General features: G+C 63.8%; 101 protein-coding genes, 3 tRNA genes and 1 pseudogene. 44 read left to right on the top strand and 61 right to left on the bottom strand.

The window, feature by feature from the left end; translation table 11 throughout:
* The first annotated feature begins 628 nt into the window (after positions 1-628).
* Positions 629-1,801: an acetylornithine deacetylase gene (gene argE, locus IVA91_RS12625; protein WP_247276188.1), complete on the top strand. Its 1,173-nt coding sequence runs from the start codon at positions 629-631 to the stop codon at positions 1,799-1,801.
* An 89-nt stretch (positions 1,802-1,890) separates the two neighbouring features.
* Here the strand turns inward: argE and IVA91_RS12620 are convergent, their stop codons facing one another.
* The 3 genes from IVA91_RS12620 to IVA91_RS12610 form a co-directional block, all read right to left on the bottom strand.
* Positions 1,891-2,517, bottom strand: coding sequence for a LysE family translocator (locus tag IVA91_RS12620; protein WP_247280955.1), 627 nt, complete (start codon positions 2,515-2,517; stop codon positions 1,891-1,893).
* Positions 2,518-2,767: 250 nt separating this feature from the next.
* Positions 2,768-3,826, bottom strand: coding sequence for a phosphotransferase family protein (locus IVA91_RS12615; RefSeq protein WP_247280954.1), 1,059 nt, complete (start codon positions 3,824-3,826; stop codon positions 2,768-2,770).
* 152 nt (positions 3,827-3,978) lie between these two features.
* Complete coding sequence (locus tag IVA91_RS12610; RefSeq protein WP_247280953.1) at positions 3,979-5,214, bottom strand: acyl-CoA dehydrogenase family protein; 1,236 nt, start codon at positions 5,212-5,214, stop codon at positions 3,979-3,981.
* A 217-nt stretch (positions 5,215-5,431) separates the two neighbouring features.
* Here IVA91_RS12610 and IVA91_RS12605 point away from each other — a divergent pair, with 217 nt between their 5' ends.
* Positions 5,432-6,103 carry a TetR/AcrR family transcriptional regulator gene (locus tag IVA91_RS12605; RefSeq protein WP_247280952.1) on the top strand — a complete coding sequence of 224 codons (672 nt, stop codon included), beginning with the start codon at positions 5,432-5,434 and terminating at the stop codon, positions 6,101-6,103.
* A 75-nt stretch (positions 6,104-6,178) separates the two neighbouring features.
* Here IVA91_RS12605 and IVA91_RS12600 read toward each other — a convergent pair whose 3' ends face one another.
* The 10 genes from IVA91_RS12600 to IVA91_RS12555 all read right to left on the bottom strand — a co-directional run bounded on the left by IVA91_RS12600 (position 6,179) and on the right by IVA91_RS12555 (position 14,462).
* Positions 6,179-6,394 (bottom strand): hypothetical protein, encoded by a 216-nt coding sequence (locus IVA91_RS12600; RefSeq protein WP_247280951.1) that lies wholly within the window; start codon positions 6,392-6,394, stop codon positions 6,179-6,181.
* A 173-nt stretch (positions 6,395-6,567) separates the two neighbouring features.
* Positions 6,568-7,797 (bottom strand): CaiB/BaiF CoA-transferase family protein, encoded by a 1,230-nt coding sequence (locus IVA91_RS12595; protein WP_247280950.1) that lies wholly within the window; start codon positions 7,795-7,797, stop codon positions 6,568-6,570.
* A 171-nt stretch (positions 7,798-7,968) separates the two neighbouring features.
* The gene (locus tag IVA91_RS12590) at positions 7,969-9,174 is read right to left on the bottom strand and encodes an MFS transporter (protein ID WP_247280949.1); all 1,206 of its coding nucleotides are present in this window, start codon (positions 9,172-9,174) and stop codon (positions 7,969-7,971) included.
* Positions 9,175-9,297: 123 nt separating this feature from the next.
* Positions 9,298-9,468: a hypothetical protein gene (locus IVA91_RS12585; protein WP_247280948.1), complete on the bottom strand. Its 171-nt coding sequence runs from the start codon at positions 9,466-9,468 to the stop codon at positions 9,298-9,300.
* A 32-nt stretch (positions 9,469-9,500) separates the two neighbouring features.
* Entirely contained in the window at positions 9,501-9,704 is a 204-nt protein-coding gene (locus IVA91_RS12580) for a hypothetical protein (RefSeq protein ID WP_247280947.1), read from the bottom strand.
* A gap of 58 nt (positions 9,705-9,762) precedes the next feature.
* A complete protein-coding gene (locus IVA91_RS12575) occupies positions 9,763-11,100 on the bottom strand; it encodes a sorbosone dehydrogenase family protein (protein ID WP_247280946.1) in 1,338 nt (445 codons plus the stop codon).
* Positions 11,097-11,549, bottom strand: a complete 453-nt coding sequence (locus tag IVA91_RS12570; RefSeq protein WP_247280945.1) for a DUF2231 domain-containing protein — start codon at positions 11,547-11,549, stop codon at positions 11,097-11,099. The genes IVA91_RS12575 and IVA91_RS12570 overlap by 4 nt, the downstream gene beginning before the upstream one ends.
* 188 nt (positions 11,550-11,737) lie before the next feature.
* Positions 11,738-12,577: a bifunctional allantoicase/(S)-ureidoglycine aminohydrolase gene (locus tag IVA91_RS12565; protein ID WP_247280960.1), complete on the bottom strand. Its 840-nt coding sequence runs from the start codon at positions 12,575-12,577 to the stop codon at positions 11,738-11,740.
* A 28-nt stretch (positions 12,578-12,605) separates the two neighbouring features.
* The gene (locus tag IVA91_RS12560; protein ID WP_247280944.1) at positions 12,606-13,106 is read right to left on the bottom strand and encodes an ureidoglycolate lyase; all 501 of its coding nucleotides are present in this window, start codon (positions 13,104-13,106) and stop codon (positions 12,606-12,608) included.
* Positions 13,107-13,127: 21 nt separating this feature from the next.
* A complete protein-coding gene (locus IVA91_RS12555; RefSeq protein ID WP_247280943.1) occupies positions 13,128-14,462 on the bottom strand; it encodes a C4-dicarboxylate transporter DctA in 1,335 nt (444 codons plus the stop codon).
* A 205-nt stretch (positions 14,463-14,667) separates the two neighbouring features.
* Between IVA91_RS12555 and IVA91_RS12550 the strand changes: the two genes are divergently transcribed.
* Entirely contained in the window at positions 14,668-15,558 is an 891-nt protein-coding gene (locus IVA91_RS12550) for a LysR substrate-binding domain-containing protein (RefSeq protein ID WP_247280942.1), read from the top strand.
* 159 nt (positions 15,559-15,717) lie between these two features.
* On the opposite strand, the gene IVA91_RS12545 is transcribed toward IVA91_RS12550, so the two are convergent.
* The 3 genes from IVA91_RS12545 to IVA91_RS12535 form a co-directional block, all read right to left on the bottom strand.
* Positions 15,718-15,791: transfer RNA gene (locus tag IVA91_RS12545), tRNA-Gly, on the bottom strand.
* Positions 15,792-16,154: 363 nt separating this feature from the next.
* A complete protein-coding gene (locus IVA91_RS12540; protein ID WP_247280941.1) occupies positions 16,155-16,358 on the bottom strand; it encodes a hypothetical protein in 204 nt (67 codons plus the stop codon).
* A 27-nt stretch (positions 16,359-16,385) separates the two neighbouring features.
* A complete protein-coding gene (locus tag IVA91_RS12535; RefSeq protein WP_247280940.1) occupies positions 16,386-16,571 on the bottom strand; it encodes a hypothetical protein in 186 nt (61 codons plus the stop codon).
* A gap of 205 nt (positions 16,572-16,776) precedes the next feature.
* Between IVA91_RS12535 and IVA91_RS12530 the strand changes: the two genes are divergently transcribed.
* Positions 16,777-17,157: a YciI family protein gene (locus tag IVA91_RS12530; RefSeq protein ID WP_247280939.1), complete on the top strand. Its 381-nt coding sequence runs from the start codon at positions 16,777-16,779 to the stop codon at positions 17,155-17,157.
* A 9-nt stretch (positions 17,158-17,166) separates the two neighbouring features.
* Here IVA91_RS12530 and IVA91_RS12525 read toward each other — a convergent pair whose 3' ends face one another.
* Positions 17,167-17,757 carry a TMEM175 family protein gene (locus IVA91_RS12525; RefSeq protein ID WP_247280938.1) on the bottom strand — a complete coding sequence of 197 codons (591 nt, stop codon included), beginning with the start codon at positions 17,755-17,757 and terminating at the stop codon, positions 17,167-17,169.
* Positions 17,758-17,883: 126 nt separating this feature from the next.
* Here IVA91_RS12525 and IVA91_RS12520 point away from each other — a divergent pair, with 126 nt between their 5' ends.
* The gene (locus tag IVA91_RS12520) at positions 17,884-19,941 is read left to right on the top strand and encodes an ATP-dependent helicase (protein WP_247418187.1); all 2,058 of its coding nucleotides are present in this window, start codon (positions 17,884-17,886) and stop codon (positions 19,939-19,941) included.
* 106 nt (positions 19,942-20,047) lie between these two features.
* Complete coding sequence (locus tag IVA91_RS12515) at positions 20,048-21,079, top strand: LLM class flavin-dependent oxidoreductase (RefSeq protein WP_247280936.1); 1,032 nt, start codon at positions 20,048-20,050, stop codon at positions 21,077-21,079.
* 14 nt (positions 21,080-21,093) lie between these two features.
* Here IVA91_RS12515 and rlmB read toward each other — a convergent pair whose 3' ends face one another.
* Positions 21,094-21,936 carry a 23S rRNA (guanosine(2251)-2'-O)-methyltransferase RlmB gene (gene rlmB / locus IVA91_RS12510; protein WP_247280935.1) on the bottom strand — a complete coding sequence of 281 codons (843 nt, stop codon included), beginning with the start codon at positions 21,934-21,936 and terminating at the stop codon, positions 21,094-21,096.
* 207 nt (positions 21,937-22,143) lie between these two features.
* Between rlmB and IVA91_RS12505 the strand changes: the two genes are divergently transcribed.
* A tRNA-Tyr gene (locus tag IVA91_RS12505) sits at positions 22,144-22,229 on the top strand.
* Positions 22,230-22,418: 189 nt separating this feature from the next.
* Here IVA91_RS12505 and IVA91_RS12500 read toward each other — a convergent pair.
* Complete coding sequence (locus IVA91_RS12500; protein WP_247280934.1) at positions 22,419-22,922, bottom strand: hypothetical protein; 504 nt, start codon at positions 22,920-22,922, stop codon at positions 22,419-22,421.
* A gap of 43 nt (positions 22,923-22,965) precedes the next feature.
* Positions 22,966-23,451 (bottom strand): hypothetical protein, encoded by a 486-nt coding sequence (locus IVA91_RS12495; RefSeq protein WP_247280933.1) that lies wholly within the window; start codon positions 23,449-23,451, stop codon positions 22,966-22,968.
* Between the two features lie 282 nt (positions 23,452-23,733).
* Between IVA91_RS12495 and IVA91_RS12490 the strand changes: the two genes are divergently transcribed.
* The 3 genes from IVA91_RS12490 (at position 23,734) to IVA91_RS12480 (ending at position 25,287) form a co-directional block, all read left to right on the top strand.
* On the top strand, positions 23,734-24,198 hold the full coding sequence (locus tag IVA91_RS12490; protein WP_247280932.1) for a hypothetical protein: 465 nt from the start codon (positions 23,734-23,736) through the stop codon (positions 24,196-24,198).
* 165 nt (positions 24,199-24,363) lie between these two features.
* A tRNA-Thr gene (locus IVA91_RS12485) sits at positions 24,364-24,438 on the top strand.
* A gap of 201 nt (positions 24,439-24,639) precedes the next feature.
* The gene (locus IVA91_RS12480; protein ID WP_247458795.1) at positions 24,640-25,287 is read left to right on the top strand and encodes an integrase arm-type DNA-binding domain-containing protein; all 648 of its coding nucleotides are present in this window, start codon (positions 24,640-24,642) and stop codon (positions 25,285-25,287) included.
* A gap of 722 nt (positions 25,288-26,009) precedes the next feature.
* Here IVA91_RS12480 and IVA91_RS12475 read toward each other — a convergent pair.
* Both IVA91_RS12475 and IVA91_RS12470 read right to left on the bottom strand, forming a co-directional pair.
* A complete protein-coding gene (locus IVA91_RS12475; RefSeq protein ID WP_247280896.1) occupies positions 26,010-26,423 on the bottom strand; it encodes a GFA family protein in 414 nt (137 codons plus the stop codon).
* Positions 26,420-27,139, bottom strand: coding sequence for a class I SAM-dependent methyltransferase (locus tag IVA91_RS12470; protein WP_247280895.1), 720 nt, complete (start codon positions 27,137-27,139; stop codon positions 26,420-26,422). The genes IVA91_RS12475 and IVA91_RS12470 overlap by 4 nt, the downstream gene beginning before the upstream one ends.
* 160 nt (positions 27,140-27,299) lie before the next feature.
* Here IVA91_RS12470 and IVA91_RS12465 point away from each other — a divergent pair, with 160 nt between their 5' ends.
* Positions 27,300-27,518 carry a hypothetical protein gene (locus IVA91_RS12465; RefSeq protein WP_247280894.1) on the top strand — a complete coding sequence of 73 codons (219 nt, stop codon included), beginning with the start codon at positions 27,300-27,302 and terminating at the stop codon, positions 27,516-27,518.
* A gap of 3 nt (positions 27,519-27,521) precedes the next feature.
* On the opposite strand, the gene IVA91_RS12460 is transcribed toward IVA91_RS12465, so the two are convergent.
* Positions 27,522-27,686, bottom strand: a complete 165-nt coding sequence (locus IVA91_RS12460) for a hypothetical protein (RefSeq protein WP_247280893.1) — start codon at positions 27,684-27,686, stop codon at positions 27,522-27,524.
* Between the two features lie 101 nt (positions 27,687-27,787).
* On the opposite strand from IVA91_RS12460, the gene IVA91_RS12455 reads away from it, so the two are divergent.
* Positions 27,788-28,150 (top strand): hypothetical protein, encoded by a 363-nt coding sequence (locus tag IVA91_RS12455; RefSeq protein WP_247280892.1) that lies wholly within the window; start codon positions 27,788-27,790, stop codon positions 28,148-28,150.
* Between the two features lie 303 nt (positions 28,151-28,453).
* On the top strand, positions 28,454-28,708 hold the full coding sequence (locus IVA91_RS12450; RefSeq protein WP_247280891.1) for a hypothetical protein: 255 nt from the start codon (positions 28,454-28,456) through the stop codon (positions 28,706-28,708).
* A gap of 37 nt (positions 28,709-28,745) precedes the next feature.
* Here the strand turns inward: IVA91_RS12450 and IVA91_RS37105 are convergent, their stop codons facing one another.
* From IVA91_RS37105 to IVA91_RS12430, 4 genes are all read right to left on the bottom strand, one after another.
* The gene (locus IVA91_RS37105; RefSeq protein ID WP_346015482.1) at positions 28,746-28,988 is read right to left on the bottom strand and encodes a hypothetical protein; all 243 of its coding nucleotides are present in this window, start codon (positions 28,986-28,988) and stop codon (positions 28,746-28,748) included.
* 251 nt (positions 28,989-29,239) lie between these two features.
* Complete coding sequence (locus tag IVA91_RS12440; RefSeq protein ID WP_247280890.1) at positions 29,240-29,947, bottom strand: outer membrane protein; 708 nt, start codon at positions 29,945-29,947, stop codon at positions 29,240-29,242.
* Positions 29,948-30,232: 285 nt separating this feature from the next.
* Entirely contained in the window at positions 30,233-30,628 is a 396-nt protein-coding gene (locus IVA91_RS12435; protein WP_247280958.1) for a hypothetical protein, read from the bottom strand.
* 263 nt (positions 30,629-30,891) lie between these two features.
* Positions 30,892-31,260: a hypothetical protein gene (locus tag IVA91_RS12430; RefSeq protein ID WP_247280889.1), complete on the bottom strand. Its 369-nt coding sequence runs from the start codon at positions 31,258-31,260 to the stop codon at positions 30,892-30,894.
* 251 nt (positions 31,261-31,511) lie between these two features.
* Here IVA91_RS12430 and IVA91_RS12425 point away from each other — a divergent pair, with 251 nt between their 5' ends.
* Positions 31,512-32,054, top strand: a complete 543-nt coding sequence (locus tag IVA91_RS12425; protein ID WP_247280888.1) for a tetratricopeptide repeat protein — start codon at positions 31,512-31,514, stop codon at positions 32,052-32,054.
* A gap of 101 nt (positions 32,055-32,155) precedes the next feature.
* Complete coding sequence (locus IVA91_RS12420) at positions 32,156-33,544, top strand: serine hydrolase domain-containing protein (protein WP_247280887.1); 1,389 nt, start codon at positions 32,156-32,158, stop codon at positions 33,542-33,544.
* Here the strand turns inward: IVA91_RS12420 and IVA91_RS12415 are convergent.
* On the bottom strand, positions 33,531-35,099 hold the full coding sequence (locus IVA91_RS12415) for a peptidase S10 (protein WP_247280886.1): 1,569 nt from the start codon (positions 35,097-35,099) through the stop codon (positions 33,531-33,533). The two genes, IVA91_RS12420 and IVA91_RS12415, sit on opposite strands and share 14 nt — an antisense overlap.
* 257 nt (positions 35,100-35,356) lie before the next feature.
* Between IVA91_RS12415 and IVA91_RS12410 the strand changes: the two genes are divergently transcribed.
* The 3 genes from IVA91_RS12410 (at position 35,357) to IVA91_RS12400 (ending at position 37,385) form a co-directional block, all read left to right on the top strand.
* Positions 35,357-36,136 carry an NAD kinase gene (locus tag IVA91_RS12410; protein WP_247280885.1) on the top strand — a complete coding sequence of 260 codons (780 nt, stop codon included), beginning with the start codon at positions 35,357-35,359 and terminating at the stop codon, positions 36,134-36,136.
* Between the two features lie 97 nt (positions 36,137-36,233).
* Complete coding sequence (locus IVA91_RS12405; RefSeq protein WP_008549760.1) at positions 36,234-36,779, top strand: response regulator; 546 nt, start codon at positions 36,234-36,236, stop codon at positions 36,777-36,779.
* A 27-nt stretch (positions 36,780-36,806) separates the two neighbouring features.
* Positions 36,807-37,385 (top strand): Hpt domain-containing protein, encoded by a 579-nt coding sequence (locus tag IVA91_RS12400; protein WP_247280884.1) that lies wholly within the window; start codon positions 36,807-36,809, stop codon positions 37,383-37,385.
* A gap of 115 nt (positions 37,386-37,500) precedes the next feature.
* On the opposite strand, the gene IVA91_RS12395 is transcribed toward IVA91_RS12400, so the two are convergent.
* From IVA91_RS12395 to folE, 4 genes are all read right to left on the bottom strand, one after another.
* Positions 37,501-38,676, bottom strand: a complete 1,176-nt coding sequence (locus tag IVA91_RS12395; RefSeq protein WP_247280883.1) for a DUF2336 domain-containing protein — start codon at positions 38,674-38,676, stop codon at positions 37,501-37,503.
* Between the two features lie 288 nt (positions 38,677-38,964).
* Complete coding sequence (locus IVA91_RS12390) at positions 38,965-40,026, bottom strand: lytic transglycosylase domain-containing protein (RefSeq protein ID WP_247280957.1); 1,062 nt, start codon at positions 40,024-40,026, stop codon at positions 38,965-38,967.
* 187 nt (positions 40,027-40,213) lie between these two features.
* Positions 40,214-40,636 carry a phosphoribosyl-AMP cyclohydrolase gene (hisI, locus tag IVA91_RS12385; RefSeq protein ID WP_247280882.1) on the bottom strand — a complete coding sequence of 141 codons (423 nt, stop codon included), beginning with the start codon at positions 40,634-40,636 and terminating at the stop codon, positions 40,214-40,216.
* A 29-nt stretch (positions 40,637-40,665) separates the two neighbouring features.
* Positions 40,666-41,358, bottom strand: coding sequence for a GTP cyclohydrolase I FolE (folE, locus tag IVA91_RS12380; protein WP_247280881.1), 693 nt, complete (start codon positions 41,356-41,358; stop codon positions 40,666-40,668).
* 241 nt (positions 41,359-41,599) lie between these two features.
* Between folE and IVA91_RS12375 the strand changes: the two genes are divergently transcribed.
* The gene (locus tag IVA91_RS12375) at positions 41,600-42,055 is read left to right on the top strand and encodes an iron-sulfur cluster assembly scaffold protein (protein ID WP_247280880.1); all 456 of its coding nucleotides are present in this window, start codon (positions 41,600-41,602) and stop codon (positions 42,053-42,055) included.
* Positions 42,056-42,205: 150 nt separating this feature from the next.
* Here the strand turns inward: IVA91_RS12375 and IVA91_RS12370 are convergent, their stop codons facing one another.
* Entirely contained in the window at positions 42,206-43,117 is a 912-nt protein-coding gene (locus IVA91_RS12370) for a hypothetical protein (RefSeq protein ID WP_247280956.1), read from the bottom strand.
* A 249-nt stretch (positions 43,118-43,366) separates the two neighbouring features.
* Here IVA91_RS12370 and yidD point away from each other — a divergent pair, with 249 nt between their 5' ends.
* Both yidD and IVA91_RS12360 read left to right on the top strand, forming a co-directional pair.
* Positions 43,367-43,705, top strand: coding sequence for a membrane protein insertion efficiency factor YidD (gene yidD / locus IVA91_RS12365; protein WP_247280879.1), 339 nt, complete (start codon positions 43,367-43,369; stop codon positions 43,703-43,705).
* A gap of 83 nt (positions 43,706-43,788) precedes the next feature.
* Positions 43,789-43,998 carry a hypothetical protein gene (locus IVA91_RS12360; protein WP_247280878.1) on the top strand — a complete coding sequence of 70 codons (210 nt, stop codon included), beginning with the start codon at positions 43,789-43,791 and terminating at the stop codon, positions 43,996-43,998.
* Here IVA91_RS12360 and IVA91_RS12355 read toward each other — a convergent pair whose 3' ends face one another.
* Together IVA91_RS12355 and IVA91_RS12350 are read right to left on the bottom strand one after the other, a co-directional pair.
* Positions 43,999-45,210 carry a hypothetical protein gene (locus IVA91_RS12355; protein WP_247418122.1) on the bottom strand — a complete coding sequence of 404 codons (1,212 nt, stop codon included), beginning with the start codon at positions 45,208-45,210 and terminating at the stop codon, positions 43,999-44,001.
* Positions 45,207-46,580 (bottom strand): amino acid permease, encoded by a 1,374-nt coding sequence (locus tag IVA91_RS12350; protein WP_247280876.1) that lies wholly within the window; start codon positions 46,578-46,580, stop codon positions 45,207-45,209. The genes IVA91_RS12355 and IVA91_RS12350 overlap by 4 nt, the downstream gene beginning before the upstream one ends.
* Positions 46,581-46,901: 321 nt before the next feature.
* Here IVA91_RS12350 and IVA91_RS12345 point away from each other — a divergent pair, with 321 nt between their 5' ends.
* Positions 46,902-48,227 carry an alpha/beta hydrolase gene (locus IVA91_RS12345; RefSeq protein ID WP_247418197.1) on the top strand — a complete coding sequence of 442 codons (1,326 nt, stop codon included), beginning with the start codon at positions 46,902-46,904 and terminating at the stop codon, positions 48,225-48,227.
* 41 nt (positions 48,228-48,268) lie between these two features.
* Here IVA91_RS12345 and IVA91_RS12340 read toward each other — a convergent pair whose 3' ends face one another.
* A complete protein-coding gene (locus tag IVA91_RS12340; RefSeq protein ID WP_091889385.1) occupies positions 48,269-48,646 on the bottom strand; it encodes a hypothetical protein in 378 nt (125 codons plus the stop codon).
* 91 nt (positions 48,647-48,737) lie between these two features.
* On the bottom strand, positions 48,738-49,913 hold the full coding sequence (locus IVA91_RS12335) for an MFS transporter (RefSeq protein ID WP_247280874.1): 1,176 nt from the start codon (positions 49,911-49,913) through the stop codon (positions 48,738-48,740).
* Positions 49,914-50,099: 186 nt separating this feature from the next.
* On the opposite strand from IVA91_RS12335, the gene thrS reads away from it, so the two are divergent.
* From thrS to IVA91_RS12320, 3 genes are all read left to right on the top strand, one after another.
* The gene (gene thrS, locus IVA91_RS12330; RefSeq protein WP_247280873.1) at positions 50,100-52,142 is read left to right on the top strand and encodes a threonine--tRNA ligase; all 2,043 of its coding nucleotides are present in this window, start codon (positions 50,100-50,102) and stop codon (positions 52,140-52,142) included.
* A gap of 93 nt (positions 52,143-52,235) precedes the next feature.
* A complete protein-coding gene (locus IVA91_RS12325; protein WP_247280872.1) occupies positions 52,236-52,799 on the top strand; it encodes a nitroreductase in 564 nt (187 codons plus the stop codon).
* Between the two features lie 63 nt (positions 52,800-52,862).
* Complete coding sequence (locus IVA91_RS12320) at positions 52,863-54,131, top strand: serine hydrolase domain-containing protein (RefSeq protein WP_247280871.1); 1,269 nt, start codon at positions 52,863-52,865, stop codon at positions 54,129-54,131.
* Here IVA91_RS12320 and IVA91_RS12315 read toward each other — a convergent pair.
* From IVA91_RS12315 to IVA91_RS12305, 3 genes are all read right to left on the bottom strand, one after another.
* Positions 54,117-56,579: an EAL domain-containing protein gene (locus IVA91_RS12315; RefSeq protein WP_247280870.1), complete on the bottom strand. Its 2,463-nt coding sequence runs from the start codon at positions 56,577-56,579 to the stop codon at positions 54,117-54,119. The genes IVA91_RS12320 and IVA91_RS12315 overlap by 15 nt on opposite strands.
* Positions 56,580-57,380: 801 nt before the next feature.
* Positions 57,381-57,815: a hypothetical protein gene (locus IVA91_RS12310; RefSeq protein ID WP_247280041.1), complete on the bottom strand. Its 435-nt coding sequence runs from the start codon at positions 57,813-57,815 to the stop codon at positions 57,381-57,383.
* 136 nt (positions 57,816-57,951) lie between these two features.
* Entirely contained in the window at positions 57,952-59,040 is a 1,089-nt protein-coding gene (locus tag IVA91_RS12305; protein ID WP_247458794.1) for a hypothetical protein, read from the bottom strand.
* 235 nt (positions 59,041-59,275) lie between these two features.
* On the opposite strand from IVA91_RS12305, the gene IVA91_RS12300 reads away from it, so the two are divergent.
* Positions 59,276-60,307 carry a patatin-like phospholipase family protein gene (locus IVA91_RS12300; protein WP_247280043.1) on the top strand — a complete coding sequence of 344 codons (1,032 nt, stop codon included), beginning with the start codon at positions 59,276-59,278 and terminating at the stop codon, positions 60,305-60,307.
* Between the two features lie 6 nt (positions 60,308-60,313).
* On the opposite strand, the gene IVA91_RS12295 is transcribed toward IVA91_RS12300, so the two are convergent.
* Complete coding sequence (locus tag IVA91_RS12295) at positions 60,314-60,742, bottom strand: CBS domain-containing protein (RefSeq protein ID WP_247420719.1); 429 nt, start codon at positions 60,740-60,742, stop codon at positions 60,314-60,316.
* Between the two features lie 247 nt (positions 60,743-60,989).
* Positions 60,990-61,811, bottom strand: coding sequence for a rhomboid family intramembrane serine protease (locus IVA91_RS12290; RefSeq protein WP_247458793.1), 822 nt, complete (start codon positions 61,809-61,811; stop codon positions 60,990-60,992).
* Positions 61,812-62,266: 455 nt separating this feature from the next.
* On the opposite strand from IVA91_RS12290, the gene IVA91_RS12285 reads away from it, so the two are divergent.
* From IVA91_RS12285 to IVA91_RS12275, 3 genes are all read left to right on the top strand, one after another.
* Positions 62,267-62,821, top strand: a complete 555-nt coding sequence (locus IVA91_RS12285; protein WP_247280046.1) for a PAS domain-containing protein — start codon at positions 62,267-62,269, stop codon at positions 62,819-62,821.
* Between the two features lie 146 nt (positions 62,822-62,967).
* Entirely contained in the window at positions 62,968-64,107 is a 1,140-nt protein-coding gene (locus IVA91_RS12280; protein WP_247458792.1) for a DJ-1/PfpI family protein, read from the top strand.
* A gap of 151 nt (positions 64,108-64,258) precedes the next feature.
* Positions 64,259-64,564 (top strand): hypothetical protein, encoded by a 306-nt coding sequence (locus IVA91_RS12275; protein WP_247458791.1) that lies wholly within the window; start codon positions 64,259-64,261, stop codon positions 64,562-64,564.
* Positions 64,565-64,658: 94 nt separating this feature from the next.
* Here the strand turns inward: IVA91_RS12275 and IVA91_RS12270 are convergent, their stop codons facing one another.
* From IVA91_RS12270 to IVA91_RS12255, 4 genes are all read right to left on the bottom strand, one after another.
* A complete protein-coding gene (locus tag IVA91_RS12270) occupies positions 64,659-66,611 on the bottom strand; it encodes a DEAD/DEAH box helicase (RefSeq protein WP_247280049.1) in 1,953 nt (650 codons plus the stop codon).
* 215 nt (positions 66,612-66,826) lie between these two features.
* Complete coding sequence (locus IVA91_RS12265) at positions 66,827-67,339, bottom strand: hypothetical protein (RefSeq protein WP_247280050.1); 513 nt, start codon at positions 67,337-67,339, stop codon at positions 66,827-66,829.
* Positions 67,340-67,434: 95 nt separating this feature from the next.
* The gene (locus IVA91_RS12260; protein ID WP_247280051.1) at positions 67,435-67,860 is read right to left on the bottom strand and encodes a VOC family protein; all 426 of its coding nucleotides are present in this window, start codon (positions 67,858-67,860) and stop codon (positions 67,435-67,437) included.
* Between the two features lie 88 nt (positions 67,861-67,948).
* Positions 67,949-69,100, bottom strand: coding sequence for a zinc-binding dehydrogenase (locus IVA91_RS12255; RefSeq protein WP_247280052.1), 1,152 nt, complete (start codon positions 69,098-69,100; stop codon positions 67,949-67,951).
* Between the two features lie 182 nt (positions 69,101-69,282).
* On the opposite strand from IVA91_RS12255, the gene IVA91_RS12250 reads away from it, so the two are divergent.
* Positions 69,283-69,762, top strand: a complete 480-nt coding sequence (locus IVA91_RS12250; protein WP_247280053.1) for a GNAT family N-acetyltransferase — start codon at positions 69,283-69,285, stop codon at positions 69,760-69,762.
* On the opposite strand, the gene IVA91_RS12245 is transcribed toward IVA91_RS12250, so the two are convergent.
* Complete coding sequence (locus tag IVA91_RS12245) at positions 69,746-70,507, bottom strand: class I SAM-dependent methyltransferase (protein ID WP_247280054.1); 762 nt, start codon at positions 70,505-70,507, stop codon at positions 69,746-69,748. The genes IVA91_RS12250 and IVA91_RS12245 overlap by 17 nt on opposite strands.
* 170 nt (positions 70,508-70,677) lie before the next feature.
* On the opposite strand from IVA91_RS12245, the gene IVA91_RS12240 reads away from it, so the two are divergent.
* From IVA91_RS12240 to IVA91_RS12230, 3 genes are all read left to right on the top strand, one after another.
* Positions 70,678-71,919, top strand: a complete 1,242-nt coding sequence (locus IVA91_RS12240; protein ID WP_256466403.1) for an MFS transporter — start codon at positions 70,678-70,680, stop codon at positions 71,917-71,919.
* 169 nt (positions 71,920-72,088) lie between these two features.
* Positions 72,089-72,700, top strand: coding sequence for a PilZ domain-containing protein (locus IVA91_RS12235; protein WP_026312634.1), 612 nt, complete (start codon positions 72,089-72,091; stop codon positions 72,698-72,700).
* Positions 72,701-73,032: 332 nt separating this feature from the next.
* Positions 73,033-73,656 (top strand): transglutaminase-like cysteine peptidase, encoded by a 624-nt coding sequence (locus tag IVA91_RS12230; protein ID WP_247280055.1) that lies wholly within the window; start codon positions 73,033-73,035, stop codon positions 73,654-73,656.
* A gap of 124 nt (positions 73,657-73,780) precedes the next feature.
* Here the strand turns inward: IVA91_RS12230 and IVA91_RS12225 are convergent, their stop codons facing one another.
* Positions 73,781-75,328 carry an FAD-dependent oxidoreductase gene (locus tag IVA91_RS12225; RefSeq protein WP_247458790.1) on the bottom strand — a complete coding sequence of 516 codons (1,548 nt, stop codon included), beginning with the start codon at positions 75,326-75,328 and terminating at the stop codon, positions 73,781-73,783.
* Positions 75,329-75,458: 130 nt separating this feature from the next.
* Between IVA91_RS12225 and IVA91_RS12220 the strand changes: the two genes are divergently transcribed.
* Complete coding sequence (locus tag IVA91_RS12220) at positions 75,459-75,686, top strand: hypothetical protein (protein WP_247280057.1); 228 nt, start codon at positions 75,459-75,461, stop codon at positions 75,684-75,686.
* Positions 75,687-75,793: 107 nt separating this feature from the next.
* Here IVA91_RS12220 and IVA91_RS12215 read toward each other — a convergent pair.
* From IVA91_RS12215 to glsA, 4 genes and pseudogenes are all read right to left on the bottom strand, one after another.
* Positions 75,794-77,042 (bottom strand): annotated as a pseudogene (locus IVA91_RS12215) (amidohydrolase family protein).
* A gap of 57 nt (positions 77,043-77,099) precedes the next feature.
* Positions 77,100-77,663 carry a DUF308 domain-containing protein gene (locus tag IVA91_RS12210; protein ID WP_247458789.1) on the bottom strand — a complete coding sequence of 188 codons (564 nt, stop codon included), beginning with the start codon at positions 77,661-77,663 and terminating at the stop codon, positions 77,100-77,102.
* Between the two features lie 359 nt (positions 77,664-78,022).
* Positions 78,023-79,690 (bottom strand): MFS transporter, encoded by a 1,668-nt coding sequence (locus IVA91_RS12205; protein WP_247458788.1) that lies wholly within the window; start codon positions 79,688-79,690, stop codon positions 78,023-78,025.
* A gap of 69 nt (positions 79,691-79,759) precedes the next feature.
* The gene (gene glsA / locus IVA91_RS12200; protein ID WP_247420731.1) at positions 79,760-80,755 is read right to left on the bottom strand and encodes a glutaminase A; all 996 of its coding nucleotides are present in this window, start codon (positions 80,753-80,755) and stop codon (positions 79,760-79,762) included.
* Positions 80,756-81,119: 364 nt separating this feature from the next.
* On the opposite strand from glsA, the gene IVA91_RS12195 reads away from it, so the two are divergent.
* Positions 81,120-81,314: a hypothetical protein gene (locus IVA91_RS12195; protein ID WP_247296348.1), complete on the top strand. Its 195-nt coding sequence runs from the start codon at positions 81,120-81,122 to the stop codon at positions 81,312-81,314.
* 33 nt (positions 81,315-81,347) lie between these two features.
* Here IVA91_RS12195 and IVA91_RS12190 read toward each other — a convergent pair whose 3' ends face one another.
* Positions 81,348-82,055, bottom strand: a complete 708-nt coding sequence (locus IVA91_RS12190) for a GntR family transcriptional regulator (protein WP_247280061.1) — start codon at positions 82,053-82,055, stop codon at positions 81,348-81,350.
* Positions 82,056-82,311: 256 nt separating this feature from the next.
* Between IVA91_RS12190 and IVA91_RS12185 the strand changes: the two genes are divergently transcribed.
* The 6 genes from IVA91_RS12185 to IVA91_RS12160 all read left to right on the top strand — a co-directional run bounded on the left by IVA91_RS12185 (position 82,312) and on the right by IVA91_RS12160 (position 87,880).
* A complete protein-coding gene (locus IVA91_RS12185; RefSeq protein ID WP_247280062.1) occupies positions 82,312-83,298 on the top strand; it encodes an ABC transporter ATP-binding protein in 987 nt (328 codons plus the stop codon).
* Between the two features lie 42 nt (positions 83,299-83,340).
* Positions 83,341-84,630 carry an extracellular solute-binding protein gene (locus IVA91_RS12180; protein WP_247280063.1) on the top strand — a complete coding sequence of 430 codons (1,290 nt, stop codon included), beginning with the start codon at positions 83,341-83,343 and terminating at the stop codon, positions 84,628-84,630.
* On the top strand, positions 84,630-85,589 hold the full coding sequence (locus tag IVA91_RS12175) for an ABC transporter permease (RefSeq protein WP_247458787.1): 960 nt from the start codon (positions 84,630-84,632) through the stop codon (positions 85,587-85,589). The genes IVA91_RS12180 and IVA91_RS12175 overlap by 1 nt, the downstream gene beginning before the upstream one ends.
* 3 nt (positions 85,590-85,592) lie before the next feature.
* Positions 85,593-86,471, top strand: a complete 879-nt coding sequence (locus tag IVA91_RS12170) for an ABC transporter permease (RefSeq protein ID WP_247458786.1) — start codon at positions 85,593-85,595, stop codon at positions 86,469-86,471.
* Between the two features lie 4 nt (positions 86,472-86,475).
* Entirely contained in the window at positions 86,476-87,207 is a 732-nt protein-coding gene (locus tag IVA91_RS12165) for an aspartate/glutamate racemase family protein (protein WP_247458796.1), read from the top strand.
* Positions 87,208-87,385: 178 nt separating this feature from the next.
* Positions 87,386-87,880, top strand: coding sequence for a hypothetical protein (locus IVA91_RS12160; RefSeq protein ID WP_247280065.1), 495 nt, complete (start codon positions 87,386-87,388; stop codon positions 87,878-87,880).
* Positions 87,881-88,067: 187 nt separating this feature from the next.
* Here the strand turns inward: IVA91_RS12160 and IVA91_RS12155 are convergent, their stop codons facing one another.
* Complete coding sequence (locus IVA91_RS12155) at positions 88,068-88,418, bottom strand: hypothetical protein (RefSeq protein WP_247280066.1); 351 nt, start codon at positions 88,416-88,418, stop codon at positions 88,068-88,070.
* Between the two features lie 103 nt (positions 88,419-88,521).
* On the bottom strand, positions 88,522-88,893 hold the full coding sequence (locus IVA91_RS12150) for a hypothetical protein (RefSeq protein ID WP_247458785.1): 372 nt from the start codon (positions 88,891-88,893) through the stop codon (positions 88,522-88,524).
* Between the two features lie 95 nt (positions 88,894-88,988).
* On the opposite strand from IVA91_RS12150, the gene IVA91_RS12145 reads away from it, so the two are divergent.
* Entirely contained in the window at positions 88,989-89,153 is a 165-nt protein-coding gene (locus IVA91_RS12145; protein ID WP_247458784.1) for a hypothetical protein, read from the top strand.
* Between the two features lie 51 nt (positions 89,154-89,204).
* Here the strand turns inward: IVA91_RS12145 and IVA91_RS12140 are convergent, their stop codons facing one another.
* Together IVA91_RS12140 and IVA91_RS12135 are read right to left on the bottom strand one after the other, a co-directional pair.
* The gene (locus IVA91_RS12140) at positions 89,205-89,735 is read right to left on the bottom strand and encodes a gamma carbonic anhydrase family protein (protein ID WP_247458783.1); all 531 of its coding nucleotides are present in this window, start codon (positions 89,733-89,735) and stop codon (positions 89,205-89,207) included.
* 95 nt (positions 89,736-89,830) lie between these two features.
* On the bottom strand, positions 89,831-90,160 hold the full coding sequence (locus IVA91_RS12135; protein WP_247280070.1) for a hypothetical protein: 330 nt from the start codon (positions 90,158-90,160) through the stop codon (positions 89,831-89,833).
* A gap of 222 nt (positions 90,161-90,382) precedes the next feature.
* Between IVA91_RS12135 and IVA91_RS12130 the strand changes: the two genes are divergently transcribed.
* Positions 90,383-91,090: a hypothetical protein gene (locus IVA91_RS12130; protein ID WP_247458782.1), complete on the top strand. Its 708-nt coding sequence runs from the start codon at positions 90,383-90,385 to the stop codon at positions 91,088-91,090.
* 577 nt (positions 91,091-91,667) lie between these two features.
* Here IVA91_RS12130 and IVA91_RS12125 read toward each other — a convergent pair.
* Both IVA91_RS12125 and cysE read right to left on the bottom strand, forming a co-directional pair.
* Complete coding sequence (locus tag IVA91_RS12125; protein ID WP_247458781.1) at positions 91,668-91,886, bottom strand: DUF3126 family protein; 219 nt, start codon at positions 91,884-91,886, stop codon at positions 91,668-91,670.
* Between the two features lie 125 nt (positions 91,887-92,011).
* Positions 92,012-92,836: a serine O-acetyltransferase gene (cysE, locus tag IVA91_RS12120; protein WP_247336032.1), complete on the bottom strand. Its 825-nt coding sequence runs from the start codon at positions 92,834-92,836 to the stop codon at positions 92,012-92,014.
* Positions 92,837-93,111: 275 nt separating this feature from the next.
* Between cysE and IVA91_RS12115 the strand changes: the two genes are divergently transcribed.
* Complete coding sequence (locus tag IVA91_RS12115) at positions 93,112-94,470, top strand: hypothetical protein (protein WP_247458780.1); 1,359 nt, start codon at positions 93,112-93,114, stop codon at positions 94,468-94,470.
* Positions 94,471-94,692: 222 nt separating this feature from the next.
* Here the strand turns inward: IVA91_RS12115 and IVA91_RS12110 are convergent, their stop codons facing one another.
* Together IVA91_RS12110 and IVA91_RS12105 are read right to left on the bottom strand one after the other, a co-directional pair.
* Positions 94,693-95,175 carry an SgcJ/EcaC family oxidoreductase gene (locus tag IVA91_RS12110; protein ID WP_247458779.1) on the bottom strand — a complete coding sequence of 161 codons (483 nt, stop codon included), beginning with the start codon at positions 95,173-95,175 and terminating at the stop codon, positions 94,693-94,695.
* Between the two features lie 220 nt (positions 95,176-95,395).
* On the bottom strand, positions 95,396-96,046 hold the full coding sequence (locus IVA91_RS12105; RefSeq protein ID WP_247458778.1) for a uridine kinase: 651 nt from the start codon (positions 96,044-96,046) through the stop codon (positions 95,396-95,398).
* Between the last annotated feature and the right edge of the window lie 416 nt (positions 96,047-96,462).

Here is a 96,462-nt window from a genome sequence, read left to right as displayed (position 1 = left end):
GAGCGGGCGGGGTCAAGGCCGTCAGCCGCCGGAGGCGGGGGCGCGCAGCGCCAGCCTTGAGCCCGCTCGATCACCGGTCTACTTCAACACAGTTGCTCCTCGGGGAGCGATGCACTATTGCCCCCGTCGCCTTGCCGATAACTGATGCGGCGGTCCGGTTGGGCCGCTCACATCACCGCAAGACTTGGCGCACAGACCCCGGGCGCCAGGACCACACGATTTTGCCGTACGCCGATCACACCGGTCGAGTGCGCGAGGCTCTTCGCTCACGGCTCTCCGCCCTGCGAAACCCTTGGCGCCGATGTAACCTGCGTCCACCGCCGCCCGGCCCGCGTGTCGTGACGATCGCGATACGCCCCTCTTGCCTGGGCCGGGTTGCCGCGACACATACGCGATTTCCGAATTTCGGTAAAGCGGAATGTTTTGGATGGCGCGCGTTGACCCACGGCTGGCGTGTTTTGCCCGTCAGGCAACACAAGACCTTGTAGCCTTCCCCTCGTCATTCCGGGGCGACGACGTCGCAAGCCCTGAATGACAGCTGTGGCTGCATTTGCCCATCCCGCCGCCGCGCTGGTATGGTTCCTGCAAGCTGCCTCGGCTTCCGCAATCTCCTGACAAGATCCTTAAAATGCCAAGCTCAAGACCCGACCGCATCCGCAAGCTGCTCGCCGACCTCGTTGCTTTCGACACCGTCAGCGACCGCACCAACCTGCCTCTGATCACCCATATCGAAAGCTATCTCGCCACGTTCGGCATCAAGTGCGAGCGCATCGTCGATGAGACCGGCGAGAAAGCCTCGCTGTGGGTCACCATTGGACCGGAGGACCGTCCCGGCCTGGTGCTGTCGGGCCACACCGATGTCGTGCCCGTGGTCGGCCAGGACTGGAGCCACGATCCGTTCAAGCTCGTCGAGCGTGACGGCAGGCTCTACGGCCGCGGCACCACCGACATGAAGGGCTTTGTCGCGGTGTGCCTCGCGATGGTGCCGGAGATCGTGGAGGCGAAGCTCAAGACGCCGATTCATCTGGCGATCTCCTATGACGAGGAGATCGGCTGCGTCGGCGTGCGGCCGATGCTGCGCGAGGTGGCGAAGAAACGCGTAAAACCGCTCGGCTGCTTTGTCGGCGAGCCGACCGAGATGAAGGTCATCATCGGCCACAAAGGCAAGCACGGTGTCCGCGCCACGTTTCGCGGCCTCGCCCGCCATTCCTCGATCGCGCCCGACGGCGTCAACGCGATCGAATATGCCGCAGAACTGATCACCGAAATCCGTCGTCGCGCGGTAAAACTCGCGGCCGCGCGATCAACGGACAGCCTTTACGACGTTCCGCACTCGACGCTGCTCACCAGCATCGTGCATGGCGGCGCCGCGCTGAACATCGTGCCGGATACCTGCACGGTGGATTTCGAATGCCGCGGCATCGGCATCACCGAGTCCAAAGAGGTGACCGATGCGATCGTCGCCTGGGCCAAGGCCGAGCTCGAGCCCGCGATGAAGAAACAGCATCCGGAGTGCGGCATCGGGTTCGAGGAAATCCTCGACTATCCCGCGCTCGACACGGCCGCCAACGCCGCCATCGTCACGCTGGCCAAGAGCCTTGCGGGGCGCAACGATCACGCCAAGGTCGCGTTCGGCACCGAGGCGAGCCTGTTCGCCAGCATGGCCGATATTCCCTCGGTAGTGATCGGCCCGGGATCCATCGCGCAGGCGCATACGCCGGACGAGTTCGTCGAGATGGCGGAGCTGGAGAAGTGCGCGGGGTTCGTGGAGAGGCTGATTGCGCATTGTGTGAGGGAGTAGAGCGCTAGCATGCGGAACCGCCCGCATGAGCGAAGCGAGATGCGAGACCGCCGTCCCGGCTATTGCTTCGCTCACCGGGCCCTACAACATCAGCGCTCCTGCAAGGCCAGCCGCACACCGACGGCGCAGTAAACTGCGCCGACCAACTTGCCTTGCCACCTGACAATTGCCGGATGGCGGCGAACGAGGTTGCCAAGACGTCCCGCACCGACGGCGAATACGACGGTGCTGACGAGGCCGAGCAACACGAATATGGCTCCCAGAATCGCAAGCTGAAGCACGACCGGCCCGTTGTCCGACCGGACGAACTGCGGCAGGAAGGCGAGAAAGAACAGCGCGGTCTTCGGATTCAGAACCTCCGCCACGATCGCCTGTCGGAACGCTTGACCCGCAGTGATCGCCAAGGTCCGGGCGCTGATTCCCAGTGGAGGCTTTTCCAGCATCGCGCGAATGCCGAGGTAAATGAGGAAGGCTGCCCCCGCATATTTGACGATGCTGAACAAGAGTGCCGACGTAGCGATGATCGCCGAGAGGCCGACGATCGCCATCATTGTGTGGACGATGTCTCCCGCAGCGATCCCCGCCCCTGTCGCGATGCCAACCTTCGTTCCGGAACTGGCCGCGCGCGCCATGGTGAGGAGCGTGGCTGGTCCAGGGATGAACACAAAGCCGAGCACGATAATGATGTAGGTGATCAGGGTGGTCAGATCGATCATGCACGGGCTCCACGGGGCGGGTTGATCTAGCAGGCTTTGCGACGGCGAATAGCCCACCGGCACAAGCAGCCGGTCGTCGATCTGGCCAACCATCAAGCCGTGCTCGGCATCCAGTACGCCGCGACATCTCGGTCCAGGCGATGCTGCCTCTGGAACACTGATTGCCCGCCTTCGCGGGCAATGACATCGCGTGTTTGGAGACGGCGACGCAAACAAAAAAGCGCGGCCAGTGGCCGCGCCTTCGCTCTTCCTATACCGCGCCCGCCTTCTGCGCGTAGTCCCATGAGGCCTTTGACAGCGGCACGGTGCGCTTGGCCGATTCCAGCGCCTTGGCATTGGCGGCGGTGCCGTCGCGGATACGGCCGGCGATACCCTGCGTGATACCAGCGAGGCGGAACAGATTGTAGGAGAAGTACCAGTTGAGGTCCGGCACGTTCATCTTGGTGACGTTGCAGTAGATTTGCGCGGCCTCTTCCAGGCTCGGGATGTTGAGCGCCTTGAGGTCGACGCCCTCGAGGCCCGGCATGATCCACTGCATCAACAGATAGGTAAAGTCGGCCATGGGATCGCCGAGCGTCGACAGCTCCCAGTCCAGCACCGCCTGCACCCGCGGTTCCGTCGCGTGGAAAATCATGTTGTCGAGGCGATAGTCGCCGTGGACGATGGAGACGCGCGCCTGCTCCGGCACGGTCTTGGGCAGCCATTCGGCGACCTTCTCGAACTCCGGAATGTGCTGGGTTTCGGAGGCGCGGTATTGCTTAGTCCAGCGGTCGATCTGGCGCGCGAAATAATTGCCGGGCTTACCGAAGTCGCCAAGGCCGATCGCAACCGGATCGAACATGTGGAGCTTCGCCAGCGTCTCGATCTTGCTGGTGAAGATCTTTCGGCGCACATCGGCATTCTGGCTCGGCAGCGTTGGATCCCAGAACACGCGGCCCTCTTCCATCGACATGATGTAAAAGGCAGCGCCAATGACGCTATCGTCCTGGCACAGCGCATAGGCGCGTGCGACCGGAAAGCCTTGCTTTCCAAGCGCTGCGATCACGCGGTATTCGCGATCGACGGCGTGCGCCGAAGGCAGCAATTTGCCGAATGGCTTTCGGCGCATCACATAGGAACGGTTCGGCGTGTCGAGCCGGTAGGTCGGGTTGGACTGGCCGCCCTTGAACTGGAGCACGACCAGCGGGCCCTCATAGCCTTCGACGTTGTCGCGCATCCAGGCCTCGAGCCGCAGCTCGTCGAAACGATGCCGCTCCTCGACCGGCTTGGTGCCCGAGAACTCCTCGTCTTTCCTGACGCCGTCAGCCACGATGACGCTCCCTCTTCAGTCCTGACCATTTCAGGTCGAGCATGATCCTAATCGGTAACCACTGACGCACTTGCGTCAAGCGGTCATCCGACGCGGATCATGCCCTGTCGTTTCTTCAAGTCGGGATCGCCGTCCGGCTCTCCCGCTTAGTTTTAGTGACTTGGAGAGTTTGCATACTTCCGAAGTTCAAGTCTGGCAATGGCGCGATTGTGCACCTCATCCGGACCGTCGGCGAGCCTCAGCGTGCGAATGTGGGCGTAGTCCTTGGCAAGGCCGGCCTCGTCCGACACGCCCGCGCCGCCAAAGGCCTGGATCGCCTCGTCGATGATCTTCAGCGCCATATTGGGGGCTGCGACCTTGATCATGGCGATCTCGGCCTGCGCAGTCTTGTTGCCGACCTTGTCCATCATGTCGGCCGCCTTGAGGCACAGAAGACGCGTCATCTCGATATTGGTGCGGGCCTCGCCAATGCGCTGCTCCCACACCGAGTGCTCGACGATCTTCTTGCCGAAGGCGGTGCGCGAGGCGAGCCGCTTCACCATCTTCTCCAGCGCCTCCTCGGCCTTGCCGATGGTGCGCATGCAGTGATGGATGCGGCCAGGGCCGAGCCGGCCCTGCGCGATCTCGAAACCGCGGCCTTCCCCTAACAGGATGTTCTCCTTCGGCACCCGCACGTTCTCGAGCAGCACCTGAGCATGGCCGTGCGGCGCATCGTCGAAGCCGAACACGGGCAGCATCTTCTCGACCTTGATGCCGGGCGTGTCGAGCGGAACCAGGATCTGCGACTGCTGCTGGTGCTTGGCCGCCTTGAAATCGGTCTTGCCCATCAGGATCGCGATCTTGCAGCGGGGATCGCCGACGCCGGACGACCACCATTTGCGGCCGTTGATGACGTAGTGATCACCGTCTTTCTCGATGCGGGTCTCGATATTGGTGGCGTCCGACGAGGCCACCGCCGGTTCCGTCATCAGGAAGGCGGAGCGGATCTCGCCGTCCATCAGTGGGCGCAGCCATTTGCGCTTCTGCTCCTTGGTGCCGTAGCGGATGAACACTTCCATGTTGCCGGTGTCGGGCGCCGAGCAGTTGAATACCTCCGAGGCCCAGGTGATGCGGCCCATCTCTTCCGACAGCAGCGCGTATTCGAGATTGGTCAGTCCCGCGCCGCGGAATTCGTCGTCCTCGTGCTCGGACGGCGGCATGAACATGTTCCACAGGCCTTCCGCCCTGGCCTTCTTCTTGAGGTCTTCCAGGATCGGAATCACCTTCCAGCGGTCGCCGCTCTTGTCCTGCTGGTCGTAGACCGGCACCGCCGGGCGCACGTGCTTGGTCATGAAAGACCGCACGCGGTCGAGCCATTCCTTCTGCTTGGGCGACAGATCGAAATCCATGGGACGCTCCTCGTCTTGCTCTTTGAACAATTTCTCTGACGCCGAACTGTCCTGCCGCTGCGCCCGGCCCGCAAGCGCGAATGCGCGCGCGTTGCGGCCGTTCGGAACGGAATCGCGAGTTGCGAACGAGTCCCGATTGCGGATTGACAATTTCCGGCCTTCAAACGATAGTTTCATACAACTGTTTGAATTGCAACTCCCCTCATCCAGGGCACCCATGGCCAGCGATCATACGAGGTCTGCCATTCTCGCCGCCGCCGAACGGCTCTATGCCGATCGCGGCTTCGGCGACGTGACGCTGCGCGACATCGTCGCGGCGGCCAATGTCAATCTGGCCGCGGTGAACTATCATTTCGGCTCGAAGGATGAATTGATCGCGGAATTGTTCGTCACGCGCTCGATCGCGACCAATCGCGAGCGCCTGCGGGAATTGAAGGCGGCGGAAGAACAGGGCGGCGGCTGCGCGCCGATTGAGGTCATCCTGCGCGCGCTGGTCGGACCGACGTTGCGCGGCTGCCTCGGCCCTGAGAACCAGCGCTCGACCGCGGCGCGCTTCATGATCCGCGCCTCGATCGAGTCCGTGCCGCCGATCCGCCGCATCAAGAACCGCGAGATCGACCATTTGCGCAAATTTGCCGGCGCGATGCGCAGGTCCCTGCCCGACCGCAGCGAGGTCGATATCTATTGGGGCCTGAACTTCGCGCTCGCCATGGCGCACCACACCATCCGTGAGAGCGAGCGGCTGACGAAGCTGTCGGAGGGCAAATGCGACCTCGATGACGTCGAGGACGTGGTCGCGCGCGTCGTCCGCGTCGCGACGATGGCGCTGACGGCGGGCCGGAGCGAGACGAAGGCGCCGGCGCGGGCGCTGGCACGCGACGCGCGTTGATCAAACAGGCTCGCTCAGGGCCGATACGGCCTCACTTCCCGCTTGCGGGAGACGTCGGAATTTCGCGTGCAGGGGTCACGCCCGCTGCGGCATCTCCTCGGCCTCTTCTTTGGCGAGCAGCAGCAGCATCTCGATGCCCATCTCGCCTTCCTGCGGCGAACGGATGAACTTGATCTCATCGGAACTTTGCCGCAGCGCGGCAATGATGGCGACGGCCTGATTGGCGGTGGCCGCCTCGGTCGCCAGAATATCCTTCTGGTTCTTGGCCTGGAACCCGATCGTGTAGGACATTCGCTTTCCTCCCGAACTTAAGTGGGAAGATCGGATCAGAATCGGGCGGGAAGCGAAAGCCTGTGCGACTACGGATCGGGATTATCTGGGGGATTGCGCACAAGCTTCACGCAAGCCGGGTCGCGCCGGCTTGCTCGATGCGAGTTGGGCTCGCGGACAGGGCGAAGCGACCGCTAAATGATCCCGTGCTGCTTCAGCTCCTCGACCTTGCCTGCATCATAGCCGAGCTTGCCGGCGAGCACCTCCTCGGTATGCTCGCCCAAGAGCGGCGGCGCGCGGTAGTCCTTGATCGGCGTCTCCGACAAAGTGAGCGCGTTGCGAACCAGCGACAGATCGGGCTCGAAGGGATGATTGACCTTCACCCGCATGCCGCGCGACTGGACGTGCGGATCGGAAAACACCTGCTCGAAATTGTTGATCGGCCCTGAGGGCACGCCGGCCTCCTCCAGCTTTTCCAGCCAATAGGCCACCGGCTTCTTCAGGAACAGGCCGGCGAAGATCGCCATGATCTCCTTTCCGTGCACGACGCGGTCGTTGTTCTTGATGAAGCGCGGATCGCTCGCGAGCTCGGGCGCGCCGAGCACGGCGCAGGTGCGCTGGAACTGGCCGTCATTGCCGACCACCAGCATCAGCTCGCCATCGGTGCAGCGGAACACGCCGGCCGGCATGCCGCCATTGCCCCAGGTGCCGCGGCGCGGCGGGGTCTTGCCGTTGACGAGGTAGATCTGGAGCCAGTGCGACAGGGATGCGATGACGGTATCGAACAGGCAGACGTCGATGTGCTGTCCCGCCCCGCCATTGGCGTCACGGTGGTAGAGCGCCGAGAGAATCCCGATCGATGAATTCATGCCGGTCATGTAGTCGACTATGGAAGGACCGACCTTCATCGGGCCCTCGCCCGGCTCGCCATCGATATGGCCGGTGACACTCATCAACCCGCCCATCGCCTGCAGAATCGCGTCATAGCCGGCGCGCGGCGCGTATGGGCCGGTCTGGCCGAAGCCGGTCACCGAGCAATAGATGATGCTGGGATTGATCGCCTTCATCGATTCATAGTCGAGGCCGTAGCGCTTGAGATCGCCGACCTTGTAATTCTCCATGAAGACGTCGACGTCCTTGGCGAGCTCGCGGATGATGGCCTGCCCCTCGGGCTTGGCGATGTTGACGGTGACCGATTTCTTGTTGCGGTTGGCGCAGAGGTAAAACGAGTTGTTGTTGTTCGCCTTGCCCTCGGGATCGGTCAGGTAAGGCGGGCCAAAGGCGCGCGCGTCGTCGCCGGTACCCGGCCGCTCGATCTTGATGACCTCCGCACCCAGGTCTCCCAGCATCTGCGCCGACAAGGGCCCGGCGAGCACGCGGGTGAGGTCAAGGATCTTGATGCCTGAAAGCGGCAAAGCCGACATGTCGATTTCCTCCGGGGAACTGGGATCTTGGCGCGGCGGCTCGAAAGCTCTGGCCGCGCACCCCGCGGATACACCATTTTCGGGCATCGAGCACTGCACTGGCGGCATACGGCCATCCCCACCCGGCAGCAGGATCGGCCGGTTGTCGAATTCCGCGCCGCGAAGATTGTCTTAGGTCAGAGCTGCAGCAGCGGTTCGCGGCCGCCGCCGCCCGAGCAGGACCAGGATCAGCACGGTTGCGCAGGAGCAGACGAAGGTGAGACCGAGCGCAGCGCGGCTGCTGAACTCCGTGAGCAATCCGACGAGGAGCGGCGGCGAGATTGCGGAGGCGAGATTGAGCGGCAGCGCGATCATCGACATCGCCTTGGCGAACTCGGCCTGGTCGTAGAACACCAGCGGGATGGTCGCGCGCGCCACCGCCATCGCGCCGCTGCCGGCGCCATAGAGCAGGATGAAGACCGCGACCGCCCAGGTCGTACCCTCGCTCATCATCAGGAGCAGCATCGCCACGGGCAATGCCGTGCCTGCGACGAGGCCGGTCGTGATGCCGTCCCATCGCCCGCCTCCAAGGAAGTCCAGTCCGCGCGCGCTGACCTGGATCACACCGAGCATCGAGCCGAAGGCAATGGCCTGTGCTGGCGCCAGCCCCTCGGCGCGGAGCAGCTCGATGAGAATGGCGGAGAGGCCGAAATTGACGAAGGCGTTGAGGGTGATCGCGGCAACGACGAGACGGAATGTGCTCCGCGCAAATGCAGGCGCCTCTGCAGGCTCGGCCGGCGCACCGCCATCGCTATCCGCGCCTCTCCGACGCGGAGCCGCGAACGCATAGAGCGGAAGCGACACGAGGATCGTCATGGCTGCATAGACGAGGCATGTTCCACGCCAGCCGAGGTGACCGCTCAGGAACGAGGTGGCCGGCCAGAAGATGCTGTTGGACAGTCCCGTCACCAGCATGAGCGCGCCGATCGCGCTCTTAGCCTGCCGCCCGGCGACCTCGTTCAGCATGATATAGGCGCCGGTCGACAAGGTCGCGCTGCCGGCGATGCCGAGCACGATCCAGGCGGTGAAATAGAGCATCGGCTCGCGCGCGAGCGACAGCAGCACGAAACCCGGCGCGGTCACGACCGTGCCGATCATCATGATCGGCCGCGCGCCATGCCGCGCAAAGGACTTGGCGAGCCAGGGGGCGCACAGTCCCATCGCGACGTAAAGAACGGATGTCCCCGCGAATACCGCCGGCAGGCTCATGCCCAGATCGGCTGCAAGATCGCGCCCGACAATGGCGGGAAGCCCGATCGTGCCCCACCCGACCAGCTGCGTGATCGCGAGCACCAGCAGGACGCCGATTAGCCTGCTGTCAGACTTCAAGAACCGCATTCCCGATATCGCCTGCCCGCCGGGCGCGGATCGCGCCAGCAAGCCCGTTTTACCGGTAGACTCAGCTTGCGGGAATATCGGTTCCGAATGGCACCGCGGCGCCAGCCGCAGAGCACGCCCGTGTCAGGACGTGTGGCCCGGCTCGATATGCTTCGGCGTCTTCTTTTCGCGCTGCGGGGTCATTTTGGCGGGATCTGGCGCATCCGGGACGCCGCGCGGGCCGAGCTGATCGCGCTGGATGTCGTCTTCGGACAGCGGCGGCTCGACGCCATTCTGCTCACGAGGCTTGGTCATCGTGGCCTCCTCTAGATGCTATTCCGCGGCCCCTAGACACCGAGCGCGGTCTCGCCTGCCTCACGGCCGGGCACGCTGACATGGACTTCATGTCCCTCACGAAGGGCCAAGGATGCCGCGGCAACCGCCGACTCGAATGCAGCTTCCTTGGTAGCGTATCGGCTCTTGACGTCCCCGTCGTGCAGCACGCCCCATTCGTCCTGCACCGGCACGACGGCGTATTGAGCAAGACCCATTGTCCAAACTCCCGGCTTTGCGTTCAGAGATCGTCTGCCCGATAACGCGCGGGCGCGCCTAACGTTGCGTCAGCTGCGGATGCGCCGCCGTCACCCGCCACACGGTGTTGCCGCTGTCGTCGGCCACCAGCAGCGCGCCGGTCTTGTCGATGGCGACGCCAACGGGGCGACCGCGCGCCTGATTGTCGCTGTTAAGGAAGCCGGTGACGACGTCCTGCGCCGGCCCGCTCGGCTTGCCGTCCGCAAACGGCACGAACACGACCTTGTAGCCGTTCAGCACCTGCCGGTTCCAGCTGCCGTGCTCCCCGACGAAGGCGCCGTTGCGATAGGCGGCCGGCAGGCTGGTGCCGGCGGAGAAAGCCATCCCCAGCGGGGCGACATGCGAGCTCAGGGCATAGTCCGGCACGATCGCGTTGGCCACGAGGTCCGGCCGCTCCGGCTTGACGCGGGGATCGACGTGCTGGCCCCAATAGCTGTAAGGCCAGCCGTAGAAGCCGCCGTCCCTGACGGACGTCATGTAGTCGGGCACGAGATCGGGACCGATCTCGTCGCGCTCGTTCACCACTGTCCACAATGCGCCGGTCTGCGGCTCGAAGCTGAGGCCGTTCGGATTGCGCAGGCCGCTTGCGAAGAGGCGCCAGCGGCCGCCGGCACGATCGACCTCGAGGATAGCGGCGCGATTGTGCTCGGCCTCCATGCCGTTCTCGGTGATGTTGCTGTTGGAGCCGACGCCGGCATAGAGTTTTGAGCCGTCGGGGCTAGCGACCAGGCTCTTGGTCCAATGATGATTGATCGGCCCGCCTGGCAGCGGCGTCAGCACCGTGCCGGGTGCGGTGATCTTCGTGTCGCCCTCGGTATAGGGATATTTCACGATCGCGTCGGTGTTGGCGACATAGAGATCGTTGCCGACCAGCGCGACGCCGAACGGCGAGTTGAGATGGTCGAGGAAGACGCTTTGCGTGTCAGGCACGCCGTCGCCATTGCTGTCGCGCAGGAGCGTGATGCGGTTACCCGGTCCGGTGTCGCCGCCGCCCGAGGTCGCCCAGGACTCGATATATCCCATCACGATTTCCTTGGGACGCTTGATCGAGGCGCCCTTCGGCGCCTTGGACTCCACCACCAGCACGTCGCCATTGGGCAGCACATAGAGGGATCGCGGATGCTGCAAGCCGGTTGCGAACGCCTTGGCCTGCAAGCCCTGCGCAACGGTCGGCGTCTCGTCCTTCTTCCAGCCGACGATGCGGGCGATGTGGACCGGCGGCAGCAGATATTGCTGGATATCCGGCAGCGTCGGATTGGGGCCGATTTGCGCCTTGGGATCGCCACTGCCGTCATTGCAGCCGGCCAGACACAGCAACGAAGAGCACAGCAGCGCGCGGGTGAGCTTTGCCATCATCGTGCAACTCCGACGCCGTGGCGATACACCATGGCCCAGCCGAGCCAGCCGGTGACGGGCAGGATCAGCACGGTAATCACCGAAAGAGCGAGCCCGGTCGGCCACACCGAGGTCCAGGCATCGCGCATGTGAATCATCGTATTGAAGATCGCAAGGATCAGCGCCACAGCGTTGCCGATCAGATGCGGCCAGGCCGGCGGCTGCGTCCGCACCAGTCGGTTGCCGAGGAAATCAATGAGGCCTGCAATGGCCGCGAGCACGCCGAAGATAACGCCGAAGAGCAGAAGCCAGGCGGAAAAATTCGCCCACATGATCTCGGCGCTCGCGACATAGGCGATGTCGGTAAGCAGCGCCCCGATGAAACACGCGATCGGGATCGGCACCAGCATCGGATGAATCGGATGGCCCGCGATCTGCGCCGTGGAGCGCACACGCATGTCGTCTTGCACGGTCGGCCTCGTGTGACTTTCGCCCCGCCCGACCGGGAAACTCATGCTTGCGGCGATGGTTCCTGAGCGGATTGATCGCCCAGGCGCGCCCACATATTCGGCATCGCGCCGAGTGGGAAGTCTGCGGCCCGGCCCGGATCGTCGGTTCTAGCCAAAGCCGGCTTGCCCGAAACCGACGTTACTCAAGGTCAAAACAGCGGAGCTCCCTGCCGCAGATTCATGTGCCGGTTGACGTCCTTGTAAAGCAGATAGCGAAACCGACCGGGGCCTCCTGCGTAGCACGCCTGCGGGCAGAAGGCGCGCAGCCACATGTAGTCTCCGGCCGCGACCTCGACCCAGTCCCGATTGAGACGGTACACGGCCTTGCCCTCGAGGACATATAATCCGTGCTCCATGACGTGCGTCTCTGCAAAGGGGATCGTCGCACCCGGCTCGAACGTGACGATATTGATGTGCATGTCATGCCGCATGTCGGCCGGATCGATGAAGCGCGTGGTTGCCCACCTTCCCTCAGTGCCCGGCATCGGTACCGGTTCAACCGAGTCTGCATGGGTCACAATCGCCTCGGGCTCGGCCAATCCGGGCACGCGCTGATACAGCTTGCGGATCCAGTGAAGCTGCGCCGGGCTCTGGCCCCGGTTGCGAATGCTCCAGGCGCAACCGGGTGGCAGATAGGCGAAGCCGCCCGGCCTGAGCTCATGCTCCTCGTCCGCCAATTTGAGGAGCAACCTGCCGCCCACGACGAACAACGCGCCCTCGGCGTCTTTGTCCGGTTCGGGAACTTCACTTCCTCCATCCCGCGCGATCTCCATAAGATAATGGGAGAACGTCTCCGCGAAGCCGGAGAGCGGTCGCGCCAGCACCCAGACGCGCGTATCCTTCCAGTGCGGCAGGTGGCTGACCACGATGTCGCGCTGCACGCCGTTGGGGATGACCGCGTAGGCGTTGGTAAAGACCGCCCGGCCACTGAGAAGATCCGTCTGGGGCGGAAGGCCCCCTTGCGGGATGTGATAGGTTTGCGATGACATCATCGAGCCTCGTGGACGTTACGGGGGGTCAGCTTGCGGCCGTCTTGGGATCGAGTTGCATCGTCTCGTCTAGCCAATATTCTTCGAGATTGTTACCACCACCCTTTCGATCGACGACAAGGAACGAGCTTGCGTCCTTGACCACCAGAAGCGGGTGGTGCCAGCAGTTTCGGGCATAGTTCACGCCTTGGTTGCCATTGGCAGCGAACGCCCGATAGGTCGAAGGTGTGTGCGGGTCGGTGCAAACGACGACCAGCCAGTTTCCTCCGTTCAAGGGCATGAACAGCTGGCTTCCAAGTGGATGGCGCTCCATCAGGCGAATGGCGATGGGCGCGGGCCGCGCAGAGGCGACAAACCAGCTGATGTTGATTTGTCCGCCGTCCGCACCGACATCGATATTGGCGAGTTCGTTGTAGCGCGCGGCATATCCCTGGTTGATCGAGAGGGGCGTCAACCCTTCCGTTTCGACGACCTCTCCGAACGGAGCGAACGCCTGCCTCATCAATGGCTCAATCGAGAGTTTTGCCATGTCAACCACATGCCTCTGCATTCAAAGCGTCTGCAGGCCCGCGACGGGAGCGTTCGCGCCGGCCGGATCGATCTGCACGTTCTCGCTTGAAGGAACGATCTCACCATCGAGAATGCGATGCGCCTTCGCGCGATCGAGGTCCCCCTCCCACGAGGCGACGACCACCGTGGCAACGCAGTTTCCGACATAATTGCCGAGCGCGCGGGCGATGCCGATGAACCAGTCCACCGACAAGATCAGCACCAGTCCGATCGCCGGGATGGCCGGAATGGCTGCCAGCGTCGCCGCGAGGACGACAATGGCCGAGCCCGGGACGCCATGAGCTCCCTTGGACGTGAGCAACGCGACGCCGAGGATCGCCAGGAGATCGCCCGTGGCGAGTGGTGTGTTCGTCGCCTGTGCAATGAAGACCGCCGCCAGGGTCAAGTAGATCGAGAAGGCATCCAGATTGAATGAGTACCCTGTCGGGATGACCAAACCGACCGTCGACCGCTTGATCCCGAGCTGTTCGAGCTTGCGCATGGTCTGCGGAAGCACGCTGTCGCCTGCGGCCGTGCCGAGAACGATCATCAGCTCTTCACGCAGATAGACCAGCAACTTGAACAGGCTGAAGCCCGAGAGCCGCATGATCGCTCCGAGCACGACGACCACGAAGAAGAACACCGCCAGATAGAACAGGGCAACAAGCCCCCCGAGCTGCTTCAGTGAACCGATGCCATACTTGCCGACAGTGAAGGCGATCGCACCGAAGACGCCGAGCGGGGCGAGCCGGACGACGAAGTTCATCATCTTGAAGATGATCTCGTTCACCCGCTCGACGAAATCGACGACTGGCCTCGCGCGCTCGCCGCACAACGACATGGCACAACCAAACATGATCGAGACGATCAGGACCTGCAGAACATCGCCGGAGCTGAAGGCTCCGACGATGGTCGACGGGATGAGCTTCATCAGGAATTCGGAGACGCCTCCGCCGGCGACCTGAGCGGCGGTCTGGCTGAACCCGCTAAGCGCCTTGGCGTCCAGCGTCCTTGGATCGATGTTCATTCCGGCGCCGGGCTGAAAATAGTAAGCAAGCGCGATGCCGAACACCAAGGCGATGGTGGTGACGATCTCGAAATAGAGAAGCGAGCGGATGCCCACCCTTCCAACCTTTGAAAGGTCGCCGGCCGCCGATATTCCCTGCACCACCACGCAAAACACGATGACGGGCACCAGCATCTTGATGAGTTTGATAAAGCCGTCGCCCAGCGGCTTCATCTGCAATGCAGTGTCCGGATAGGCCATGCCGAGAGCGATGCCGGCCGCGAGTGCAACGACCACTTGGAAGAAGAGTGACTTGAAAATCTTGGGCATGGCTTTCCTCGCTCCCTGGGCTTCCATTTGTCTGGCTTGGTCGGCCTTTAGCCTTCGCCACTCTTAGCGTTGGCGGCGACGTGAAGTCGCCGCGGATGGAGCCGTTCGGTCGCGGCAGCACGCGCGAGGTCTCCATCGGTCATTCGTTGACCAGCCTCGCTGCCGAGTCCAATATATAGAACGACACGATTGATAGGGTTTCACTATGGATCTGCGCCAGCTCCGGTACTTCATCGCGGTGGCCGAGGAGCGCAGCTTCACCCTTGCCGCCCGACGGCTGAACCTCTCGCAGCCGCCGCTCAGCCAACATATCCAGGCGCTCGAGGCCGAACTCGGCACCCAGCTCCTCTACAGGACCAGCCGCAGGGTCGAGTTGACGCAGGCCGGCGAAGCCATGCTGGTGCGGGGGCGCGCGATCCTGCAGCAGGTCAAAGCCACGGAAGATGAGGTTCGGTCGATCGGCGCCGGCTTGGTCGGAACGCTGGATGTCGGGGCGACCGGCTCCATCCTGCGCGGTCGTCTCGCCGAGCTGCTCGCGGCCTATCGGAAGGTTGCGCCATTGGTCAAGATGACGGTACATGAGCAGGCGCCGGCGCTGCAGATCGCCGCGCTCCTCAGCCGTGCCACCAACATCTGTCTCATTCGCGGCATTCCCGCCGAGCGCGACCTGACCAGCAAGCTGGCGTGGCGCGAAGAGGTCGTCCTGGCCGTGCCCCGCAGCCATCGGCTGGCGCAACGCAGGCGCATCGCCCTCGGCGATCTCGCCTCCGAGGATCACGTCGTCCTGGATCCGGACAGCTCGGATTTCGCCCGCTACGTGCGGAAGTGCTGTGTCGACGCCGGCTTTCTCCCAAAGGTTTCCCAGCAAGTCGTCGATGCCCAGTCGATCCCAAGTCTGATTGCCGCAGGTTTTGGTGTCGCACTCGTGCCGCAGTCGATTGAGCGGTTCACAACCACCGACATCGTATTCCGCCCGATCAGGCCCTCGCCGCCCACGGCCGATGTGTTTCTGGTGTTCAGGGAGGACGAGACGTCGATGGTGGTGCACAATTTCATCAGGCTCGCTCTTCGCTATCTCAACCAGCGAAGAGCCTGAGCCAGGCCCACGTCATCGGCCATGCCAGCAGGGACCGCCACCGCTCAGACCATTGCGATGGCCACGTGTGGCCGTCGTGCCGAAAGCACGGGACAAGCGCCGATCGTCGTCGATGAAGCGCGACGTGTCGGAATGAAACGTCCAAGCTGTTGAGAACATTGGAGCGGGTGAAGGGAATCGAACCCTCGTATTCAGCTTGGAAGGCTGCTGCTCTACCATTGAGCTACACCCGCGTCAGGGGCTCCCTAACACGGTCGGACGGCGGTCTCAACTGCCGCGACGGCGACTTTTCGCACAGCTTGCTTGCCTTACGAACCAGCTTGGGTTCCGGCCGATCCGCTCGCCCTTAACAGCGGCGGCCTTACAACCTATATTGAAATCTCCCGAAACCAACGAAAGGAGGTGATCCAGTGTCTTATCTCAAGCGCTGTCACCTCGCTGGGATCGCCCGCTAGGCTCTAGACAAAAGGCTTGGCATCAGGGCGCTCTCAGCCCTGGACCAGCGAGCAAGAAATCGGGCGCGACGGGGCACTCCCCGCCGCGCCTTTTCCTTTTCAGATTTGCCCTGATCGGGAGGGTCGGGACCGCTCGCCGGCTCAGCTCGTGCGAAGCCGTTCGCGCAGCGCAACGGCGGCGATCAGCATGCGGACGCACCATGCCATGACCGCGCGGTGAGGTTCCGCGCCGAGGAGCACCGTGCAGATGCTCGTGAGCAAGCATGGGGCAATCGCCTTGCCGATCCTGCTTGCCAGCGAGAGCAGGAACGGCATCGCCGCAATTGATATTTGCAGGACGTCCATGGTCGACCACCGCCCTGGGCAACGGCTTCAAAAACCGCAGATGTTGAGCGCACGCGGGCGTTTGCCGCGCCGGCTCTCCACGATCCGCTCGCCGCCATTTTCGGCCGAGCTGCCGTAATAGCGGTGATGGCCGGCCTGGTCGTGCAGATCGGCCGGTTCGGATTGTCCCGCCCGACGCGCGTCGCAGATGATCTTGATGGTGTGACCCGCCATTGCCGCCTCCAGCAAAAACCTTGTTGTTGTGGTCATCAGTCGCGACCGCTTTCGGCGGCGTTCACGCGGCACGGCCGTAATCGGGTTTCAGGACGGTTTCGTCGCTTGCCGGCCACGCAATATTCTGCTTCGGGATTGTCGGCACGGACTGCGGTGCTACGTCCTCGGGACTTTCGTAAGTAACTTGCGCAGAAGAGAGGTGACGATGCTGTACGCCATCCTGGCCTATCACGTGGAAGACGAGGTCTTGTCCTGGACGCCGGAGCAGGACGCCGCCGTCGTCGCCAAAGTCATCGAGGTTCAGGCGCCGCTACGAGCCAGCGGACAGTTTGGGCCGGCCGCCCGTCTGGATGAGACCCGAAAGGCCCGCACCTTGCGGGGCCCCGGCGCGGGCATGGTGCTGGACGGTCCGTTTGCCGAGACCAAGGAGCAGCTGCTGGGCTTCCACCTCATGGAATGCGCCAGCGAGGATGAGGCGATCGCGGCGGCGCGGAAGCTGCGTGCGGTCAATCCGACGGCGGTCTACGAAATCCGTCCGGTCAAGCTTTACGTGCCGGCCGACGGGTTCGGCGCGACATCCGGATGAGCCGCCGCCTTACGTATCCGGCTCCGTTCGCGCGATGCTGAAGCGCTGCATCACGACGGCGCCGAAGGCGATGAACCAGATAAAGGGCGCGACACGCGGCGCGAACGCCGCAACGATCGTGCCCGGGATGAACACCAGGAACGGAAACAGCGAGATCATGATCTCGTGACGCCATGCGCCCAGGATGGTCCACCACAGCCAGGCATTAAGGCCGGCGATCGCGGTCAGATGCAGGCCGTAGAGCACCGCCACCGCGTTGCTCATGCCGTAATTGGTGTAGAGGCCATTGGTCACAGGCAGCAGCACGATCGAGAGCAGGAAGAACAGATTGAGGATCACCGCGCCACGGCTGCCGACCGGCTGGCGCGCCAGGCGCCGGTGATGGCTGATCCAGAACACGCCAGCGATGATGAAGCTGAGCGCGAAGCCGGCGAGCTTGCCGGAATAGACATGGGCGAGATCGCTCCAGCCGGGGGCGCTGGTGAACACCGCGGCCTTGGGCAAGTCGTAGGCGAGCAGCGTCATGGCAACGCCAAAAATGGTGTTGCTGAGCGATTCCAGCCGCCGCATCTCGAACTGGTCGGGCTTGAGCTCGGTCATACCGGAGGGTTTCTCGGGCTGGAACTTGGGGCCGTCTTTCCCCCTAAATCCTAAACCCGGTTTCGTCCAGCTGCATTGCGATTCGCGCCGGGATCGCCGAGTCTCAGCCTTTCACCGGGGCGATTCGTGGCGACATATCTGGACACGCTCAATGCGGAGCAGCGCCGCGCCGTCGAGCATGGCGTGGCGGAAGGTGCGACCGTGGGCGCCCCCCTGCTCGTCATTGCCGGCGCCGGCTCCGGCAAGACCAACACGCTCGCCCACCGCGTCGCGCATCTGATCGTCGCCGGCGCCGATCCGCGCCGCATCCTGTTGATGACATTCTCCCGCCGCGCCGCGGCCGAGATGGCCGGCCGGGTCGAACGCATCGCCCGAAAAGTGCTGGGCGAGAACAACGCCGCGATCATGCGCGATGCACTCACCTGGGCCGGCACCTTCCACGGCATCGGCGCGCGCCTCTTGCGCGAATATGCCGAACGCATCGGCCTCGACCCCGCCTTCACCATCCACGACCGCGAGGACTCCGCGGACCTGATGAACCTGGTCCGGCACGAGCGCGGGCTGTCGAAAACGGAGAGCCGTTTTCCGGCCAAGGGCACGTGCCTTTCGATCTACTCGCGCTGCATCAATGCCGAGATGGAGATCGAGAAGGTTTTGGGGGTGCACTATCCCTGGTGCGCGGGCTGGGCGGCCGAGCTGAAAGGCCTGTTCGCGGCCTATGTCGAGGCCAAGCAAGCCCAGCATGTGCTCGATTACGACGATCTCCTGCTCTACTGGTCGCAGATCATGAGCGATGCGCTGATCGCGGAAGAGATCGGTGGCCGCTTCGATCACGTGCTGGTCGACGAATACCAGGACACCAACCGCCTGCAATCTTCGATCCTGCTGGCGTTGAAGCCCGACGGACGCGGGCTCACAGTGGTCGGCGACGATGCCCAGTCGATCTATTCGTTCCGCGCCGCCACAGTGCGCAACATCCTGGATTTTCCGCAGAGCTTTTCGCCGCGTGCGGAAATGATCACGCTCGACCGCAACTACCGCTCGACGCAAGCAGTGCTGGCGGCGGCCAACGGCGTCATCGGCCTCGCGCGCGAGCGCTTCACCAAGAATCTGTGGACCGACCGCGCCTCGTCGCACAAGCCGCAGCTCGTCACCGTGCATGACGAGGCCGACCAGGCCCGCTACATCGTCGAACAGGTGCTGGCCAATCGCGAGCAAGGCGCGCTGCTCAAGCACCAGGCGGTACTGTTCCGGACCTCCTCGCATTCGGGCCCGCTTGAGATCGAGCTGACCCGCCGCAACATCCCCTTCGTCAAGTTCGGCGGACTGAAATTCCTCGATGCAGCCCACGTCAAGGACGTGCTGGCGCTGCTGCGTTTCGCCGAGAATCCGCGCGACCGGGTCGCGGGTTTCCGCATCCTGCATCTGTTGCCGGGCATCGGACCCGCGACCGCGCAGCGCGTGCTGGACCAGATGGCCGAGAGCACCGATCCGCTCGCCGCGCTGGGCCAGCTCCCGGCGCCTGCTCGTGCCGGTGCTGATTGGACCGACTTCGTCCGCACGGCCCAGAATTTGCGCTATTCGGAATGGCCGACCGATCTCGAACGCGTGCGACTCTGGTACGAGCCGCATCTTGAGCGCATCCACGAGGATGCCGAGACGCGGCGCGCCGATTTGATGCAGCTCGAGCAGATTGCGAGCGGCTACGCCTCGCGCGAGAAATTTTTGACCGAGCTCACGCTCGATCCGCCCAATGCAACCAGCGACAAATCCGGTCCGCCGTTGCGCGACGAGGATTACCTGATCCTCTCCACCATCCATTCCGCCAAGGGCCAGGAGTGGAAGTCGGTGTTCGTGCTCAACGTCGTCGACGGCTGCATGCCCTCCGATCTCGGCGCCGGCACCACCGCCGAGCTCGAGGAGGAGCGCCGCCTGCTCTATGTCGCAATGACGCGCGCCAAGGACGATCTCCACCTCGTCGTGCCACAGCGCTTCTTCATCCACGGCCAGGCCGCCAAGGGCGACCGCCACGTCTACGCCTCGCGCACCCGCTTCATCCCGGAGCAGTTGGTCTATCTGTTCGAGCGCACCGCCTGGCCGAAGGCCGCGGCGGGTGCGGCGCGCACGGCGGCGCTGGGTCCGAAGATCGACATCGGGGCGAAGATGCGCGGGATGTGGCGGTAGGTTTGGGCCGGATTGAACAAACGGAAACTGAGCATTTCCGAAAGCCGCCTTGTGGCGGTGCGGCTGTTCATTAAGTGTCGTCCATCTTCCCGCAGAGACTTCATCCATGACCGCACCGCTCGAATTCGGACTGGATACCTTTGGCGACGTCACCAAGGACGCCTCCGGCGCGATGCTTTCGCATGCGCAGGTGATCCGCAACGTCGTCGACGAAGCCGTGCTGGCCGATGAGCTCGGTCTCGACTTCATCGGCCTCGGCGAACATCACCGCGCCGACTTCGCGATCTCCTCGCCCGAGACCGTGCTCGCAGCCATCGCGGCGCGCACCAGGCGCATCCATCTCGGCTCGGCCGTGACGGTGCTGAGCTCGGACGATCCGATCCGCGTGTTCCAGCGCTTCGCCACGTTGGATGCGCTCTCGAACGGGCGCGCCGAGGTGATCCTTGGCCGCGGCTCGTTCACCGAATCCTTTCCACTGTTCGGCTTCGACCTGCGCAAATACGAAGAGCTGTTCGAGGAAAAGCTCGACCTGTTCACGGCCCTGCTGTCGCAAACGCCGGTGACCTGGGAAGGCAAGCTGCGTCCGCCGCTGCGCGATCAATCGGTCTATCCGCCAATCGAGAACGGCACGCTGAAAACCTGGATCGGCGTCGGCGGCAGTCCGCAATCGGTGGTGCGTGCCGCGCATTACGGCCTGCCCTTGATGCTCGCGATAATCGGCGGCGATCCTGCGCGCTTTGCGCCCTACGTCGATCTCTATCACCGCGCGTTCAAGGAGTTCGGTCGCCCGGCGCAGCCGATCGGCGTGCATTCGCCCGGCTATGTCGCCGAGACTGACGCACAGGCGCGCGAGGAGCTATGGCCAGACTACAAGGCTATGCGTGACCGCATCGGCAAGGAACGCGGCTGGCCGCCGATGGGCCGCGACGAGTTCGTGAACGAGGCCGAGCACGGCTCGCTCTATGTCGGCGCGCCGGAAACGGTCGCACGCAAGATCGCCAAGACGGCAAAGGCGCTCGGCATCTCGCGCTTCCAGTTGAAATATTCGGCAGGTCCATTGGCGCACGAGAAGCTGATGCGCAGCATCGAGCTTTATGGGCGCAAGGTGGTGCCGATGGTGCGGGAGTTGATCGGGTAAAGTCTACCTTCGGTCTACGACGTCGCGCCCTGCTTCATCAGCCCGAGCCTGCTTGCGCCGACATAGAGCGAGAGCACGGCGGCGTTCGAGACGTTGAGACTCTTGATCTCGCCGGGCATGTCGAGGCGCGCCACAACGCTGCAGGTCTCGCGGGTCAACTGCCTGAGGCCCTTGCCTTCGGCGCCGAGCACCAGCGCCAGCGGCTCACGCAGTGCGACGTCGCCGAGATCCTCAGTGCCTTCGCTGTCGAGCCCGACGGTCTGAAAGCCGCGCTCGTTCAGCGCGGTGAGCGCGCGGGCGAGGTTTTGCACGGTGATGAGCGGCACGAGCTCGAGCGCACCGGAGGCTGCCTTCGCGAGCACGCCGGTTGCTTCCGGACTGTGACGCGCGGTGGTGACGATCGCCTTCACCGCAAAGGCCGCGGCGGAGCGCAAGATCGCGCCGACATTGTGTGGATCGGTGATCTGGTCGAGCACCAGCACCATGCCTTCCTGCTTCAATGTCTCGATGTCGGGCGAAGGCAGAGGATCGGCTTCCGCGAGCAGACCCTGATGCACGGCGTCTGGCGACAGCAGACGGTCGATCTCCTGGGGCCGGACGATCTCGGGCGCGACAGGAGTCGCGATGTTTTCGTCCGCAAGCCGCCTTGCGGCGTTCTCGGTCAGCGTCAGCTTGCGGATCCGCCGCCGAGGGTTGGCGAGCGCCATCGTGACGGTGTGCCAGCCATACAGGATGACGGGCCCGTCGGGGTGCGAATCGCGGTCGCGCCAAGCCGGCCGGCCGGCGGACTTCCCGGGCCTGTTGAAGGGCTTAGCCCCGCCGCGAGCCCCCTTGGGGCCGAATTTTCGATCCTTCATGGGCTCGCTTGTGTCACGGGCGCCGGAATATGGCAATTTGGCTGCCTTTGGGCGCGGTTTTAGCTGTTCGCCTCGGTTGACTTTGCCCCACCGCATCGCTCATAAACGCGCCCGGTCGCGCCCCGATCCGGGTTGTCGCGGCCTTCACGTTCCATGGCCGTCTTCGGTCCGCCGGCAAGGTCCGGCCCGATTGTGCTGCCGTCGAGCGGGGGAGTGTCCCGAGTGGCAAAGGGAGCTGACTGTAAATCAGCCGCCTCATGGCTTCGCAGGTTCGAGTCCTGCCTCCCCCACCAGCCTTCGCTCGCTTCGCGAGCTTCGGCTTGGCAAGCCAGGGCAGAACGTCACGGCGCAGCCGAGCCCGGACAAGACGACTTTCTCCTAGCTGCATTCCTGTTGACCGCCACTGCGGTACGCTCACATCAAAAAGCAAAACGCCCGTCCGCATCACGCGAACGGGCGTCTCGTTGGCAGCTAATCAGAGATCAGTTGTAACGGCGCAGCACGCGGTGGCCGCCGTAATAGTACGGCGCGGGCGCGCGGCGGGCGTAGCCATAGCGCGGACCGTAGCCGTAGTGCACGCGCGGCAGATAGCCCTGGCGCGGGCCGTAGCCGTAGCGATACGGCCGATAGTACGGCCGACGATAGGGATAGGCATCCGGAGCTGCGACCGCCGCGGCGCGATAGCCATAACCGTAGCCATAATTGGCGGGGGCAACGACCGCGTCTTCACGGTAGGTCGGATACGGCGCGAACGCGCCCGGGCCGGTGTAGGTCGGCCCCTGGTTGACGTAGTAATATTGCGTGGTCGGCTCGACGAGGCGCTCATAGGCGCCATAGCCGTATCCATAGCCGCCGCAACCTGTGTTGCAGCCGGAATAGACCGGCGCGACCGGCTGGCACGGATTGAAGCCGCAGGCCGCGGCTGGCGCGGTCCCCACGAACATCGCGGCAGCCGCCGCGACCAGTCCCGAAATCATCTGACGCATTACTCTCTCCTGTTAATCTTCGTTTGTTGGATTTTGACGTTTCCTAACCGGGCGGCTTGCCGGCCCCCTCGGCATGCGGCCGCGGCCGACGATGCTGCGGATTCACATTGATCTCCGGCGCGAGGATCACCGGCGGGGGATCGATGGGCACGTCCATCTGCGGCGGCAGCGGCGCCGATTGCGCGCCCCAGCTCTGATGGTAGCTCTCGGCCGGCTTCGGCAATCTGCGGTTCGCGGGCGGCTCGACCTCGAGCCGGCCGTAGCCGGGCCGCAGGCCCAACGTCGGATAATAATGGCCAACGTCGTCGGGCTGCCGCTCGGCGATATAGCGCCCGCCATAGATCGTGGGCTGCACCTGCTGGTTCTTGCCGAGGCCCCAGACGCCCTCGACAACGCTATAGGATGCGTCGATGTTGTTGATGATGATCGGCACGCCCGGACGGCCGGGAACGACAATATCGAAGCCGCCGCCGGCCAGCGCCGTCGCGGGCAGTCCGATCAGAAAAGCGGCGAGCGCCACAGCGCGCATGAGAGGACCCCATTTATCCGGCGACAACCTATCCGATCGCAACGCCGAGAGGGTTAAGGCCCGCTCACCAATTTCCGGTAAGCCTAATGTGCAAGGATTGCGCGCCGCTCAAATGCTGCAAAGCGGACTAGTGAAGCGTTAACGGCGCCGAGCTACCGACGGGAACCACGCCGAATGCTCACATCTGTTTGACCATCCAGCTACGAAATCGAACGGTTTCACCGGAACGTCCGGCGTGCTCGATATTTAGCCCCCGTTCAATCACAACGGGAGCCAACAATCATGAATATCAAACTCCTCGGCGCCGTCGCGATCGCAACCACCACTCTCGCGGGCTCCGCGATGGCACAGGCGGTGATCAATAATCCTGCCCGCTGCTCGGCCCAGTTCCCCAATGCAAACTGCCAGAATCTCGGACAGGGAAACCCGTACACCGACCGGGGCTATCGCCATCGTCGCATGTCCTATCGGCAGACCAACAGCGGCGACTGGAATAACGACTGGAGCAGGAGCCGCACCGGATTCTGGCCGACCGATGTCGCGGCGGGCGTAGCCGGTGCCGCGATCGGTACCGCGGGCGCGATCGCAACCGCTCCGTTCCGCGCCTGGGACAATTCCTACGCCTACGACAATTCGTGGGACAATCGCCGCTGGGACACCCGCACCTATGCCCAGCGTAACGGCTTCGTCTGCACGCCCGGCACCTGGTTCAAGGGCGAAGATGGCCGCCGGCACATGTGCCAGTAAACGGGACTCATATCGAACGACACAACAGGCGGCCCGCTGGGCCGCCTGATTCATGTCTTGCGACGATGATCGCGGTTCTGGCTCTTTCCGGCCAAGTCTGATATTGCGCCGCGCACGGGTGGACGGCCCCGGCATCTGCCGGCCCCTGCCACTTCCTCAAGTGTCGCCGGCTTAGCTCAGCGGTAGAGCAGCGGTTTTGTAAACCGAAGGTCGGGGGTTCAATCCCCTCAGCCGGCACCAATTGACTATTCATCCTCTTTCGCTAGTCTTCGTTTGAGCGGCGTAAGTCGCTGAAAGTTCGCATTTTTCCCTTCGCCTGCGTTCGTCTCCCTCCGCCAGCCTCCGCGATTTTTGTTGGTATCTCTGTTGGTATGTGTGGGGTTGGGGCAAAGGAGATACCAACAAACGTTCGGGAAACGCGAAAAATCGTGGGGGTGAGCGATGGCACTGACGGACGCAGCCTGTCGAGCTGCCAAAAAGGCCGAGAAGCCGTACAAGTTGAGCGATAGCGGCGGCCTCTATTTGCTGGTCGATACCGGCGGATCACGCCTTTGGCGGCATGCGTATCGCTTTGGCGGCAAACAAAAGACGATAGCGTTAGGCGTCTACCCGCACGTCAGCCTCGCGGCGGCGCGCGATGCGCGCGACGCCAACAAGCGCGTGTTAGCGGCGGGAATTGATCCATCTGAGAAGCGGAAGGCCGATAAGCAGGCCGCAGCCGTAGCGCATCTGACGACCTTTGACCGGATCGCTGACGATTGGCTCGACGATCAGCGCAGCCTTACCGGCGGACTGGACGCGCCCAAAGACCAGCGCAAGAAGTCTCCGGAGACAATCGAAAAATTGGATTGGTTATTGTCGCTGGTTAGGCCTCAGCTCGGCAAGCTGGATGCGCGCACCTTAACCACTGCGCAGATTGTTGACGCGCTCGATCGCATAGGCGCGCGCGGTCAACGTGACACAGCTCACCGCTGCCGCGCGACGGTCAGCCGCGTGCTTGACGGTGCAGAACAATCGGTTTCAGCCCCGCGCGATCAAGAAGAAGCTCAACTTCATGTTTGGCTGGCGTATCCCGGCCGTGCACGATGAAGACCTCATCACTTGAAGTCGCCGCTGCCCCATCAGATCGTGTTGCAGCGGGCGCTTCGTCGCCGACGAGCTCGATCAGATCCTCTTCAAGCGAGCGGACGGCAAGCCGCAACATTGACAGTGAGTTCGCTTTTCCGTCCTCAAGCCATTCGTGGACTTGGTACAGCGGATCGTCGCCGCCACCCAGCACCAGGGGACCGTGATCCAGGCTTGTCGCGCCGTCAAAGCGATGTCGACGCGGTGAGTTGGGACCGAAAACGGTGTCGAGCGTGTCTGCTATGGCGGCCCCCATTGCGTTCGTCTCTGGGGCCCAACGCTCTTTCACTGCTGTCGTCTCGAAGGCCTCCAACTCGGAAATTCTCTTCCGGAGACGTTCGATGCCGTTCCGGATTTGCTGGGCGTTGAGATTGGGGAGAGCTGGGGGGGAAGGTCTACGAGCCATAGAAACGTCCATCACGGTCTGTGCGTGAGCGCGCGGAGTGCCGTCCGTTCCGACCCGCCTTCTAGCGAAGGTGAACTGACCTGTCCCTCTTACACCCCCTTGAGCTGCGCGGGCCCGCGCTGCGACCGTTTTCCCCGAAAAAGACTTCGCTAACCTTCGCGATTTGTTGGTAGCAAAGTTGGTACGCCGAGCCGGCAACAGAGAATTACGTTAGTGAATTCAATAGGATAGATACAAATAATCATCCCCTCAGCCGGCACCAGCTTTTGCCGCACGGCTCTCACCTCGAATTCTTCGGCGCGCTGCTTTGCTGGAAGTGCTCGGCGTCAGCGATCTTCACCCACACATGCTTCGCCTGCTCGAACACCGATCTGACGGGAGCGGGGTAGTTCGGGTCCGCGATCGCACCGACGGCAACGGCGATCATCGCGGGTAGATTGTCGGCTTTCCAATAGACCGTCGAACCGCAGTCGGTGCAGAAATAGCTGCGGACCTTGCCACCGCTTGCGGCAGCGCGGACGAACTCCTTCGGCGTCCCTGAGAACGTGACGGCGTCAGCTGGATAGAAGGCGCCGACGCCGAACGGCGCGCCGGTTCGGCGCTGGCAGTCGGTGCAGTGACAGGCAACGACGAGACGCGACGGCCCCGGAAGCGACAGCGCAAGCGCGCCACAACTGCATCTGGCATCAATCATCGAAAACGCTCCTCCGTGGCAAGGCAGACACGATCAGGCAATTGATCCAGCTGCCAGAGCCCGAGGCTCTTGTCGCGCCAGCCGCCACCGCCCTCCTCGCAACGCTCGCTGATCAGCGCGTGCGGCGCCGGCCAGTCGAACGGCGGCTTCTCCATGTTCAGCGCCCGCCAGTCGCCATCCTCGCAATCGCGATTTGCCTCCCATTCCGGAAAGGTGGTGGCGAGCAGGAAGCGCGCGCCGCTCATCTGAAATTGCGCGAGGGCGCGATCGATATTCGCAAAGCTCAGATGCACCAGACAGTCCCGGCAGAGAATGACATCCGCACGCGGCAGTGCATCGCGCGTGATGTCGGCAACGAGAAACCGGCCCGACGACCCGCCTGCCACACGCCGGCGGTTGGCCTCGATCAGCGACGGCACGATGTCGATGCCGGTGTAATCGACATCGAGCGTCATGCGGCTGATCCAGCCGGCATCGCCGCAGGGCGCGTCGAGCAGCGAGCGGGCACCGAGGCGTTGCAGCAGTGGAGGAAGCCCCTCTCGGATCGCGGCGGTCGCTGGGTCCTCAGAGCCGAGGCCGGAGACGGAAGTTGGCGCGCCCCAAAGGTTGGTCCGCTCGATGCGTTCGAACCGGGCGGCGAGATCGAGGTCCGCGAAATTCTCGCGGTCGGCGAGGAAACGTTGGTGGGCGAGCACGGGAGGACGGTGGGCGGTCATCGGGTGAGCCTCTAGGCAAGTCGGAAGCCCAGTGTACAGGCGATTCGAGCCTCCGGAATCGCAGCGTGCCATCCGATCTGATCGTTAGCGTTGGGCAGAGTCGGAGACGCTGATCCGATGGGGGTCGGAACCAAAGCCGTGCGTCGCTCGTTCTCGACCCATGCGGATCAGGGAAGAAAATCGAAACATATTTTTGCTGGCGAGCGTGACGCTGTGCTGTGGCGTCGTGGCCGGCACAGTTGCGCTGTTCGAACCGGCGCCAGCACCGACTCCTGCAAAGCAGGTGGCCGAGCGGATGGCAATCGACGCCACCGCTCCGACACCGGTTCGGGTGGTCGGCGCACCCTTCGAGCCCAACGTCAATCCGCGCCAGCGATAACCATCACGTCGGCGATGCCTCCGTGCCCTTCTCGGGCCGGCCATGGGCCCGCGCCAATTCCTCGACGAACGCGATCACCTCCGCCCGCTTGTCGGGCGGCAGCGACAGGAACGCGCGGACGAGCCTTAAGCCCTCCGCTTCGTCCACCCGTTCGTCTTCGTCATTCATCCGACCAATGTCGGGCGATCGGGAAAAATATGCAATCCCTTTCAAACGACCTTGATTCGGCGCGGCCGCTTTGCTGGAATGGAGCGCGGCAGAGGTGGATCATGAAGTGGATCAGGGAACGCGACGCACTGATCGCGCAGACACTGGCCTTCGTTCAATCGGTGACGGGCAAAAAGGATGATTTCCTTCAGCCGGCCGCGCTGTCGGATTCGCCGGCGGCGACCGTCGAGACCGCCCCGGTCGAGATCGGACCGCTCCAGCCCGCTCCGCAGGCTCAGTTCGTCAAGCTCCCGCCGGCACGGACAAGCGGCGATTTTCGCAGCGAGATGCAGGCCCGGATCGCCAATTTCCGCAAGCATCAGGAGCGGTTCGCGCGCGAGCGCGAGGAGTATTGCGCGGCCACCCTGAGCAAATTGCGCGCCGCCATGAGCGACGCCTCCCCCCGCCCACCGGCCGAAAAGTAGGGCCGGCGCTCCAATCGGGGCTTACAGCCAGGACCACACCAGCCAGAGATTGGCCGCGCAGGCGCCAAACAGCGCCAACGTCAGGGGCAGGAGCATGTGCCCGCAGGAGGTTTTCAGGTCGCTCGTCATGGCCGAAAACATCCGCTGATTCCAGCCGGAGAGTCCCAGGGATTCTTTTTTTACGGATTCAGGACTCGTTTACGACTCAGGACACGAACTGCCCGATCACGGCGCCGTGATCGACCAGCCGGCCGGAACCCGTTCCGCGCAAAGTCGTTAACGGGCTTTCCTGGAGCGGGAAGAATGCCCTACGCCCTGTTCTGCAACGACGCCCAGATCAGCAAGGCCTATCCGAGCGAGTCCGACGTCTGGAAACTCGCGCAGCGAAGTGGTCTCGTCGTGGACGTGACCGCGGACGACGAGCGGCCGGGACCGCGCCGGGTGCTCGACAATGACTACGAGATCGCGCCCTGCCAGGCAGCCCAGGGCGAGGACCCCGCCAAGAACAAAGCTGAGGCCGAGCAGCAGTCGAGGATGGAGCTTGAGCTGAACACTTGAGGTCCGGAGCTCCGGGGCGGGAAACCTGAGCGAAGGCTCAGGGCGTCGCGGTCGCGAGAGACGCCTGCTCGCCCGCCAGGGCCACGCAGGCCTTCCGGCGATGCAGCCCGCGGATCGCGCCGGTGACCTTCAGCACCTTGCCCGACGGACAGGAAGCGTCCTTGACGAAGGCCACCTCGTAGGGCGCCAGCATCAGAGGCTCGGATTTAAGGATTGTCTGTGCAGAGCACGGCAAGCAGATGACGCACGCGAGCACCCCTGCCGACACCAAGATACGCATGTTCGTCGTCCCACCAGCCCGGCAATTCTCATATAACGCGTTCCGGAGCGCGAGTTCCGTAAGCGGCAAAAATTATTTTTGCTTTACCCCGCGGCCATGACGCGCGTGAGAAGACGCGCGCCGGAACGTTTGCTTGCAAGCGATGCGCCAGATGGTTGACGCAAAGCGAACAACAGGCCGGCGAGCAAGAGGCGGGCAAACGAAAGGCCGGCGGGAAAGCCGGCCTTGTCAGATCGCGTCGTTGGCAGAGGTCAGTAGCGCGACGCCGACGGACCGCCCCAGCCGAACCGGTAGTTCACGCCGACCTTGACGGTATGTTCATCCTCCCGGCCGCGGACGCCGACGATATCGGCTGGGCCGGAGGTGAAGGTGGTGCTGCCAAAGTTGTAATACTGATACTCGGCCTTGGCCGACCAGCTCGGCGCGAACATGTATTCGAGGCCGGCGCCGACGGTGTAGCCGTCCTTGCTGTTGCCGGTGGTGGTGAAGGCCTGCGGCACCCCGGCGATGTTCACGCCAAGGCCGTTATTGCGCCAGGCATAACCGCCCTTGGCGTAGAGCAGCGTCGGTCCCCAGGTGTAGCCGATGCGACCGGTCACCGACCCGAGCTGGTCGGTGTTGGACGTCACCTGCGTGCCCAGCGGGAACGTGACGCCGTTGTTGTTGGTCGGCAGCCAGGAATACTGGGCCTCGATACCCACCACCCAATTGGGCGCGAACTGGTAGTCGAAGCCGCCCTGCACGCCGCCGAGGAAGCGGGCATCGCTCGACTGGAAGCCATTGTCACCGGCAAAGGCGCCGCCGACATGGCCGCCGATGTAGAAACCTGTCCAGTTGTAGATCACCTGTGGCGGCGTATAGGCCGGTGCCTTGGTGTAAGGGCGCGGCTGCATGTCGGCTGCAGCGGCTGGCGCGGCCAGCGCCAGCAGCGCGACTGCACCGAGCAAAATCGTTTTCATGATCATCCCCGTTCTCTCAAATTCGACCCTCAGCAAACAACGTGGCGTGAATTTGGTTGCTTCGCGGCGATGCCGGAACGTTGATCGTTCGTTACTGTGACGGGTTGGCAACAACGCGATTTTGTTCCGTCACGTCCCTTGCGCCGGCCGTTCTCGTCGTCGGCGCAGGGCGAGCCGTAACGATTTGTCGCGAGACGAAACCGCCCGTTCAAAGCTCGCCAAGATGTGATCCAGCGGCTCCGGCGCGGTCTGTCCTATCATGAGGCGATGAAGGCGGGCTTTGCGCTACCGCGTCATCTTTTCCAGTTCCGGAAAGGGTGCGTAAACCGCACCGGCACAGAGCTCGCTCGTCCGATCGATAACGCGGTCGCTCCGCCCGTTGACGAAAATCACGGCGCGCTCGCGCATGCCCTTGTAGCTGCCATCGGTCTCGCGCGGGGTGAAATGCAGGCAGCTCACGTAGAACTGGCGCCCGCCAACTTCGCGCAGCACCGGATCGGCCATGCTGGCGTCGCGCACCCCGACCGGGTTGTTCAGATAGCTGCGCATCAAGGCCAGCGTGTCGCTGCGGAAGTTGTCGGGAAACGGCTGCGGCCCTCCGGCCTGGGTCCCGCCCATCAGCGTTGGACGGTCACCGTCGCTGCCGAAGCATGCCGCAAGCGCCAACGGCAACGCCATGATCACTGCATATCTCGCCAATCGCCCCACAGGCACCGCTCTCCGCTCGATCAGACTCGGAGGTGTTCTAGCCCCAAGCTTCCACGAACCCAAGCCTGCATGATCTAAGCTTGCACAAAGGGAATTCGCTTGCAGCGGCGCAAACGGCGCGCCGGTCCGCCGCCGACACCTCGGGCTTTCGCACGAGGCATGGCGAACGGACCGGGCCTGAACTCCGCACGCGGCGGCGGGGCAATGCCAGGGATGCCGCCGCGCGGGATCAGTGGTCAGTTGCGCTTGTCCGATGTCGCCGGCTTGGTCACGTCCGGCTGCGCCTTCAGCGATTCCTTGGCCGTGACCTGCTTGTGGTGATGGCGATGCTTGCGCACGGACTTGTGCTCGTCGGGCGTGGCGGCGGCGTTGGCGTTCATCGCGTTCGACTTGGTGTCCACCTTGGCATTCGCCTTGACGTCGGAAGCCTTCGTGTCGGGCTTGACGCCCGCATCCGATTTGACCGCAGTATCCGCCGCCTTGGTCTGGCTCTGGTCCGCCTTGATCACCGGCGCGGTCGTGGTGGTCTTGCCCGCCTCGGCGGCGAAAGCCGGGGCTGCGATCACGGAGGCTGCGAGCAAGGCTGCGGAAATGGTCTTCAACATGGTTGGTCTCCTCTGGGAAGGATCTTGAGGCGGCGCCCTCTCGTCACCCCTTCGATCGTAAGTCCGAGCCTAGAGAGCAGCCACTGAACCCAGTCTGAAGCCCATTGCGGGCTCCCGTTCATCTCGATGACAAGTTTGTCATCTGCGCCGGGACGAATAGATCGTGCGAAGCGGGAATGTTTTTGCCCCATGGGTGTTCCGGTCTTCGGGCAATCGTGTAGGATCGCCACGTTTCATACGGGAGAACATCAATGCGCAGACTCTCAACGCTTCTGGTGCCGGGACTGGTCTCGATGGCGCTGGCGGCCGGGCCGACGCTGACCAGCGCCTATGCCGCCGGCAGCGATGAACCTTCGCCGCCGCCGAAGTCGGACACTTCGACCAAAAAAGGCAAGAAGAAGAGCTCATCCGTCAGCGATCCCAAATTCGTGGCGGCCTATCGCGCCGCCTACACTGCGATCTACGACCGTCACGACTACAACGGCGCGATCGACCAACTGAAGTCGCTCAAGCGCGACGACGTTGCCGATGTCGCGAACCTGATCGGCTACTCCTATCGCAAGCTCGGCGATTACCAGTCGTCGAAGGCCTATTACGAGCTGGCGCTGAAGGACGATCCGAACCACGTCCGCACCTGGCAGTATTACGGCCTCTGGCAGCTCGAGCAGGGCAACCGCGAACAGGCGCAGTACCACCTGAACAAGATCGCCTCGCTCGCCGGCACCGACAGCTCCGAATATCGCTCGCTCGCCGCCGCGCTCGACAGGCCTACCGGCGCGACGCTGGTCTACTAAGACATCACTATTTGAATGAAGCGAGCGCGCACAACCTTGGGGTTGTGCCCGTTCCACTTTCTCGGCTAGCCTTGCGCAGCATCCCTCGCAATTGGTGTGCAATGGATACGTGGCTGCGATCCGCGATCGACTACATCGGCTCCTGGATCGAATTCCAACAGAGGACATTCCAACAGCCCGGCGTCATCATCGCCTTTGCCCATCGCGGCGAGGTCGTCGCCGAGCACGCATTCGGCCTTGCCAATCTCGACACCGGCGAGAAGCTCACTCCGCGGCACCGCTTCCGCATTGCCTCGCACTCGAAGAGCTTCACCTCCGCCGGCATCATGAAGCTGCGCGAGCAGCGCAAGCTCCGACTCGACGATCCGATCGGTCAATACGTCGGCGGCCTGCATCCGCGCGTGGCAGAGACGACGATCGCGCAGGTGCTCTCGCACAGCGCGGGACTGACGCGTGACGGCGCCGATTCAGGCCAGTTCATCGATAGCCGGCCCTATCTCGATGCGAAGGAGCTGCTCGCGGAATTGAAGCTGCCGGCCGCAATCGAGCCCGGCACCCGCTTCAAATATTCCAATCATGGCTTTGGCCTGATCGGCCTCGTCATCGAAGCCGTGACCAAGGAGCCCTACCCTGTCTGGATCAAGCGCGAAATCGTCGAACCCGTGGGCTTGCGTGAGACCGAACCGGATGCGCCGCTTGCCAAGAGCACGCCGTTCGCGCGCGGCCATACCCGAAAGCTGCCGCTCGGCGAGCGCTGCGTAATCCCCGGCGACAATCCCGCGCACGCCATGGCGTCCGCGGCGGGCTTCGTCGCGACCGCCGGCGATACCGCCCGTTTCTTCGCGCAGCTCGCGCCCAATGCGAAGAAGAGCGTTCTCTCGGTCGCGAGCCGCCGCGAGATGACGCGACACCACTGGCGCATCCCGCAGAGCTTCGAGGGCTATTACGGGTTAGGCGTCAACGCCGGCAAGACCGACGGCTGGGACTGGTTCGGCCATGGCGGCGGCTTCCAGGGTTACATCTCCCGGACCTGCTCCATCCCCGCTTGCGAGCTCGCGATCAGCATCCTCAGCAATTCCATTGACGGCGCGGCGCCATTCTGGATGGACGGCTCGATGCAGATCCTGCGCGCGTTCAAGACACGCGGCGCGCCCGACCGGCGCGTGCGCGACTGGACCGGCCGGTGGTGGACGATCTGGGGAGCCACAGATCTCGTGCCGGCGGGCAACCGCGTGCTCGTCGCCAACCCGCAGTTCAACAACCCATTCATGGATGCCGCCGAGATCGAGGTCACCGGCCGCGACAGGGGCAAGCTCGCCTGGGCCGCCGGTTACTCCAGCCATGGCGAGCCGGTCCGCCGCGTCCGGGACAAGCGCGGCAAGGTGAGCGACATCTGGATCGCCGGTGCCAACGTCAAGCCTGCAAGCGTCGTGGCGCGCGAGATCGCGCGCCGGTATCCGCCACGCAAGCGGCGGCCTACTCGCGGATAAGCGCCTCGACCTCACTGCGCATCGACTGCCGCGAACCGTCGCGCGAATAAAACATGTGGCCGCCGGGATAGACGACGAATTTCACGCGTTGCGTAACGAAGGCCGGTAACTGGTCGAGCACGCGCTTCGATCCGAAATAGGGCGTGGCGAGATCGAACAGGCCGTGCGCGACCAGCAGGTTCAGCTTTGCATCGGTGGCGAGAATCTGGCGCAGTTCCGACACCGATTGCGGCGGGTTGAGGCCGCGGCCGAAATCCCAGTGGCCCTCGACGCTGCCGTTCAGGACTTCATAGGAGCCGTCCGGCCGCCAGTTGAGCTTGCGTGTCAACACGTCGACCGCGGCACTCGTCAGCGGCGCCTGGAGTGCATCGCCCGAGGGGTCGCCGAAGCGGGAGCTGCTGGAATCCGGGTAGGGATCGAAGCCGCGCACGGAGCCGTCGTAGCGTCCCGTCACCTTGCCGTTCTTGCGATCGAACTCGCGGCGGAATTCACCGACGTCGAGCCGGCCGGCGAGCCTGCGGCTCACCGCCTGGTCGATGCCGGTGAGCTCGGCGACTTTGTCGGCCAGCCGGTTGGTCGCCTCCTTGTCCGCCTCGCCCTTGACGAGGTCAGCCAGGAATTCGCCGCGCGCGTAGGCCTCGACGTCGGCGAGATCGGCGCGCGTGACCGGTGCCTTGGCTTCGCGCGCCACCGCGACATAGCTCGGCAGCGTCGCGACATATTGCAGCAAGCTCGTGCCGGCGAACTCGCGGAAGTCGAACAGCGGCGAGACCAGGATCAATCCCCTGACGCCGACTCCATGCTGCAGCTGCAACTGGCGCACCACCTTCGGTCCGCGAATCCCGCCATAGCTTTCGCCTGCTACGTATTTCGGCGAGATCAGCCGGTCGTGCTTCTCGAGCCAGCGGCGGATCACCAGCGCGATCGAATTGGCGTCGCCGTCGACGGAATAGAAGGACTTGCGCGCGTCCTCGCCGCTGGCGACGAAGCGGCTGTAGCCGGTGCTGACGGGATCGATGAAGACGAGATCGGTGAAGTCGAGCCATGTCTCCGCGTTCGGCTTCACCTCGGGCGAGGCGGACGGCGACAGGGCTTCGCCATCGAGCGGCAGCCGCCACGGCCCCGCGGCGCCGAACTGGAGCCATGCCGAAGATGCGCCGGGCCCACCGTTGAACAGGAAGGTCACGGGGCGCGTCGCGCGATCGGCACCGTCGAGCTCATAGGAGGTCACGGCGATGTCGGCCAGCGGGTCGCCCTTGCCGTCGAACACGCGGATCGAGCCGGCGGTCGCGGCGAAGTTGAGAGTGCGGCCAGGCAGATCGAGCGTCTGCTTCGTGGTGGAGTCCGGCGGCAGACGATGCAGCTCGGCCGCCGACGGCGAACCAGGCGCAGAGCTTTGCGCGCCACCGCCACGCCCGCCTTTCTGTCCGGCCGGCGATGTCGTCTCGGAGCGCGGCTGCGGCGGATCCTCCGCGCGCGCCCATCCTGCGAAGGCGAAAGCCGACACCGCCATCACCAGCATCGCGTGGCGGAGCGCCGGCAAACTCAATACCATGATCGTTCTCCGTGCCCGGCTCTGAAGGCCGGTGCGCACCGATCATTAGCCAGGAATTGCGACGGTTTGGGGGATCATGGGTTCGGCGGCGCATGGAGAGGTCTTTCGGGCCCGAAGCGCTCCCGTTTCGTCCTGAATCGGGATGGGGCAATCCCCCGTTTGCCTTGAAAGGCGGTCCTCCTCGACAATCCAGGCCCAGGTCGTATAGACGAGCCCGGCGGAACTTACTCGAGCCAGCGGCACCTGCCCGGGAAGCCATGACCAAACCCTCGCGATACGACCGGATCGCCTTCGTCGCCAGCCCGAGCAGCGAGGCGCAGGCCGCCTTCGGCCAGCTCACCCGGGATTATGGCAATTACGACCCCAGGGAAGCCGATGTCGTCGTCGCGCTCGGCGGCGACGGCTTGATGCTCCAGACGCTGCACCGGAACATGCACACGGGAAAGCCGATCTACGGCATGCACCGCGGCACGGTCGGCTTCCTGATGAACGAATACTCGACGCACGATCTGCGCACGCGGCTCGAGGCGGCGCATGAATCCGAAATCCATCCGCTCTTAATGCGCGCGACCGACGTCAACGACCGCGTCCACCTGCACCACGCCATCAACGAGGTCGCACTGTTCCGGCAAACCTACCAGGCCGCACGCTTAAGGATTCTGATCGACGAGCGCGAGCGCATGGCCGAGCTGATCGCCGACGGCATCATGGTGGCGACGCCGGCCGGCTCTACCGCCTACAACCTCTCCGCCCAAGGGCCGATCCTGCCGATCAACGCCGCGCTGCTCGCGCTGACGCCGATCAGCGCCTTCCGCCCGCGCCGGTGGCGCGGCGCGCTGCTGCCCAACACGGCCTATGTCGTGATCGAGGTGCTCGAGGGCGACAAGCGCCCCGTGGCGGCGGTCGCCGATCATGACGAGGTGCGCGACGTTCGCCGTGTCGAGGTCCTCTCCGACAAGACCATCTCGATGCGCATGCTGTTCGACCCCGGCCACAGCCTGGAAGAGCGGATCCTGCGCGAACAGTTCGGCTACTGAGCCGACGGCCCGCCCCTCTCAAAAGGCCGATCGCAACCCTTCGTTAACCCCCGCCACGATATGGTTAACGAAGGTTGACCGCTTTGGCCCGGGCGTCATGTTCCGTATCGACTTCAACAAGCTGCGCTTCCTCGTCTGCGACGACAATCCGCACATGCGCCGCATCCTGCGGACGCTGCTGCATTCGTTCGGCGCACGCGAAGTCTACGAGGCCGAGGATGGCGCCACGGCGCTGGAAATGTACAGCCATTACGTGCCCGACATCGTCATCACCGATTGGGCGATGCCGATCTTCGACGGGCTCGAGCTCGCGCAAATGATCCGGCAGCCCGAATCCAAGGGCAACCCCTACGCGCCGATCATCATGCTGACCGGCCATTCCGAGAAGCGCCGCGTCACGGTCGCGCGCGATGCCGGCGTCACCGAATTCCTGGCCAAGCCGATCTCGGCCAAGGGACTCTACCAGCGCATCCTCAACGTGGTTGCCAATCCCCGCCCCTTCATCAAGACCAAGACCTATTTCGGCCCGGACCGGCGCCGTAACACCAACTCTGCCTATATGGGCCCGGAGCGTCGCGTCGGCGAAAAGCACGAGGTGCTCCAGCAGCCCTCGCTGCTCGACAAGGCCCGCTCCTCCATCTAGCGCAGCGTCTCACACGAGGCAGGCATCATGGCGAAGAACAGCGCAAAGGACATCGAGGTCAAGGCCTTCGCCACGCATCACGTCATCACGCAGCCCAATCCCTTGCGAAAAGTGCTGCGCCGGGTCGAAGCAAAAGACATGGACGATCCGGTCGCCCGCGCCGAGCAGGCGCTGGCGGGCCTGTCCGGCCAATTCAAGGACTGGATGAGGATCGAGGTCGAGAGACTGTCCGCCGCCTGGACCGAGGTGCAGCAGGATGGTTTCACCAGGAAGCTGCGCGACGAGCTGTTCCACGCCGCACACGACATCAAAGGCGATGCGGCGACTTTCGGCTTTCCTTCGGCAGCGGGAATCGCCGAGAGCCTGTGCCGCATCATCGAGCATGCGCCGGATCTTTCGAAGGTGCCGGCCGAGCTGTTCACGCACCACATCAACGCAATCCTCGCCATCGCGCACGAGAACACCAGGCTTGACAGCATCAGCGTCTCCGCGGAGCTCAGCCGGCGCCTGCGCAAGGTCGCCGACGAATATCTCGCCCATGTCAACCGTGATCGCCCCGAACATCTCGAGGTGATCCTGGCGCCAAGCATTGCGCCGGCGGAATAAGGCCCAGCTCTTCCCTCTCGTCGTTGCGAGCGCAGCGAAGCAATCCAGAACTGTCTCCGCGGTGAGACTCTGGATTGCTTCGCTGCGCTCGCAGTGACGGAATTCGCAGGACCTGCTACGCCGCGATCAGATCGTCATAGAGCGGATCGACCGCGTCCTCGGCGACGAGCTCGTCGCAGAACAGCCGCGCCTCTTCGCGCGCGGACTCGGTGGCGAAGCGGCGGAGCAGGACCATCAACGGTTCGGTAGCGCCGCGGTCGGTCTCACAATGGGTGAGCACGCGCTCCACCATGCGACGGCGCAGCCGTACCGCGCGGTCGTCGGTGTCGACAAAACCCTGCTCGTGGCAGGCGTCGAGCGCGACTTGGAATGCCGCAAATGTCGCCTCGGGCAGCCCGGCGCGGCGGAGCAACGCGTGCAGGGTGTTGCCGCCGCGCTCGTGCAGCAGCGCCGAGACGCGCGCCAGCGGCAGATCGGCGAGTTCGGCGAGCGCCGCGTCGAACAGGTCGAGATTGCTCGACAGCAGCGCGCGCAAAATCAGACCCGCCGTGAGCTGGCCGGTGATGCGCAGGTGCCGCACCAGGCCCTGCATGTCCCCACCGCGCGAGCGCGCCGCGATGTTGATGGTGGAGCGGTCGCGCGCCTCGATCGTGATGCGTTCGGCACGATCGGCACTCAGCCAGTTTCGGGCCACGACGAATTGCGCAAGGGTCTCGGAAAGCTTGGCCACCAGCGCCGCGCGCGTTGCGGCCGGCAGATCCTCCAGCACCAGCATCGCTTCGCGGATCGCGGCGAGGTGGCCGTGGCGCTCGACGATACGATTCCACGAGAACGGCGCGAGCTCGGCATGGGGATTTTCGATCAGCTCCAGCGCGGCCGCCGCGCAGCCGACCTCGGCGATGGCGGCGCAGACCGAGACCGGCAGCGCGATACGGCGGGCGACCGCGCACTGCACCTCGTCATTGCCGGTGGCGACGATGTCGACGAGATCGGCATCGATCAGCAGCGGAGAATGTTCGAGCACGGGCAGCGCAACCGTCGGCTGATCCGCCGACAGCGCCCGCACGATTGCAGCCGGCGCCTCGGTGCTGCGCGCAAAGGCCTCGGCCATCGCCCGCCGCACCAGCGGCGAGGGATCGTCGAGCAACATCAAAAGCGCGCCTTCGGCGGCGACGCGGTCATCATGAGAAAGGTCTGAAATCAGCCAGGCCCGGGCCAACGCCCGCGTCGCCTCGGCCCGCTCGCCCGCGGACGCCGTCCTGATCCAATTGATGAACTGCCGAACAATCATGGTGCTTCCGGCCTACGCAACGAAAACGAAAAATAGTGACGGCTTGTCACCTGCAACACAAAATAAACCACGACGCTTAACAAAGCGTTCACCATAACTGGCTGGTTTTATTGACGTTTTGTTAAGGGAACAAAGCCGCGCTTTTCTTGTATCCCGCACACGGTGCGGCGCGCGAGCGCTGCGCCGCTAAGCCGGGCCTATTTGTTCGGAAGGATTTGCTGCGCCTGGGTCCCAGCTCAGCGCCGCAAGCGTTGTACGCTGCAGAGCGTCCGGGCACGAGAGCAGATGCTAGCTCGAGAACGTGCCGCTGCGATCGCTGAAGAGATCGAGCGGCTGCGGCGGACGCATGTCCGGCGTTGCTGAGGCCACCGAGGTGAGCGTGGCGTTGTTGCCCCACAATTTCTGCACAGCGGTCGAGACCGGCTGCGTGGCGTCGCCAGGCTGATAGATCGAACGAAACGCCGGCGTGGTCGGCGCATTGTCCGCGAGCGTCGTAGGTGACGTCGCACTGACGGGCGTCACGGCGCGGGTATTGGGGAAGGTTTGGAGATAAGCGGCGTTGTCGATCACCGGCGCTGTCGGCTGTACGCCGTTGGCGCCCGCCACCTGCGTAGTCGAGGGCGTGCCGCCATACATCGCCATCGCACTGCGGGTGATCTTGGAATTCGCCGCGCTGGCATAGCGCGCGTCCAGCACCGAGTAGACTTCGGAGACGCTGCGCGCCCGGCCGTCATTGGCGTAGAAGATCGAGCGGTTGGCGGCGGCCGCGTTCGGAAAGAGCCGCGCGCCGACGGCTTGCGGATTGTCCTCGGCATTGGCGATCAGTTTCGCGGCGCCGCCGACACCCATGAAATGCGCCATGTAGAGTTCGCTGTCGCTCGGCCTGCGCCCGAGCAGGCCGGTGAGCTTGAAACTGTTCGACTGCGTCAGCGCCGCCGCCATGCTGGACGCGGCCTCGGGATCGTCGCGCAGCTTCATGATCGACCGCTTGATCATCGGATCATCGACGATGTAGCTGCCCGACGCGGTCTTCGTAATGGCGTCGGCATAGCTGCCATAGCCGAGCTGAGTGCCCGCCTCCTTCACTGTGCCAAGCCAGGTCTGATCGATGAACTGATAGAGCCCGTGCGCGGACGAGGTGGTGGCACCGGCCGTCGGATTGAAATCCGATTCCATCTTGGCGGTGGTCAACATGTACTGGAAGCCGACGCCGGAGATATTGGAGGCCTGCTTGATCGCGCCGGCGACGCGCGCCCGCGACGGATCGAGACCGGCCGTCTGCGTCGCACTGAACTTGTCGACCGACATGATGAAGTGCCCGCCCCGCGCGGCATTGAGCGGCGCCGGCAATTCGGCGCCCAGTCGTCTCACCGTGGAACAGGTATGGTTAATGCGGGGTAAATTTGGCTCTCGCCCTGCCGAACCGAGTCGTTCGGGGGCGCACCGAAGCTGCGAGCCCCAGAATCCATTCCACCGCACATGATATCGCACGATCGATTCCGGGCTCGTGCTTCACATGCCCCAGAATGACGGATGGCTACTTCTTGTAGATGTCGCCCGGATCGAACAGCCGCTCGGCATCAACGAAGACGAGCCTAGCGCCGCCGCCCTCGGCCTCGACCTTGCGGTAGAAGCACGAACGTCGCCCGGTATGGCAGGCCGCGCCGATCTGCTCGACGCGGATCCAGACCGCGTCCTGGTCGCAATCGGTGCGTATCTCGACCACGCGCTGGGTCTGACCCGATGTCTCACCTTTTCGCCACAAGGCGTTGCGCGAGCGGCTGAAGTACCAGGCTTCGCCGGTCGCGATCGTCTTGCGCAGCGCCTCGTCATTCATGTGCGCGACCATGAGGACGTCGCCATTGACGACGTCGGTTGCCACGCACGTCACAAGGCCCGCGGCGTCGAATTTCGGCAGGAAGGCGAGACCTTCCTCGACTTCGTGAGAGTGGGCGGACACGAGCGTCCTCGCTTAAAACGTTGGCGAGGTCAGCGCTGCAGGCCTCGCACAAGGGACAGGAAACGGGCCTGTTCCGCCGGATTGTCCCGGAACATGCCGGTGAAGCGGCTGGTGAAGGTGGAAGCGCCATGCTTGGCGACACCGCGCACCGACATGCAGGTATGCTCGGCCTCGATCAGCACGGCCACGCCGCGCGGCTTGAGGACCTCGTCGATGGCGGCCGCGATCTGCGCCGTCAGATGTTCCTGGGTCTGGAGCCGGCGGGCGAAGATATCGGTCAGGCGCGCGAGCTTGGATAGGCCGACGACGCGCTCCACCGGCGTATAGGCGATGTGCGCCTTGCCGTAGAACGGCATCATGTGATGCTCGCATTGCGAGGTGAACTCGATATCCCGCACCAGGACGAAATCGTCATAGCCCGCCGTCTCGCCGAAGGTGCGGTCCAGGACCTCGGCCGGGCATTGATGGTAGCCCTGATAGAGCTCGTCGAAGGCCTCGACCACGCGGCGCGGCGTGTCGAGCAGGCCTTCGCGCTCGGTATCCTCGCCGATATAGGCGAGCAGCGTCTTCACCGCTGCTTCCGCCTCGGCGCGCGCAGGGCGCGGCTGGTCGGCGCGGACGGCGGCCGCGAGAAATTCAGCGGGATCAAGCTCGGCCGGGCGGCTCTCGGGCTGGCGGTCCGAGGGCTTGTTGGGGCGGATGGATTTGATTGCAGCGTCCATATCGACTCCGTTCGACGGCCTTACGGCCGGAGTGTCACCGGCAGACGGGGCGGCAAGCCGCCGGACGCCTGAACAGAACAGTCTCGGCGAAAAAGGTCCGCTCGTCGCCACGCCGGCCGCACCATTCTGGATCACCGCCGGTGGGCCGCTGGACTGTTTTTCCGCGAGTTCCGACCCTATATAGGACCCTGGACGCCGCCCGCCAAGGCCGATCGGGTGCGGAAGTGCTGGACTCCATCACATGCTGAACGACATCTACAACAAGCGGATCATCGAACTGGCCGGGAATATTCCGCGGCTCGGGCGGCTGTCGGACCCCGATGCCTCGGCCACTGCCCACTCCAAGCTGTGCGGCTCGACCGTGAAGGTCGACCTCAAGATGAACGGGAACACCGTCACCGACTTCGCCCATGACGTGAAGGCCTGCGCCTTGGGACAGGCCTCTTCGTCCATCATGGCAAGTCGGATCGTGGGGTCGACTGCGAGCGAACTCCGTGAGTTGCGCGAAACCGTTCGCAAGATGCTGAAGGAGAACGGTGCGCCTCCTGAAGGAAAATGGGAAGAGATCAAGTTCCTCGAGCCGGTCCGCGACTACAAGGCGCGGCATGCCTCGACCCTTCTCACCTTCGATGCGGTGGTCGATGCTATCGGCCAGATCGAGGCCAAGGCGAAGCAGCCGGCGGCGGCTCAGGGCTGAGTGCTCTCCGTCGTTCCGGGGCGATGCCACCGGACCCGGCGTATTGGCCGGGTCGACGACATGCTCCGCATCGAACCCGGATCCAGAGATTGCCGATCTTCCGGGCTGGCGCTGTCGCGCGCCACGGAATGACCCATCAAAGCATATCGTTTACTTCTGCGCCGCCGCCGCTGGTGTCGCCACGCCGCCGGCCGTCGGCACCAGGGCTTCCGCGGTCTTGGTTGATTTGGCAGATTGCTGCGGCTGCTCCGGTTCCGCGCCGTACCTGGCCTGCGTCTTCGATGTAAGCTCCGCCATCGCCGGTGCGGAGATGTCCACATGCGGCAACACGTCGGCCACGAGGTCGGTGGTCACGAGATTGGTGAGCTTAAGCTCTCCGGCGTCGAGCTCATGCAAATCTTCCCACGGCGGCACGCTGAGTGCGAGCGACAGCAGATCGCCGGCACCCCCCATGTCGAACGTGTATTTGGCCAGCCGGCCGATGTCGCGCTCCACGATCATCAGGTCCTGGGCGCTGTAGCTCGCAGCCTTGGCATCGTCAGCGCGGTCGCCCATCCAGATCTGGTGGACCCGGACATGGGCAGCTTCCGGCACATAGCGCTTCTTGCCGGCGAGCAGCAGGAACACGCACATCGATTCGCAATAGGCCCCCGGCGCGACCGCCGGACGGGCGCCTTGCCCGCCGCGGTTCTGAACGCTGATTCCGACCGTGGTCAGAAGTCCGAGGTTGCGGAAGCGCCGGCCGAGCGTGATCGCGTCGTTGACCGAGCCGCCGCTGGAGTCGAGCACCACCGTGGCGCCGCCCAGCTGGCGCCCGCGAGAAAACTCCTCAAAAGCCTTCGGCGTATCGGCGGTGATGATTCCGACCGCGCTGACCCAGCCGCGGCAGTTCGGCTCGCAGGCCACCCAGCTGAACTTCATCGGCAGCTTGCGCTCTTCGAGCGCAGCACCGGCTCGCGCTGACGTTCCAAGGGTCGCGACGGCGCCAGCCAGCGCGACTCCACACACGGCGGTTCCCACCAGCAACCAGCCGCGAAGATTAAGGGAGTTCAGAAGTCTCAATCTGGTTCCTTCCCCAAGCCCTAAAAGGTCCCCAAACAATCCCCGGTAGCGCCCTCTGAGTCCATCATACAGGCGTATGTTTCTACACACGGGCGTCATAAAAATGGTATCCGGGCGAATACAGATCGTCCACAGATACTTGCTGCACTGCTCCCAGAAAGCAGGCAAAATATGGCGCGCAAACAACAGCTTACAGTTCCCTGCTGCGGAACTGAGCAATACTTCGCTTAACCTGACAGCAAAGCGCACATGAAGCATTCAGCCTGCGAGCACTGTTCCAGCCCGGTCGCGGGCGCGCTCCGGCTCCCGCGCCGATTCGGCCGCGCGCTGATCTGGCTCTATCGGCACACGTTGTCGCCTCTGGTTGGTTACAATTGCCGGCACCTGCCGACCTGCTCCGTCTACGGCGACGAAGCGATCGAACGGTTCGGACTCTGGGCCGGCGGCTGGATGACACTCGCGCGCCTATTGCGCTGCAATCCCTTCGGCACCTCGGGCATCGACAACGTACCGCTCACCGCACCGCAAGGCGCGCGCTGGTATGTGCCCTGGCGCTACGGCCGCTGGCGCGGGGTCAACGCATCCTGAGTGCTGCGGTGCTGTGCCGTCGCGGTCGGAACCGGAACTCTCGCCTCGCGTTGATGTGATGCTCCCATCGGGAGGAAACAACAATGCGCTGGAAAATCAGCCGTCATTTTCCCTCCGGACCTGGTCTCAATTCTGGTCGGAGAGGCCATCACGATCCCAGAATCATCGATCTGCTCGCGATCGTCGCCCTACTGGTGTTCGTGCTCGGCTCCGGCTGGTATCTGGCGACGAGCTTCGCCACGCCGCCAAGCACGACGGCGTTCATCGTGCCGAGCCAGAATGTGCACTGGTAGCTAGCGGAACCAGAAGAAACGTCCGGACTGCGGCGGGATCGACTCCGGCGGGCGTAGCCGCTTCGGTCGCGGCGGCTTTGACGACGGCTCGGCGGACGAGGTGGTCTCCGCCGGCGCGATCTCGCTGCCCGGCACCTTCACCGACAGCAGCAAGTTCGATTCGTGCGTCCGCCAGCGATAGCCCACGCCGAAATCGATCGGCTGGGCGCGCGTGAACAATTCGGCATAGCGCTCCTGGTAGCGGCTTGCGAATTCATCGATCGGACCGAGATAGCGGCCGAACGGAAAGAACCGCCATTGCCGTGCATTGTAGTTCGCGAGCGGAATGCCGGAATCGTCCTGGATGATGGTGGCGCTGTTGGCGAGGAGCCAGTCGCGCACGAGGGTAAAATTGCCGGAATGCAGCAGATAGGACGCGCTCTTGAGCAGGCTGTTGCCGGGGCCCAGCGTCTCGCAGAATTTCAGGAAGCCGGCCGCGCGCGCACCGGAATTGGAAAGATCAGTAGAGAAATAATACAGCGTGCGCGCTTCCCCGTCGCTGCCGGCGAAGGTGATGCGGACGCCATGCGTCGCGTTGGGTCCCGGATTGTCGCCGGCCGTGTGAACCCCGCCCTTGTTGTCGAGCGCGATCATCTCGACATTGCGGATGGTCTTGCCGGAGCGCGCGAGGAAAACATAGAGGATCGGCAGCGTACCGTTGACCTGATTGGCGTGCAGGTCGACCTTCATCTGCTTGGTAATGAAGAAGGAAAAGCTCAGGATCGAGCCGAGCGAGCGCTCGACGTTGTAGAGCGCAGCGCCGATCGAACTACGCGGCAGCCGCGTCAGCTCGGGCACCGCTCCCACCGGCTCCAGCGCGCCAAGCACGTAGGTGCTGGCGTTGGCATAGAAGGCATTGGCGTAGAGGAAGTCCGGGCCGCTGAACATGTAGAACATGGTTGGCCGCGGCGCGGCGAGATTGACGTCGGCCCAATTGCGGATCTTCGAGAGCTGCCGCTGCTCGAGCTGGGCGAAGGCGCTGTCAAAGAATTTTGCATGACGCTGCCAGCCTGGATCCTTCGTGAGCGGCACCAGCGGCGAGTCCGCCGACGGCTGCATGCCCGCAAGGAAGCGCGCAGTGTCGTCGAAGGTGACGTCGGCGGCGCGTGCGGACGAGACAGCCGCAGCCAGCAAGGCAAGAGCGACGGCCGCAATTCTCAGGGGTCGGATCATGTCGATTCGCGATGTGGTGAAGCGGCAGCGGCCACCGGCCGCCTGCGGAAGACGACATAAATCAACAGACCCGAGAGCATGACGAGCATCCCCGACAGCGACTGCACCGGCCGCTCGATCAAGAGGTAGTACATCATGAACGCGGTCACGAGCAGGAAAACGAGCGGCGTGAACGGGTATCCCCAGGCGCGATAGGGCCGCGGCAAATCGGGATCGGTGATGCGGAGCTTGATGACGCCGGCGACGGTGAAGAACGAGCAGAACAGCAGCGCGAACTGGATGAAGTCGAGCACCGCCTCGAAGCTGCGCGTGAACAGCAGCAGGGTCGCGACGGCGAGCTGAAACAGGATGGCATAGGCCGGCGCACCGTTCGCCGATCGCTGCGAGAACACGCGCAGCGCCGGAATGTCCTCGCCCATCGTCATCATCACCCGCGGGCCGATCCACATCATCGCGCTGATCGAGGAGATCAGACCGGCACAGATCATCGCGCCGACGATCCGGCCGCCGAGGCCGCCGAAGATGGCGCTGCCGGCGACGCTGGCAACGTCGAGCTGGCCCGCCAGCGCACTGACCGGCGTCGAGTAGAGGAACACCGCGTTCAGCGCGACATAGAGGACGAGCACGATCAGCGTGCCCACAAGCAATGCGCGCGGCAGGCTCCGCTGCGGCGTGGTCATCTCGCCTATGATGTAGGTCGCGGCATTCCAGCCCGAGAACGAGTACATCACGAAGACGAGCCCGATCGCGAAGGGCGCGCTGACGATGTGGGCGAGATCGCCCGGCTGCGGCGTGAAGGCGATCTGCTGCGGCACGCCGATGACGAAGCCGGCCACCAGGAAGGCGACGATCAGCACGACCTTCAAAATCGTCGAGATCAATTGGAACGTCGAGGAGTGCCTGACGCCGGTCAGTTGCACGAGCGAGACCAGCCACACCACGCCGATGGCGAGCGGGATCGGAGGCAGATCGTCCGCGACCGATTTGGCATATTCGCCGAACGCCATCGCGGCGAGCGCGACTGGCGCCGCAAACCCCACCGTGGCCGAGACCCAGCCGGCGAGAAAGCCGAAGGCGGGATGATAGGCGCGGCCGAGGAAATTGTACTCCCCGCTCGAGCGCGGAAACATCGCGCCCAACTCGCTGTAGGAGAACACCCCGCACAGCGCGACGATGCCGCCGACCGTCCAGAGCAGCAGGATCGAGAAGCCGGACGGGATGTCCTTGACCTGGAAGCCGAGGCTGGTGAAGACGCCGACCCCAATCATGTCGGCAATGACGATGGCGGTTGCGACCAGAACAGAGACCCCCGACCCGCTTTCGGTCAGCCGGCCAGTCCAGGGCGCGGTACCCGCATCTGATGCCGTCATCGGGGTTCTCAAGCCTCAGGCGTCACGCCTCATCGGGAGGCATCGTGCAGATTGATCCAGTCAATTCAAGCAGGGTTAACAAGGGTTAAATGAGGCAGGCGTGACGGGTATGTTGACACCTTTCACGCACGGTCTTGGGCGATAAAGCTGCACCACCCCCGAGAATCCCTTTTCCCTTCCCCACAATCACGACACGATTGTATGGTCCCTTTGACGGTTCCGGATGTGGGGAAATTTCTCTGGACGCTTAACGTCACCTAAACGCCAGTCGGCTGAATTGATTTGAAATTGCCGATGGACGTGACTTGGGGTCATGGGTGGATGGTCGGGGCCGTTCCGAAACTGAGAGCGAACGCGCGTGCCGATCGGACGACGTCCGGCGCGCGCGGTCGTGTGCTCCGGGTCGGCTTGATTCTAGCCCTGGTGCCGCTGTCGCTGACGCTGGTTCAATGCGGCAAGGCCCCCAATCCGGCGGCGCTCGCGGCGAACTCGCAGGCCAACGTGCAGGTCGTCGCAAAGACAAATGCGCAGGTGGCAAGCGGCGACACGTTCGAAGATCGCTTTCCGGCCCCGCAGTTCAAGGAGCGTTTCCCCTCGGCGAGCGAGAGCTTGCTGCAACGGCAGATGTCGGACTTCTCGCCCAAGCGCGCCGTCCAGCAGCAGCCCCAGGCTGAGCAGGCGCCCTACAAGGTCGCTTCGCTCGAGCCGCAGCTCCCCTACAAGCGCCCGCCCCGTGAGGACCTGACGACGCTCGTCAGCATGAAGTCGTCGGCCTTTCCCTATTTCGGCAACAACCCCGCCTCCGACGCACCCTTCCTCAACATCTCCAAGGGTGACCGCCGCGGCCACCGCAGCTATTCGGGGCGCGTCTACTGGCAGGACGAAACCTACAGCGACAGCCGCGTGCTGGTGCACGTCCCAGAGCATTTCGACGTTCGCAAGCCGGGCGTGATCGTGGTGTTCTTCCACGGCAATGGCGCCACGCTCGAGCGCGATGTGCGCGACCGGCAGCTGGTGCCGAAGCAGATCACCGATTCCGGCGCCAATGCCGTCCTGCTTGCGCCGCAGATGGCAGTCGATGCCGCCGATTCCAGCGCCGGCAAATTCTGGCAGGCGGGCGGCTTCAAGCGCTTCATGGAGGAATCGGCCAACCACCTCGCCCGCCTGACCGGCGATCCCAACAGCGCGCGGGCCTTCGCCAACATGCCGATCGTGATCGTCGGCTATAGCGGCGGCTTCCTGCCGACGGCTTGGAGCCTGGAGGTCGGCGGCATCAGTGACCGCGTCCGCGGCGTCGTGCTGCTCGACGCCGTCTATGGCGAAATGGACAAGTTCGCGGCCTGGATCGAGAGCCACCGTTCCGGCTTCTTCGTCAGCGCCTACACCCGCTACACCGCGCGGCGCGACCGCGAGCTGATGAGCCTGCTGCGGCAGAAGGGCATCAGCGTCTCCGAGGACATGGACGAGCCATTGCGGCCCGGCAGCGTGGTGTTCGTCGAGACTGGCGAGGGCATCACCCATCGCGACTACGTGACGAGGGCCTGGACGCGGGATCCGCTCAAGGACGTGCTGGTGAAGATGTCGGCGACGCCCGCGCTCGCGCTCACGCGCGTGGCCTCTACCAATCCACCCGCATCGAGCCGCTAAACGGACGTGACTCTAAGGCGCCGAGGGGCCCGGTCTCTCGCTTAGGTTTTCGGCAGCTTCGGAATGCTCTCGGCAAAGCCGTTGAAGCAGGCCAGCCGCTCGTCCTCTTCCTTGAAGAAACGGCAGTCTGCGTAGCCCTTGGCCTTCGCCGGCTTCGGCTTCGGCGCCGGCGGGATCACGGCGTCGTAGCAGTTGAGGCGGTCCTTGGTGCCGTCGTCGATCTCGAGGCAGGCCTGGAGCCGCGCCGCGATCGATTGCGGCTTACCCTTCGCCGCCGCAGCGGGTTTGGCCGCAGCCTCTTTGGTCCCTTTGGGCTTGACCTGCACCAGCGGCTTGTCCCCCACCATCGGTGGCTTGTCGGCTTGCGCAAATGCGGAGGCTGAATAGAGCACCGCGGCAACCGCCAGAATCATCCTCATTTCAGTCAACTCTCTTTGGTCCCCATGCATGGCGTTCTAGCGCCCTCATGCTCGGTTTGCCAAGCACCTTGCGCATAGGAAGCTGCGAGATTCAGGCTGTTGCGGCGGCGGCTCGCCGGGGCCTGGTCAGGAACACCAGCAGCAGCGCCAGCACCACGAAACCGACCGCGACGAAGCCGAGCGTGTGCAGGAGCTCGCGGGCGAACAGTAATCCGCCGATGGCCGAGCCGACCGCCTGACCGATATAGAGGACGGACGTGTTGAGGGCGACGGTCGCCGACGCCAGTGATGGCGCGGCCGCGACCAGCCGCACCTGCTGCATCGAATTGGTCGAGGCAAAGCCAAGGCCCCAGACCGCGACCGCGCCCGCCATCAAGACAAGCGTGCCGGCGCCGAGCGCCCAGCCCGTGACCCCCGCAAGCAGGAGGCAGGTGAACAGCAGCGAGGTGCGATAAGGCCCCCAGGTATCGACGATGCGAGTCGCGATGGCGACGCCGAGGAAGCCGCAGACCCCGTACAGGGCAAACACGATGCCGATGGCATCGGGTCCGGCGCCGGTGAGCTTCTTGAGCAGCGGGCCCATGAAGGTGAACACCACGAACTGCCCGGACATTTGCAGCATGGTGATCGCGAGCAGGAGCAGGATGGCCCTGCTGCGGGCGACCTCGGCCCAAGTCTTGATGTCCACCGGCGCGCCCTTCAGGCCCGCCGGCAGGCGCAGCAGCAGCAACAGGAAGCTGATGCAGCCGAGCGCGCCGATCTCGCCATAGGCGGCGCGCCAGCCATAGCGGCTGGCGATGAAGGTGATCAGCGGCAGGCCGACGGCGGCAGCGAGCGACCAGCCGAGGAAGATGTAGGCGATGGTGCTGCCGCGTCGCTCCACCGGCACGATCAGCGCCGCCGTGCCGGCAGCCTGCGGCGTATAGAGCGCGCCGATCGCGAGCATCACCAGACGGATTGCAAGGAGGCTCGCATAATCGGGTGCAAAGGCCGAGGCAAGATTGCCGAGAGCAAGCACGGCCAGCGTCGTCGTGAGCAGCGTCCGCCGTTCGATGCGACTGGTGAGCCAGGCCGTCAGCGGCGAACCAATGCACAGCGTGATGGCGCCAAAGGTGATCAGGAGCCCGGCCGCATGGATGCTGACGTCGAGCCCAGTCGCCAATTCCGGCAGCATGCCCGCCGGCGCAAGCACCGAGCAGCCGGTGACGATGTTGCCGAGCATCAGAGCGGTTGGCGCGAAGCGGCGGACAGCAGGCGATCTTTCCATGCAAGTGCATGTAGAGCAGAGCTGCGGTCTGTTAAAGGGCACGGTCTGAAATAGTTGGTGCACCGTCCCGGCTTTTGCGCGCCACTTTCTTGGAATTGCCGGATTGCGCAGGCCGAATCGGCTGATATATCGCTCGTTCCCGCTTACCTGCGCTCGTTCGCAGGAGTGAGCCTCAGGAGTAAAGCAATGACCGACCAGCCCAAATCCGAGTCCGGCTTCCAGTACAGCCTCTCCAATCTGAAGCCCGCGACCCCCGCCCCCAGAGTCACCCTCATCTTCCCCGACGGCGCCCAGCGTCAGTTCGACAAGGGCATCACCGGCCTCGATATCGCCAAGGGCATTTCGCCGTCGCTGGCCAAGCGCACTGTGGCGATGGCACTCGACGGCACGCTCGCCGACCTCAACGACCCGATTGAGGCCGACGCCCGGATCGAGTTCGTCCATCGCGATGATCCCCGCGCGCTCGAATTGATCCGCCACGACTGCGCGCACGTGCTGGCCGAAGCCGTGCAATCGCTGTGGCCGGGCACCCAGGTCACGATCGGCCCGGTGATCGAGAACGGTTTCTACTACGACTTCTTCCGCAACGAGCCGTTCACCCCGGAAGATTTTGCCGCGATCGAAAAGAAGATGCGCGAGATCATCGCGCGCGACAAACCTTTCACCAAGGAGGTGTGGGATCGCGAAAAGACCAAACAGGTGTTCCGCGACAAGGGCGAAGCCTTCAAGGTCGAGCTGGTCGACGCCATTCCCGGCAACGAGCCGATCAAGATCTACTACCAGGGCGACTGGTTCGATCTCTGCCGCGGCCCGCACATGACCTCGACCGGCAAGGTCGGCAATGCCTTCAAGCTGATGAAGGTCGCCGGCGCCTATTGGCGCGGCGACAGCAATAACCCGATGCTGACCCGCATCTACGGCACCGCTTTCGCCAAGCAGGAGGACCTCGACGCCTACCTCAAGCAGATCGAGGAGGCCGAGAAGCGCGACCATCGCAAGCTCGGACGCGAGCTCGACCTTTTCCATTTCCAGGAGGAAGGTCCGGGCGTCGTGTTCTGGCACCCGAAGGGCTGGACCATCTTCCAGCAGCTCATCGCCTATATGCGGCGACGCCTGACCGGCGACTACAGCGAGGTCAACGCGCCGCAGATCCTCGACAAGGTGCTGTGGGAGACCTCGGGCCATTGGGGCTGGTATCGCGAGAACATGTTCGCGGCGCAGTCGGCCGGCGACGAGGCCGAGGATAAGCGCTGGTTTGCGCTCAAGCCCATGAACTGCCCCGGTCACGTGCAGATCTTCAAGCACGGCCTGAAAAGCTATCGCGACCTGCCTTTGCGCCTTGCCGAGTTCGGCGTGGTGCATCGCTATGAGCCCTCCGGTGCCATGCACGGCTTGATGCGCGTGCGCGGCTTCACCCAGGACGATGCGCACATCTTCTGCACCGAGGATCAGCTCGCCGAGGAATGCCTGAAGATCAACGACCTGATCCTGTCGACCTACGCCGACTTCGGCTTCACCGGCGATCTCACCGTGAAGCTCTCGACCCGGCCGGAGAAACGCGTCGGCACCGACGCGATGTGGGATCACGCGGAGCGTGTGATGGCGACGGTGCTGCGCGAGATCCAGTCGCAGAACAACCACATCAAGACCGAGATCAATCCGGGTGAAGGCGCCTTCTACGGCCCGAAGTTCGAATATGTGCTGCGCGACGCCATCGGTCGCGACTGGCAGTGCGGCACCACCCAGGTCGACTTCAACCTGCCCGAGCGGTTCGGCGCGTTCTACATCGACCATGACGGCGGCAAGAAACCGCCGGTGATGGTGCACCGCGCGATTTGCGGCTCGATGGAACGCTATATCGGCATCCTGATCGAGCACTATGCCGGCAGCTTCCCGCTCTGGCTCTCGCCGGTCCAAGTGGTGGTCACCACCATCACCTCGGAAGCCGACGAATATGCCAAGCAGGTCGTTGAGCAGGCGCGGCGCGCAGGCCTTCGGGTCGAGATCGACCTGCGGAACGAGAAGATCAACTACAAGGTCCGCGAGCACTCGCTGGCCAAGATCCCGGCGCTGCTCGTGGTCGGCAAGAAGGAAGCCGAGACGCATTCGGTCTCGGTCCGCCGGCTCGGCAGCGACGGCCAGAAGGTGATGACGACGCAGGAGGCGATCGCCGCGCTGGTCCACGAGGCAACGCCGCCGGACGTCCAGCGGGCGCGTGGCGCCCTCTGATCCCTGAAATCGATCTAAATTCGCTTCCGGTTGCGGGCGTGCATGCCTATCTCGGGTGTGCACGTTCGCCGACCAGCTGAAGAGGATATCGCAGTGCCCGATGCCATCGAACTCCTGAAGACCCGCCGCTCGGTGAAGCCGCGCGAAATGACCGAGCCCGGCCCCTCCGCAGCCGAGCTCGAGACCATCCTCACCATCGGCGCGCGCGTGCCTGATCATGGCAAGCTGGCGCCCTGGCGCTTCATCATTTTCGAGGGCGATGCCCGCCAGCGCGCCGGCGAGGTGATCGCAAAAGTCTTTGCCCGGAAGAATCCAGGCGCGCCCACCGCCGACATCGAGATCGAGCGCAAGCGCCTCACCGACGCGCCGCTGGTGATCGGCGTCGTCAGCTTCACCAAGCCGCATCCGAAGGTGCCGGCCTTCGAGCAGGAATTGTCGGCGGGCGCCAGCGCCATGAACATCGTCACGGCCGCAACCGCCCTCGGCTACGGCGCCTGCTGGCTGACCGGCTGGTTCGCCTTCGATCGCGACGTGCTGGACGGCCTCGGCCTCAAGCCGGACGAAAAGCTCGCCGGCTTCGTCCATATCGGCACGCCGACCAAGCCAAGCGAAGACCGTCCGCGACCGTTCCTTGCGGAGATCGTGACGCGTTTTTAATCGATGTCTTGTTGACGCCCTTGGCGTCTTGCGGCTTTGATCCCGCCGAGGGAGGAAGCCCGGATGAGACGGCGTGAGTTTCTGGTCGGAGCCGCGGTGCTCGCCGGCTCGATGGCGCGAGGTCGCGCCGCCGACATCCCTTCCCCGTCGCCCGACGGGCTCGATCGCATCACCGCATATTTCAACAACGAGGTAACGAGCGGCCGGCTGCCGGGCGCCGTCATCCTGGTCCAGCAGCACGGCAAGCCGGTCTATTTCAAGACGTTCGGCGTGCGCGACGTCCGGACCGGCCTTGCCATGACGCCGGACACGATCTTCGCCATCCACTCGATGACCAAGCCGATCACATGCCTCGGCGCGATGATGCTGATCGATGAGGGCAAGCTCGCGCTCACCGACCCCGTGTCGAAATACGTCCCGCTCTTCGCCGATACCAAGGTGGGCCTCGAGATTACCAAGCCCGACGGCAAGCTGGAGCTCGATCTCGTGCCGCCGGTCCGTCCCGTCAACATCGAGGACCTGCTGCGGCACACCTCGGGCATCAGCTACGATTATATTGGCGGCAAATGGGTCGAGCAGGCCTACAAGGCCGCCAATATCTTCGAAGGTCAGTTCAACAACAGGGAATTCGCCGATCGGATCGCGAAGCTGCCGCTGGCGCGGCAGCCGGGAACGTTGTGGCGCTACGGTCATTCCACCGACGTGCTCGGCGCCGTCATCGAGATCATCTCGGGCCAGACGCTGTACGAATTCCTGAAAGCACGCATCTTCGATCCGCTCGGCATGAGCAGCACCAAATTTGCGCTGGCGACGGAGGACGAGCTGGCGCGGATGGCGCGGCCGCTGCCGAACGATTTCATCCTGCTCGCCGCCGAGCGCGAGCGCCTCGACCATCCCGAATGGCAGTCCGGCGGCGGTGGGCTGCTCTCGACCATCACCGATTATCAGCGCTTCGCGCAGATGCTGCTCAACGGCGGCCAGTTCGAGGGCAAGCGTTATCTGAGCCCGGCTGCGTTCAAGGCCATGACGACCGACCACATCGGACCAGGGTCCGGCGTCGGACGCGACTATTTCTATTTCCCGGGCGACGGCTTCGGCTATGGCTACGGTCTTGCGGTGCGCACCGATCCCGGCAACGCGAAACCGCCGCCGCCGGGCTCGATCGGCGAGTTGAAATGGGACAGTGGCAGCGGCACCTATTTCGGCGTCGATCCCAAGCTCGACATGGCCTACCTCATGATGCAGCAGACCCAGAACGAGCGCAGCCGCATCACACCCGCCTTCAAGGCACTGGTCTACGATTGCTATCCTCCGGATCTACGCCGCCCGTGAGGCGCGCTGGCCGAAATCGGCGAGCAGCTTTGCGATCTCGGCGGCGGGCCGCGCTGCGCTGAACAGGAAGCCCTGCACCTCGTTGCAGCCCTCGGCGCGCAGCCAGTCGAGCTGATCCTCGGTCTCGACGCCTTCCGCCGTGGTGGTGATGTTGAGGCTGCGGCCAAGACCGGAGATCGCGCGCACGATCGCGCCGCAATCGGGCCGCTGCGCCAGATCCTTGATGAAGGAACGGTCGATCTTGATCTTGTCGAAGGGGAAGCTGCGGAGATAGCTGAGGCTGGAATAGCCGGTGCCGAAATCGTCCATGGAGATGCCGACGCCGAGCTCGCGCAATTGATGCAGCGTGGCGAGGTTGGATTCGGTCTCCGCCAGGAAGATCGACTCGGTGATCTCGAGCTCGAGCCGCCTCGACGACAGGCCGGACTGCGCCAGAGCGGAGATCACGACCTGAACCAGATTGCGGCTGCGGAATTGCGCCGGCGACAGATTGACCGCGACTTTGACGTCGCCAGGCCATTTGACGGCTTCGGCGCAGGCCTCGCGCAACACCCATTCGCCAAGCTGGGTGATCAGGCCGATGTCCTCGGCGACCGGAATGAACTCGGCGGGCGAGATCATGCCCTTGTCCGGGTGCCGCCAGCGCAACAGCGATTCGAAGCCGGAGATGCGGTCGGATGCGATCGACACCAACGGCTGGTAGTGCAGCTCGAACTCGCCATTGGCAAAGGCGCGGCGCAGGTCGAGCTCCATGTCGCGGCGCTTCTGCGCCTGAAGGTCCATCTCGCGCTCGAAGAAATGGTGCACGCAGCCGCCGTCGGACTTCGCCCGGTACAGGGCCATGTCGGCGTTGCGCATCAATTCCTCGGACGTCATGCCATCCCCCGGTGACAGCGCGATCCCGATGCTGGCGCCGATCACCATCTCCTGGCCATCGATCTCATAGGGCGCCTTCAACATGTCGATCAGCAGGGTCGCGCAGGCGCTGGCCTCGTTCGGCGAGACGTCGGCCGCCAGGATGACGGCGAACTCGTCACCACCGAGCCTCGCCGCGAGATTGGCACCGCGAACCGCATTGGTCAGGCGTTCGGCAACTTGCTTGAGCAGGCGGTCGCCCGCCGGATGCCCGAAGGAATCGTTGATGTTCTTGAACAGGTCGAGATCGATGTAGAGCACGCCGACCCGCTTTCCGCCGGCCTGGTCGAGCGCCTGCTTCAGCCGCTCCTGGAAATATTCGCGGTTCGGCAGGTCCGTGAGCCCGTCGTGATGGGCCATGTGGGCGATCCGCGCCTCGGCCTTGCGCCGTTCGGTGATGTCGACCACCGCGACCAGATAGCCGTCGCGATCGTCGAAGGCGACGCGCCGGCCGAAGGTGAGCACCTCGATCTCGCTGCCGTCGGCGCGTAAGTGCCGCCAGTTGCGCGAGGAATGATAGGCATCGCCGACGCGCTCGAGCGCCTCGGCGTGGCTCTTCCACTCGTCCTCGGGCCAGATCTCGTGCAGCTTCATGCGCAGGAAGGTGGCGCGACTGTAACCGTAATGCTGGACCGCGGCGTCATTGACGCCAAGGAATTGCTTAGTCTGTGCGTCGAACACCCACATCGGCATCGGGTTGTTGTCGAACAGCAGGCGGAACGAGGCGTCGCGCCGCTTCAATGCGGTGACGTCGGAGATCGTCAACGAGACCACGTCGGCGAAGGCGGTGGTGCCGAGGCGCAGGTGTCGTCCGTCGCTCTCGATCTCGAGCTGCTCGCAGCGGCCGCCCGAGACGGCCTTGAGCAGGAAGTCCATAATCTCGGGCGCGGCCAGCAGCGTGCCTGCCTCACTGACCCGCCGCCATAGCAGGCTTCCGGTCGCGGCCTTCAGCAGCGCGCTCGCACTCTTGTTGTGGTGCACGATCTGGAGATCGAACGGCTTGCCGCTTGCGTCGCGCAGCGTCGTCAGCGAGACGACCGCGTCATCGGTCGCGGAAAAAATTGCGTCGAGGAGATTATATTGCGTCCCGCGCTCGTTGATGTAGGTGCCGACCAGCGTCGCGCTCCAGCGCGAGGCGGTCGGCAGCGCCAGTAGATCGTAGGTCCTGACCATGCCGTCGCGCACGCAATGCGCGCTCGCGTGATGCGGCCGCCCCGTTGCGAGCGCGATCGCGGCCGCTTCCGTCAGCGCTGTGGCGCAGTCGGGCGACAGCTCCGCGACGGGAATGTCCCAGCGCTCCTCGCAGAGCCATTTCTGCACGTAACGTCCGCTGCGCGACAGTTCGAGCGCGCCGTCACCTTTCAGCAGCGCAATATGGTCGGCGAGTCGTCCGAGGCTGCCGAGCATCACGTCCTCGTAACGCGGCAGCCGTTCGCCCGGCTTCAACGCGGCACGCCATTTGCGTTGAAGCACCGGGATGTCATCGAACATTTCGGCGGCCGGTTTTCCCGGCACTTTCTTTGCGGCACTCATGGCAGTCCCCAACGCACTATGCGGGCGCATCCCAATGCAGGTGCGCTTAACGGCGTGTAAAGAGCGCACAGGCGCAGGTTCCGTTCGGTGATTATGACAGTTTTAAGTCAGGTGTTGGTTAGTGGGCGTTAGAGACTATGACGGTTGCGCTTCTACGCATGCTGAAGTGGACGCGGCGTCGCGCAACTGCATCAACGTCGGCATTGCGACCTCTAACGCCCAGCTCAATCGCAGACACATCTTCGCATCCTCGCGGCTTGTTCGCCCGAGCTTTGTCTCGATGCCTTGCCCTCTCATGAAAGAAGGCGCAGGGAAGACCGGGAGCCGGTTGGCTCCGATGGACCGCCATGCCAAGAGCAGATTGCGTGTGCTTCATGCGCGGATGGTTGGAACGGCTTATGTCGCGCTCTTGTGTCTGGGAAATCTGCCAGAATGTGCAAACGGGCGGTTCTCGCAAAACCGCCCGCTCTCCGCCCTGCGAAGCCCTTCGCGCCGATGTGACCTGCGTCCACCGCCGCCCGGCCCGCGTGTCGTGACGATCGCGATACGCCCCTCTTGCTTGGGCGACACATACGCGATTTCCGAATTTCGGTAAAGCGGAATATTTTGGATGGCGCACGTTGACCCACGGCTTGGTGTTTCGCCCGGCGGGCAACGCAAGGTCTCGTAATCCGAATGAGCGAAGCGAGATCCGGGAATCTTGCCGTGCATCCCGAGTGTCGCTTCCGACTTCGCTCGCCGAGCTAGTGCAGACAAGCCGCTCACCCGGTTACGAATTCAGTGCAAAGCGCAGGTGTGCCGCTAGTCCTCGCTCGAGGCGGCGGAGCGGTCGTTCAAATGGGCCTGCGACAGCAGGAAGAACAGCGCGCGTTCGCCTTGATATTTGGCGGACGGGCGCGTGCGCTCGAACCCGTCCGCAAATATCTTGCCGGACTGGTCGCACACTTGCCATCGCCAGCCAAACCGCTTGCGCCTTGTTAGGACCACTTCGAACATGCCGACGGGCCGGGCCCCCTGCTCATTACCGATGGCGCAGGCGTCGATGATCTGCGCATCCGACTGCGACATATAACCCAGCAGGATGGAAAGAGAATAAAAATTGATGATCGGAATTGAGCGTCCACCGGTGCGGTGAACTCGCGCTTCGGGAATAAGGCGCTGATGGCGGTGTTGCTTCGCGCCTCGAGACGCTGCTTGGCCGCGCAGGCCTATGGATTCAAAACACAGGAGCGGCAACAGTGAGCGTCTGCTCACCTATCGCAGAGGTAACGGAAGATGGTGCGCTTGTGCGCCATGTGAGAAGCGGAGGATCTTCGAGGCGCGAAGCCCAGCATCCGGACCAGACCACCACCGGCGGGCATCGCCGCCAGCATCACCGCGCGACGACCTCGACTTCGCCGTCGACGCCGTTCACGACGTTGAAGCCGCGCTCGTAGACCTTGCCCTCGTTCTTGGCGATGGCGCGGTATTCGCCTTCGGAGAGCACGACGCGCGGGAAGGCGCCGATCGATTCCTTGATGACGTCGCCGCCCGGGGTCAGCACCGACCAGGCGGTGTTGGCCAGCGCTTCCCCGCCCCTGTCGCTGACGAGCTTGAGCGTGATCACGGCAGCGCGGTGGGTGATGGTGACGTCGGTGAGCTTGCCGGCCTGGACGCGGATGTCGGAGCGCACCACAGAGTTGGCATCGCCATAGTTGGAGACGATGTAGTAGGTGCCCTCCGGTATCAGCACGACGTCGCCGGCGGCGACGTTCGGCACCAGGGAAGCCCGCTCGCCGGATTCGAACTGGCTGCCCTTGTAGATCGCGAACGAGATCTGGTTCTGCGGAATGCGGCTGGTGCCGACGCGGCCCTCGATGCGCAAGCCCCCGGCCGGCAGCACGAAGGATTCACGGTCGGTCTCCGCTTTCAGGCTGACGGTGCGCACCGCACTGACGAGGCCGAAGGCGACGTGCACGACGTAATTGCCCGGCGGCAGCACGATGTTGGGCGTGGCGTTGCGGTCCTCGCGGATCAGCTTGAAGGTGCCGTTCTCGTCGGGACGGTCGGCAAATACGCGCCAGACCAGGCCGCTGGTGATCGGCGGAGCATCCTTGCCGTATTTCGCGGTCAGCGACAGCACGCCCTGGCCGGGCACGGCCGCATTCAGCGGCGCGGCCGGCGGCACGGTCGTGACCGCGGGCGGCGGCATGGTGGGCGAAGTCGGCTGCATCAGGGTCGGCGGCAGGCTCAGCGGCCCGGCGCCTGCCCCCGAGGGCGGTGCCAGATTGATGGCGCCGCCGGGATCCGGCACCGACGCAGGGGGCACCGGCGGCGGACGATCGGAGAAAAGCTGCGCTTGCGCCGCGTTTTGGCCAAGGGAGACCAGGCCGAAGGACGCAAGGCACGCCGCAAGGGTCAGCGCCGGCAGCAGCCGATCGCTGCGCCGCCATCTGATGATGCCGTCACCCCCGCGTGTCATGTCCCTGCTTTTCACTGAAAACGCGGCAAATTCAAGCCTCAGGAACCCGCTGGAATACGGTCATTTGGAACCCGGTTGACGCCTGCGTGATTAGTCTCGCAGCAACCGTCCATCGCCATACTCCTGCCCTGTGCCCTTCCCAAAGCGGCATAAACCATGCTCTGCCCCGGTTCTGGCGGAGTGCCAGTGCGGTGCTTAGTCTAGTGATACGGGCCTGGCCCAGGGGAGTTTTTCAGTGCTGGACATCTTGAAGGGTCGGGGCGCGAACGGCTCGAATAGCGAGAAAGTCGGCTTGGGCAGCATCCGCCGGCCGGTCATCGGCCTTGCCCTCGGCGGCGGTGCGGCGCGCGGCTTCGCCCATATCGGCATCATCCGGACTCTGCTCGCCAACGGCATCGCGCCCGACGTCGTGGTCGGCACCTCGATCGGCGCGGTGGTCGGCGGCCTCTATGCGGCCGGCCAGCTCGATACGCTGGAAGAATGGGGCCGCAGCCTGCAAGGCATGCGCAACATCCTCGGCTATCTCGACATCCGCCTCAACGGCTCAGGCCTGATCGGCGGCGAGAAGCTGGCGACCCGGCTCGAGGAAGCGTGCGGCCGAACCCTGATCGAGGATCTCCCGATCAAGTTCGCGGCGGTCGCCACCGAGGTCCGCACCGGCCACGAGATCTGGCTGACGCGCGGGCGCGTGGTCGACGCGATGCGCGCCTCCTATGCGCTGCCCGGCATCTTCTCTCCCGTCCTGATCGGCGACCGCTGGCTGGTCGACGGCGCGCTGGTGAATCCGGTACCGGTCTCGGCGGCACGGGCGCTCGGCGCCGAAATCGTTATCGCGGCAAATCTTTCCAGCGATATCTTCACCTATTCGACGACGGTCTATTCCCACGGCGCGATGCCCGAACCGGTCGTGCCCGTGCCTGAGGAGACAACGTCAAAACGGCGCTTCCCGCGATTCTTCTCGCCTGAGAAAACGGTGAAGCGCGAGTTTTTCGGCGCAAGCAGCAGCCGCCCCGGCCTTTCGTCGGTGATGGTCGACGCCTTCAACATCATGCAGGACCGCATCACCCGCGCCCGCCTCGCCGGCGATCCACCTGATATGCTGATCACGCCGCGGGTCGGCCATTTCGGCTGGTTCGACTTCCACCGTGCCGATGACCTCATCGCCTTGGGCACCCGCGCCGCCGAGCGTGCGTTGGACTCCATTCAGGAAGCGATCCACGTGCTGGCGCCGCCGCCCGAAGGCGCGGCGCCCAAGATCAGCGAGTAAAGCCGCTCAAGCCGTCTTGATGTAGTCGCGCAGGGCTTCTTGCTCGGCCTCGTATTCCTGGACGCGGCGCTTGACGATGTCGCCGATCGAGATCAGGCCCACCACCTTGCCATTGTCGATCACGGGCAGATGGCGGAACTTGCCTGTGGTCATTATCTCCATGAGTTCGGCGACTGTGTCGGTCTCCTTGCAGGTGACCACCTTGCGGGTCATGACCTGAGCGACCGGCTCCTCCAGCACGCCGGCGCCGCGTTCGCCGAGCACGCGCACGATGTCGCGCTCGGACAGGATGCCTTCGAGCCGGCTCTGGTTCATCACCAGCACCGCGCCGATCTTCTTCTCACCGAGCAGCTTGATCGCGGCCGACAGCTTGGCGTCGGGCTCGACGCTCACGATCTGGTGGCCCTTGGTGTTGAGAATGGAACGTACCGTCATTGTCGCCTCCCTGAATCGGAGCCGTCCGCCCTTTGGCGATCCGGAACTTGTTCGCGAGTCTTCAACTAACAGTTTCAGCGCCGGTTTCACGCTCGGGCGCCTTGCGAAGCATTGCCTTGTTACCGTCTGAGCATGATCTCGCCGGAAAACCGCTACGCTTTTCCGGATCATGCTCGATCAGCTTGCAGCTTCGGAACATTCTTCTCGGGAATGATGGATGAATTCGGGCCGCGCCGCAAGCGCCGCTTCAAATACGGTCTGAGACGTCCCGTGATGACGCATCCGCAGCATCGCTTCGCATGCGCGGCAGCGGATCGAACAGCGCAAACAGCAGCAGCCCCGCGAAGAAACCGCCGATATGGGCCTGCCAGGCCACGCTCGTGGTCTCGGCATCGATGCCAATTGCGCCAACGCCGAAGATGATGTTGACGCCGAACCAAACGCTGAGGAAGCCGACCACCCGTCCGTCGCGCAACGCGCGCGACAGCGGCAGCGCTGGAACCTTTGCGGCGGTATCGGCGTCCGAACGGCTGAACGATAGGAAGCTGCCGCGGGCGAACGCGAAGCGGATCGCCGCCGCCATCGCTCCCGACACCGAGGCCGACGCGCCGATCATCGGCGCCACCGCATGCTCATGGGTGACGAGATGGGCGAGCGCGCCGGCCGCCGCCGTCACCGCCATGAACACGAAGAACCTGATGGCGCCAAAGCGCCGCGCCAGCGCGCTGCCGAACGGCAGCAGCCACAGCACGTTAAAGCCGAGATGGGTCAAATTGGCGTGCAGCAGCGAATAGGTGACGAAGGTCCAGACCTTCGCACCCGCCCCGCCCGGAATCTGCAGATTGAGCAGCGAGGAATCGTAGCGCTTCGGGATGAAGCCGAAGACGTCGATGGTCCAGTTTTCGATCTCCGGCGGCAGCAGCACCCGCAGATGGATCAGCGCCAGCAGGGCGATATAGCCGGTCAGCGCCGCGGGCAACGTCAGGATCGGCTCGCGCGAAGCCTCCTCAACGACGGCCGGCACGTCCGTTTGAGAACCTTGCGGCGGAAAGTCTTGCGGGGAATCCAAGGCAGCTTCGCTTTCAGCGCGATCGGAGCGGTGCTTGGAGATAGTCGCCTTTGCCGGCCTTGCGCAAGTGCACAAAAGGAAATGGGAGGGCCCTGGGAAAAGCCCTCCCTGTCCGTGTTGTCGGCCTTCCGGTACCTTCCCGGGAATAAGGTGTATCCCCACCCCTCCCGCGGCCCGCGACCAAACTGTTTGACGCCCTGTGTACAGGCCTCGCCGAGAACCTGGAGAAAGCGGCGAAGCTTGCGACCGCGATCACCTTAGCAGGCAGGCTGGCGGTGCAAAGCGCATAGTTAATTTAACGTTAACAACGCAAAGACAGCCGCCGAGGAGCTGAAAACACCCCAGCGGCATGGACGCTGCAGATCCCCTCCTGCACAACAACGAAAGGGATCGCGGGTGCACTGAAGCGGGACAGGTTTGTCCCGGGAGGTTGCGCCCCCGAATAAGCGTCAGTCATGAAACATCCGTCGAGCCGCGAGTTCTTCGCGTATTGGGACAACAAGCGCGGCGCAGCGCGGGCGCCCGATCGGGCCGACATCGATCCGGCCGCCGTCCGCGACCTGCTCGGCGATATCTTCGTGCTGTCCTGCGAGCAGAAGCTCGGCTTCCCGTTCCGCGTCGCCGGCACGCGCGTCTGTGCGCTCGCCGGGGGCGATCTCAAGGACCGGAGCTTTGCGGCGCTATTCACGCAAGCCAGCCGCGGCGAGATCGAGGAGATCACCACGATCGTCGCCGACGAGACCTTGGGTGCGATTGCCGGCGTCACGGCTCAACGCGAAAACGGCAGCAAGGCGCATCTCGAGCTGCTGCTGCTGCCCTTCAATGCCCGCCCGCATACGCCTGTCAGCGTGACCGGCGTGCTCGCACCGTTCGACGACGAATGCGGCGTGCTCGGTGCCTTCACCCTCACCTCCTGGCGCTATCTGCATCAGCCGGAGAAACTGCTGCCGCGCGCGATCCGCAAATTGCAGATCGCACGCGGGCTGATGGTGTATGAGGGGCTGCGGTAGACTTCGAAAGCTCCTGCGCAGGTGCCGATCGCGCGATGGATCGTCGCGCGCGGCATGACCGTTTTTGCCGGATTTGCGTCATTCCCGAAGTCGTCCCAACCGGATAGTTTCCGCGCCGCGTGAGATGACGAGCGGGTGACATCATCATGAGCTGGCGCATTCTGGCATGGACCCTCCTTGGCAGCGTGGCATTGCTGGTGGCGATCGGCGGAACGTGGCTGCTCCTGCTGCCAGGCGCGCCGGCATCGGGAACCGCGCCTGCGATCTCCAAAGACGAAGCCGAGGCGACGCTGGCCGCGCTGAAACCGCCGAAGCGACAGCGCCCTCTGATCGCCATCGTCGGCATCAACGACATGAGCGAGACCACCGACTATCTGATGCCCTACGGCATCCTCGCGCGGGCGGACGTCGCCGACGTCCTCACCCTGGCGACGCAGCCGGGACCGGTCACGCTCTATCCCGCACTCAGGGTGCAGCCCCATGCGACCATCGCCGAGTTCGACGCCGCGCATCCCGACGGCGCCGACTACGTCATCGTGCCCGCGATGAGCCGCGACGACGACACAGTCGTCCTGCAGTGGATCAGGAGCCAGGCCGGCAAGGGCGCGATCGTGATCGGCGTCTGCGTCGGCGCCACGGTCGTTGCCAACACCGGGCTGCTCGACGGCAAGAGAGCCACGACGCATTGGTATTCGGTGCGCGATCTTCAGAAGCATTCGACGGTCCGCTATACGGCGGACCGCAGACTGGTCGTCGACCGGGGCGTCGTAACGACCACCGGCATCACCGCATCCATGCCGATGGCCCTCACCTTGATCGAGGCCATTGCCGGTCGGGCCAAGGCCGAGGCGGTCGCCCGCGACATCGGCCTTGCGGCGTGGGATGCGCGCCACCGCAGCGACGCGTTCAGCTTCACGCGCCCCTTCGCGCTGACGGCGATCGCGAACACGCTCGCCTTCTGGAACCGCGAGCAGCTCGGTATAGCGCTGACGCCAGGTGTCGACGAGGTCTCGCTCGCGCTGGTCGCCGATGCATGGTCGCGGACCTATCGCTCACGCGCCCTCACCTTCGCCGCCACGGCAGAGGCGCGCACGAGCCGCGGAGGCCTCGGCATCCTGCCGGACCGGATCGCGGACGATTGGCCTGCGCAGCAGGCGCTGCCGGGAGCCGGCACCTCGCCGCCGGCACAGGCGCTGGATGAAACGCTACGTGCGATCGATGCGCGCTACGGATCGCGCACGGCCGACTTCGTGGCGATGCAGCTGGAATATCCGAAGCTGGATTGATCTCAGCGCGATCTCGCTGCAACGTGACGTCCCTCCCCGCTCACGACTCACGCGGGCGTGAACCCACCTGCTCGAACCAGTTTCAACCAGCCTCCGTCGAAGAACCGTGCGGGCCGTTCTGGTCTCGCCGAACCGAGACTGGAGACTTTCCATGAAACTCACATTGCCGAAAGTTGCTTTGATTGCCTTCGTTGCGGCGACCGCGTTCATCGCGACCAGTGTCAACGCCGCGCAGTACCGCACATACGGCTGCGAGTTCGCCTTGTTCGAGGGCTGTGGCAGCCTGATCGAGATGCCGAATCAAGGCGGACGACGCGTCGTCACCCATCGCGACACCTCGCCGACTTACATGAAGCAGACCGATCCTCGCTATAGCTCCGCGATGCGTGATGCCGGTGGCAGTGGCGGCGGTGGTGGTGGTGGTGGTGGTGGTGGTGGGGGCAGCGGTGGCCGCTGAGCTCACGCCTCTCTCTTCAGATGATGTCGCCAGTAGATGATGTCGCCAGTGCAATCCGGCGGCATCATTGCTGCCTGACCTGAATGGCGGACGCTCAACCTCGCCGTTTCTTCCTCGCCTTCTTCTTCCCCGGCGCGCCCTTCACGGGCCACGGCATGACCGAAGGCTCCGCGTGGCCCTGTTTGCTCTTATGCTTCTTTTGCTTCCCGAAAGAAGCAGCCTCGCCGAATTTCGGGCCACGCTCGCCGTGAGACGTGCTGCGCGGCTTGAATGCACCTGCCTCGCGCGCGCGATCGCTCTGACGCTCACGGTGATCATCGTCAGCGGCCTCGCGCCTAGGCGCATATGACCGCTCCTGCGAAGCCGCCTGCCGCTGCGGCCCGTCCGCCATCGGCTCGATGCGGATGCTGTCTTCCTTGTCCGGACGCTTGATCTTGGCAGCGAAGGAGTCCGCGACCCGCTCGGAAATCTCGAACTCGGTGGTGGTGTCCATGATCTTGATGGCGCCGATGTCGCCCTTGTCGATGCCGCCGCGGCGGCAGATCATCGGCAGCAGCCAGCGCGCCTCCGCGTTCTTGCGCCGGCCGATGGCGGCGCGGAACCAGACGCTGCCCTCGGCCATGCGATGTTTCGACGAGGACTTCCCGGATTTTGCTCGTGGCTTGCCGGGGCGATCGCCGCCGCCTTCACCTTCAAACCTGTCACGACCGCGATCTTCGCGCGGCTTGCCGCTGCGCTCGCCGGGATCGATGATGTCCTCGGGCGAGGGCAGCCGTGCCCGATAGAGCCGCGCCAACGCGGCGGCGATATCCTCGGGCGAACGCTCGGCCAGCAACGCCTGCGCCAGCACCAGATCGTCGGCGGTCGTCTCCTCGGTGAACAACACATCCTTCATGCGCGCGTGATCGAGCTTGCGGATCTCCTCCGCCTGCGGCGCCGTACCCCAGATGGCCTCGATGCCCGAGAGATTGAGCAGCAATTCCGCACGCCGGCGTCGTGCCGGCGGCACCAGGAGGACGCTCGTGCCCTTTCGTCCCGCACGTCCGGTTCGGCCCGAGCGGTGCTGCATGACTTCGGCGTCATTGGGCAGATCGGCATGGATGACGAGGTCGAGGCTCGGCAGGTCGATACCGCGGGCGGCGACGTCGGTCGCGACGCAGACGCGGGAGCGTCCGTCCCGGAGCGACTGCAGCGCCATGGTGCGTTCGTTCTGGGTCAATTCGCCTGACAGGGCGACCACGGAGAAGCCGCGCTCGAGCAGCGCCGCCTGCAAATGCCTCACGGCATCGCGCGTGCTGCAGAACACCAGCGCGCTCGGCGCCTCGTGGAATCGCAGCACGTTGACGACCGCGTGCTCGACGTCGGCGGGCGCGATCCGGATCGCGCGGTACTCGATATCGGCGTGGCCGCCTTCGTCGCCAGCGACCTCTATCCGGAGCGCGTCGCGTTGATATTGCCTGGCCAGTGCGACGATGCCGCGCGGAAACGTCGCCGAGAACAACAGGGTGCGGCGCGCCTCAGGCGTGGTCTCGAGGATGAACTCCATGTCCTCGCGAAAGCCGAGATTGAGCATCTCGTCGGCTTCGTCGAGCACGACCACCTTCAATTCCGAGATGTCGAGACGGCTTCGGCGCAAATGATCGCAGAGGCGGCCGGGCGTGCCGACGACGATATGGGCGCCGGCGGCCAGTTCGCGCTGCTCGCGGCGCGGATCCATGCCGCCAACACAGGAGACGACCCGCCCGCCCGTATGCCCGTAGAGCCATGCAAGCTCGCGCTGAACCTGCAAGGCAAGTTCGCGGGTCGGCGCCACGATCAGCGCGAGCGGCGCGCCGGCCTGCGCGAACCGCTCGGCGTCACCGAGCAGGTCCCTGGCCATGGCAAGGCCATAAGCCAGGGTCTTGCCGGAGCCGGTCTGGGCCGAGACCAGGAGGTCGCGGCCAGAGGCCTCGTCCGCGAGCACGGCGAGCTGAACGGGAGTCGGGGAATCATAGTTCCGCTCGCCCAAAGCGCGGGCGAGCGGCGGGGTCAGGGCCGGAAAAGACACGGGATGGACGAACCTTGGTTAATTCAGGCGCGCAAACGGTGAACCGGCGGACCTGAGCTCGCGTGCGCGGCAAACGGCCCGGCCGCACGCCGGATGTGATCTGGGCGCTCTTTACGCCAAGTGCGCTGAAATCACCATGCCTATGATGCATTGCCTGCCAGAGAACCGCGCCTGAAGGTCGCAAGGATTTGCCAGCCGGCAACTGCTTGGCGCGTCTAATCCCTGGAGGTCGCCAGCTTGCTGAAGCTGCCGACCAGCTTCGCCCTCGCCCGCGCAACAATGTCTCTTGCTGCAAAGGTCAAGGCGCGGACGGCGCGCCAGGCTTCGGTTGCCTGCAGCCACGCCTTCACGTCGGCAAACTTGCCATAGGTCCAGGCGAATGCCGGAATCCGCATCAGCTTGTCCCGCGTGAGATGGAACAGGCGCTCGACCAGAACGAGCTTGAGCAGCTCGCCGATGATGAAGGTCGCTGCGCCGCTCAGGACCTGGCCAGTTGCGGCAAGGTAGGCTGCCAGGGGCTTGATCGGCTCCAGAATGATCACGGGTACGGAAAACAAGGCGAGCGAAGGATAGGGCGGCAGCGACCTGATCCAGGCCCGCAATCGCGCGAATTGGAGGTGCCGCTCGACCCAGCGCGAAATTGGCCGCGCCACGGCCATGAAAACCGCGTCCACAAGGAAGTAGACGGCGGCCAGGACGTAAGTGACGGGTTTCAGAATTCGCTTCACGGCACCTCTCCCGTGAACTGAAAGCCGGAACTTGGGCCTAAGTTTCACCGCAGCATGAAGAGTTCGCGAATTCCCGATGGAACTTTCTGGGCGGTTCAGATCTCCGCATAGATCTCAAGCAAATTTCCATCGGGGTCGCGGAAGAACAGCGTGCGATGGCCGAAGGACTGGTTGGTCGGCGGCGACAGCAGCGCCACGCCCCGCCGCACGAGTTCGTCGGCGCACGCATCGACCTCAGTTGCCGACACCTTGAAGGCCAGTTGCAGCGAAGCGCTGCCCGGCGGCGTCGGCGCATCAGCGGCGGTCCGGCTCGGCCGTGCCAGCGCCAGCGTGTTGCTGCCGAGGCCGTACTCGATCCAGCTCGGCGAAAGCTCGCGCAGCAGGGACAAGGCGAGCACGTCTTCGTAGAAGCGCCGCATCGCCGCCATGTCGCGCACGAAGATGACGGTGTAGTCGATCGCGCGGATGGCGCTGAACGGCGAGCGGGGCTGGTTCGGTTCGAGGGTCGGTTCGTTGGTCATCTCGTCATTCATTCCAAACCCCGACTCGTAGCCCCGCAAGGCGCCAACGGTCGGCGCAAAGCGCCACCCGCTTGACGGGGAACATGACCTACTCCACCAGCTCCGGCCACGGCACGATGGTCGACTTCACCGTCTTCATCGCCATCGCGTCCTGGACCGCCTGCGCGACGCCCGCTTCCGTGAACGGATAAATCGTCTGCATCTTCAGCCAGGGATACTTGTCGCGCGTCCGGTACAGCATGTCGACGCCGAGCGGCAGATCGTTGCCGGTGAAGCCCCAGGATCCCAGCACGTTGAGGTCCTTGGTGCAGATCCGGTGCCAGGAGGTCTCGATCGAGCCGGCGTCGGTGAACTGGCCCATCTCGACATAGGTGCCGCCGTCGCGCAGCATCTCGATGCCTTCGGGGCCGGCTGAGGGGTGTCCCGAGCAATCCATCACGAGATCAGCGCCGAAGCCGCCGACGATGTCGCGCACGCGTGCGATGCGATCTTGCGGCGACTTCAGTTCCTCGATGTTGACGGTCGCCTCCGCGCCGAATTCGCGGGCGAGCTTGAGCCGCGGCTGCTCCGGCGCGCCGACGCAGATCACGCGCCCTGCCCCCATCTCCTGCGCGGCTGCGACCGCCAGAATGCCGATCGGGCCGGAGCCCTGGATCACCACGGTATCGCCCCAGGAAAAACCGCCGGCGCGGATCGCGCGATTGAAGGCGCGGATGCAGGACGTCAGCGGCTCGGACAGCGCGCCCAGCCGCAGCGACATGTCGTCGGGCAGCTTGTAAATTTTGGTGCCCGGCAGCATGTCGAGATCGACATAGACATATTCGGCCCAGCCGCCCCACATGTGAGGCGCCTTCTCGAAGCCGAGATAGCGGCCGTAATAGACCGGCGTCAGGCACTTGTTGGCGACTTGCGGATAATGGATGCAGTAATAGCAGCGGCCGCAGGGCATCAGCGGCGGGATCATCACCTTCGAGCCGACCTTCAGCGGCTTGCTCATGAAGTCCTCGGTGAACTCGTCGCCGCATTCGACGATGACACCGCCGAGCTCGTGGCCGAGCGTGAACGGCCACGGCAGCGGTTTCGGCCAATGTCCCTTGAGAATATGCAAATCGGTGCCGCAGACCCCGCAGGCGCCGACCTTGATCAGCGCCGCCTTGCGGCCGACCTTCGGCCACGGCACGGTGCGGATGACAGGCTCCGAGCCCGGTCCTGCGTGGGTGCAGACGCGGATGGATTCCATGGCTGTGTCCTCGCTGCCCGTCTGTTATGATTGATTGGTGCGGGCGTGAGGCGAAACGTATGTGAGATGCACCGTTGTGCCAAGCGCGAGTCTCGTAGCCCGCATGCAGCAGAGCGGAATGCGGGCTCGGCGGCCCCGGATTGCGCTGCACGCCATCCGGGCTATGATCGAGGAGAATGCCGATGCTGCGTGACTATCAGCCGGCGGATGCGGAAGCGGTCAGGCGCGTCGCTCTCGCCGCCTTCGCGCAATTCGAGCAGGACTATTCCGACTGGCCGACGTTTACAGCCAATGTCGCGAAGATAACGGCGCTTTCCAGGACGGGCGAGATCATCGTCGCCGAAGACGGTGGTGAGATCGTCGGCGCCGTGGCCTATATCGGCCCACGGCAGCCAAAGCCGCCGTTCTTCGATCCGGCCTGGCCGATCATCCGCATGCTGGTGGTCGACCCCTTCGCGCGCGGCAAGGGCATTGGCCGGCAACTCACGGAAGAATGCGTTCGCCGCGCCGAGCGCGACCAGTCGCCGATCATCGCACTGCATACGACGCCGATCATGACGGTCGCTCTGCCGATGTATCTGCGGATGGGATTCGAGAAAGTGCGCGAGGCGCCGGATATCTCTGGCGTGCCTTATGCGGTCTACGTCAAGGCACTGGCGTAAGGCCGCACACGCAAACCTGTCGCATACTTCCCGCAGTCAGCGGTCTGCGATCGAAATCACCGAAGCGCGCGATGACGCGCAGGCCGCCCGAGGCCACGAGCAACGGCATCTCCTGCGGGAAGATGCAGCGCATCGGCAAGGCGGCTTGCCAAAAGTCCATCTCCGTCTCGCTCGACCAGTACCAATCAACGTGCCTGATCTGGGTGAGCGGGTCGTAGCTCGCAGTCTCCTCGACAGTGATCGCGCCAAGACCGTCGTGGACCACCGCGCCGATCAACTCGCGCTTGTTGGGATCAGAGTTGAGTATGGCGATATTGGGCAGGAAGGCGTCGAACACCAACCGACCCTTCGGCGATAGGTGTCTGCCGACCGATCCGAAGAAGCCTTTCAAGTCGTCGAGGCTATGCAGGTGGAGGATCGAGTTCATGGCAACGATGATGGTGTCGAACGTTCGCCCGCCGAGATCGAAATCGCGCATGTCCAGCTGGATGAGATCGAGCTCGACCGCCTGCGCCTTTGCGTTCTTCCGCGCGCGATCGAGCATCTCCGGCGACAAATCGCCTCCGACCACCTCAAGCCCGGCTTGCGCCAGCGGAATGGTCAGGCGACCGCTGCCGCACGCGAGATCGAGCACGCGGCCGCCGCGTTCGCTTGCGATCTCGACATAAAAGCGTTCGAGGATCGGCTCTCGCGGCGCCATCAAATCGTAGAGGTCAGGGCGGTCGTAGAGGCTGTTCTGTTCCATGAAGGCAATTGTACAGGATAATCTCGTGAGCGGCACGAGGTGACTTGTCCCCGGACCGCGCGCTGGTGATCGCGCTGCATACGAGGCCGAGCAACCCTCTCACACACCCAATTGTCTTGAGCGCTCGCCAGCGACCGTGTAAGGCCCGAGCAGTCCACCAAGGTGCTCGCTTGAACCCCCTCCCCCAGAATCCCTTGGCCGCGTCCGGCTCGTTCGCGGCGATGAAGTCCGTGCCCTACCGTCTCCAGTTCACGGCTTACGTGCTGGCGATGATGGCCGACAATATCGAGCATGTGATCAGCTATTGGGTGGTGTTCCAGAAATTCCATTCGCCGGCGCTGGCGGGCTTTGCGGTGCTGTCGCACTGGCTGCCGTTCCTATTGTTCTCGGTCGCGGTCGGCGGGCTCGCGGACCGGTTCGATCCGCGACGCATCATCCAGTGCGGCATGGTGCTGTTCATCGTGGCATCGAGCGGCTGGGGCTTCTTCTTTCTCACCGATACTATCCGGATGTGGCACGCGATGCTGCTGCTGGTGATCCATGGCTGCGCCGGCGTGTTGTGGCAGACGCCGAACCAGCTGCTGCTCTACGACCTCGTCGGCCCCGCCGATCTGCCGAGCGCAGTACGGCTGAACGCGATGGCACGCTATCTCGGCATCCTGGTCGGGCCTGCCGTTGGCGGCATCATCATGCTCAGCCTCGGCACCTCGCACGGCATCATCTTCAACACGCTGTTCTATCTGCCGATGCTGCTGTGGCTGTTCTGGGCGCCGATGCGCGACAAGAGCATCGCCATGCGGCGCTTCGCGGTGCGCGGCCTTGCCGACATCGTGCTGACGATGCGCGCGATCGGCACGCAGCCGGTGCTGTCAGCGATGACGTGGCTCGCCGGCCTCACCTCCTTCGTGATCGGCAACGCCTATCATGCCCAGATGCCGGGCTTTGCCGGCGATCTCGGCCATGGCGATCCCGGCGTCTCCTACAGCATGCTGCTCGCGGCCGACGCGGCCGGAGCGCTGCTCGCCGGCATCGCGCTGGAATCCTGGGGGCGTCTCAAGGGCACGCCGCGCACCGCGATCATGCTGGCGATGTGCTGGAGCGGGGCGCTGCTCGGCTTCGCTTTGGTGCGGATCTATCCGGCCGCGATCGTGCTGCTATTCTGCGCGGGCTTCTTCGAGCTGTCGTTCAACACCATGGCGCAGGCGCTGGTGCAGCTGAACGCACCGTCCGACATCCGCGGCCGCGTCGTCGGCCTTTACAACATGGCCGGCCTCGGCATGCGCGCCTTCAGCGGCATCACGGTCGGACTATCAGGCGCGGCGATCGGCATTCACTGGTCGCTCGGGCTCTCGGCCGCCGTGCTGCTCGCAGGGCTGTGTCTTCTCTATCGGCGGCGGGTGCGAGAGGCTTGACCGGCTCAGCCCGGCTGGGGTGCGCGGACGGGCCTGCCCGCCCTTGATGTGGCTTTTCCAGCGCATTGTGTCTGTCCGTGTCCGGCGGGCCCGATCCTAACGCGGCATTAACCCTATGCACCTTAGGGTCGTCCCGGACTCCGCCCGGGCGGGGGGTCGGGTGTTGGAAATGGCGTTGGCGAACAAAAAATTTCTTCCGGCCGCCGAGGAGCGTCGGCGTTTCCAGCGGGTGAAAGTGCACCTGCTCGGCCGTTACATGCTGCCGGACCGCCGCGAATTCCCCTGCCAGGTGATCAACATGTCGCCGGGCGGGCTGGCACTGCTGGCCCCCGGCATCGGCAATGTCGGCGACCGCGTCGTCGCCTATCTCGACCATATCGGCCGCGTCGAGGGCAAGATCACCCGGATCATCGACAATGGCTTCGCCATGACGATCGGTGCGACACCGCGGAAGCGCGACAAGCTTGCGGCCCAACTGACCTGGCTCGCCAACCGCGACATCCTCAATCTGCCGGAAGACCGCCGCCACGACCGTATCGTGCCGCGCAACCCGATCGCGGTGCTGACGCTCGAGGATGGCACCAAGATGACCTGCCGCATCATCGACCTGTCGCTGTCGGGCGCCGCGATCGCCGCGGAGAACCGCCCGCCGCTGAAATCGACGGTTCTGCTCGGCCGGGTCCAGGGCCGGGTGGTCCGAAACCTCGAAGACGGCTTCGCCCTGGAGTTCATGCACGAGCAGCCGGCCGAGACACTCGAAGAGAGCGTTACCGCCCGGTAAAGCGCAACGACCCCAAAACCACTGCATTTCCAGCCTCGAAGGCGGCCTCCGTGATGCGGACGCCGCCTTTTTCGTGCGTTGCGACCGGCCCCCCGCGGGTTAACGCAAGGGTTGCAGCTGCGCGCAAACGACGGCTTCAGCAGCGTTTGCCGCGTTAATAGATAAAAATTGAATCAATTGCAGTCATTTCAAACTTTATGAGAATTCGATTCAAGTATAGTTCGAATTCGACGCGCGTTTTACTTGCATTCGTCTCGACTTGACTTGGATGACTTAGCGGCAACTCAAAAGCTCCGTGCGAAATGTGGTCCCAACAAGAAACGGGGGCCGCAATGTTTGATTTCAGGGGACAGGGGAAAGGGCTGGCGCTGGCTGCCATGCTCTTCGGATTTAGCGCGGCAGCGCAGGCCGGCGAAGGCCGCCTGCTCTACGCGAGCCTCGGCGACACCACGCGTGCGCCGATCGGCTGGGTCGAGTTCTGTGCGGACAATGCCGCTCAGTGCCAGGGCGGGCCGACGCAGGCACGCGATATCGTGATGTCGCAGGCTGCATGGCGCGACCTCATCAAGGTCAATCGCTGGGTCAACGAGACCGTGAAGCCTTTGACCGACCAGGAGCACTGGGGCGTGATCGAGAAGTGGTCGCTGCCCTCAGACGGTTACGGCGACTGTGAAGACTACGTGCTGTTGAAGCGCAAGATGCTGATCGATGCCGGATGGCCGCGCGAGGCCCTGCTTATCACCGTCGTGCGCGACAAGAAGGGCGAAGGTCACGCGGTGCTGACGGTGAAGACCGACAAGGGCGAGTTCGTTCTCGACAATCAGAACGAGAACGTCCTTGCCTGGACGGAGACCGGCTACCGCTTCGTCAAGCGCCAGTCGCAGAGCGATCCCAACGTCTGGGTCTCGCTGGGCGATACCAAGCCGGCGGTCTCGACCGCCAGCGCGAGAGATTGATCGTTCACCCAAGGAAAGAGTCACGCGGCCCGGTCACATCCCCACCCCTCCCCGTCCCAGACCGGTTCGCGCGCGGCCAGGCTTCCCCCAAAGCCTGGCCGCAACTTTTTGAGGGAATTGCCACTCACTCCGCGGCTTCGAGATTAGCGGGCCTATCGACCTCGCCGAGCGGTGACACGGCAGGACCATTGAGCGCCGTGCCGTCAGGCGCGAACTGCGAGCCGTGACAGGGACAATCCCAGCACTGCTCCAGCGCATTCCAGTGCACGACGCAGCCGAGATGGGTGCAGCTGGCCGAGTGCAGATGCAGACGTCCGTTGCGGTCCCGGCAAGCGGCAATCTTCTTCAGGCCGCTGCGGACGAGACGCCCCTCGCCCGGCCGCAGCCGTTCGACGCTCGCAATCTCGCTCGCCGCAAGATACTCCGCAAAATTCTTCAGCGGGGTGATGTTCTCACTGATGAACTCGCCGATGTTCTTCTGGATCTTCCGTGACGGGGCGTAGATCTCTTGCCACGGGCTCGCACCCGTCGTGATCAGATCCGTCACCAAAAGGCCGGCGACGAGCCCGTTCGTGATCCCCTGCCCGGAATCGCCGCTGACGATGAACAGATGCTCCTCGCCGGGGCTGCGGCCGATGAAGCCGGCGAAATCAACCGGCTCCAGCACCTGGCCGGACCAGCGATGAGTGACCTCGCGCAAACCGGGCAAGCGATCGCGGGCCCAGCGCTCGAGTGCGTCGAGGCGCTGTGCGCCGTCGTTCGCTTCGCCGGATTTATGATCTTCGCCGCCGATGATCACGATGTCCTCGTCGGCAGAGAACGGCTGGAGCCGGACATAATGATAGGGATCGAGCGTATCCCAATAGAGCGCATCCTCCAGCGCGCCGGCCGCAATCTTCGCCGCAAGCGCATAGGTACGGTAAGGCGCCTGCTTGGTGTGGATCGCCACCTGCACATTGACGGGCGAGTTCGTCGCGACCACCACGTCGGCGGCGTGGACCTCGTGACCCGAGGCTGTCGTCACGACCATGTCGCCGTGGCGTTGACCGATGCTCTCAACACAGGTGTTGCTAAAGAGCCGCACACCCCGCCGCTCGAGTGCACGCGCTAACCCCGCGAGATATTTGGTCGGGTGCATGCGCGCCTGGCTTGGAAAGCGCAGCGAACGCACCTGGCCCTTGGCATGGAACGGGGTTGGCTCGATGCAATTCTTGACGGGAATTCCGAGCTTGCGACAGCAATCCAATTCCTTGTCCAGCTCCGATGCGGGCGTTTCGGACGCCAGCACCCAGTAACCGTCGACGCGTCGAAAATCACAATCGATGTGCTCGGCACCCTGGATGGCCTCGGCGCGATCGATCGCGGCAGCAACGCTCTGATAGTAGCGGAGCGCGCAATCAAGCCCGCGCACCCTCACCAACTCGTCGTAACCGTCGTCGAGCGCGGTGGCCAGGTGGGCAGTGGTCCGCGCCGTCATCCCGCTGCCGATGCCGCCGCGGTCCAGCACCACGACCGAGCGTCCATGGCTGGCGAGCTCATAGGCGACCGACAGCCCGGCAATTCCAGAACCGACAATGACGACGTCCGTACCCATCGTACCGGATAGCGCCGGGGCGTCGGCAACCGAAACATCCATCCAGAGCGATCGGGTGTGCTCGTCTCGTACATTCATGACACTACTCCTCGAAGCAACAAACGATGCGACGGGACGAGGGTTCCTCTCCGACCGCCGGCGAGCGGAAATGCCATTGAAGATCACCACATTCATTAGGAACCTTCATCGCGCTCGCGCTTGAAACCGCATGAAAAATCCATCACCCGGAATGCGCAGGGCGTTACGTCAAGCCCAATTGTACGGACACCTGCTCGTCCGGAATGACAGGCTGTATTACCCAGGAGGCAATCATCCGATCTGCTCGATCCAGCTTGCACGCGAGATGGTCAGGTCAGGATGGATGACCAAGCAGGACGGCGAATACGAGATCACGCCTGACGGGCAGCTTGCCGCCGAAAGCGAGTACAGTCGCTGATGCGCTCGCTGGGGTCCGGCCGCGACTTCGACAAAACGCCGGTCCTGACCGTCGAGCCAAAAACCATCCGGCGCAGGCGACAAGCGGCGCAGATACGCGCGCGCGTGTCAGTGCTCAAGACTGTTTTTGTAGATCCTGCCGTCCTTCATGATCACCACAAAATTCTTCGTGGGATCTTCGATGAGCCTGATGTCTTCGAGCGGATTGCCGTCGACGAGCAGGAGATCGGCGAGCGCCCCCTCCTCCACGACGCCGAGCTTGCCGGGATAGGGATCCCGCAGACCGGAGAGGCGCAGCAGTTCCGCATTGGTCGACGTCGCCATAGTCAATGCTTCGGCCGGCGTGTACCAGCGCGTGAGCGCGCTCAGCAACGCACCTTGCTTGTCCGCCAGTGCCTTCGAGAACAAGACGTCGGTGCCGAACGCGGTTTTGATGCCGTACTTTCTTGCCAGCGCATAAAGGCGGTCAGTGCCGGCAACCACCTGCCGCATCTTGTCCTGTTCGGCAGGCCCAAGCGCGGCCGCGCCGGCGAGATCGAGGAACGGCTGTGTGCTCAGCCATATTCCCTTTTCCGCCATCAACCTCGCGCTCGCCTCGTCCATGAGGTGACCGTGCTCAATGCATCTGACGCCGGCCGCGATCGAGCGTTGGATCGCGACCGGGGTATAGGCATGGGTCGCGACATAGGTGCCCCAATTGTCGGCCGCCTCGACCGCGGCGCGGAGTTCGGGCTCGGTGAAGGTCGAGACATCGAGCGGGCTGAACGGCGACGCGACACCACCGCCCGCCGCAAGCTTGACCTGCGAAGCGCCTTGCATCAGTTGCTCGCGCGCCCGCATGCGGACCTCGTCGGGACTGTCGGCGACCATGCTGCCGCCGATCCGCTCCATGCGGCTGAGCATGCCGCCGATCGTGCGCGGCAGATCCGAAAGCTGACGAAAATCGCCATGACCGCTGGTGATGGTGATCATTGCGCCCGAGGGATAGATGCGAGGGCCGGCAACGAGATCTTCGTCGATGGCCTGCTTCAGTCCGAACGAGGGGCCACCCATATCGCGCACGGTCGTGAAGCCGCGCATCAGCGTCGCAGTTGCCTCGGCCGCGGCGAGCAGATTGTTGTAGCCAACATCGCCTGCGAGCGCGGCCACCGCCGTCGATTACCAGACCGGCAGCAGTGGCTTCGCCAATTGAGATTTTCTCGATGGTCTTGTTCCGGACAAGAACGCTGGATGGTGCAGAGAGCGAAACGGACTTGCCGTCGAATATCCGGACGTTGCGGAACAGGATAGCGGGGTCCTGCTGCGCCGATACCGGTGACGGAAGACCGAAGACGCCTCCAACGAACCAAAGCGCCATGACAGCCCGCAGGAGCGTCGCCGGCCTACGCCAACTCATATGTAATCTCCGCAGCGCTTACGCAGGCTTTGCCACAGGGAGCCACGCAAAAGTCAGCCACCCGATGCCATGAGACAACAAGTCGATGCCGAGCAACAGTCCCAGAACCCACAGCCCGGTCATCGGAAAGCCCGTCAGGATGATGAGTCCCGCCAGAACACCAAACACGCCCGACGCGAATATGATGCCGCCGCCCTGCTGCCAGCGGCCGATGCCGATCAGCATGCGTACGACACCGGAGACCAGGAGCGCAATGCCGAGCACATAAGTGAGCAGGAGCGCTCCGGTCAGCGGCTGGGTGACCAGAACAATGCCGAGGGCAATATAGAGCATGCCGAGGATGATCTGCCAGACGAAGCCGCCCCAGCCCTTGGTCCAGAAAGCGTGGAAAATTTCGAAAGCGCCCGCGGCGATGGCCATCCAGCCAATGAACAGCGCACTGACCACGGTGAAGAACGCGATGTCGCCGAGCACCATCAGCCCTGCGAGCACCATGAACAGACCCAGCAGCACACAGACCCAGCGAGGCGGTTGCGGCAGGCCCGTCGCGCCCATGGGTGCGCTATTGTCGTAAGTGGTCATGACATCCTCCTCGGTTTACCTCCAACGCCATCCGCAATGACGGCGGCCACGGTGCCACCAGCACTCCCAGCGCCGACGCCGCCGATGCCATGATGGCGGGCGAGGCCGTGGACGTTGTGGCGGCCGACGCGCTGGGCGTTGGCCGGGGTCCTGTAACGGACGGGCAGTCTGCTGCGCAAAGGTGCCGGCAGCGGGCTCGCGCCTGCTCGGAACGGGATGATCCTTTGGCTCCGGCAGGGCCACAGCATCGTACGACCCTAGGGTCACTCCTGCACCAGCGACCATCACGCCTCCCAACAGCATCCGCAACGCGGCGCGTCGATCCATCTCGCTTACTGATCTCATTCCTGGGTTCTCTTTCACGAAATCCTCTGCCCTTCTTCAACGCAGGCTCTCGCAGGGGCTTCATCGATTGGGATCTCACCCGGCAGGTAGTTAGGAAGTTGTCCGGCCGGGATAATCGCAATCAGGGCGAGACCCGCCATGATCAAGAGTCCAATCTTGAGCGCCCGCAGGCGTGCCTCGGTGTTCACCCGCACGGCTTCCGCGACCTGCTGCGGCGATCCGCTCGTGCCTTCCAGCACGGTGCGCAGGCGGTCGTTGCTGACGAAGGTGATGTTGTCGAGATCGACCTGGGCCTGAAGCTCCGGCGTCAGCACGGGACTTGCCGTGATCCTGCCGAGTGCGATGGTGCTGAGTAGACCGACCAGAAGAGCTCCTGCGACCGCGGTCCCGACTGCGGCGGCAAGATTTTGCGTCGTGCCGCGCAAGGAGCCGACGTCACCGGCGAGTGCTTTTGGAGACTCTGTCACGAGGACGTTGAACAGCAGCGTCACCAGCGAGCCCTGACCAATGCCGAACAGGAAAAGCCCGAACAGCACGGGAATTTCGCTCCAGTCGTTGCGCACGACAAAGGCGAGCCAGACCAGCGCGATGGTGCAAACCGAAAACCCGTAGCGACCGATCTGGCGCGGCGTTAGTCGCTCGTAGACATTGACGATCAGCATCGCCGAGAAGAAGACCGTGAGGTTGAACGGCATCATCGCAATAGCGGTCGCAAGCGGCGAACGCCCCTGCACGATTTGGATATAGAGCGGCACCGTGAAGTTCAGTGCAGCCTCCAGCGCGACCACCGCGAACAGCGCAAAGACCGCGCAACGCTCCTCCGGCGAGTCGACTACCGCCAAGGCCAGCAGCGGCGTCTTGCCGGCGGCTTGCCGCCTGTGCGTCCACAGCAGGAATGCCTGGCCCAGCACGATGCCGAGCAAGATCATGACTGGGGCGGGCGAAAGGCCGAACAGATCAAACGGTGCGTTCGGGGTCGCCACCGCGAGCCCCCAGCCGTTCAGATTGTTGAAGCCGAAGCTGATGAGGATGATCGCGGTCGCGGCGAGCATCACGCCGACGAGGTCGATCTGCACGTCAGGCCGACCGTGGTCAGGTTTGAGGCGGAAGCTCATGAGAAAAACGATAGCGGAGGCCGCGATCAGAATTCCGAACGCCGGCCGCCAGCCGATATAGGTTCCAAAGACGCCGCCGACCACAAACGCCAGCACGCCGGCAGCCGCACGGGCCGAGCCGAGCGCACCCAGCGCGGTTGCCTGCTGGCGGCCCGCATAATTCTCGGCAATTAGCGCGACCAGCGAAGGCACGATCACCGAACCCGAGGCACCGCACAGCGCTTGCGCGGAAATCATGACCGATGCGGACGGGCTGAACGTCATCATGAGCTGTGAGACGAAGAACAGCACGACCGCGCCGCGGAACACATGCACCGCGCCAAATCGTTGAGCAAGCTTGGCGCCGAGCATCACGAAGCCGGCAACCAGCATGGAGTAAGCTACGATGCCTGTCGCGACTGTCGTGGGCGCGACGCCAAAGCTCTCGACCATTCCACCCATGGCCACCGGCAGCGAAGCCACGTTGAATGACATGATCATCTGGCCGAGCGCGATTGCGATCATGGGAACCCATGAGGCGCGCTCCTCCTGGTGAATGCCGCCGATCGACATTGTCTGCGTGGCCATGGCGTCCTCCAGCTTGATCGGCGTTGCGACCGGCCAGGCTATGAGCCGACCGATCCTTTCAGCATCGGTTCACTCTTCCGGTTTCGATACGAACAGATCCATTCCCAGCCGCTGCGACAGGAACTTTGCGGCGAGTTGCCCCCGCACGCTGTTGCCGGCGGCATCGAGCGGCGGCGCGAAGGTGCCGAAGCCGCCCTTGCCTGGGGACACCGCGACGATGCCGCCGCCGATCCCGCTCTTGCCCGGCAGGCCGATGTCGTAGAGCCAGTCGCCGGAGGTCTCGTAGAGCCCGGCTGTGATCATAACAGCCAATGCGTAATGGCAGATCGAGGCATCGACGACGCGCTGCTTGGTCACGGGGTTGACGCCGCCGTCCGCGAGCGTTGCGCCCATGACCGCGAGGTCGCGCGCGCTCACATTCAGAGAGCACTGCCGGGTATAGAGATCGGTCGCTTCCTTTGCGTCGCAGTAGATGCGGTCATAGCTCTCCAGAAGCCGCGCTATGCTGCGGTTGCGAAAATTGGTCTCCGACGCCGAGGCGTAGACCTCTTCGTTGAGCGGCAGCGTGCGGCCGGCAAAGCGCGACAATCCGTCATGAATGAATGCCCATCGCGCCGCGGCGGTAGCGCCAGGCGCCAGGCTGGTCGTCGCAATCGCGCCGGCATTCACCATTGGGTTGGTACGGCCGCTGCCCTGCTCAATCGCGGCGAGCGAGTTGAATGGGAGACCGGTCGCGTTCGCGCCGAGCTTGGCGCGGGCCTCCTCCGGCCCGATGGCCTCGCAGACCAACGCGAACAGGAACGGTTTTGACACGCTCATGATGGAGAATTCGTAGTCGGCATCGCCAGCGCCGAAGATCTGCCCGCTTGTCGCAACGACACAGACGCCGAACAGCTCACTCGGCACGCGCGCGAGCGCGGGGTAGACCTGCGAGTTGGTTCCATCATGATTTGCTTGAAATCGTCGCTGTGCCTCGGTCACCAGCGACTGCACGGCGTCCGCGCCGGGCAGATGGCCGGTCGAGACGTAAGCCGTCTCTCGTTCGTCAACCAGAGGACGCGCCATGGCACCACTCCGTAGAACGGATTCAACTGATGTCGGCTCCGTTCTAGAACTCGACGCTCGCCACCAGTTGATTCCCCCAGCTCGAGCGAGTCAATTTACAACCACAAGGCGATTTTGCAGGCCTGCCATACGACTCCACAAGAGATGCAGCGACCGCGCGATGCAGCGGGAATTTCTGGCAGATGCGTAAGCCTCGCTGTCGAGCCATGTATCGAACTCTATTCAAAAGCAAATACCGACCGAGATAAGAATCAAGGTCAGATTGTAATTCGCTTGCGCTGGAGTACGATCATGCCGGCTGCGAAAGGATCATTGGGCGAAAGAGAAGCGCGAAGAAATCCACATTATATAAACGAGGCGTAACATGGTGGCACAAACGACTGACGGACATGTCCTGCTGGTCAAAAAGCTCGGCGGCCTCTTCGCAATCATCATCGGATGCTTGCTGACCGCAGTCGGCGTGACCTTCGAATCCAGCGGGACGACTTTCTTCGGCGTTCTCTTCCTGGTGCTTGGCGCGGGTTTACTCGTGCTGAAAATCGTCAAACGAAACGAATGATCTTCGTTGCCATAGGCAACTGACGCGGTTCGCTCAGGCGCCGAGCACATCGACCAGCCGCAGCTCATCGGCAGCGGGATCTTTCAAGAACAGCTCGGCCTCGATCTCGGTCAGATGCGACAGCATCTGTGCGCGGGCCGCCTCTCTGTCGCGCTTGCGGATCGCGGCGACGATGCCGGCGTGGTGATCGGTGCCGCAGGCCGGCGTGTCATGGCGGCGGTAGAGCAGGATGATGAGCGAGGAACGCGCGATCAGCTCCTTGAGGAAGCCGAGATAGATGCTGTGGCCACTCATCTCGGCGACCAGACGGTGAAACTCGCCGGAGAGGCGGACCGAGGCGCGCGCGTCGCCGCGCAGTTCGGCCTCGCGTTCTTCGGTGAGATGGCGCTGGAGACGGTCGATCCAGGCCGGCGATACCGCGTCGATGGCGTGACCAATGATCGTCGGCTCAATCAGGCGGCGCGCCTCGAACACTTCGCGGGCATCCGCAGGCGTCGGACGTGCGACGAAGGCTCCGCGGTTCTTCTCGATGTTGACGATGCCTTCATGCGCGAGCTGCTGCAGCGCGGTGCGGACCAGCGTACGGCTGGCGCCGTAGATGTCACCGATCTCGTCCTCGCCGAGCTTCGTGCCGGGTAACAGGCGGTGCTCGAGGATCGCGGCGGTCACGCCCTCCCGAATACGACTGACGCGATCGCTCGCGTCCGGCACGTCGAATTTCGGGCGGGTCTTGGCGGCCATGGATGTCAGGCTCGATCGAGAACGTTCGGCTGCGAATGTTAGTCGACGAGCTGTATCCAATCACAGGCGAAACTTTATACAATCTTCGCCCGTTTTGTGTGCAGGTGATTGCGCAGGCGGCAGGCAGCCCGGATCGGCCAGATTCAATCTAACGATCTGACTCCGCTGCACAGTTTTGAGAAATTGACCGCCGAGCGCCGTTGGCACGGACCTTGCGGAGAGAGGCGGGAAGCATCGCCCTCCCGTCGGACACGCCATGGCCACTCCTGCCGCTCTCGAACTGGTTGCCGTCACCAAACGCTACGACGCGACGCTGGCGGTCGAGGATGTCAGCCTGAAGATCCCGGCCGGCACCTATTGCTGCCTGCTCGGCCCCTCCGGCTGCGGCAAGACCTCGACCCTGCGCATGATCGCGGGCCATGAGGCCGTCAGCGAGGGCGACATCATCCTGGGCGCGCAGAACGTCACCGACGTTGAGCCCGCCAAGCGCGGCACGGCCATGATGTTTCAGTCCTATGCGCTGTTTCCGCATCTCAGCGTCATCGATAACGTCGCTTTTGCGCTGAAGATGCGTGGCATCGACAAGCCGACGCGCCACAAGCGCGCCGGCGAATTGCTCGAACTGGTGGCGATGAGCCCTTATGCCGGACGCCTGCCCGCACAGCTCTCCGGCGGCCAGCAGCAGCGCGTGGCACTCGCCCGCGCGCTGATCACCGAGCCGCAGATTCTGCTGCTCGACGAGCCGCTCTCTGCGCTCGATCCCTTCCTGCGGGTGAAAATGCGGGGCGAATTGAAGCGGCTGCAGCGCGAGCTCGGCATCAGCTTCATCCAGGTCACCCACGGCCAGGAAGAGGCGATGGCGCTCGCCGACCACATCGTGGTGATGAACCACGGCAGGATCGAGCAGCAGGGCACCGCGCGCGAGATATTCCACCGTCCCCGCACCGAATTCGTGGCGCGCTTCATCGGTGGCCATAACGTGCTCAACGATTCCGGCAAGCTGATCGCCGTGCGCGCCGATCAGCTCGGCATCGTCCCGTTCACTGACGGCGCCTTCGGCGCGCCGGCGCTTTTGACCCAGACCGAGTACCAGGGCTCCTTCATCGCTGTCTCGCTCACGCTCGACGATGGCACCGCCCTGTTCTCCCACGTTCCCGAGGCAACCTTCGACGTCCACCCGTTCCGTCCGGGCGATCGCGTGCTGGCCACCTGGGATCCCGCCAAGGCGCAACGCCTGCAATAGCGCCGATCGATCACTGGAATGCGCAACAGAGGAGTGACTGATATGACCGAGACCACCAGGACGAAGGGCGTCAGCCGCCGCACGCTGCTCAAGGGCACTGCAGGTCTTGCCGGCCTCGCCGCCGGCTCCGGCGCGATCACCGGCTTTCCATATGTGAAGTCGGCCGATGCGAAGGTGCTGCGCTATCTCGGCACCGCCGTAAACGAGGGCGACGACATCTCCAAGCAATGCCTGAAGGACACCGGCATCAAGATCGAATACATCACCGCGACCACCGACGACGTCACCAAGCGCGTGATGACCCAACCGAACTCCTTCGACGTGCTGGACACCGAATATTTCTCGCTCAAGAAGATCGTGCCGTCCGGCAACATCCTTGCCCTCGACGCCAAGAAGATCAAGGAATTCGACAACATCACGCCGGTCTTCACCAAGGGCGAGACGCCCGGCGGCAAGAAGATTGGAGGCCAGGGCACCGCGCCCTGGAAGGTGCTCTATCTCGAAGGAAAGGACTCCAAGAAGTTCGCGACGTCGGCGACTGAATTCGTCACGCTGATTCCGACCGTCTACAACGCCGACACGCTGGGCATCCGTCCCGACCTGATCAAGCGCCCCATCAGCTCGTGGTCCGAGCTGCTCAATCCCGAATTCAAGGGCAAAGCTTCGATCCTCAACATTCCCTCGATCGGCATCATGGACGCCGCCATGGTCGTGGAGGCCTCCGGCAAGTACAAATATGCCGACAAGGGCAACATGACCAAGGAAGAGATCGACCTCACCATGAAGGTGATGACCGAAGCCAAGAAGGCCGGCCAGTTCCGTGCCTTCTGGAAAGACTTCAACGAGAGCGTCAACCTGATGGCTTCAGGCGAGACCGTCATCCAGTCGATGTGGTCGCCGGCGGTGACGAAGGTGCGCTCGATGGGGATCCCCTGCACCTTCCAGCCGCTGAAGGAAGGCTACCGCTCCTGGGCCTCCGGCTTCTGCGTCTCCAAGGGCGTCTCGGGTCCCAAGCTCGAATGGGCCTATGAGTTCGTGAACTGGTTCTTGTCGGGCTACGCCGGCGCCTACCTCAACCGCCAGGGCTACTACTCTGCCGTGCTCTCCACCGCGAAGGCGAACATGGAGCCCTACGAATGGGCTTACTGGATGGAAGGCAAGCCGGCCGAAAAGGACATCAAGGCGCCCGACGGCTCGCTGCTCGAGAAGGCGGGTGCCGTGCGTGACGGCGGCTCCTACGAGGACCGCATGGGCGGCGTCGCCTGCTGGAACGCGGTGATGGACGAGAACGACTACATGGTCCGCAAATGGAATGAGTTCATCGCGGCGTAATGGACATGTCGGAAGAGGTCCTGCAACAGGCGGCCCCGGGCTTGATCCCGGGGTCGGGCACAGCGCGCGCCGCAAAACCGACGCGCCTGTCCCCGTCCTTCATCTCCTGGCTCCAGGCCGGGCCGATGATGCTGGTGTTTCTCGCCTTCTTCCTCATCCCGCTCGTCTTCGTCGTCATCGTCTCGTTCTGGGACTACAACGAATACCAGCTGCTGCCGGCCTTCTCCGGCCGCGGCTACACCGACACGTTCGAAGGCTGCATCGCGCAGCTCCCCGATCTCTGCACGATCGGGCGCACCTACGTGATGACGCTGAAGCTGTGCTTCATGGTCTGGGCCATCACGCTCTTCATCGGCTTCTGGGTCGCCTACTTCCTCGCCTTCCACGTCAAGTCCAAGACCTGGCAGATGGGATTGTCGCTGCTGTGCACGATCCCGTTCTGGACCTCCAACGTCATCCGCATGATCGCCTGGATCCCGTTGCTGGGCCGCAACGGCCTGGTCAATTCCGGCCTTGTCAAAGCAGGACTTATCAACCAGCCACTGGAATGGCTGCTGTTCTCCGAATTCTCCGTGGTGCTGGCGCTGGTCCACCTCTTCACCTTCTTCATGGTGGTGCCGATCTTCAATTCGATGGTGCGCATCGACAAGTCGCTGATCGAGGCCGCCTATGACGCCGGCGCGAGCGGCTTCCAGACGCTGGTCAACGTCATTATCCCGCTGGCAAAGCCCGGCATCGTGATCGGCTCGATCTTCGTCATTACCATCGTGATGGGCGACTTCATCACCATCGGCGTGATGGGCGGCCAGCAGATCGCCGCCGCCGGCAAGATCATCGAGACGCGGGTGAACGCGCTGCAATTCCCGGCCGCCGCGGCGAACGCCGTCATCCTGCTCGCGATCACCTTCTTGATCATCACCATGATGTCGCGCATCGTCGACATCAAGAAGGAGCTCTAGAGCATGAAGGAAGGACGCCCGCGCTCTTTCTACGTGCTCGCGATCTTCTTCGCGGCCTTTGTGCTGTTTCTCTATGGCCCGATGATCGCGATCTACGTGCTGTCGTTCCAGGGACCGCAGGGTGGCCTCACTTTCCCGATGAATGGCGTGTCGACCTTCTGGATCGCGAAGCTGTTCCAGGGCACCGGCATCGTCGATCTCGGCGCGGCTTTCCGCCGCTCGCTGCTGCTCGGCATCATCGTGATGATCCTCACCGTCGTGCTGTCAGTCGCCGCCGGCATGGCCTTCCGCCGCAAGTTCAGGGCGCAGAGCATCCTGTTCTATTCGGCGATCGCAAGCCTGATCGTGCCCTCGATCATCACCTCGCTCGGCATATCGTTAGAATTCCGCATCATCGACGACTTGATCAAGGCGCATTGGAACGAAGACTTCGAGACCTCGATGGGCCTGCTCACTTCGGGCCTCGGTGCCCACCTGACCTGGACGCTGCCGTTTGGCCTCTTGATCATGTTCGCGATCTTCAACCGCTTCGACCCCAGGCTCGAGGAAGCCGCACGCGATCTCGGCGCGACGCCGTGGCAGACGTTCCGCCATGTCGTGCTGCCGATCATATTGCCATCCGTGATCGGCATTGGCCTATTCGGCTTCACGCTATCCTGGGACGAACTCGCCCGATCGAGCCAGGCGATCGGAGCTGTAAATACATTGCCGCTGGATCTGCAGGGCCTCACCACCACCGTGACGAACCCGGACATTTATGCTCTCGGCACCGTGATCTCCGCCGTCTCGTTCACGGTGATCGCGCTTGCGCTCGGCACCATCCACATGCTCAACAAGCGGCAGGCGGCCAAGGGCTCGGACGCTGGCAAGGGACTTGTCTGATCCGATGCGGCTTCACGTCGTCAATCCCAATACCACTGTTGCGATGACGACGAAGATCGCCGCTGTCGCGCGCTCCGTCGCCCTGCCCGGCACCGTGATCGATGCGCGCCAGCCGGCGATGGGCCCGGTCTCGATCGAGGGATTTTACGACGAGGCCTTTGCCGTGCCCGGCATGCTCGGCTGCATCCGCGAGGCTGATCGCGACGGCGCGGATGCGCACGTCATTGCCTGCTTCGATGACACCGGCCTCGACGCGGCGCGCGCCGCCGCGAAGGCCCCGGTGATCGGCATCGGCGAAGCCGGCTTTCATATGGCAAGCCTGATCGCTGCGCGCTTCGCCGTGGTGACGACGCTCGCTGTCTCCATCGTGCCGATCGAACATAATTTGCGAAAATACGGTCTCGCCGAACGTTGTGCCCGCGTGCGCGCCGCCGAGGTCCCCGTGCTCGCGCTCGAGGAGCGCGATGCCGATGCCGTCGGCCAGATCTCCGCGGAGATCTCGGCCGCGACTCGTGATGACCGCGCCGAAGCCATCGTGCTCGGCTGCGCCGGCATGGCTGATCTCGCCGCCGAGCTCGCCGCCACGCACGGCCTGCCCGTCGTCGACGGCGTCGCGGCCGCCGTGACGCTGGCGGAATCAGTGGTGCGGCTCGGGCTGACGACGTCCCGGCTCGGGCCCTATGCCGCGCCGCGGTCGAAGACCTATTCCGGGCCGTTTTCGCAATTTCAGCCTTGATCCGTGGTCCCGACGGGCCTTCGGACGCTTCAACTCCCGCTGATTGCTGGTTTTTTTGCCCTTAGCCTCTTTTTGGTCCCATTCCTTGCCGAAACGTAAGGCTTTCGGGACGCCCCGGTGATCCTCTGGGTTGCCGGTCTTCGCCACTCACCAAGTTTCAATTTGGGTTTTGTCAGCGATGATCGATCTCGCACAGGACACACCATCCGCCCCTCTCCTTCGCCTCGGCGCCCAGCCGATCGCGCTGACCGCGGCCGCGCTTCTCCTGCTGATCGCCGGCGTGACCTCGATCGCGGGCTGGCGTGCCTATACCGGCGCGGCACCGGAGACCGACCGGCTGGTAGCATCGCGGCAGCTCCAGGCCCGCACCGCACAGGCGTCCGAGCAACTCGTCGAGAAGACCAAAGGGCTGGAGGCGACCCAGCAGGAATCGATCGACCAGCTCCAGGTCGTGCAGGACCAGCTCCAGACCATGAAGCGGCTGATGGCGGCGCAGCAGGCCGACACCAAGCGCCTGTCCGAGCAGGTCGCGGCGCTGAACGAGTCCGTCGACGGCTTACGGCAGTCCTTTGCCAGCACCCGGGCCAGCGAGGCCGAAACACCCTCCGTTACCCGCAGGAAACCGGCGCGGCACCGCGTTCAGGCCAGCGCGGGCAAGCGGTCGCGCGGCTGAGCAACTCACGACACCGACGAATTTTTTCGACTTGTGAACTGGATCACATTCGCGCGTGTGATTCCGCGCGATGCTTGCAATACCGGATGGCGTGAGCCGATTTCAATGTCCGGGGCTGGCAAGGTCGTTGACGGTATACTGCGTCAACGGCCTTGTTTTTTGGTGGGCCGGCTACTCGCCAAGGATGCTATTCGCAGACGTCCACGCGCCGGTATCGCCATCCCGAAGGCGTCATGACCCGCTTGCGAACGACGTAGCAGCCGCCGTAACCATCGTCATAGCCGGCACCATAATAATAAGGACTGCCGTAATACGGATAGCCATAGCCATAATAAGCGCCATAGTAGCCGGCGCCGGCAAGCCCAGCCCCGATCGCGACGCCCGGCCAGAAGCCGCCGCCGTGCCAATGGCCGTGGCCGCCATGCCAACCGCCACCGCCCCAGCCGCCATGGCCGAAACCGCGCGCCTCGGCCACTTGCGGCGCCGACAGCCCTACCGCCGCGACGGTCACCGCCGCCATGATCATCTTGCGTAGCATCACTTGATCCTCTGCGTGGACACGCTCCACGCTTCAAAGCAGGATCAAGCTAACGTCACTCCGACATTTCTGACAGCCACGCTGTCTCACTTCCGCGCGAGCGTCAGCAGCCGCGGCAGATGCTCTTCATCTTCTTGTCGAGCAGCCGGTTCTCGGCGTTGACCGTGGCATCAGCCGCCCCACCTGCACCGCCGGTGGTGACCCCGGAGCCCGGGCCGGATGATTGAGCCGTACCCAGGCTGTTGGTCCCGGGCGGGGGAGCAGGCGAGTTGGCGATACCCCCCGTCGGTCCCGCGGAGCTTCCAGTCGATCCCACAGAGCCTGCGGTCGATCCCACAGAACCTCCGGTCGAGCTTGCAGAACCTCCGGTCGATCCGGCAGAGCCGCCGGTCGCTTGCGCGAACGATACGGCCGGAATCGCCGCGAGTGCGAGGATCACCATCATGGTCTTGGTTGCGGACGATCTGGCAGACATTGGAAATTCTCCTTTGCCGGTCAACCGCTGCCGCGATCACCTGTTCCGGAACAAATGCCGTCACATCAGCTTGAAAGCGAGGAGGCCAAATCACGATGAACCATCGCGATCCCTTTGCTGAAGGCGAACGCGCTGCGCGCGAAAGCATCCCCGCAGAAGCCAATCCTTATTCGGAGGGCAGCGACGAGCATGCGCTATGGGCCGCCGGCCACGAGAAGGTGGCAGGCGCGATCGAGGCACGCGAATCCGAGGGCATGTGACGATAGGTCGTCTGCAGCCGCACCGACTGGACCGACACGGCCCCGGGCATCTCAGCCGATCCGCTTCAAACCCTTCTTGAAGCGGGGACCGTTGGCCACGTAGAACTTGGCCGCACTCCCCATCTTCTGGACCTGGGCATCTTCGAGCGTGCGGATCACGCGCGCCGGCGAGCCAATGATCAGCGAGCGCTCGGGAAACTCCTTGCCCTCGGTGATGACGGAGCCGGCGCCGACGATGCTGTTGCGGCCGATCTTCGCGCCGTTCATCACGATCGCGCCCATGCCGACGAGCGCGCCCTCCTCGATGGTGCAGCCGTGCAGGATGACGTTGTGGCCGACCGTGCAGTTCCTGCCGACGTGAAGCGGGAAGCCGAGATCGGTGTGGCAGGTTGAGCCGTCCTGCACGTTGGCGCCTTCGCCGATCTCGATCCATTCATTGTCGCCGCGAAGCACCGCCCCGAACCAGACGCTCGCGCCCGGCTTCAGGCGCACACGGCCGATCACGGTGGCCGTCTCCGCGATGAAATAATTGCCGTCGGCGGGAAGATCGGGCGCCTGCCCGTCGAGCTCGTAGATCGCCATGGAGGTCTCCTGTCAGGATGATCCTGGCATAGCGAAACGGCGGCCTGGACGCAAAGGGGCCGCCACGCAGAGCGTCCAGGGCCGCGCCGGAGGCGTCAGCCCAGCACGCCGGCTGCGCGCAGCGTCATCAGGAAGAAGGTGCCGCTCATCATGCTCCAGAAGCCGGCAATGAGGGTCGCCATCATCACGAATTCGGCGCGGCGGGTTTCCACACGGATGCCGCGGAGCGTGTTGCGCATGATGATGAAGGGCGCCGCAAAGACCAGGAAGGGCACGGCCGCGAAGGTCTTCGGCGCGACGCCGTCCTGCAATAAGCCGAAGCCGGCGGGACGCTGCGCGAATGCCTGGTATCCGTTCACGAGCGCGCCCGCGAGCGCGAAACCGATGCAGATCGAGAAGAAGGTATTGAGAGCTTCAGGTGTCATCGGAACGGTCCGCCCTTACGCGACGCTAGCGCCTTCCTGTGACAAATCGTGCCGGTTAACGCTACATTATCCCTAAGGGAAGGTTAACGCCGCCGGCCAGCTCGCGCAGGGGCCTTCCCGCTCTCCGCAGGTGGGGAGCGCTGCGCGAAATCGCCGCCGCATGGCATATTCGCCGCTGATTCGTCGGCCAGCGGCCGACTGCGGCTTACCTTGCGCTAGCTCATGACGGTGTTTTCGGCAGCCTCGCCTCGCTCTCCCCGGACACGCACCCGCGCGCATGTCGTCCCGATCGCGCTCGGCGGCGCGGCTGCGGCGTGCGCGGTCGCGCTCGTTGCCTATTTGCTGTGGCCGACCTGGGGCACGCGCGGTGCGAACGCCCCGGACAAGCTGCCGGTGAGCGTCGGCGGCACCCTGTTCAACCTGCCTGTGACGGCGATCCGGATGAAGATCCAGCGACACTCCGGGCCGCAGGAGCGCATCGATCTCGATTTCCTCTATCCCTCGCTGGAACCGCCCGGCGCTCCGAAGCACGTCACCGCCGAAACGGTGGAGGCGGCGGTGCAATCGATCGACCGCATCTTCCTGTCGATCGCGGCCCATCACGATGCACTCGCGCCCGAGCAGCGAACGGCCACGATCTATCCGCGCTATCTCGACCGGGCCGCGACGATGCCCGAAGAGGGCCTGACGATGCGGATGTTTCGCGCTGAGACCCCTTACGGCAGCGAGGATCTCTATTCCGCCGCAAGTCCGGCGCTGACCGCACGCTGCACCCGCGATGCGGCCACTCCCGGCATGTGCCTCTCCGAGCGCCGCGTCGGCGGCGCCGATCTCACCTTCCGCTTTCCGCGAAGCTGGCTGTCGCAGTGGCGAGATGTGGCGGAGGCGATGGAGAAGCTGACCGCGCAGCTGCGCGGGCCGAAGGGCTGAGCGGGGCCTCGGCTTGACGGACGGGCTGGAGCCTCCCAAACAAAAACTGCGAAAACAACCCCATGCACAGTAGCCAAGCATTGGGGGCATCGAGGTTTTTCGTATTTTTCGAATCCCAACTTGACCCGTCGGGCAAAACAGGGGCATGATGTCATCATGCTTTTCCTGCAGCTCGGCGCGTGCCCCATCCCGGCGCGTGCGCGCATCGTGGAGCACACTGATCGCGGCATGGTCGTGCATGCCGAGCTCGTCGATCGGAGGGCATCATCGTTGCCGATGCCGCGGCGCGGCTGCGCATTGTTGCAAAAAAGTCGAGTTGTGCAGCTGCGTCGCCAATGCCCGTCGTTGCGAGAGGCTTGTCCAGCTCAAGAGCGGCGGCGAAACAATCACAACATACGGGGGCGCTGCATTCGCAGCTCGCGTGTCCCGGACGCGCTGCAGCGTTCTTACGCTGCTGCGCAGAGCGGGGATCCAGAAGGCCCGCACTCCGCTGCTGCATGGGCCCCGGCTCTGCAGCGCATCGCCGAAGAGGCGCTGCGCTGCGTCCGGGGCACGAAGCCGAAGCTCCGTGTCACCACTATTCCTGATCGACGAGATCGTCCTCGAGGATCGCCATCTGGAACTGGAACGAGCGATCGTCGTCCTCATCGTCGACGAAGAGCACGCCGATGAACTCCTCGCCGATATAGACCTCGGCGGAATCGTCCTTCTTCGGCCGCGGCACGACGCGAATCCTGGGATTGCCGAATACGCGCTTCAGATACGCATCGAGCTTTCTCACTTCCTTGACGTCCACGGCAAGTCTCCAATCGAAATCTAACTTGGCGGGGTTTACGACGAGACGCGCCGAACCGCCAGCATGAAGTGCCAACGTAATTTGGGACGGAAAGGGCCGGAAAATCCTGTTCCGATCAACGAAGATCAAAGTCCCATCGCGTTGATCATCTGATCCATGGTGCGCGACGGCTCGGCGCAGCCGGCTTCACCGACGATCTTGGCGGGGACGCCCGCAACCGTGACGTTGTGCGGTACCGGCTTGACCACGACCGAGCCGGCGGCAATGCGTGCGCAATGGCCGATCTCGATGTTGCCGAGGATCTTTGCGCCGGCGCCGATCAGCACGCCATGGCGGATCTTCGGATGACGGTCCTCGTTCTCCTTGCCGGTGCCGCCGAGCGTGACACCGTGCAGGATCGAGACGTCGTCCTCGATGACAGCCGTCTCACCGCAGACGAAACCGGTGGCGTGGTCGAGGAAGATGCCGCGGCCGATGCGCGCTGCGGGATTGATGTCGGTCTGGAACACTGCCGAGGCGCGGCTCTGGAGGTAGTATGCGAAATCCTTGCGGCCCTTTAGGTAGAGCCAATGCGCCAGGCGATGGGTCTGGATCGCATGAAAGCCCTTGAAGTAGAGCAAGGGATCGATGAAGCGCGAAGTCGCGGGATCGCGGTCGTAGACGGCGACGAGATCGGCGCGGAAGGCGTTGCCGAGATCGGGATCGTCCCGCAGCGCCTCGTCATAGGTCTGGCGCACAAGATCGCCCGACAGCGCGGAGTGATCGAGCCGGTCGGCGAGACGGTGAATCACGGAATCTTCCAGGCGACTGTGATGCAGCACCGTCGAATAGATGAAGGTCGCAAGCTCGGGCTCGCGATGGACGATGTCTTCCGCCTCGCCACGGATCCGGTCCCAGATCGGATCGAGCGATGCGAGCTTTCCTCCCGGATTGACCTGATGCACTGACATGGGATCTGCTCTTTCGAATGGGCTCGTTTTGTTGGTTCTATAGCACAGTCTAGGCGACAAAGTCCTGACCGGCTTGCCTGAGAGTGAACAGTGCCTTGCCTCGCCACACCAAGCCAAAGTACTGATATCCAAGACTTTCTTCTGACGCCCCAAGCGGCAAGGTCGGCTCAAGGTGGTCAGAGTTTTGCCAAATTCAAGCCGGGCCGCGTCAAACTATTGGTGAATTCTCCCCCAACCGTTATTGCGGGCATGGTCCGAGCGAGGACGGAGCAGATTTGAGCATCACCACCGACCAATTGCGCGCGCGCGCCGCTGACACGTTCTGGCTGCGGCTGGCCGCAATGGCCCTGCCCCTCCTGATGATCGCGCCGGCGTTCTGGAACGGCTATCCCTTGTTGCAATGGGATACCGGCGGCTATCTGGCCCGCTGGTACGAGGGCTATCTCGTCCCCAGCCGCTCCACCGTGTTCGGCCTCTATCTGCACTATGGCGAGGGTTTTGGTTTCTGGATCAACCTCGCGGTCCAGTCGCTGGCGACGCTGTGGCTGTTGCAGCTCAGCTTGCGCGTGCTCGGCCTGATGCAGACCTTCCGCTTCGTCGCGATCAGTCTGCTCCTGATCCTGTCGACCGCCCTGCCCTGGCTGGCCAGCATGCTGCTCACCGACATCTTTGCGGGACTGTCGGTGCTGTCGCTGTTCCTCCTGGTCATCGGACGACACCACACCTCGGTGCCCGAAAAAATCGCGCTGTTCGTCCTCACCGCCTTTGCCGCAGCGACCCACAGCGCAACGCTCGGCGTGCTGCTCGGTCTGTGCGCCGCCGGCTGGATGGCGCGGCCGCTCCTTGGGCCTCGCCTTCCGTTTGCGGGACTGGCGCTGGCGAGTCTCAGCATCGTCGCGGGCGGCCTGACGCTGATGTCGGCGAATTATGCGCTGTCGGGCAAATGGACCTGGACGCCCGGCGGCTATGGCGTCGCCTTCGGCCGCATGATGCAGGACGGCATCGTGGCGCGCTATCTCAACGACCATTGCCCGCGCGAACACTACAAGCTCTGCCCTTATCGCAACGAGCTGCCGGCGAGCGCCGACGAATTTCTGTGGGGCAAGAGCATGTTCAACACCCTCGGCCGCTTCGATGGGCTGAACGAGGAGATGGGCTACATCGTCGTGCATTCACTCGCGGACTATCCGGCCTGGCAGGCCGGCGCGGCGCTGCGGGCGATCGGGCAACAATTGCTGCATGTCGCAACCGGCGAAGGCACCAACGGCTGGATCCCGCACACCTACGGCATCATCGAACGTTACGTGCCTTCCCAAGTCGCGCCGATGCGCGCGGCGCGACAGCAGCACTGGGCCGTCAATTTCGACGGCGTCAACTGGCTGCACGTCCCCGCCGCGCTGGCCTCGATGGCGGCACTCGTCGTGCTGCTGGTGCATGCGCTCGCCAAGCGTCGGCTTGACGATCTGACGCTGCTGGCAGCAACCGTGTCGCTGGCGCTGCTCGGTAATGCCTTCATCTGCGGCGTGATCTCGGGCCCGCACGACCGCTATGGCGCGCGGATGGCCTGGCTTGCGACCTTCGTGGTGCTGACGGCTCTGGCGCGCCGCTTTGGCGACGACATCAAAGCGCGATGAGATTGGGCCGAAGACTCATAGCGCTTGATTTCGTCCGAGCATCGATCGCTTTCATCGACAAGGAAAACCCAGACTTGGCGTTCAACAGCCTATCCACGTCGGCAGAGAATAGAGTCCGATAACAGCCTTTGGCGGACTCCAGGCGCTCTCGAGCGGCCCGCTTGCACGTCTGCTCGTGGACCCTAGGCGGAAAAACAGTCTGTTCGTACCCAACCGCCGCCCTTATTTTGGTGCCGCAACGTCGACGTTGTGAAATGCCTCCATCAACCAGCGACCGTCCCGTTTAACAAAGACTTCCATCAAGAGTGTCTTACTTATACCATCGCCTGTCACTGGCGCACCGCTTGGTGTGGTCATCAGACCATGTATTTCATTATCAATGTCTACAATTGCCACGTCGTCCGTGATGAAGCGTAGCCGCCGAATTGTTTGCTTCTTCGTGGTGCCTTTGAAGATGCCAGTCAAAATTTGCTGTTGCCGTTGGCAAAAACGCGCTTTGCCGGACATGTCCGCTCCCGACGTATTGAACGCTGAGATATCAGGAGCGGCCGATTGGCAAAACTCTGCGGCGTTACCAGCATTCCATGAGGTTGATTGATCTGAGACGATTGCGCGAATAGCCGCTTCTTGCTGCGCGTCCTGAGCATTTACAGAAGCCGAGACCAAAATTGTTGAAAGAATCAAAAAAGCAAGTTTTCGTGTCATTGGGCAACCTCCGAGCATTCGGTGGCTTGAAAAGCGTTCAATCGAAACCTGCAATTTGGCGCAGCCAAGTCGGTAAGCGTATTTCGGCTTCCATTTTGGGCCTTAGCCGAGCCACGCTGATCCCATTGTAATGTCGGCTCTGGGCGGTAAACAGGACGCCGCGCCGTGCTTGCCTCGACCGGCGCTTTTGACCTACGGCCGACATTGTTGCGCGAACTGCTCAGATCACGAGCGAGGGGGCCGAAAGGTCGTTGTAATTGATTACGAAGGTGGCCTTCGCTTCCGGTTGGCAGTTGAGAAGATAGAGCCGCTGTCCCTCAACGTAGCGCCGGTTCGATGGAGCCGCAGGGTCTGGCGACGAGCCATCGCGCGAAGCGCACCGCGCGACCGATACAGCGAAGTCCGTTCGGAGGAAGACTGAAACGTCCCAGTAGGTGAGGAGTTCGGGTCGATGCAGAAAGATGCCGTCTACCAGCAAAACGGAAGACGGCAGTGCCTCCAGATCATCGGCAGGTACAATGTCATCGGTCACATGATCGAAAATTGCTCGACGATACATGCAAGAACCACCGGGGCTTAGCGGGTCCAGCAGGTATTGCTTCAATGCCGAGTAATTGTACGAGTCTTCAAAAAAGCCTTCCGGTGAATGTCGCCCACGCCGATATCTGACCGCCTTGGGATTATGAAATCCGTCTACCGAGGCTCGAATGACAGGCCGCCCCTTAATCGCAACGAGGGTTCCGAGTTCATCTGCGAATGTGGTCTTTCCCGCCCCGTCGACGCCATCGATAGCGACGCGGGCCGTCCGATCTGACGAGGTTACGACAAGGCGATCAGCCAAGTCGGATAGAAATTTCTTTCTCTTTTCCATCAGGATTGAAATGCGCCGAGCGGAAGTCACTTAAACCTACAATGAAGCTGGTCACTTCCGCAAATGGCCGGCTTAAGACCATCCGGTGGGTGCCAAAGATGTCCGCCCACCGAGGCTAACCGGAAGTCATGGTGGCGGTGCAAAACCGACCCGATTGACCCGACTCGGACATGCAGGTTGTCCAGCAGCCATCTCGGACGCGGGGGCAGCTTAGCCCCGCGACGTAATCGCCAGGCAAGCAAGGAACCGGTCGGCGAGGACCTACGTTTTAGAACCCACAATCAGAGGAGTCGTGACTATGGCAGCTGGCACCCTCTCTCCACCCAAAGTCGTCTCGCGTGAGGAATGGCTTTCCGCACGTAGGGCATTGTTCGTCGAAGAGAAGGAGATGACGCACAAGCTCGACGAACTTAGAG

Source organism: Bradyrhizobium sp. 153, assembly GCF_023073835.1.
In the GTDB taxonomy this organism is placed as follows: domain Bacteria; phylum Pseudomonadota; class Alphaproteobacteria; order Rhizobiales; family Xanthobacteraceae; genus Bradyrhizobium.
The sequence above is the reverse complement of the archived record's forward strand: the minus strand, read 5'-3'. Positions and strand labels throughout refer to the sequence as shown.

What these genes read in the sequence shown, in the direction of transcription:
- argE (WP_247276188.1), top strand. Translation starts at nt 629, where the DNA reads ATGCCAAGCTCAAGACCCGACCGCATCCGCAAGCTGCTCGCCGACCTC.
- IVA91_RS12620 (WP_247280955.1), bottom strand. Translation starts at nt 2,517, where the DNA reads ATGATCGATCTGACCACCCTGATCACCTACATCATTATCGTGCTCGGC.
- IVA91_RS12610 (WP_247280953.1), bottom strand. Translation starts at nt 5,214, where the DNA reads ATGGATTTCGATCTGTCGCCCAAGCAGAAGGAATGGCTCGACCGCGTG.
- IVA91_RS12605 (WP_247280952.1), top strand. Translation starts at nt 5,432, where the DNA reads ATGGCCAGCGATCATACGAGGTCTGCCATTCTCGCCGCCGCCGAACGG.
- IVA91_RS12600 (WP_247280951.1), bottom strand. Translation starts at nt 6,394, where the DNA reads ATGTCCTACACGATCGGGTTCCAGGCCAAGAACCAGAAGGATATTCTG.
- IVA91_RS12595 (WP_247280950.1), bottom strand. Translation starts at nt 7,797, where the DNA reads ATGTCGGCTTTGCCGCTTTCAGGCATCAAGATCCTTGACCTCACCCGC.
- IVA91_RS12590 (WP_247280949.1), bottom strand. Translation starts at nt 9,174, where the DNA reads ATGCGGTTCTTGAAGTCTGACAGCAGGCTAATCGGCGTCCTGCTGGTG.
- IVA91_RS12585 (WP_247280948.1), bottom strand. Translation starts at nt 9,468, where the DNA reads ATGACCAAGCCTCGTGAGCAGAATGGCGTCGAGCCGCCGCTGTCCGAA.
- IVA91_RS12580 (WP_247280947.1), bottom strand. Translation starts at nt 9,704, where the DNA reads ATGGGTCTTGCTCAATACGCCGTCGTGCCGGTGCAGGACGAATGGGGC.
- IVA91_RS12575 (WP_247280946.1), bottom strand. Translation starts at nt 11,100, where the DNA reads ATGATGGCAAAGCTCACCCGCGCGCTGCTGTGCTCTTCGTTGCTGTGT.
- IVA91_RS12565 (WP_247280960.1), bottom strand. Translation starts at nt 12,577, where the DNA reads ATGTCATCGCAAACCTATCACATCCCGCAAGGGGGCCTTCCGCCCCAG.
- IVA91_RS12560 (WP_247280944.1), bottom strand. Translation starts at nt 13,106, where the DNA reads ATGGCAAAACTCTCGATTGAGCCATTGATGAGGCAGGCGTTCGCTCCG.
- IVA91_RS12555 (WP_247280943.1), bottom strand. Translation starts at nt 14,462, where the DNA reads ATGCCCAAGATTTTCAAGTCACTCTTCTTCCAAGTGGTCGTTGCACTC.
- IVA91_RS12550 (WP_247280942.1), top strand. Translation starts at nt 14,668, where the DNA reads ATGGATCTGCGCCAGCTCCGGTACTTCATCGCGGTGGCCGAGGAGCGC.
- IVA91_RS12540 (WP_247280941.1), bottom strand. Translation starts at nt 16,358, where the DNA reads ATGGACGTCCTGCAAATATCAATTGCGGCGATGCCGTTCCTGCTCTCG.
- IVA91_RS12535 (WP_247280940.1), bottom strand. Translation starts at nt 16,571, where the DNA reads ATGGCGGGTCACACCATCAAGATCATCTGCGACGCGCGTCGGGCGGGA.
- IVA91_RS12530 (WP_247280939.1), top strand. Translation starts at nt 16,777, where the DNA reads ATGCTGTACGCCATCCTGGCCTATCACGTGGAAGACGAGGTCTTGTCC.
- IVA91_RS12525 (WP_247280938.1), bottom strand. Translation starts at nt 17,757, where the DNA reads ATGACCGAGCTCAAGCCCGACCAGTTCGAGATGCGGCGGCTGGAATCG.
- IVA91_RS12515 (WP_247280936.1), top strand. Translation starts at nt 20,048, where the DNA reads ATGACCGCACCGCTCGAATTCGGACTGGATACCTTTGGCGACGTCACC.
- rlmB (WP_247280935.1), bottom strand. Translation starts at nt 21,936, where the DNA reads ATGAAGGATCGAAAATTCGGCCCCAAGGGGGCTCGCGGCGGGGCTAAG.
- IVA91_RS12500 (WP_247280934.1), bottom strand. Translation starts at nt 22,922, where the DNA reads ATGCGTCAGATGATTTCGGGACTGGTCGCGGCGGCTGCCGCGATGTTC.
- IVA91_RS12495 (WP_247280933.1), bottom strand. Translation starts at nt 23,451, where the DNA reads ATGCGCGCTGTGGCGCTCGCCGCTTTTCTGATCGGACTGCCCGCGACG.
- IVA91_RS12490 (WP_247280932.1), top strand. Translation starts at nt 23,734, where the DNA reads ATGAATATCAAACTCCTCGGCGCCGTCGCGATCGCAACCACCACTCTC.
- IVA91_RS12480 (WP_247458795.1), top strand. Translation starts at nt 24,640, where the DNA reads ATGGCACTGACGGACGCAGCCTGTCGAGCTGCCAAAAAGGCCGAGAAG.
- IVA91_RS12475 (WP_247280896.1), bottom strand. Translation starts at nt 26,423, where the DNA reads ATGATTGATGCCAGATGCAGTTGTGGCGCGCTTGCGCTGTCGCTTCCG.
- IVA91_RS12470 (WP_247280895.1), bottom strand. Translation starts at nt 27,139, where the DNA reads ATGACCGCCCACCGTCCTCCCGTGCTCGCCCACCAACGTTTCCTCGCC.
- IVA91_RS12465 (WP_247280894.1), top strand. Translation starts at nt 27,300, where the DNA reads ATGCGGATCAGGGAAGAAAATCGAAACATATTTTTGCTGGCGAGCGTG.
- IVA91_RS12460 (WP_247280893.1), bottom strand. Translation starts at nt 27,686, where the DNA reads ATGAATGACGAAGACGAACGGGTGGACGAAGCGGAGGGCTTAAGGCTC.
- IVA91_RS12455 (WP_247280892.1), top strand. Translation starts at nt 27,788, where the DNA reads ATGAAGTGGATCAGGGAACGCGACGCACTGATCGCGCAGACACTGGCC.
- IVA91_RS12450 (WP_247280891.1), top strand. Translation starts at nt 28,454, where the DNA reads ATGCCCTACGCCCTGTTCTGCAACGACGCCCAGATCAGCAAGGCCTAT.
- IVA91_RS37105 (WP_346015482.1), bottom strand. Translation starts at nt 28,988, where the DNA reads ATGCGTATCTTGGTGTCGGCAGGGGTGCTCGCGTGCGTCATCTGCTTG.
- IVA91_RS12440 (WP_247280890.1), bottom strand. Translation starts at nt 29,947, where the DNA reads ATGAAAACGATTTTGCTCGGTGCAGTCGCGCTGCTGGCGCTGGCCGCG.
- IVA91_RS12430 (WP_247280889.1), bottom strand. Translation starts at nt 31,260, where the DNA reads ATGTTGAAGACCATTTCCGCAGCCTTGCTCGCAGCCTCCGTGATCGCA.
- IVA91_RS12425 (WP_247280888.1), top strand. Translation starts at nt 31,512, where the DNA reads ATGCGCAGACTCTCAACGCTTCTGGTGCCGGGACTGGTCTCGATGGCG.
- IVA91_RS12420 (WP_247280887.1), top strand. Translation starts at nt 32,156, where the DNA reads ATGGATACGTGGCTGCGATCCGCGATCGACTACATCGGCTCCTGGATC.
- IVA91_RS12415 (WP_247280886.1), bottom strand. Translation starts at nt 35,099, where the DNA reads ATGGTATTGAGTTTGCCGGCGCTCCGCCACGCGATGCTGGTGATGGCG.
- IVA91_RS12410 (WP_247280885.1), top strand. Translation starts at nt 35,357, where the DNA reads ATGACCAAACCCTCGCGATACGACCGGATCGCCTTCGTCGCCAGCCCG.
- IVA91_RS12405 (WP_008549760.1), top strand. Translation starts at nt 36,234, where the DNA reads ATGTTCCGTATCGACTTCAACAAGCTGCGCTTCCTCGTCTGCGACGAC.
- IVA91_RS12400 (WP_247280884.1), top strand. Translation starts at nt 36,807, where the DNA reads ATGGCGAAGAACAGCGCAAAGGACATCGAGGTCAAGGCCTTCGCCACG.
- IVA91_RS12395 (WP_247280883.1), bottom strand. Translation starts at nt 38,676, where the DNA reads ATGATTGTTCGGCAGTTCATCAATTGGATCAGGACGGCGTCCGCGGGC.
- folE (WP_247280881.1), bottom strand. Translation starts at nt 41,358, where the DNA reads ATGGACGCTGCAATCAAATCCATCCGCCCCAACAAGCCCTCGGACCGC.
- IVA91_RS12375 (WP_247280880.1), top strand. Translation starts at nt 41,600, where the DNA reads ATGCTGAACGACATCTACAACAAGCGGATCATCGAACTGGCCGGGAAT.
- yidD (WP_247280879.1), top strand. Translation starts at nt 43,367, where the DNA reads ATGAAGCATTCAGCCTGCGAGCACTGTTCCAGCCCGGTCGCGGGCGCG.
- IVA91_RS12360 (WP_247280878.1), top strand. Translation starts at nt 43,789, where the DNA reads ATGCGCTGGAAAATCAGCCGTCATTTTCCCTCCGGACCTGGTCTCAAT.
- IVA91_RS12355 (WP_247418122.1), bottom strand. Translation starts at nt 45,210, where the DNA reads ATGATCCGACCCCTGAGAATTGCGGCCGTCGCTCTTGCCTTGCTGGCT.
- IVA91_RS12350 (WP_247280876.1), bottom strand. Translation starts at nt 46,580, where the DNA reads ATGACGGCATCAGATGCGGGTACCGCGCCCTGGACTGGCCGGCTGACC.
- IVA91_RS12345 (WP_247418197.1), top strand. Translation starts at nt 46,902, where the DNA reads ATGGTCGGGGCCGTTCCGAAACTGAGAGCGAACGCGCGTGCCGATCGG.
- IVA91_RS12340 (WP_091889385.1), bottom strand. Translation starts at nt 48,646, where the DNA reads ATGAGGATGATTCTGGCGGTTGCCGCGGTGCTCTATTCAGCCTCCGCA.
- IVA91_RS12335 (WP_247280874.1), bottom strand. Translation starts at nt 49,913, where the DNA reads ATGGAAAGATCGCCTGCTGTCCGCCGCTTCGCGCCAACCGCTCTGATG.
- thrS (WP_247280873.1), top strand. Translation starts at nt 50,100, where the DNA reads ATGACCGACCAGCCCAAATCCGAGTCCGGCTTCCAGTACAGCCTCTCC.
- IVA91_RS12320 (WP_247280871.1), top strand. Translation starts at nt 52,863, where the DNA reads ATGAGACGGCGTGAGTTTCTGGTCGGAGCCGCGGTGCTCGCCGGCTCG.
- IVA91_RS12315 (WP_247280870.1), bottom strand. Translation starts at nt 56,579, where the DNA reads ATGAGTGCCGCAAAGAAAGTGCCGGGAAAACCGGCCGCCGAAATGTTC.
- IVA91_RS12305 (WP_247458794.1), bottom strand. Translation starts at nt 59,040, where the DNA reads ATGACACGCGGGGGTGACGGCATCATCAGATGGCGGCGCAGCGATCGG.
- IVA91_RS12295 (WP_247420719.1), bottom strand. Translation starts at nt 60,742, where the DNA reads ATGACGGTACGTTCCATTCTCAACACCAAGGGCCACCAGATCGTGAGC.
- IVA91_RS12285 (WP_247280046.1), top strand. Translation starts at nt 62,267, where the DNA reads ATGAAACATCCGTCGAGCCGCGAGTTCTTCGCGTATTGGGACAACAAG.
- IVA91_RS12280 (WP_247458792.1), top strand. Translation starts at nt 62,968, where the DNA reads ATGAGCTGGCGCATTCTGGCATGGACCCTCCTTGGCAGCGTGGCATTG.
- IVA91_RS12275 (WP_247458791.1), top strand. Translation starts at nt 64,259, where the DNA reads ATGAAACTCACATTGCCGAAAGTTGCTTTGATTGCCTTCGTTGCGGCG.
- IVA91_RS12260 (WP_247280051.1), bottom strand. Translation starts at nt 67,860, where the DNA reads ATGACCAACGAACCGACCCTCGAACCGAACCAGCCCCGCTCGCCGTTC.
- IVA91_RS12255 (WP_247280052.1), bottom strand. Translation starts at nt 69,100, where the DNA reads ATGGAATCCATCCGCGTCTGCACCCACGCAGGACCGGGCTCGGAGCCT.
- IVA91_RS12250 (WP_247280053.1), top strand. Translation starts at nt 69,283, where the DNA reads ATGCTGCGTGACTATCAGCCGGCGGATGCGGAAGCGGTCAGGCGCGTC.
- IVA91_RS12245 (WP_247280054.1), bottom strand. Translation starts at nt 70,507, where the DNA reads ATGGAACAGAACAGCCTCTACGACCGCCCTGACCTCTACGATTTGATG.
- IVA91_RS12235 (WP_026312634.1), top strand. Translation starts at nt 72,089, where the DNA reads ATGGCGTTGGCGAACAAAAAATTTCTTCCGGCCGCCGAGGAGCGTCGG.
- IVA91_RS12230 (WP_247280055.1), top strand. Translation starts at nt 73,033, where the DNA reads ATGTTTGATTTCAGGGGACAGGGGAAAGGGCTGGCGCTGGCTGCCATG.
- IVA91_RS12225 (WP_247458790.1), bottom strand. Translation starts at nt 75,328, where the DNA reads ATGAATGTACGAGACGAGCACACCCGATCGCTCTGGATGGATGTTTCG.
- IVA91_RS12220 (WP_247280057.1), top strand. Translation starts at nt 75,459, where the DNA reads ATGAAAAATCCATCACCCGGAATGCGCAGGGCGTTACGTCAAGCCCAA.
- IVA91_RS12210 (WP_247458789.1), bottom strand. Translation starts at nt 77,663, where the DNA reads ATGACCACTTACGACAATAGCGCACCCATGGGCGCGACGGGCCTGCCG.
- IVA91_RS12205 (WP_247458788.1), bottom strand. Translation starts at nt 79,690, where the DNA reads ATGGCCACGCAGACAATGTCGATCGGCGGCATTCACCAGGAGGAGCGC.
- glsA (WP_247420731.1), bottom strand. Translation starts at nt 80,755, where the DNA reads ATGGCGCGTCCTCTGGTTGACGAACGAGAGACGGCTTACGTCTCGACC.
- IVA91_RS12195 (WP_247296348.1), top strand. Translation starts at nt 81,120, where the DNA reads ATGGTGGCACAAACGACTGACGGACATGTCCTGCTGGTCAAAAAGCTC.
- IVA91_RS12190 (WP_247280061.1), bottom strand. Translation starts at nt 82,055, where the DNA reads ATGGCCGCCAAGACCCGCCCGAAATTCGACGTGCCGGACGCGAGCGAT.
- IVA91_RS12185 (WP_247280062.1), top strand. Translation starts at nt 82,312, where the DNA reads ATGGCCACTCCTGCCGCTCTCGAACTGGTTGCCGTCACCAAACGCTAC.
- IVA91_RS12180 (WP_247280063.1), top strand. Translation starts at nt 83,341, where the DNA reads ATGACCGAGACCACCAGGACGAAGGGCGTCAGCCGCCGCACGCTGCTC.
- IVA91_RS12175 (WP_247458787.1), top strand. Translation starts at nt 84,630, where the DNA reads ATGGACATGTCGGAAGAGGTCCTGCAACAGGCGGCCCCGGGCTTGATC.
- IVA91_RS12170 (WP_247458786.1), top strand. Translation starts at nt 85,593, where the DNA reads ATGAAGGAAGGACGCCCGCGCTCTTTCTACGTGCTCGCGATCTTCTTC.
- IVA91_RS12165 (WP_247458796.1), top strand. Translation starts at nt 86,476, where the DNA reads ATGCGGCTTCACGTCGTCAATCCCAATACCACTGTTGCGATGACGACG.
- IVA91_RS12160 (WP_247280065.1), top strand. Translation starts at nt 87,386, where the DNA reads ATGATCGATCTCGCACAGGACACACCATCCGCCCCTCTCCTTCGCCTC.
- IVA91_RS12155 (WP_247280066.1), bottom strand. Translation starts at nt 88,418, where the DNA reads ATGCTACGCAAGATGATCATGGCGGCGGTGACCGTCGCGGCGGTAGGG.
- IVA91_RS12150 (WP_247458785.1), bottom strand. Translation starts at nt 88,893, where the DNA reads ATGTCTGCCAGATCGTCCGCAACCAAGACCATGATGGTGATCCTCGCA.
- IVA91_RS12145 (WP_247458784.1), top strand. Translation starts at nt 88,989, where the DNA reads ATGAACCATCGCGATCCCTTTGCTGAAGGCGAACGCGCTGCGCGCGAA.
- IVA91_RS12140 (WP_247458783.1), bottom strand. Translation starts at nt 89,735, where the DNA reads ATGGCGATCTACGAGCTCGACGGGCAGGCGCCCGATCTTCCCGCCGAC.
- IVA91_RS12135 (WP_247280070.1), bottom strand. Translation starts at nt 90,160, where the DNA reads ATGACACCTGAAGCTCTCAATACCTTCTTCTCGATCTGCATCGGTTTC.
- IVA91_RS12130 (WP_247458782.1), top strand. Translation starts at nt 90,383, where the DNA reads ATGACGGTGTTTTCGGCAGCCTCGCCTCGCTCTCCCCGGACACGCACC.
- cysE (WP_247336032.1), bottom strand. Translation starts at nt 92,836, where the DNA reads ATGTCAGTGCATCAGGTCAATCCGGGAGGAAAGCTCGCATCGCTCGAT.
- IVA91_RS12110 (WP_247458779.1), bottom strand. Translation starts at nt 95,175, where the DNA reads ATGACACGAAAACTTGCTTTTTTGATTCTTTCAACAATTTTGGTCTCG.
- IVA91_RS12105 (WP_247458778.1), bottom strand. Translation starts at nt 96,046, where the DNA reads ATGGAAAAGAGAAAGAAATTTCTATCCGACTTGGCTGATCGCCTTGTC.